We start from the raw sequence: 115,343 nt of genomic DNA, 5'->3' as shown, positions 1-115,343 counted from the left end.
GTTGCAGACGATGGTGCCGCCCTTCGGCGCCAGGGCCAGCACGGCCAGCAGCTCAGGCTTGGAGCCAGCTTCAAGACCGATGGACACGTCTTGGGTGGCAATGATGTTCTCGATCACCGCTTCTTGCTGGTTAACCTTGATCGGGTACAGCGCGGTGTATTTGCTCTGGTATTCCAGGCGCTCGATGTTGGCGTCGAAGGCGCCGGTCAGCTGACGCACGCGGTCTTGCAGAATGTCAGGGAAACGCACCAGCAACGGCAAGGACAGGCCGCTTTTACGCAACTGGTCAACTTGCTCGAACAGGTCGATAGGCGAACTGGTCGGACCGTTCGGACGAACTTCGACGCGACCGGCGTCATTGATCGCGAAGTACCCGGCCCCCCAATGGCGAATCCCGTAAACACTGCGGCTGTCCGCAACTGTCCATTGGCTGCCATCGTCTTTGCGTGTGCGTCGTACGGACATTGAAGTCCCCTATAAAGAAGTCATAGAGCGTCGCCTGGGTTCAGGCCGGCGCAGTCTAAAGAATGAAAATGACGGTTCGTCAACGAGGGGATAGACCTCGCTGACCGCAGTGAGTTTAGAAACCGGTCAGAACAGGCTCTGTGAAAACCATGTAGACGACGCCAAACCTGAATCGGATCAGGGCTGGATCAAGCCGAGGGTGGTTTTCACAGAAGCTGCTAGCCGCCGGACTTCTTCGCTTTGAAACCGTGTTTGATCAGCTCGGCCAAGAGTAGCTCGACATGATCGCCCTGGATTTCGATGATTCCGTCTTTCAACGCACCACCGGTCCCGCAACGTTTCTTCAACGTGGTCGCCAGGTCCTTGAGTGCGTCTTCGGCCAACGGCACGCCGGTGATGGTGGTCACCGTCTTGCCGCCACGCCCCTTGCTTTCGCGACGCACACGAGCGATGCCGTCGCCGGCCGGGATAACGGTCTGTTTGCAGATGCAGGCATCCACCGGTTTACTGCAATCCGGGCAATGACGACCTGCGTCGGTGGAAAATACCAAGCCACCAAGGGCGGCGAAGGATGCGGCTTTTTTGGCCACCGGCAATCCTCTTGGGAGGACAAAGACTGGTCGCGGCAACTTGGGCAAGTGCCATCGACCGCGAAGCCCCACTCAGGCAGGGGCAGCGCTACTGAGCCAGGCAATACTGGTTCAGCTTGAAAAGGTCGCGCAGTGTAACGGCAAAAAGCCGACTTGCTAAGAGCCAATCGGCGCCAATTTATGCCTCTTTTGCGACGTCCGACCCACGGGCCCGAAGATACCGCTTCAATGCGGCCAGAGAGTCCGGGCAATAAGGCTTTTGCTGGATTTCCAGCAGCACCTGATCGATGGGGATAAAGCGCGCCTCAAGGACTTCTTCGGGTTGCAGGATCAATGGACCGTCCCACACCGCCGAAAACGCCGAACACCAGAGCCGGTTACCGGTGTCTTCGAAGAAAAAGTGATCATGGGCGGTCAGTTCCACACCGCTTACGCCCAGCTCTTCTTCCAGCTCACGGGCAGCGGATTCGGCGTAGGTTTCGGTCGCGAGCACCATCCCCCCCGCCGCCACGTCCCAGAACCCTGGATAAATGGCTTTGCTCAGCGTGCGTCGATGCACGCAGAGTTCACCGGCGGAATTGAACAGCATGATGTAAGTGCCGCGCCCGATCAGCCCGCGCTCACGCAGGTCGGAGCGGACCAGGGCGCCGAGCAGGTTGTCCTGCTCGTCAACCCAGGCGATCTGTTCGGCATCCGAGGCCGCGCGATGCGCGACCTCTCTGGCGCTATCGACCATGACTTAGCCCTGATTGAGCAATTGACGCAAATCGATCACTGCGGCGTTGGCCCGGGAGATGTAGTTGGCCATGACCAGCGAATGGTTGGCCAGCACCCCGAAGCCGCTGCCATTAAGGATCATAGGACTCCAGACCGGTTCCTGCGAGGCTTCCAGTTCACGAATGATCTGACGCACGCTGACCGTGGCGTTCTTCTTGGCCAGCACATCGGCGAAGTCGACTTCGATGGCGCGCAGCAGATGGGACAGGGCCCAGGCCTGACCGCGAGCTTCGTAGAACACGTTGTCGATCTGCATCCACGGCGTCTCGACGATTTCTTCGTCGACCTGGGGCACCTGACCCGGGGCCAGGACTTCGGTTTTCAGCGCGGTGTTGAGCTTGACCCGGCCAACGCTGGCCGACAGCCGTTGCGACAGCGAACCCAGACGGGTACCGACATCGCCCAGCCAGTTGTTCAGGTTGTCGGCGCGGGCATAGAACAGCGCGCTTTTCTGACTCGGATCGGACAGGCGCGCCTGATAACGACTCAGGGAGTTGATGCCTTCCTGGTATTCGGACTCACTGGAAGGCAGCACCCAGCTCTTGTTGTCGAAGTTGAAACGCGGCTCGGCCTTGGCCAGGTCGGCGTCTTCGGTGGACTGCGACTGCGAACGGGCGAAGTCTTTACGCATGGCACGGCTCAGGTCGCGGACCTGGACCAGCACGCCATATTCCCAGCTCGGCGTGTTATCCATCCACAGGCCCGGCGGGAAACGGTCGTTGGAAATATAGCCACCCGGCTTGGTCAGCAAAGTACCGGCGACGGTCTTGAGGGTTTCGACCGTGGTGTAGCCGATGACCATTTGCTTGCCTTCTTTTTCGGCGGCCATCTGGGCGTTCTGCTGAACCGGGAACAGCGCAGGTTCCTGGCTCCAGTACCAGCCCAGCGCAATAGCCACCAGCAGGTAAAGGCCAATCAGAGTGGCCAGCGCCCGGCTGAACAACAGGCCACCGAAGTAACTCCGGGTGGCCGATTTCGGTTCAGCGGCACGTTCAGGCGCGCTGCCCGCGCGGTTCTTCCAGTCCAGCATGGCGATATCCTTTCAATCACTTGAGTTCATCGGTTCGACCACAACCCTATCTCATCGTGCCTCGTTTGCCGCGCATTAAATCCTGCGTAAACACGACCCGCACAATGACTACGATCGACGGCCACTATAAATGAAGCACAACCTGGATCCTATGCGACCAGTCGGTCAGGAACTGAATAAGGTCGCTTTGCAGTTAATTGACATACGACACTCATGCGATGGAAAAGAGGTGCTAGCATAGAGCCACCAGTCGATCTCAGCATGCACCCTAACTAGTAGTCAGGATATGACCGAGCCAGAAGACCCCAGCCGTGAGCGCCTCAAGCACCACTTTGCCCAGCGGGTAATTCATCAGGCACGTCAAATTCTTGAGATATGGCAGCGCCTGCAACGCAACGAGTGGTCCACCACCGACTTATCGGAACTGAGCGAGGCCAACCTGCGCCTGCTGCGTTTCGCCGAACGCTTCGAACAACCTGAACACTCGCAGCTGGCACGCCACATCGGTCAGTCGCTGGAGGCTGTCGACGCCAATCGCGGACGCCTGAGCAGCGGACTGATCACCGACCTCAATCGTTTGATGCAGCGCCTGTCGCGCACCGGCCTGCGCCACGGCGACCAATTCGAACAAACCTTCCTGCCGCCGCTGCGCAAGCCGATCTACGTGATGCTGCAGGATTACGACCGCGCCGAGCGTCTGGCCAAGCAGCTGGAATTTTTCGGGCTCAGCGCGCAAGCCCTCGACAGTGTTTCGGCATTCCGCTCTTCGATGGTCGAGCGCTTGCCCGCGGCAATCGTCATGGACGTGGACTTCAGTGGTACCGGCATCGGCCTGAAACTGGCCGCCGAAGCCCAGGAAGGCCTTGATCATCAATTACCGCTGTTGTTCTTCAGCCTGCACGAAACCGATACCCCGACCCGTCTCGCCGCCGTGCGTGCCGGTGGCCAGGAATTCCTGACCGGCACCCTCGAAGCCTCGAGCCTGCTGGAGAAGATTGAAGTCCTGACCTGCGTCGCCCAGTACGAACCTTATAAAGTGCTGATCATCGACGATTCCCGCGCCCAGGCCTTGCACACCGAGCGCCTGCTCAATAGCGCCGGGATCGTCACGCGGACCTTGATCGAGCCGATCCAGGCCATGGCCGAGCTCGCAGATTTCCAGCCAGACCTGATCATCCTCGACATGTACATGCCGGCCTGCACCGGTACTGAACTGGCCAAAGTGATCCGCCACAACGACCGTTACGTCAGCGTGCCGATCATTTACCTGTCGGCCGAAGACGATCTGGACAAGCAACTCGACGCCATGAGCGAGGGCGGCGACGACTTCCTGACCAAACCGATCAAGCCCCGGCACCTGATCACCACCGTGCGCAACCGCGCGGCACGGGCACGCAATCTGAAAGCGCGGATGGTGCGCGACAGCCTCACCGGGCTGTACAACCACACGCACATTCTGCAATTGCTCGAAGACTGCAGCTTCCGCGCCCGTCGCGAGAACAAGCCGCTGAGCTTTGCAATGCTCGACATCGACCACTTCAAACGGGTCAACGACAGCCACGGCCACCCTATGGGCGATCGGGTGATCAAGAGCCTGGCGCTGTTTCTCAAGCAACGCTTGCGCAAGACCGATTTCATCGGCCGTTACGGCGGTGAAGAATTCGCCATCGTCATGCCGGACACCGATCTCGAATCGGCCCATAAAGTGCTCGACGAAATCCGTCGACGCTTCGCTGAGATTCACTACCCGGCTCAACCGCAGGACCTCTGGTGCACGTTCAGCGCCGGCGTGGTGGAGCTGTGTGAAAACTCCGACAGCCTGATGATGGCCAGCCAGGCAGACGAAGCGCTGTACCGCGCGAAAAACGCCGGACGCAACCGAGTGCAGGCCGCGCGAACAGCAAAGCAAAGTGCCACCTTTTCATCGGAATCGACCCATTCGGTCATAACCCTGTAACACAAACGCAATAAATTCAGGCGCTTACCATTCTGCCGCTGGTAGACCCGCGATGCGCCTGAAGCTGCTGACCAATCTCAACACCCTCCTTTTAGTCGCCGTTTGCGTGGCCCTTGGCGCCACGCTGTGGTGGTCGCAAAAAGCCCTGGAGCGCCCCTATCTATTGATGGAGCGTTACCTGGGCCTGTCCCAGCAATTTCAGAATGAAGTTGCGCGCAACATCGACGACTACCTCGCCAGCGGCGATGCCCTGCGCCTGAGCAGCGCCAGTCAAGCCATCGACAGCCTGCAAAAGGAACTCGGTGAGTTGCCGCCAGCCTTGGCCGACACCTTGCGCCCGAGCCTGTCGAACCTCGAAGAATTCAGCAAAACCGACCTGCTGGCGGCCGGCAAACTGGCCGGTGATCCGCAAGCGCTGCTGCTGCAGGCCGAACGCGAACTTGGCGCCAGCCTCGATCAGCTCAGCCAGTACGCCAGCGCTAACGCGGCGTATCTGACGCCGCTGCTCGCTGCCTCCCAGCACTTGGGCAAGTTGTCTCTGGCCCGGGACAAACTGGTCAGCAGCGGCCGCAGCGAATTGGCCGCCGATGTCGAGCGTGAAGTCAGCAACATCCGCACCCAGGCTGAGTTGTTGGGCGCCTTGCCGCTGCTCGGTGTAGCCAGCAGCAGCGAAACCGGTACCGATGATTTCGCCGCGATGATGGGCTTGGAGAACACCGAAAAAGCGGTTGCCGAAGATGCGGGCGTCGGCCTCAAGCGCGAACTCAACAGCCTGCTGACACGCTACCCGGCCGAACTCTCCCGTACTCGTGAGCAGATCCAGAAACGCACCGACCTCAGCGCCGCCACTCACCTGAAAATCGCCGCCGTGCAGCAGGCCATCGCCGGACTGGAGCCGGTGGTTCGTGCCCAGCACGGGCAGATCCAGGGCGAAGTGCGGCTGATGCAAGGGGTGATGATTGGCCTGATTCTGCTGATAGCTTTGCTGATCGACACCTTGCAACGGAAACTGGCCCGGACGCTGACCAACCTCGCCCCGGCCCTTTCGACCTGGGCCGAGGGCGACTTCAGTCGGGACATTGAACTGGGCAAGACCAATCGCGAACTGCATGACATTCAGGCTTCGCTCAATCGCTTGCGCGCCTATCTGGTCGACCTGGTCGGGACCATTCGCCTCAACGCCGAGCAGGTCGCCGGTAGCAGCCGAACCCTGGCCGAGCTAAGCAATGACCTGCACAGCGGCGCCGAACATCAGGCCGGCGACACAGCGATGATCCGTGATTCTCTCGGCGAGCTGGAAGCAACCATTCAACAGGTTGCCGGTGACGCCAGCCAAGCCGCCGACGCCAGCCGCCATGCCGGGCTGGCGGTGGAGCATGGCCAGAAAGTCATCGGTTTGAGCCTCACCGGGCTGCACGCGCTGGTCGGTGAAGTGCAAGGCAACGCGCAAATGATCGAACACCTGGCCGAAGAGTCGGCAACCATCGGTGGCGTGCTGACGGTCATCCGCTCGATTGCCGACCAGACCAACCTGCTGGCCCTGAACGCCGCCATCGAAGCGGCCCGCGCCGGGGAAATGGGTCGAGGGTTTGCGGTGGTGGCCGAAGAAGTTCGTTCACTGGCACAACGCACCGCTGGCGCCACGGCAGAGATCCAGACACTGATCGCCGGTTTGCAAACCGCAGCGCGACAATCGGTGGAAGGCATGCGCGCCCAGGTCGAACACGCCGAAGCCACCGCCAATCAGGCCCAGGCCGCCGACGGGGCGCTGGATAAAATCGTCGGTGCAATCCAGACCATTTCCGACACCGCCGTGCGCATCGCCGATGTCACCGCTCAGCAGAGCGGCGCCGTCAGCGAGATCCGCGATCACAGCGAGCGGATTCACCAATTGGGTGGGGATAACTTGCTGCGGATTGGTGAAGGGCGTGAGCAAGGGGAGCATTTGTTGGTGCTGGGTGGGCGGTTGCATACCGCCGTCCAGGCCTTCCGCGTCTGATAGATCGCCATCGCGAGCAGGCTCGCTCCCACAGGGGCACGCATTCCATTGTGGGAGCGAGCCTGCTCGCGAAGGCGTCATTGCAATCACCGCAAGACTCCCCGCCCTGCATACCCGACCGCTGTCCGCTATCATGCCCTCACTTTCGATACGCGAGATTGTCATGCGCCGTTTGCTCTGCCTGTTGTTTTTAATGCTCGCCCTGCCGGCCACCGCCGCCGGGTTACTGGACAGTCGGCCCAGTTCGACGCTGGGCTCGATCAACAACAGCGCCGACTTCCTGCCGGTACGTGAAGCCTTTCAACTGAGCCTGGTAGAAAGCACACCGCAATCGATCAAACTGCGTTTCGTCGCCACAGAGGGTTACTACCTCTACCGGCATCGCTTTCAATTTCGAGCCGATCCGCAGGACGTTAGCCTCGGCGCCGCGCAACTGCCCAAGGGCGAGCAGAAACACGACGAGTATTTTGGCGATGTCGAGGTCTACCACGGGGTTCTCGATGTAGAGCTGCCGCGCACCGATCAACGCGCCTTCACCCTGGTGGTTACGTATCAGGGTTGCGCCGACAAAGGCTTGTGCTATCCACCCGAAACCGAGCGCTTGAGTATTGATGGCAGCACAGGTGCGCCTCCGGCCTGGAGCTGGCGCGAATTGGCGCTGTTCTTCCTCGCTGGCCTGGGCCTGACGTTCACACCGTGCGTGCTGCCGATGCTGCCGATCCTGTCCGGCGTGGTGTTGCGCGGTCAGGTGGGTGGTTTGCGCGGTTTCAATCTGTCACTCGCTTATGTGCTGCCAATGGCCATCTGCTTCGCCCTGCTTGGGGCGTTGATGGGGATGTTCGGCGCACAACTCAATCTTCAGGCGCGGCTGCAATCAGCATGGGTGCTGGTGCCGTTCGCGATGTTTTTTGCGCTGTTTGCCTTGGCAATGTTTGGCGTCTTCGAACTCAAGCTGCCTCACGCCATCAGCAGTCGGCTGGATCGGATTGCCGGTCGCACCGAGGGTGGCTCGTTGTGGGGCGCCGCCGTGCTGGGCGTGGTTTCCAGCCTGTTGGTGTCACCCTGCGTCTCGGCACCGCTGGCCGGCGCGTTGCTGTACATCAGCGCCAGCGGCGATGCATTGGGCGGTGGTCTGAAATTGTTCATGCTTGGCCTGGGCATGGGCGCCCCGCTGTTGCTGGTCGCCACCGGTGGCGCCGCCTGGTTGCCGAAAAGCGGCCCTTGGCTGATCTATGTGAAAAACGCGATTGGCGTTTTGTTGCTGGGGCTGGCGATCGGTCTGCTCAGTCGAGTACTGCCGGGCCAGATCACGTTGCTGCTGATCGGCTTGCTGGCCGGTGGCGTCGGGTTGTTCATGGGCGCGTTGGAGTTCGTCTACAAACCACCGAGAAAACGCCTGGGACAGTTGCTGGGAATGTTCCTGCTGTTTTATGCGCTGGCGTGTTGGTATGGAGCGTTCAGCGGCCAGACCGACCCGCTCAATCCGATAGGCCAGCCGCGCACGGTTACCGGCAACGAGCAACCGCAAAACACCAGCACCTGGCAAACCATCAGCACCCCGGCTGACCTGGACCGCGTCCTCGCCGAAGCCAAATCATCGGGCACCCCGCTGCTGCTCGACTGGTACGCCGACTGGTGCATCAGTTGCAAAGTCATCGAACATGAAGTGCTCAACGACGCCAAGGTCGTCGAACGCCTCAAAGGCTATCGCCTGATCCGCTTCGACATCACCGCCAGTAACGCCGAGCAACGCGCCTTGCTCGACCGCTACAAACTGTTTGGCCCGCCAGCGCTGATGTTTTTCGGCAAGGACGGCGTCGAACACACCGATGTGCGGGTGATCGGCGAGATCAACGCCTCCGACTTCGCCGAACGTGTTGCGAAAGCAAATGACCGGATTTAATAACCCGGTCACATATTTCGCGCAAACATCGGCCATCGTGCTGGCTATTGCATAGAACTGGACAGTCACAAAGGCTTTGCGGCATAGTCGCCGGGTTCTGACAATTGCACACAGATCACAAGGAACAGCAGATGGCGACGCTACTGGTTCTGCACGGACCCAACCTGAACATGCTCGGCACCCGTGAACCGGGCACCTACGGCGCTACGACACTGGCGCAGATCAACCAGGACCTGGAACGCCGTGCCCGTGAAGCCGGCCACCACTTGCTGCACCTGCAAAGCAACGCCGAGTACGAATTGATCGACCGCATCCACGCTGCCCGCAGCGAAGGTGTGGACTTCATTCTGATCAACCCAGCAGCTTTTACGCACACGAGTGTCGCATTACGTGACGCGCTGCTGGCGGTGAGCATCCCATTCATCGAAGTGCATTTGTCTAACGTGCACAAACGCGAACCTTTCCGCCATCACTCTTACTTCTCCGACGTAGCGGTGGGAGTGATCTGCGGCCTTGGCGCCAGCGGTTATCGACTGGCCCTGGAGGCTGCCCTAGAACAGCTTGAAAGACCGGCAACAGCTTGAACAACAAGCGTAACGCCCCTGACCGACCCTTGGGAGTTGATGATTCATGGATATCCGTAAAGTTAAGAAACTGATCGAACTGCTGGAAGAGTCCGGCATCGACGAGCTCGAGATCAAGGAAGGCGAAGAGTCCGTACGCATCAGCCGTCACAGCAAGACCCCGGCTCAGCAGTACTACGCACCGGCTCCAATGCATGCTCCGGCGCCTGCGCCTGTTGCTGCCGCCGCCCCGGTTGCTGCCGCCGCACCTGCTGCTCCGGCCGCGCCAGTTCTGAACGGTAACGTTGCCCGTTCGCCTATGGTCGGCACCTTCTATCGCAAATCTTCGCCATCCTCGCCGTCCTTCGTTGAAGTCGGCCAGACCGTGAAGAAAGGCGACACCCTGTGCATCGTCGAAGCCATGAAGATGATGAACCACATCGAAGCTGAAAGCAGCGGTGTGATCGAATCCATCCTCGTCGAAGACGGCCAGCCGGTTGAGTACGACCAACCGCTGTTCACCATCGTTTGAACCGCGGAGAGACTTTGATGACTGCGAAGTTGGAAAAAGTTCTGATCGCCAACCGCGGTGAGATCGCCCTGCGGATCCTGCGTGCTTGCAAAGAGATGGGCATCAAGACTGTCGCCGTTTACTCCAAGGCCGACAAAGAACTGATGCACCTGGGTCTGGCAGACGAATCCGTCTGCATCGGCCCGGCCTCGGCCGCGCACTCTTATCTGCACATCCCGGCAATCATCGCCGCGGCTGAAGTGACCGGCGCTACCGCCATTCACCCTGGCTACGGTTTCCTTGCGGAAAACGCTGATTTCGCTGAACAGGTCGAGAACTCCGGCTTCGCCTTCATTGGCCCGAAAGCCGACACCATTCGCCTGATGGGCGACAAGGTATCGGCCAAGCACGCCATGATCGCTGCGGGCGTTCCAACCGTTCCGGGTTCCGACGGCCCGCTGCCTGAAGACGAAGAAACCGCTCTGCGCATCGGTCGCGAAGTCGGTTACCCGGTGATCATCAAGGCCGCTGGCGGCGGTGGTGGTCGCGGCATGCGCGTTGTGCATAACGAAGAAGACCTGATCTCCTCGGCGAAACTGACCCGCTCCGAAGCAGGCGCGGCGTTCGGCAACCCGATGGTCTATCTGGAAAAATTCCTGACCAACCCACGTCACGTGGAAGTCCAGGTACTTTCCGACGGCCAGGGCCACGCCATCCATCTGGGCGACCGCGATTGCTCGCTGCAACGTCGTCACCAGAAGGTTCTCGAAGAAGCGCCGGCACCGGGCATCGACGAGCAGGCACGGGCTGAAGTCCTCGCACGCTGCGTCAAGGCGTGCATCGACATCGGCTACCGTGGCGCTGGCACCTTCGAGTTCCTTTACGAAAACGGTCACTTCTACTTCATCGAGATGAACACTCGTGTCCAGGTAGAGCACCCGGTTTCGGAAATGGTCACCGGCATCGACATCGTCAAGGAGATGCTCAGCATCGCCGCTGGCAACAAGCTGTCGTTCACCCAGGAAGACGTGGTCATCCGCGGTCACGCGCTGGAATGCCGGATCAACGCCGAAGACCCGAAAACCTTCATGCCGAGCCCAGGCACGGTCAAGCATTTCCACGCACCAGGCGGCAACGGCGTTCGCGTCGATTCGCACCTGTACAGTGGCTATGCCGTTCCGCCGAACTACGATTCGTTGATTGGCAAGCTGATCACCTACGGCGCAACCCGTGACGAAGCCATGGCGCGCATGCGCAATGCGCTGGACGAAATCGTTGTCGACGGGATCAAGACCAACATCCCGCTGCACCGCGACCTGGTCCGTGATGAAGGCTTCTGCAAAGGGGGCGTGAACATTCACTACCTCGAGCACAAGCTGGCAGGCGAGAAGCACTAAGCTTCGACCCCATAAACAAAGCCGCCTTCGGGCGGCTTTGTTGTTTCTGGACATTGCCAACACACAGAAACCCTGTGGCGAGGGAGCTTGCTCCCGCTCGGTTGCGCAGCAACCGCAAGGCCATTCAACAGAGCTGTATCAGACAGATCCGGTTCGGGCATTTGGGGACCGCTGCGCGCTCCAGCGGGAGCAAGCTCCCTCGCCACAGGTGATTTGTTCACCCCAGATCCTTGGCACCCGGTCGTCTTCTGCCGCGCGCTCGCGTAAACTTGCGCGCTTCTCGCAGCCCGCTAGGCTGCAATCAATATTTTTCAAAGGTGCCCGCCATGCCTTGGCTGCAAGTCCGTCTCGCCATCAGCCCAGAACAAGCCGAAACCTACGAAGACGCTTTCCTTGAAGTGGGCGCCGTATCGGTGACCTTCATGGACGCCGAAGATCAGCCGATCTTCGAGCCGGAACTCAACACCACCCCGCTGTGGTCGCACACGCACCTGCTGGCCCTGTTCGAAGGCGGCACCGAAGCCGCCACCGTGCTGGCCCACCTTGAGTTGCTGACCGGCAGTCCGCTGCCCGAGCATCACAGCGAAGTCATCGAAGACCAGGACTGGGAACGTAGCTGGATGGACGGTTTCCAGCCAATGCGTTTCGGCCAGCGTCTGTGGATCGTTCCAAGCTGGCACGCCGCACCCGAGCCTGACGCCGTGAATTTGCTGCTGGATCCGGGCCTGGCGTTCGGCACCGGCACTCACCCGACTACCGCGCTGTGCCTGGAATGGCTCGACGGTCAGGACCTGAAAGACTGCAACGTGTTGGACTTCGGTTGCGGCTCAGGGATTCTGGCCATCGCTGCCCTGCTGCTGGGCGCCAAGCAAGCCGTCGGCACCGATATCGACGTGCAAGCCCTGGAAGCCTCCCGCGATAACGCCGGCCGCAACAATATTGCCGAAGAGCTCTTCCCACTGTATCTGCCAGAAGACTTGCCGCAGGTTCAGGCCGACGTGCTGGTGGCCAACATTCTTGCCGGCCCGCTGGTTTCCCTGGCGCCGCAATTGTCCAGCCTGGTCAAATCCGGTGGTCGTCTGGCGCTGTCGGGCATCCTCGCCGAGCAAGGTGAAGAAGTCGCCAAAGCCTACGCCCAGGACTTCGATCTGGACCCGATCGCCAATCGCGATGGCTGGGTGCGCATTACTGGCCGTCGGCGCTAGAATGAGCGCCTGCATAAACCGGATCGCCGCATGACCGACAGCTTCGTCACCCAGTGCCCGCATTGCCAAACCAGCTTCCGTGTCAGCCATGCTCAATTGAGCGTGGCCCGCGGGGTGGTTCGTTGCGGCTCGTGTTTGCAGGTGTTCAACGCCGCCAAGCAGCTACTTGAGCAACGGGCCGGCAAAGACGCGATCACGCCGCAGGTCCCGGCCATCGTCGAACCGCCTGAGCCGCGGGCCATCAGCCAAAAGCAATGGAGCGCCGCCGAGCTGGATCTGGACAGTCTGGACCTGGACGAAGAACTCGCCCGCCTCGAACAACGGGAGATCCAGCCGACCACGGAATTCGGCCGTCAGCGCGAAGACAGCCTGAGTGCCAGCCGGGATACCGTCGAGCACGAAGAAGCGCCGTGGCCCGACAGCCTGTTCAGCGAATCGGCCGCCGATCGTGCGCAGACCTCTGAAGCTGACTTGCCGGAGCTGGAACTCGATCCGAGCAAATACTCGCGCACCGAACCTTCGCTGTCCCTGGAACCGGTGGAACTGGAAGACGAGTCTCTGCCGCCACAATTGCGCCTGCACGACCCACTCGACGCACCGATACATCACGAACGCCTGTCGGCGACCGATGACATCGACGACGACCTGCCCTCGATCGAGCCTGTGCGCAGAAAGCGTGAGCCGGCTGTCCGCGCCGAAGCCCTGCAAGACCTGACCGATGACCCACTGCAACTGGACTGGCAAAAGCGCCGCTCACCCTGGGGTCGCCGATTTTTCTGGCTGCTGCTGATCCTGCTCGGCGTCGCCGCGCTCGCCGGCCAGTACATCGCCTACCATTTCGAGGAGCTGGCGCGTCAGGACCAGTACCGTCCGTGGTTCCAGCAACTGTGCCCGCAAATCGGCTGCACCGTGCCATCCAAAGTCGACATCGCCAAAATCAAAAGCAGCAACCTGGTGGTCCGCAGCCACCCGGAATTCAACGGCGCACTGGTGGTCGACGCGATCATCTACAACCGCGCGCCCTTCTCCCAGCCTTTCCCGCTGCTGGAGTTGCGTTTTGCCGACCTCAACGGCCACCTGATCGCCAGCCGTCGCTTCAAGCCCGGCGAGTACCTCAACGGCGATCTCGAAGGGATGGCGGAGATGCCTCCGCAAACGCCGATCCACATCGCACTGGATATCCTCGATCCAGGCTCCAAAGCGGTGAACTACAGCCTGAGCTTCCATTCGCCCGAGTGAAACGGTTCAGTGTTACGGCTTTGACGGCATATTTCTGACTTTGACCGCTTACACCAAACCGCTGGCGATAACAGAATAACTGTTCAGATTTTGTTCAATTCAGCCTTTATCCAGTCATCGAGAGCGGGTATCATGCCAACCCTTTTTCGAACTCTCATGATCCGACCCCACAACAGGGAAGTCCTATGTCGGCGGTACGCATCGGTCCTTACACATTGCACAACGGCTTGATTCTCGCCCCGATGGCGGGGGTCACAGACCAACCCTTTCGTCAGCTGTGCAAGCGACTGGGCGCAGGACTTGTAGTCTCGGAAATGGTCACCAGCGACATGAGCTTGTGGAACACCCGCAAATCGCGGATGCGCATGATCCACGAAGGTGATCCCGAGCCCCGCTCGGTACAGATCGCCGGTGGTGATGCACAGATGCTGGCGGATGCGGCCCGGGCCAACGTCGAACTGGGCGCACAGATTATTGATATCAACATGGGCTGTCCGGCGAAAAAGGTCTGCAACAAGGCCGCCGGGTCCGCACTGTTGAAAGATGAAGCATTGGTGTCCGAGATCCTGCAGGCCGTAGTGGCTGCGGTTGATGTGCCGGTCACCCTGAAGATCCGTACCGGCTGGGACCGGGACAACAAGAACGGCCTGACCGTGGCGAAGATCGCCGAGCAGGCAGGCATTACGGCGTTGGCGGTTCATGGCCGCACCCGTGCCGATCTGTACACCGGCGAAGCCGAATACGACACCATTGCCGCGATCAAGCAGGCCGTGTCGATTCCGGTCTTTGCCAACGGCGATATCGATTCGCCAGAGAAGGCCCGGTACGTGCTCGATGCGACCGGTGCCGATGGCCTGCTGGTAGGCCGGGCCGCCCAGGGGCGGCCATGGATTTTTCGTGAGATCGATCATTTTCTGCGTACCGGCGAGAAACTCCCGGCACTGGGACTGATCGAGGTGGAACGCATTCTGCTAGAGCATCTGGCTGCGCTGCACGTCTTCTATGGAGACGTCATGGGCGTACGCATTGCTCGAAAGCATGTGGGCTGGTATCTCGCAACCTTGCCGGGCGCCAGGGAGTTTCGCGCCCACTTCAATCGTTTGGAAGATACGGAAGCACAATGCGCCAACGTTCAGGGCTTCTTCGCCGAACGTTACAAGAGCCTGACAGGGGACGGAGACGAGGTGGCCGCATGACGATGATGACCGAGACTTTAGTGAGTGGAATAACACCCGTGAGCGACAACGTGAATTTGAAACAGCACCTCAATACGCCGAGCGAAGAAGGTCAGACCCTTCGCGGGAGTGTCGAGAAGGCGCTGCACAATTATTTCGCCCACCTTGAAGGCGCTGCCGTCACGGATGTGTACAACCTGGTGCTCTCCGAAGTCGAGGCTCCCCTGCTCGAGTGCGTGATGAACTACGTCAAGGGCAACCAGACCAAGGCCAGCGAGCTGCTCGGGCTGAACCGGGGCACGCTGCGCAAGAAACTCAAGCAGTACGATTTGCTGTAAGCATTCAATCAAACCAGAAAGGCGCCCGCGTAAAAACGGTCGCCTTTTTTGCTGACTCCTTTGCTTTTGATGGAAATTGAAATGACCGACCAGACTACCCGCCTGCCGATCCGCCGCGCCTTGATCAGCGTTTCCGACAAGACCGGGATCCTTGAATTCGCCAAAGAGCTTGAAGCCCTGGGTGTCGAGATCCTCTCCACCGGCGGAACGTTCAAGCTGCTGCGCGACAACGGTGTTGCCGCAGTGGAAGTCGCGGATTACACCGGTTTCGCAGAAATGATGGACGGTCGGGTAAAAACCCTGCACCCGAAAATCCATGGCGGGATCCTCGGTCGTCGCGGTATCGACGACGCCATCATGAACGAGCACGGCATCAAGCCGATCGACCTGGTAGCCGTCAACCTGTACCCGTTCGAAGCCACCATCAACAAGCCAGGCTGTGACCTGCCGACCGCGATCGAGAACATCGATATCGGCGGCCCGACCATGGTCCGCTCCGCAGCCAAGAACCACAAAGACGTGGCCATCGTGGTGAATGCCAGCGACTACGCCAACGTCCTCGAAAGCCTCAAGGCCGGCGGCCTGACCTACGCTCAGCGTTTCGACCTGATGCTCAAGGCCTTCGAACACACCGCCGCCTATGACGGCATGATCGCCAACTACATGGGCACCGTGAACCAGGCGGCTGACACCCTCAGCACCGAAGGTCGCAGCGAATTCCCGCGCACCTTCAACAGCCAGTTCGTCAAGGCCCAGGAAATGCGCTACGGCGAGAACCCGCACCAGAGCGCGGCGTTCTACGTGGAAGCCAAGCCTGCCGAAGTCGGCATCGCCACCGCGACCCAACTGCAAGGCAAAGAGCTGTCGTACAACAACGTGGCCGACACCGACGCTGCGCTGGAATGCGTGAAGAGCTTCGTCAAACCGGCCTGCGTGATCGTCAAGCACGCCAACCCGTGCGGCGTGGCCGTGAGCCCGGACGCCGAAGGCGGTATCCGTCAGGCTTACGAACTGGCCTACGCCACCGACACCGAATCGGCATTCGGCGGCATCATCGCCTTCAACCGCGAGCTGGATGCTGAAACCGCCAAGGCCATCGTCGAGCGTCAGTTCGTCGAAGTGATCATCGCCCCGTCCGTCAGCGAAGAAGCTCGCGCCATCGTGGCTGCCAAAGCCAACGTGCGCCTGCTGGCCTGCGGCGAGTGGTCGGCTGATCGCGCTGCTGCCTGGGACTACAAACGCGTCAACGGTGGCCTGCTGGTACAGAGCCGCGACATCGGCATGATCGGTGCCGACGACTTGAAAGTCGTGACCAAACGCGCTCCGACCGAACAAGAGATCCACGACCTGATCTTCGCCTGGAAAGTCGCCAAATACGTTAAGTCCAACGCCATCGTCTACGCCAAGAACCGTCAGACCATCGGTGTCGGCGCTGGCCAGATGAGCCGCGTGAACTCCGCTCGTATTGCTGCGATCAAGGCTGAACACGCTGGCCTGCAGGTGGCCGGCTCGGTCATGGCATCCGACGCGTTCTTCCCGTTCCGCGACGGCCTGGACAACGCTGCCAAGGTCGGCATCACTGCGGTGATCCAGCCAGGTGGCTCGATGCGTGATAACGAAGTGATTGCAGCGGCTGATGAAGCTGGCATCGCCATGGTCTTCACCGGCATGCGCCACTTCCGTCACTGATACGACGATCAACTGTAGGAGTGAGCCTGCTCGCGATAGCGTCCTTTCAGACACATTGATTCTGACTGTAACGCCGTCATCGCGAGTAGGCTCACTCCTACAGAAAAGCATCTCTGCGGTGCTCCACAGAATTAGCGTCATCCGAGGTTTTTGAAATGAATGTTTTGATCATTGGCAGCGGTGGCCGTGAACACGCCCTGGCCTGGAAAGTGGCTCAGGATCCGCGCGTGCAGAAAGTTTTCGTGGCTCCGGGCAACGCCGGCACCGCCATTGAAGCCAAGTGCGAGAACATCGCTATCGACGTGTTGGCCCTTGAGCAGCTGGCTGACTTCGCCGAGAAAAATGTTTCCCTGACCATCGTCGGCCCGGAAGTGCCGCTGGTCGCTGGTGTCGTCGATCTGTTCCGCTCCCGTGGCCTGGATTGCTTCGGTCCGACCGCTGGCGCTGCTCAGCTGGAAGGTTCGAAAGCCTTCACCAAGGATTTCCTGGCGCGCCACAAGATCCCGACCGCCGACTACCAGAATTTCACCGAGATCGAGCCTGCCCTGGCTTATCTGCGTGAAAAAGGCGCACCGATCGTGATCAAGGCCGATGGCCTGGCCGCCGGTAAAGGCGTGATCGTTGCCATGACGTTGGCCGAAGCCGAAGACGCCGTGCGCGACATGCTCGCGGGCAACGCATTCGGCGACGCCGGTTCGCGCGTAGTGATCGAAGAGTTCCTGGATGGCGAAGAAGCCAGCTTCATCGTCATGGTCGACGGCAAGAACGTATTGCCGATGGCCACCAGCCAGGACCACAAACGCGTCGGCGACGGCGACACCGGTCCGAACACCGGCGGCATGGGTGCTTACTCCCCTGCCCCGGTCGTGACCGCGCAAGTGCACAAGCGCGTCATGGACCTGGTGATCTGGCCAACCGTGCGCGGCATGGCCGATGAAGGCAACGTCTACACCGGTTTCCTGTACGCCGGCCTGATGATCGACAAAGCCGGTAACCCAAAAGTTATCGAGTTCAACTGCCGTTTCGGCGACCCTGAGACCCAACCGGTGATGCTGCGTTTGCAGTCGAGCCTGGTGTTGCTGGTCGAAGCGGCGCTGGCGCAAGCCCTGGACAAGGTCGAAGCACAATGGGATCCGCGTCCGAGCGTCGGCATCGTGCTGGCGGCTGGCGGCTATCCTGGTGACTACGCTAAAGGCGTTGCCATCAACGGTCTCGATGCAGCTGCAGCACTGGAAGGCAAAGTCTTCCACGCCGGTACTGCACTCAAGGACGGTCAAGTGGTGACGGCCGGTGGCCGGGTGCTCTGCGCCACGGCAATGGGTGCCAGCGTCGATGCCGCTCAGCAGCAGGCTTACAAGCTGGCGGCCAAAATTGACTGGGAAGGCTGCTTCTATCGCAAGGACATTGGCTACCGTGCCATTGCCCGCGAGCGTGGCGAAAATCAGGAATAAGAACGCCATTCGGCCAGGCAAGGGCTTCGGGCCCTTGCCGGACTATTCCGGTGCCGCGCATAGTTATATTCTGGCATTAACCTACGAAGGGATTTCGCCGTGCGCTGGCTCAGGATTGCCATAGGATTCACCGTCACTCTGCTGACCTTGCTCTGCATGATGCTCCCGGCCCAGGCCGCGCAAGGCAGTGGCTGGGCGGTATTGCTCGACGAACAGGGTGACCTGCAGCTCAGCGACATCCGTTCCGCTCGCTACACCAATCAATTCAGCCCCATTGAACTCGACCGCCTCACTGCCGCCGAGCCCGATGGCGCGTTATGGCTGCGTTTCAGACTCGCTCCCGGCAAGCATGAACAGTTGCTGCGGGTGTTCGCTCCCGACCTGTCGCACCTCAATCTGTATGTGCTGGACGGCGACACGCTGATCGAGCAACTGAACACCGGCACCGACCAGCCCCAGGCTGAACGGCCACTGCCCAGCCGCGACTTCATGTTGCCGCTGCCGCAAAACGAAAAACCTCTCGACGTTTACCTGCGACTGGTCTCCGATCATCAGTTGCGGCCTTACATCACCCTGCAGTCGGCGGTCATGACCGCGGCCAATCAGAATCAGACGCTGATCTACGGACTATTGTTCGGCTGTATCTCGATGTTGATCCTGCACAGCCTCGTCCGCTACGCCTATACCCGCTCACGCAGCAGTCTCTGGCTGGCCGGATGCGAAGCATTGTTGATGCTCAGCCTGTTGCTGTTGCTGAATCTGGCAGGACCTTGGTTACCGGACTGGCACGCAGTACAGACACCCGGCGCCTACCTCGCCTTGCTGCTGACGGCGCCGTGCGGCCTGATGTTCGCCTATCGCTTCTTCGCCCCACTCGGCCCGCACCCGCTGAACAAGCTGCTGCTGGGGGACATTCTGTTCATCGTGGTCTGCGGCTTGCTGCTGTTGTTCGTCAACACGCTGCCGCTGAACATCATGACCTACGCCCTGGTCGCCCTGGCAGGCCTGAGCATGTTGTTCGTCAGCGCCTATCACTGGCAAAAAGGTTATCGCCCGGCGCGCCTGTTCGTCGCGGCGATGGTGGTGTTCAACATTGGCACCCTGATCATGTTGCCGGCACTGCTGGGGCTGACCCTGGTCGCACCGCAGGGCTTGATCATGACGCTGCTGGGGTTGATCTGCATCAGCGGCGTGTTGATGAGCATTGCACTGAGCGAACGTCAGCGCCGCATCACCGAAGACCGTTTCAGCGTCAGCCGCGACCTGGCCGCCAGCAACGCCGAGATCAACGCCAAGGCCGAATTCCTGGCAAAAATCAGCCACGAAATCCGCACCCCGATGAATGGCGTGCTGGGCATGACCGAGCTGCTGCTGGGCACGCCGCTCTCGGTCAAGCAGCGCGACTATGTACAGACCATCCACAGTGCCGGCAACGAACTGCTGACACTGATCAACGAGATTCTCGACATCTCCAAACTCGAGTCCGGGCAGATCGAACTGGACGATGTGCAGTTCGACCTCAACGCACTGATCGAAGACTGCCTGAGCATCTTCCGCGCCAAGGCCGAACAGCAGAACGTCGAGCTGATCAGCTTTATCCAGCCGCAAGTGCCGCGCGTCATCAGCGGTGACCCGACACGCCTGCGCCAGACCCTGCTGAGCCTGCTGGAAAACGCCCTGAAGAAAACCGACGAAGGCGAAATCCTGATCGTCGTCGCGCTCGATGAGCGCAGTGCCAAACCGCGTTTGCGCATTGCCGTGCAGGACAGCGGCGAGCCGATGGACGCCGAAGAGCGCGACGCATTGATGCACGCCGAACTGCACAGCAAGCACTTCCTCTCGGCCACTCGTCTGGGAGGCAACCTGGGGCTGGTGATCGCCCGTCAGCTGATTCGCTTGATGCAAGGGGAGTTCGGGGTCAAGAGCGGCGCCAACCAGGGCAGCACCTTGTGGCTGACCCTGCCGCTGGACCCTGACCGCCTCGAACACCCGACGTCGGACCTTGATGGCCCGCTGCAGGGTGCACGAGTACTGGTGGTGGACGATAACGACACGTGTCGCAAAGTGCTGGTGCAACAGTGCAGCGCCTGGGGCCTGAATGTCAGCGCCGTAGCGTCCGGCAAGGAAGCGCTGGCGCTGCTGCGCACCAAGGCTCACTTGCGCGATTACTTTGACGTGGTCCTGCTGGACCAGAACATGCCCGGCATGACCGGCATGCAACTGGCCGCCAAGATCAAGGAAGACCCGAGCCTGAACCACGACATCCTGCTGATCATGCTCACCGGCATCAGCAATGCGCCCAGCAAGATCATCGCGCGCAACTCGGGGATCAAACGCATCCTCGCCAAACCGGTGGCCGGCTACACCCTCAAGACAACGTTGGCCGATGAACTGAACCAGCGAAACAAGGGCCTTTCCATCTCGCAGCACCTGCCCACCGGCCCGACCTTACCGGTGAAGGTGCCAAGTGATTTCCGCATCCTGGTGGCCGAAGACAACAGCATCTCGACCAAAGTGATTCGCGGCATGCTAGGCAAGCTCAACCTGCAACCGGATACCGCCAGCAATGGCGAAGAAGCCTTGCAGGCGATGAAAGCCCAGCGGTATGACCTGGTTCTGATGGACTGCGAAATGCCGATCCTCGACGGCTTCTCCGCGACTCAGCAATTGCGTGCCTGGGAAGTCGGTAATCAGCGGATTCGCACCCCCGTGGTGGCGTTGACGGCGCACATCCTCGCCGAGCACAAAGAACGTGCACGCCAGGCTGGCATGGACGGGCACATGGCCAAACCGGTCGAGCTGTCGCAACTGCGTGACCTGATCGAGCATTGGGTGGCCCAGCGTGATCAGCAGAACCGCACGGCCTCGACCTTTTGAGCAGGCGTGTGGCCCTCAATCTGCTGCGCAGATCCCTTTGTCCGAACCTTCATCGGTCAGTGTCAACATCGCAACGTTGTCCTCAAACCTGTCTTTGACTTTCAAGGCAATGGCGTCCCGCACGGGGCCGTAAAGCGTTTCGGATAGGTTGGCATCGGCGTAGCGCATGCAAACACTGCCTCGTACATCCTTAGCCTGATAGCGCTGGGCCAACGGGTTGGAGTCGAGGACCTGGTCAGTCTTAAGGTTCATGTACACACTTGTGATGGATGTCGGCGTGTACGCTACAACCACTAGCAAACGCACAGCCATGGCGGGTGAAAGCACATCCCCCGGCTCTCCCGTGGAGATTTTCTGCATGTGCCCACGCAGCACCCCCATTGCGGGTTCGGTGCCGGACAGCCTTGTCAGCCGCTGCAACGTTGCAGCCGCTGCGCCTCTTTTGTTCACAGCATCTTTGAACATCGATGAAATGACCCAGTCACCGACACACTCGACGCTATCTTGTGCAACAGGCCATTCCTGTCTTGCTCTTGAATATCGCAGCCAGTAGTCATCCAGAAATTCCACATAGGCGTTGTACCAGTCGATATGTGGCTCTTTTTCAATCTTCTTGTTGGCAACCAATTGCGCCAACAACAGGGAGTCGATTAAGTCACTATAACGGCTCAGCTCATGCGCTGCAGGAACTAGCAAGACACCCGCCCCAACGACCAACAAAGAATACTCGTCACTCATATAAACTCCGCGACAACAAAAAGGCAGCCGATAATCGACTGCCGATTTAAATCAGTTAGACGTCAATATTTGCGATTTGATCTTTATGCGGGATCAGCTTGCTCTTGACCGATTCACGAACTGCGTCAGCAACGAATGTATTTTTGGCAAATACCGTTTCGCCGCGATACAGGCTCACATTACGGACATCCACATCAACGAACATCACTTTGGTCGAGTAGTTCTTGCGAAGAAAACGCACTGTACCGACGGCCATGATGCCCTCACCTTCGACTTCGACACACGCGCCGGCCGAGATTCCGCCTACGCCCTGTTCCAGCAGATTTCGCTCATAAACAGTCAGGGCAGCCGTGTCACGCTTTTGCAGGGCAGCGATCGCATCCCCCGCGACCTTGAGCATCAACGCGGTCGACGGACCAGGCAATGCAACGCCGGCAACCACCGAACCGAGAATCTCCAGCACCAGTTTGTCCATCCGCACGCTGGTGCCCTCGACTTGCAGGCCATTGTAGTACTTGCTGACAGGCGTCCAGCCTGCGATTGTCATGACTTCCCGGAACCTCAAATACCACTCTTTGCCCTGATGCTCTTGCGGGTATTGTTTGTTCGCTGCACGGGTTGCAAAGAGAAAGGCGTTTTCAGCATCCGACTTGTTTTCGACACTGAGTTTGCCAGCAAAGCCCAATGCGCCCTCGCCCACAATAGAGCCTTTCGACGGCGCTTCAATCTCGTCGCCCACAACCTTCATGCCACGAGGACGAATAATCACCTGCTCATCGAGCTCACACTCTTCAATCGCTTCAATACAGGCCGAAATATAACTTTCACGAATAGCTTTATTGTACATAACGAATTCCTTTTTAAAATGCCAGACAAATTCCTCATGAACTTGCGATAAAACAATAACCAAACAACCGAACAACGACAAACTCAAATCTGTAACATCAAACCCAACTAAACCATACAACTTACAAGACGCCCACCCGACTATAAAAACGCCCAACAGAAAATTAATTGTCGCGTACGCCGCAACTCAAATCCCCAAGCAACTAACTGACTGATAGACTCCCCGTCATCCCTCTCCTGATGCGAGCCGAAACCATGCTCCACGTGTTGTTCAGCGTTTACCTGAAGATGCTGGTGCTCTACAGCCCGTTCTTCGTGTTGTCCTGCTTCATCAGCCTGACTCGCGGTTATTCGCGCAAGGAACAACGCCGACTGGCCTGGAAAGTGGCAACAGCCACCCTGGTCTCCAGCGTCTTGCTGTACCTGTTCGGGCGAGTGATTTTCAGTGTCTTCGGCATCACCGTGGACGCGTTCCGCATCGGTGCCGGCAGTGTGTTGTTCATCTCGGCGCTGGGCATGGCCCAGGGCAAGTCGGCCGTGCAGACCGACAACGTGCAGCAGGACGTGACCATCGTCCCCCTGACGATTCCCCTGACGGTCGGCCCCGGCACCATCGGCGCCTTGCTGGTGATGGGCGTGAGTCAGCCGCATTGGGACGACAAACTCACGGCCATTCTCAGTATTGCCCTGGCCAGTTTCACGGTCGGCGTGGTGCTTTATCTGTCCAACCGCATCGAGCGGATTCTCGGTGACCAGGGCTTGCAGATCGTCAGCCGGTTGATGGGGTTGTTTGTGTGCGCGCTGGCGGCACAGATTATCTTCACAGGTGTGAAAGGTTACCTCGTGCCATAAGCGGCCAAGAGAACGCTATGTCTAAAACGCCGGTTCTGCGATGACTTCGACCTGATCATGCGACATCAGCTCATTTAACGTGGCACTGCCGGCAGCGCCCTTTTGCCTCACCAACTCGGCCACTATTTCCGATACCGGACACGATCGATAACCACTGAGCGCAAGAAACACATCACCGCGCAACGTCACATCCGATGAGTAAACTCCGCGAAAGATCAGGCTGTGCCCGCTGTCCGAGCCATTCATCACCAAGTGTTCGTCGACCAGGCTTACCCACAACTGATCCATTACCGAGGCGTCCAGAATCAGCTTGCCCGGAACCGAGGGCCGGTGATCAAGCGGGTATCGGCAATCGACAATGACCGATTCAAGCTTCAACCATGCAGCTTTGGTCAGCCGACAGGTCGTTGAACCTTGACCCAGTTTGAGCACCAGGATGCTGACATCATCGGCAATCAACGGGAGCAGGTCCGTATGCGTTTTCGCTCCCTCGACCACCAGTATTTCGGCGTTTCGCTCGACATAGTCGAAAGGCCCGACCCTGCTGTTTTGCGGGTAGGTGTGCAAAAAACCATCCCCGCGATCATGCAACATCACATTGGTTTGATGCCGGGTGCCGACGAGCGTGAATTGCGCAGCAACAGAGGTCTTCGGAATGCGGATCAACCGTCCGGTGCGGACCACGTACCACCGTTGGTAGTCGGGGTCTTTGACGAACAGAAAATCGGCGCATCGATGTTCGTTCGCCAGCGCCGCCAGACCCTCACTCAATTCACCTTCCAGTGCAGCGACCCAATGGCTGTTGACGCCCGTAATCCGTACCGGTTCGTTGTGCTGTAAATCCACCTCTACGCCTTCAAGCGTCGTTGCCCTCAGGCCAGAGCCTTCCACTGTTACGTCGCTAAAGGTCCAGCTCGCCCATTCCTGCGTCGGGGCTGGTAATGCCTCAGCCACTAACAGTTTCGTTCCCTCGGCGAATGCGGTGCTCAAGTGGTCTGGATCGATAAAGCCCTGACGGACAATCTTGCCGGTTGAAAGATCAAACAGCCAGGTGGCCTGATTGTCTGGAGTAATACTCAGCAAACGTACTTCTTTGCCATACCCTATTTCAGCGAGCAGCAGCCGCCCTCCCAGGTACCAGGCGCACAAACCGCCCTTGAAACCGGCCAAACCCAGGATGGCAAAACTCGGCACCGGGTATTGCAACGCAACCGTTGCCAGCGCCGACCACCACTGGGTTTTATCCTTGAACCAGTGCTCGGTCAGCCCGCCAAACCTCAGATTCCCGTCCGGTGTAATGTCAAAGAACAGACCAGCGTCGGTCAGGGCGAGATAGTCCCGTTCAACGGCGATAACATTGTTCAACCCAGGGGGGGCGATTTCTCTGGACGACCATTGTGCGCGACCCTCCACCATCGACCTTTGCTGTCGCACGAGCCTTGCGTGAGGCTTGTCGTAGGTAATGAACACTTCACCCTCGGCACCGGCAGGGGCGATGAGTAGAAGATCATTCAAGGCCTTGATCGAGTCTGCCCATCCCCGCTCGCGGTGACGCCTGGCAGGCGCACGAATAATCAACCCGTCACCGTTGCGCACCCAGACCATATCCCGCCACGTGTCATCGATCTGCCAACAAATCGAAACCAGTGCACCGGGACGCCAGTTAACGGTATTGGCGGACTCTGCCAGCAGCACATAGTCGCCCAGTACCTGCTTCCAGTCAGTCAGCGTGTCAGCCTCCAAAACAGCCTGCAGCGCAGGATCCTGACAGAGGGTGATCGAACTGAGCAACACGGCCCGGTCATGGATCACATAGGTCAGTTCATCGCGATGGCCGTCCTTTCCTGTGAGTTGCTGCACGATCTGAATGCCGCCATTGGTCACAGCCTCGCAGCGGACAATTTCCAGGTCGTCTCTAATCAGCAAACGATAGCGCTGAACCAGCGTGCCGGTGTTCGCATCGACCTGCCAGACATAGAAAGTCTCGGGGTGATAGAAGTAAGCCGAACCCTCCACCACTGCCCCTAACACGGCCTCATCGGCCAACAGTTCATTCGGGTCGCGGATGTACAGAAAACGATCCTGTGCCGAGTCGTAATACGCGACTACCGTCCTGGGTTCGTCCGGCTTTTCGAATGGCACCACGAAGTTACGAACGGGGGTGTAAGACGTGGCCAGACGATGTTCATGGGTCAGTGTCTTGAAGTGATCCAGCAACGCTTGTTCCCCGAGGGCCGGATTGGCCTCTTCTTCGACAACCTCCAGCCGCCGGGCAGCAAGATCTACAAGCACGATTTTGTTACCCGCCAGCTTCAGCAATACATGGTGAACGCCACCGCCACTGAACGTCACATCCAGCGTCTGGGAAACAAGGCGTCCCCCCGCTTCTATCTGGATGTCTGTCTCCGCCAGCCAAGGCGTCAGCAGCACCCATTGCATGGCAGTGTGACCGGGTGCGGCGAGCTCGAGGCTCACCCCGGGATTGAGCAGCATGGAACATTGAGCGCCTGCGCCTTCTATCCGGTAGGACACCAGGCCATGCCACGCCTTCGGCAGCGCAGGTACCGCCAGTGAACGCTCGACGTTATCGAGACGTACATTGAATACCGTTGGTTTGTAGACCGGGTTCAGCCGGTTGACCACGTACTCGCCAGGAAACGAATAGAACGAAAACAGAAACTGCCATTGCCCCTGTTCGTTCTTTTTCTCCAGTCGACGTGCCGTGTCGTACCCGCCGGCATGACGAAATGTGACAAACGGCAGCAACTTGTATTGGTAGCCGTACCAGGTCCTGGGTCTGCAGGGCAGAACGATTGTCTGTCCGACCTGTGGCGAGAAACGCGCCGAGTCCGGCAACTCAAGGCCCTGACGAATATCGGTGGCCCGGTTGTAATCCACATCGAAATCCGGAACCCCGAAATGGTCCCGAAGCGGGAACAGTTTCGGACTGTCAAAATGGACGGTGGATGCGCGCAAATCCAAATCGGCAAACACCAGCAAGGGTTGCGCAATCCAGGCATTCGACGCCTTGTCCAGATAATAGCCGCCTTGTTCATACGCCTTTTCAAGCCCATCAAAAAACAGCGCGACCTCCTTGGCTTCCTCCGCAATCGTCGCAAAACCTTCGGCCAGCGCCGTAACGCCCACCGCCAGCCCGCCCAGAATCACCCCGACACCCCCAAGCACCCCGGCCACTGTACCTGCGCCAGCCAGTGCCGCACCCAGGCCGGCTGCGCCTACCACGGTACTCACGTAGTCAAAGGCCAACTGCGTTCCGAACTGCGCCTTTTCAATGTCATTGGTGGCGTGGCTTAACTGATAAATATCAAACCCGACATTCACCATCCCCAGCACAGTACCGACGCCTTCATTGGCGATGTGCCCCAAGGCCTTTTGCACCAACGGTGCGCTGGTATGGGCGATCAGCTTTTCATCGTCCAGTGCCTGACGCACCAGTTTCACAACGCCAATCAAATCCACGACATTGCCATGGGCCAGCTGGGCATAGTTGACGTAGGCATGCAGGCGAATGGCGGTGGTCAGGGCCTTGTCACCACCGCTCGCTGCACTCTCGTGATGACGCAGCGCATTCATCAGGGCCTGTATGGTGAAACCGGCATTTAGCGTATGAACGCTGCCGGCGTCCGTCGGATCATGCGAATTGACCGGTGCACGCGGGCGACCGGCTAACGAATGGAAGGTTTCCGAGAGGAAGTTTTTAATCCTCAGGAGTCGATGATCATCGGTGGTCACACGCACAATGCTCTTCGCGGCATCGGTGTTGACCAGACTGATTTTGTATTCTCCTGCCGGGGTTATCTCCAGCGTCTCGAACAACGCAACAGCGCCCGGCGGCAACCCGTGTTGCTCCTGCAACTGCCGAGTCGCCTGCGCGATCTGCCCACCCCACCAGTGCGCGTCCAGTTCCAGCAATGAACTGCCCAGCACCGCATTGTTGACCAGCGACTGCCCACGGGCGCTGGCCAGCCGTTGTCTTACCCGAGGCGCCTGCTCAGGCAGGCTGCCCGACTCGGAAAGACTGGACACCTGGACACCCGACGACAGCACCCTTTCATTGAGTCGGGTAGCGTCGATTTCAATCAAATCAAACGTCGGACGCGCAGGCTCTCCATAGGCTGCGTAGTGCCTGGCCATTTCCTGTCGAACGAAAAAATGTGTCAGCGCTTCGCTGAACGCTTTGGCGGAATCAAATTCGAAAACACCAAAATTCGGATCGTAGAAATGGTACGTGCTGCGCCCGCCATTGGACGTTTTGGCCACCAGCATGGAATGGTTGTCAGAGTTGAGCATCAGCGTGCTGGTGCCGTTTTTTCCTTCGAGCGTCGCAATGACTTGCGTCAGATCGGAACGCACCACCGCCCCACCCAGGTCATGGATGTCGGTATCGCGTAAATCTTCGAGAATGCTCACAAACGCCTTGGAATCGCTGGTGTCGGGTTCAATGACCGCCAGGTAGAACCGCTCACGCAGAATGTTGGCCGCATCGCTCCCTTTACTCATGGCCGCTGCCATGGCCAGTGCCAACGGGTAACAACGCCCGGCGATACGGTCACCGGCCCCCTGAAGCAACAAGTCCTGCGGGACCAACTTGAAACTGCCGTGATTGAAGCTTTCCAGCACATCGGTCATCCGCTCGCCAATACGGTCACGGAATTCGAGTTTTGCTATCTGCTGAATACGGGCAACCTGGCGCCCCCATTGCAGCAAAGTCAGTGACTGCCCGAGCGCCTGCTTCTTCAGCTCAATGCTGGTCTCGGACAACGCTACGGTGGGCGTCGAGGCACTGGCCAAACCCGCCACGAACGCTGGGTGATTTTCTTTAAACAGCTCCCGTTCAATAGCCCCGTAACGGTGAGACACGCCCAGTTCAGACACGTTGTTGGCGAGGTTTTCCAGCCGCGCGCTGACGTAATCAAAGTTACGCTGATCCATGGCCCTAGCGCCCAGCAACGAACCGATCAATAACCGCTGCAAGGGGTCAAGCTGTTCAACCTGCAAAGCACCTCGACCTATTCGGTGAAGCAATTCATCCAGGGGTAAAGCCGCTGTTGCCGGCTCACCGACTAACGACGGCGGTAGCACGATTTCCTGCGCGAGGATAGATTGACGCTCGTCAAAACTCAGCTGCAACGGCTTGTCGAAAGTCACCCCACCAGTGGTCTGCTGACTCATCGCACGCAAAAACGGATCGCCAAGCTGCTGCGCTAGCGACTGCAGCAATTCGGTCGACAACACATGCCGACCTTCAATGACGGGCCAGCCATGGTCGAAATGGATCGTCTGACTCTTTAACAACTGATCCACTTTGCCCACGTAACGTGCTTTGAACTGCCCGGCTTCCCAACGTTGTTTTTCTTTAATGAGCCATTGGGCTGTGTCGCTTTCGTTTTCTTTCCAGGAGTGGTCCAGCTCCTCCTCGGTGGCCCGGTTCACCGTTGCGGCGGCGACAATAGCCACATCCGCTCGCCAGGCGTCAGATGCACGAGGGGTGAAATGCATTTTTGCGTAGTCCGCGATTGCATCGCGCATCGCCGCAGGCCCGGTCAGATAGATGGTCACTTCGCTCTGAGGGCGGATGCCGTCGCTGTAGTAAATCGCTGCGGCTTCAACCAGAAAACTGAGCGACAGCTCTTCTTCCGGCGACAATTGGTGCATGGGACCAAATTTTTTCTCGACGACTTCCAGCGCAAGACCACTCATGGCCTCGGCGTCGATAAAGGCGACTTGCCGCTCCATGGCCAAGCGGGCCGTCGCATCGACAATCTCGTAGTTGCGTTTGAAGCGATCGAGAACGGCCTTCAACATCGCCGACCCGGGATGCGCCATTAGAAACGCATTACTCAGGCTGTTCTGTTCGGCAATCGCTCGCAGTCCGTTCGGACGAACGAGGCGTTCTGCGGGCGCGTGAAAGACGCTATTCAAATCCGGGCGACTTTTAGCGAAACGCTCCAGTGCCGGGCGATGTTCTTTGGGGATTAGCTCAACGTAGCTTGTGTACTTACTTTTTAACGCCTCACGACCTGGCATCCATTCCGGGTTGTGATTAAGCAGTAACTGCAACACGCCCAGGCGCGCATCGCTACCAAATTGACTGATGTCCACGTCGCCCAGCTTCTCCAGAAGGGGGGGCAGGTTATCGACATCCGCATAACTTCCGCCTTCGCCCCTCAATGCCTCGATGCGCACAACATCGGAGGCGGCGGCAAAATTACCACGCAGGCTGATTTCCCGATCGTAAATAGCCTGCAAGTGCAGCGGCGTTACATTCTGCGCAAGATCGCAAAGCTCTACACCGCCCTCGCCCAATGCCGAAATACTCTGACTGTTTTTGTCCCTCAAGGCGTTCAAGCGCGCTTCATTCTGGCCATAACCACGCACCAGAAGATCAATGCGGGCGTCATCCGCTTTAATTCCGTGCTCAACTGATTTTTTGATATGCGCGAACATTTGTTGCTTGAGGACGATGGCCCGCGCCTCATACTTATCGCCAAGTTCAATCGCCGATTGACTGATCAGACCACCGTTAACCATCGCATCGGCCTTCGCGGCCTCGACAATGATGCGGTTGGTTTCATAGGCCAACAATGCATCGCTGTCATACCAGAGTTTAACGGCATAGTCTTGCTCGACCAGAACCTTCTTCCAGACATTAATGTAGTCGCGCTGAATGTTCCCCAGGCCACCTCCCAGCCAAACGAAGTGCATATTCTTCGGTACTTCGGTTGCTACGGCAGTCAGCTGTTCGATGCTGTCGGACAGGCGTGCGTGAAAGCCTTCGACCCTGTTGCTGATTTCAGCCAGGCCCGGAGTGGCAGTGCCCTCCGGCGCTGTTGACGGTTCCACCCCCGCCGCACGTCGACGCCGGCGCGTGGGTTCAACAAAAGTCTCAAGCGCCTCGCGCAGCAAACCCAGCGGTGGAAGCATTCTCGGAAAGTCGAGTAAGCCGATACACGCGAAGTAATACCGAAATACCGCGTCGTACTTGTCGGTACCTTTATGTTCCTGCAATGCCTGCTCAAGATCAGACAATTTAAAAAGATCAATAAAATTGACGTAGCCGTTCACACGGCTAACTGCTTGCTCATCCATAAATTACTTCCCTGTAAAAATTAAATGCTGGCAACCCACCAAGATGCAGAAACTATCCGACCTCAAACAACACTAACCGAACGCATTTCCCACCTCAAAACAGAAAACAAACAATTGATGACCAACCGAACATTCAGAAACTTAAACACCCACCCAAACAACAAAAGAAAGACAACAAAATGCTCGACCATCAATAAACCCGATAGCGACCTTACTTCCAAACCAAATATTAACTTACATCAAGACATCGAACTGTCGGCCGCAGTCAATGCGAGTTCATTAACCACAGACAGGTATAAAAGCGGCCCCTGGACGAGGCCGCCGACACTCACGAAGTTGGCTTGTCGCCGTACCAACGAGGCGTATACACCCACTCGCCACCCTCGGCACGAGGGAACACGCAGGTGGTGGAGGAACCGATCAGCACCATGGTGCGCATGTCGACCTGGTCCGGGGTCAACTGCCCCAGCGTGGTGACGCGCAAGGTCTGGCCCGGGCGACCAATGTCGCGCCCCAATACGACCGGCGTTTCAGCGGTGCGGTGCTGCGCGACAATCTCCAGGGCCCGACCCAATTGCCATGGACGTGAACGCGAGATCGGGTTGTAGAACGCCAACGCCAGATCGGCTTCGGCGGCCAGGTCCAGGCGTTTCTCGATGATCGCCCAAGGCTTGAGGTTGTCCGACAGCGACATCACGCAGAAGTCATGCCCCAACGGCGCACCGGCCTGCGCAGCGGTCGCCAGCGAAGCGGAAACACCCGGCAGGATTTCCAGATCGACGCTATGCCAGCTCTGCTCACTCGACTCATGCAACGCTTCAAGCACCGCCGCCGCCATGGCGAACACGCCGGGGTCACCGGACGACACAACAATCACCGAACGGCCTTGCGCCGCCAACTCGAAGGCGTGGCGGGCACGCTGCATTTCTTCGCGGTTGTCGGTGCAATGCAGCACCTGATCTTCACGGAACGGCCCGGCCATGCGCACGTAGGTTTCGTAGCCGAGTACGTCGGTGGCCCTGGCCAGTTCGGCCTTGACCGCGGGCACCATCAGTTCGGCGGCGCCAGGCCCCAGACCGATCACCGCCAAACGACCACGTGCACGGCCGATTTTCGCAGCGTCCAGCGGCTGAGTGGCGACCGCGATGGCAATGCCGGTATCCGCTGACACGATGGTAGCGTTCGGCACGGTGTGGCGGGACAACTCGCTAACGCCGCCGCTGACCGACGCAAACCGCAGAGGCACACCCAGTTCAAGTGCTGCTTCGCGCAATGCCGTGCTGGCCATGTTCAGATCGCTGGCCAACAGGCACGCCACCGATTGCACGGCGATTTTCGCTTGATGCAGGGCCGTGCGAATCGCGTCTGGCAGACCCGTCACTTCGCCGCCCACCGTCACCAGCACATTGCGCGGGTAGATCATCAATTCATTGGCTGTCGGTGTCCGCTCGGCATTGCCGACATGGATCGACAGCTGCGCGTGAGGATCTTGCGGCAATTGCGCTTGCGCCAGCCACGGCGCAGCCCCTTCGACGCGGACGCTTTGGCCGGCGAGCAAATCCGAGACGAAGCGCTTGCCCAGTTCCAGATCGCCGAGGGCGTAACCGCTGGGTGGATTGAGCAGGCAGGTGCCGAAGCGCAATTCACCGCTGGTGGTGATCGCCGCAGCAACCTCAAGACCAGCAGCAATCTCGCGCGCCATGACGTTCACGCCACCGAGACCACCGAGCAGCGGCACCACGGCGCTGCCGTCTTCGGCCACGGCCAGCACCGGCGGCTCGGCGCCTTTTTCCAGCAGTAACGGCGCAAGAGTGCGGATCACGATGCCCGCAGCGCACAACGCGATAATCGGCGTGTCCTGCTGATAGAACTCACGCAAGGTGGCACCGAACTCGTGATAGACGCGGTCCGCGCCTTCCACCCGCTCGGCCAGGCCATGGACCAATGCGCCAGGGTACAACTGCGCAATCTTGCGCGCGGTCGCGAGGCTGCCATTGCCCAGAATGACAATCGCCGGAACTGGACGGGACATCAGCCTTGCCACCTTTCGCCGGGCACAATGATCAGCGAGAAGTACGGCGAGGACATCGGCTCGACCTGATCCAGCGGGACGATTTTCTGATTGGCCATGGTCGCGCGCTCAACGTACAACGCACGCTCCGCCAGCCCGAGCTCTTCGAGCACCTGACGGACCTTGGGAAAGTTGCGCCCCAGTTTCATGATCACGGCGGCATCGGCATCGGCCAGACGCCGCTTGAGATCGTCGGCGGGCAATACACCCGACAGCACCGACAAACTCTGATTGCGATACACCAGTGGCGCGCCCAGTACCGAGGCACCGCCGAGCATCGAACAAACGCCCGGCACAACTTCGGCTTCGTAGCGCTCGGCCAGCCGATCATGCAGGTACATATAGGAGCCGTAGAAGAACGGATCACCCTCGCAGATCACCGCCACGTCACGGCCAGCGTCCAGGTGCGCGGCGAGTTCTTCGCCGGCCGCATCGTAGAAATCGCTGATGACTTGTTCGTACGACAGCGGCGCCGGCAACGCTTCGGTGGTCACCGGATACACCAGCGGCAGCAGCGTTTGCGCGTCCTGCAAATGCGCCTCGATGATGCCGAAGGCGTTGCCCTTTTTGCCCTTGGCGACGAAGTACGCCACCACCGGCGATTCGCGCAGCAGGCGCAGGGCTTTGACTGTAATCAGCTCCGGATCACCAGGGCCGACGCCCAGGCCGATCAAACGTCCAGGTTGCTGCATCATTCGATCTCCGTAGCGAGGGCATTGACGGCGGCGGCGGCCATGGCGCTGCCGCCCAGCCGGCCTTGCATGATGACGAAGGGCACGCCACGGCTGTCCGCCGCGAGCGCGGCCTTGGATTCGGCGGCGCCGACGAAGCCCACCGGGAAGCCGAGAATCAGCGCCGGTTTCGGTGCGCCCGCGTCGAGCATTTCCAACAGATAAAACAGTGCGGTCGGCGCGTTGCCGATCACCACCACGCTGCCTTCCAGATGAGGGCGCCACAGTTCAAGCGCAGCGGCGGAGCGGGTGTTGCCCAACTCCCGGGCCAGATCAGGAACGCTTTCATCGCGCAGGGTGCAGATGACCTGATTGTTCGCAGGCAAACGCGTGCGGGTCACGCCTTCACTGACCATCCTCGCATCGCACAGGATCGGTGCACCGGCGGCCAGCGCATCACGGCCGGCCTTGCCCGCGCCTTCGGAAAATTGCAGGCCGTCGATAGCGTCGACCATGCCGCAAGCATGGATCACACGGACCGCGAGTTTTTCCAGGTCGGCCGGAATACGCTCGAGGTTGGCCTCGGCACGAATGATCGCGAAGGAGTTGCGATAGATCTCCTGACCGTCGCGGATGTAATCAAGCATCAAGGGGGCTCCGTGAGCGGGCGTCGAGCAAGGCTGCGACCGCTTCAATAGTAAGGTTGCATGCGTGCAGCGCGCCGAAACCCGGCTGCGCTGCATCGCGAAAATAGAGGTCGTAGTGACCGGGAGAAACCGCCAGCAATGTGATGGGGGCGATGTGTGCGGCCGCGCAGGAACGTGAGCAACCGGACAGGTGGACGTTCTGTGTCTGGCCCTGATGTTGCAACAGCGCGGCCAGTTGCCGGGCATCGCCCTTGGTGTCGGCCAGGCCTTTGCTGCAACCCGTCGAGCCGGTGCAGGCGATCAGATGCGCCAAGGCATCGTCGGCCGAGCAACGCAGGCCAAGTTGTTCGAGGCTGTGGATAACTTGAGATGCATCGTCGCCATGGACACCGGGCAACAACAGGCTTTGCCAAGGTGTGAAACGCAGGCTGCCATCGCCCTGGTCGCGCGCCAATTGTGCGACGCCTCTGAGCATCGCGGGATTGAGGCGACCCAGAGGCGGCACCGCGCCGATATACACGCGCTCGGCCTCGCTCTGTGGATGAACGCCGATGTGCAAGACACTCGGACTAACCTTGCGCTGCCAACCCTTGATGGGCATTAACAGCACACGTTCGGCCAGACGAGCGAGAAACCCGTCGAGCGAACATTCAGCGAGCAAATGCCGCATTCGCGTCTGCTCGGGACGCGCCATGTCGAGAAACAACTCAAGCACCCCGACCACCAGCGCATGGCCCTGCTCCAGCGGCACCGCGCCCGCAGGCGAATCCACGGGACACCCCGCCAGACCGAATGCAAAAACCAACTCGCCGTCTCGTTCAGTGGCGGACAACCACAGGTCATGGGGATGTTCGAGCATCGCCAAGCCTTCGCCGCCATCCAGTTGCACGGCAAACTTGGCACTGAGGTCGTGGAAGCGTTCATGGCTTTGCAGCATGACGAGGATCTGCTCGGCCAGCGGACGCGTATCGAACAGCATCTGCCGATCAATCCCGGCGCTGGGGCTGAGCATCAAATTGCGCACATCGTCGCCAGCGGCGGTGCTTGGCCCCAACCCGGCAGCCATCAGGCCATCGATCAAGGCGCCCTGTTCACTGCCGATGCCGCGAATCTGCAGGTTGGCACGGTTGGTCGCCTCGATTACGCCTCCGGCGAACCGTTCAGCGGCATCGGCCACTGCATCGGCCTGATCTGCCGTGATCGAACCACCATTAAGCTTGATCCGGCAGATCCCACCGTCCAGCGCCTGGACGATACGCAGCAACCCCGGACAGGCCGAGGGGCGTAAAGCGTTGGACATCGGGCGTTCGTTCAATGAGTGACCGGCTGACTGGATGCATGTGAAAGGCGAAGGGCTGCCATTATGCCTGCTTTGCCCGAGCGCATGAAAAGTCTGCCGGTCGGAAACGCTGCCAACGTATCAATCAAGCAAAAGAATGCTTCGGCCTGCGTGGATTAGAGCTCGAACTCGCTGAACTCAAGCGCAAGGGCTCGCGTGGCCTCTTCCACGCGTTGTCGAATGGCGTCCATGTCTCGACGCTTGATCTCCAACCGCCGAATCCGGATATCCAATTGGGACAGACTCTGGTCTATCGTCCAGAACAGATAGGGTGTAGTGATGCCCAACTTGATCAACCGGACATGACTGACCACCATTTCCAGATCTCCGTTGTGTTTATAACTGACTGGCACGATGTTGAATCCGGCTATTTTCCCACTAGTGCCCGCAATCTTCGCCAGCAACCCGGCGTCACGCTCCAGCTTTGCGAGTACTGTTCCAACCTGCGCTATTTGAGCGCTCGTGAGGTAGGGACGTGCCACGTTCAACCAAGCCTGTTTCAAACTGCCCGAAAACTGCGGCTTGATGTACTCGACAGGCTCGGCAAGTTTCCAATCCATTGACCAAAACATATTGGTGTACTGGTCGAACCAGGGCCCCGGCTGCGTCTCGCTCTTTGCGACTTTATCCGCGCCATTCTGGGCCAGATAAATGCAATTTTTGACAAAACTATTGTCGGCGACAGTCTGGCCGGCAATGCCGGTCAGTAACACATTATTCATCATCAGCGTGTCATGCTCGACGACACTTTTAGCTATCACGTTATCCATATAAGCTTCTTTCATCCTTGATAGTGTCGCGACCAACATCAACTATCGGCCAAATATTTAATACATATAAGTTTGCGCAACCTGAACAAAAACCAAACTATCAAAACTATCATTACAACAGACATTTTTTCGTCAACATTAAGTGTCTGCAACCCGAAGTACCCTTTCCCGGCCATAGACCTGCGTCAGATGACAGAAGCCGCGTTATCATGTCGCCTTGACGATGAACATTGGATTAAGGAACAACATGGCCTCCTGGCTGACAGTAGTGGGAATCGGTGAAGACGGCTTCAAGGGCCTGGGCAAAAACGCCCGGCACGCTCTGCTGCGCGCTTCGCGGATCATTGGCGGTCAGCGGCAACTGGATTTGCTGCCGGTGTGCATCCGTGGCAAGCGACAGTTGTGGCCCAGCCCTTTCTCCCTTGAGCCGGTTTTGGCGCTGCGCGGCGAACCGGTCTGCGTACTGGCCAGCGGCGATCCGATGTTCTTTGGCGTGGGCGCAAGCCTTGCCCGGAAACTGCCCAACGATGAAATGCTGATATTGCCAGCGCCCTCTTCTTGTTCATTGGCGGCGGCGCGAATGGGCTGGCCGTTGCAGGATGTGGTGACACTGTCGGTGGTTGCCCGTCCCATCGCCGCACTCAGCGCGCAGTTGTTCAGCGGTGTTCGCTTGCTGGTGTTGAGCAACGACGGTCAGAGTCCGGCCGCGATCGCTGCGTTGCTACGTGAGCGCGGTTTCGGGGCGAGTCGCCTCACCGTGCTGGAACATCTGGGCGGTGCCGCCGAACGACGCATCGAGGGTGTCGCCAATGACTGGAACGATCCGGTGATTGCCGACCTGAACCTGATCGCCATCGAGTGCATCGCCGAGCCCAATACGCCGCGACTCTCTCGACTGGCCGGCCTGCCGGACTCAGCCTTCAAGCACGACGGCCAATTGACCAAGCGCGACGTGCGCGCCATTACCCTCGCGCGTCTCGCTCCGATACCCGGTGAACTCTTGTGGGACGTCGGCGCCGGCAGCGGCTCGATCGGCATCGAATGGATGCGCGCCCACCCCAGTTGTCGGGCGCTGGCCATCGAGGCCGATGAAGGGCGGCAGCTGTTGATCGAACACAACCGGGAGGCCCTCGGTGTTCCCGGCCTGCAGCTGATTCGCGGCAGTGCACCGCTGGCCTTGGCCGGGCTCGAGGATCCAGACGCCATTTTCATTGGTGGCGGTGTCACCCGCGAGGGCGTGCTCAACACGTGCTGGGCCGCACTCAAGCCCGGCGGCCGACTGATTGCCAACGCCGTCACACTGCAAAGTGAAATGACCTTGATGGCCTGGCGCGAGCAGCACGGCGGTGAGCTGACGCGCATTCATATCGCTCAAGCGCAACCGCTGGGGGACTTTGATACCTGGCGTCAGGCGTTGCCGATTACCTTGCTGGAAGTGACGAAGCCTTTCGATGCGTGACGAAACCGCTGAACAACCCGCCCCGTTACGCAGCGGCCTGACCACCGGCAGCTGCGCCACCGCAACCAGTCTGGCGGCGGCTCGTTTGTTATTGGGCGGGCTGAGTGCTGACGCTGTGGAGATCGTTTTGCCCAAGGGCAAGCAGGTGCAGATGCGGCTGGAGTTCTGTCGTCTGATCGACAACGGCGCCGAAGCAGGGACGATCAAGGACGCCGGCGACGATCCGGACGTGACCCATGGCGCGCTGCTTTATTCCCAGGTACGACTGAGTAACGAGCCGGGCATTCGCTTCAATGCCGGTCGCGGCGTCGGCACGGTGACCCGGCCGGGGCTGGTGCTGGGCGTCGGTGAACCCGCGATCAACCCGGTGCCACGCAAGATGATCACCGACCACTTGACCTTGCTGGCCGAGGAACTCGATTACCGCGGCGGATTCGAGGTCACGGTGAACGTCGAGGACGGTGAAGCACTGGCCTTGAAAACCATGAACCCGCGCCTGGGGATTCTCGGCGGTTTGTCGATCCTCGGCACCAGCGGTATCGTCCGGCCGTTTTCCTGCGCAGCCTATATTGCCTCGATCCATCAGGGCATCGACGTCGCAAAAACCAACGGCTACTTGCACATCGCCGCGTGCACCGGCAATGCCAGCGAAGACACCATGCGCCGGGTCTATGACCTGCCGGAAATCGCCCTGATCGAAATGGGCGACTTCGTCGGCGCCGTGCTCAAACATCTGCGCAAAGTGCCTGTGGATAAACTCAGCCTCTGCGGCGGCTTCGGCAAGATCAGCAAACTGGCGGCTGGGCACATGGATTTGCACAGCCGACATTCGAGCATCGACCTGCCGCAACTGGCCGAGTGGGCGGCGGCGATTGGCGCCGATGAGACGTTGCAGCAAGGGATTCGCGAAGCCAACACCAGCCAGCAAGCCTTGGCGATGGCCAGCGCTGTGGGTATCGCGCTCGGAGATGCTGTGTGTCAGCACGCGCTGGACTTTGCTCGCAGCGTGGTGCCGGCGCAGGTTCAGGTTGAAGTATTTGCCATCGATCGCCAGGGTGGGATTGTCGGCCATGCGGGAGATTTTCAATGAAGCGCGTGTTGTTGCTCGGTGGCGTGACAGAAGCCTTGGCCATCGCCCGGACCCTGGGGCCAGAACACATCTATAGCCTGGCCGGCGTCGGGCGTGTGCCGACGGATCTGACCTGCCAGGTTCGCGTTGGCGGCTACGGCGGGGCCGAAGGGCTTGCGCAGTTCATTCGGGATGAAGGGATCGACCTGCTGCTGGACGCCACCCACCCCTACGCCGCACAAATCAGCCAGAACGCCGCCACTGCCGCGCAATTGAGCGGCATTGCATGTTGGGCGCTGAGGCGTCCGGCCTGGCAGCCACAGCCCGGCGACGACTGGCGAGACGTCAGCGATTGGGCCGAATTGATCGAAGCGCTGAAACCGTTTCGGCGACCGCTGTTCACCCTCGGCCGCGAACCCTTGCAGCATCTGCATGAAATCCCGCCAGAGCAATTCTGGACCTTGCGTGCCCTGGACGTTTACCCCGGCAACGAACGCTGCGAAGTCATCGGCGCGCGCGGGCCATTTCTGATCGAGGATGAACGTGCGCTGTTTGAACGTCGGCAGATCGATGTACTGATCAGCAAGAACAGCGGCAGCACCGCGACCGAACCGAAACTGGAAGTGGCACGGGAGCGTGGGGTACCGGTGATAGTTTTGCAGCGGCCAGTGTTGCCGGAGATTGATCGGGAGTTTGGGTCGGTGAGTGACGTGTTGGCAGCCCTGACAGCAGAAACCACTACATAACCCTGTAGCAGCTGGCGGAGCCTGCGTTCGGCTGCGCAGCAGGCGTAAATCCTGCATCCACGATTAACCTGAAAGACCGAGGCGTTTGATTTTACGACTGCTGCGCAGCCGAACGCAGGCTTCGCCAGCTGCTACAAAAAAATGCGCAACGCCCTACCTATCTATCGGACCTTACCCACAACATCATCCAACGCGGCTGACTAGTCAGGTCGCAACCCCGTCCCTATATTTCCGAGTCCCACGAATGTAGCGCTCGGAGTACCGAATGACCGAACAATTCACCCGATTCGATGCCGCCGAATTTCTAAAAACCCCAGAAGAAATGGCCGCTTACCTGGACGCCTGTTTTGAAGAGGATGCTGGCGATGGAGTGCTCATACGTGCAGCCCTTAACGACATAGCCCGAGCAAAGGGCATGACACAGATTGCCCGTGATGCAGGCCTGGGTCGTGAAAGTCTGTACAAAGCATTGGGCAGCACTGGCAATCCGGAATTCGCGACTATCATGAAGGTTATGAAAGCTTTGGGCCTGCGCTTGCACGCCAGTACTCTCTGACTGCGCTGCGACACCACACCGCACGCCGCTTTTTTACTTATCGGCCCTTATCAGGCTAAATAGCCGCGCCTGATCGCCCACCCAACCGGATTATTCCCATGTCCCGACAACGGCTCGCATTTGCCTGGATAGCCTGCTTCGCAGTGCTATTCAACATGCTTGCCATGCCGATGTCCGGAGCGATGGCACAGACGGCGAAATCACCCGCCGAGCAGTTGTTGTGGGGCAGTTTCTGCTCCGCCAGCGGCACGAAGATGGTGGCGATCTCCTTGGGCGATGTCGAACAGAAAGCGCCGCAGAACGACGATCATTCCAACATGCAGCATTGCTGGTGCTGTTCAGGTTCCGCGCCACTGGTGGCGCTGCCCGGGCATGTGCCGCAACTGTACTTCGCGCGTTTCGAGGCCAATCGAAGCCTGCCTCACGCCACTCTCGATACACCGACACCGCGCCAGCAATGGCCGAGCCTCAACCCCCGCGCTTCCCCTCTGGTGTGATTCCTTCTCGCAATTGACCTGCGTTTTGAATCGTTCTGGAGAACTGCCATGTTGAACAAACTCATCGTCCTGGCTGTGTTGCTGCTGCCTGCCTGTTTTGCCAATGCCCACGAATACACGGCCGGGGAGCTGGAAATCGCTCATCCGTGGTCGCAAGAGTTGCCGCCCAACGCGCCAACGGTCGCGGCGTATTTCGTGATTCACAACAGCGGTAAAACGGCCGACCGACTGCTCAGCGTCGACTCGCCGATTGCAGGCGAAGCCCAGCTGCACGAGCATGTGATGCAGAACGATCTGATGAAAATGCAGCAAGTACCGAGCGTCGACATTCCTGCCAGTGGCAACGTCACTTTTGCGCCGATGGCCTACCACGTGATGCTGGTAAACCTGAAAGACCGCAGCCTGTTGAGTGACGGCAAACGCTTCCCGCTGACGATGCACTTCGAAAAATCCGGCGACGTGACGGTCGACGTCTCGGTGCAGAAGAAGCCGCCGGAAGGCATGCAGATACACGCCCACGCCCAGTAAGCGACTGAGCAAAAACGCCCATGCGCCCGCTTAGCGCCAGGTCATCCGCACACCGTCGTCAGCCGTTAAGCCTGACGCGCGGTAGCTGGATCAGCCTGTTCGCCATGTTGATGATCTTTATCGGCCCGCTGATTTCTCAGTCGATGCCGATGGATCAACGCGCCTCCTCGATGACCATGAGCATGTCGATGGACATGAGCATGGACATGTCGGCGATGGATCACGCCGTCCACGATGCGCAACCCGCTGCCGAACACTGCCCGCCCAAAGCCTCACATCACGCGCTCTGGGAAAAATGCGGCTATTGCAGCCTGCTGTTCAATTGCCCGGCGCTGACCGGCGGCCAGTCCTTCGTTGCCTTCGACACACCACAAGCCACCACTTTCACCACACCCTCCCCTCGCCTGGGCCACGCCCGCCAAACCTTCTTCCCCGGCGCCCGCACCCGCGCCCCGCCCATCAACGCGTAAACCCTCACATCCGATCTCACACGGTTTAGAAGACAGCCGCAGGCTGCCGGCCGTGTCGTTTACGACTGTTCGATGGAAATTGTCATGTCCAGGTTTTCTGCTGACACACGCTTGAGCGCTGCCCAGGCTTCTTTTGCCCCGAACGAATCCAGCATTCGTTTCAAGCACGCCACCGCCTTCCTTTGCGGTGCAATGCTGACACCCATGGTGCTGGCCGATGAACACGCCGGTCACAGCGAAGAACTGAGCCCGACGGTGATCACCGCCATCGCGCCGAGTTCGCCACTGACCATCGTCACCAACCCCAAGGACCCGCGCCAACCGGTGCCGGCCAGCGACGGTGGCGACTACCTGAAAACCATTCCCGGCTTCGCCCTGGTGCGCAATGGCGGCACCAACGGCGACCCGGTACTGCGCGGCATGTTCGGCTCGCGGCTGAACATCCTCACCAACGGCGGCCAGTTGCTCGGCGCCTGTCCCGGTCGAATGGACGCACCGACCTCATACATCTCGCCGGAAACCTACGACAAACTGACCGTCATCAAAGGCCCGCAAACCGTGCTCTGGGGACCCGGCGCGTCGGCCGGGACCATCCTCTTCGACCGTGAGCCGGAAAGCTTCGGCGAACTCGGCACGCGGGTGAACGCCAGCGTACTGGCCGGCTCCAACGGCCGTTTCGACAAAGTGCTGGACGCTGCGGCCGGCGGGCCATTGGGTTACGTGCGAGTGATCGGCAACACCGCGCAGGCCGACGACTACCAGGACGGCAACAACGACACCGTGCCGTCGCGCTATGACAAATGGAACGGCGATGTCGCGGTGGGCTGGACCCCGGACGCCGACACCCTGCTGGAACTCACCGCCGGCAAGGGCGATGGCGAAGCGCGTTACGCCGGGCGCGGCATGGACGGCTCGCAATTCAAGCGCGAAAGCCTGGGCATGCGGTTCGAGCAGTCGAACATCGGCGATGTGCTGGACAAGGTCGAGGCGCAGATCTACTACAACTACGCCGACCACGTGATGGACAACTACACCCTGCGCACGCCGTCCGGTACCGGAATGATGGCCGGCCCAATGGCCTCCAACGTCGACCGTCGAACCCTCGGCGCACGGATCAAAGCCACCTGGCGCTGGGCCGATGTGCAGTTGATCAGCGGCATCGATGCGCAGACCAGCGAACATCGCCAGCGCAGCGCCATGGGCATCGACGTCTACAAGGAATTACCACGCAACAAGGACGCCGACTTCCACAACTACGGCGTGTTCAGCGAATTGACCTGGTACGCCGCCGACCGTGACCGGCTGATTACCGGCGCGCGCCTGGACCGCGCTTCGGCCAAGGATTTTCGGCAGACCACTGGCTCCGGGATGATGACGCGCCCTAACCCGACCGCCGACGACACCCGTGCCGACACACTGCCAAGCGGCTTCGTCCGTTACGAGCATGACCTGGCTGACAGTCCGACCACGCTGTATGCCGGCCTCGGTCACACCCAGCGTTTCCCGGATTACTGGGAGCTGTTTTCACCCAAGTCCGGCCCCGCCGGCTCGGTGAATGCCTTCGATTCGATCAAGCCTGAAAAAACCACCCAGCTCGACTTCGGCCTGCAATACCAGACCGAAGACCTCGAAGCCTGGGCCTCGGGTTACGTCGGGCAGGTGCGCGACTACATCCTGTTCAACTACACGCCAACAATGATGGGCATGACCTCGCAAGCACAGAACATCGACGCGCGAATCATGGGCGGCGAATTGGGTGCGGCCTACAAGCTGACCAGCCACTGGAAAGCCGACGCGACCCTGGCCTATGCCTGGGGCAAGAACAGCAGCGACGGTAACGCACTGCCGCAAATGCCGCCGCTGGACGCACGTTTCGGCCTGACCTACAGCGAAGACAACTGGAGCGCCGGGGCCTTGTGGCGCGTGGTCGCGGCGCAAAACCGCATCGACAAGAACAAGGGCAACGTGGTCGGCAAGGACTTCGACAAGACCCCGGGGTTTGGCGTGTTCTCGCTCAATGGTGCGTACCGGATCGACAAGCACTGGAAGGTCAGCACCGGCGTCGACAACCTGTTCGGCAAGGCGTACGCCGAGCACTTGAACCTGGCCGGCAACGCCGGTTTCGGCTACCCGGCCAATGATCCGCAAGCCATTAAAGAACCGGGGCGAACGCTCTGGACCAAAGTGGACATGAGTTTCTAACAAGAAAAGTCGAGAGATCGCAGCAGCGATCTTTCGACAAACAATTGATTCGCCAAGCGGAGCACAACCGATGAAACAGCCCAAACCGAATTTCTACAACCTGGCCTGGCGCTGGCATTTCTATGCCGGTCTGTTCGTCGCGCCTTTCATGGTGATGCTGGCCCTGACCGGCATCATTTACCTGTTCAAGCCGCAACTCGACCCGTTGATGTACGGCAGCCTGCTGAACGTCCCGGCCGGGCATCACAGCGTCCCGGCCGATGACCTGCTCAAGCGAGTGAAAGAGGCTTATCCACACGCCACGATCAAGCAGTATTTGCCACCGGTCAACGCTGAACGCAGCGCACAATTTGTCGTGCTCAATGGCGGTAACGAGCTCAACGTTTTCGTCGATCCCTACCACGCTGACATCCTCGGCGAGCAAGACGCCAAGAAGAATCTGCAAGCCGTTGCGCGAGCGATTCACGGTGAGTTGATGATCGGCACCGTCGGTGATCGACTGATCGAACTGGCCGCCGGCTGGGGCGTGGTGTTGGTGGTCTCCGGCGTCTTTCTGTGGTGGCCGCGCGGTCAGGCGGCCGGCATCCTGTGGCCACGCTTGAGCAGTCGCGGTCGTGTGCTCTGGCGTGACCTGCACGCGGTGACCGGGTTCTGGGGCGCGTCGTTGCTGCTGGTGATGCTGCTCAGCGGCATGACCTGGACCGGGTTCTGGGGCAAGCAATACGCCGAAGTGTGGAATGTCTTTCCGGCAGCGATGTGGGACGACGTGCCCAAGTCCGATGTCGAGGCTCGCACCCTCAACACCGCCACCCGCCAGACCGTGCCTTGGGCGATGGAAAACACACCGATGCCGATGTCCGGCGACCACGCCGAACACATGGCCCACGGTAGCGCGCAAGCGGGTCCCGCCGCGCCGACCATCAGTTTGCAGGACGTGCAGAACATCGCTGCGCAACGCCAGGTCGAACCGGGTTACAGCATCACCTTCCCGACCACGGCAACTGGCGTGTTCACCATCGCGGTGTTCGCCGACGACCCGCGCAATGACGCCACGCTGCATGTGGATCAGTACACCGGCGACGTCCTCGCCGACGTGCGCTACGAGCAATACGGCGCCGTCGCCCGCGCGACGGAAATCGGCGTGATGCTGCATGAAGGCAAAATGTTCGGCCCGCTCAATCAGATCATCATCCTGCTGATCTGCCTGATGATTCTGCTCAGCGCCGTCAGCGGTGTGGTGATCTGGTGGAAGCGTCGCCCGCAAGGCAAGTTCGGTGTCCCGCCGCTGCGTCACGACTTGCCGAAATGGAAAACCGCGATGGTCATCATGTTCGGGTTGGCGGTGGCGTTTCCGTTGGTGGGCGCTTCGCTGGTGGTGGTCTGGCTGCTGGATCGGGTGCTGCTGTCGCGCTTGAGCGGCCAGTCTGAATCCGCCTCATCTTCATCCTGAAGACAGCGAGATGCCTGTTGCAGTGCGGTTGACCTTACAATGTCGGCCCGCTGCAACAACCCGCACGTCGAGCATGCAATGACCTCGCTGAACCTCACAAATCTCGCCTGGACACCCCTGGGCCACGGCCATTGCCATCACCAGTTCCAGCTGCGTGATGCAACCTTGCACGTGCTCCCCGGTGAGTTCGTCGGTCTGATCGGCCCTAACGGCAGCGGCAAAACCAGCCTGCTGCGTTGTGCCTGGCGCTTCAGCAAACCCGAGCGCGGCGAGGTCAAGCTCGACCACCACAACGTCTGGAAGCAATCCTCGCGTTGGTGCGCGCAACGCATCGCCGTGGTCCTGCAGGAATTCCCCGATGCCTTCGGCCTGACCGTCGATGAAGTCGTCGCCATGGGCCGTACACCGCACAAAGGCCTGTTCGACGGCGATACCCTCGAAGACAGAAATCTCGCGACCCAGGCCCTGGAATCAGTCGGTCTGAAGGGCTTCGAGGATCATGCCTTCGCCACCCTCTCCGGCGGTGAAAAACAGCGCGTGATCCTCGCCCGCGCCCTGTCTCAGCAACCGCAAATGCTGATCCTCGACGAGCCGACCAATCACCTCGACCCGCGCTATCAACTCGAACTGCTGCAACTGGTCAAACGCCTGAAGATCGGCACCCTGGCGAGCATCCATGACCTCAATCTGGCGGCGGCTTTCTGCGATCGGCTGTACGTGATCAATCACGGGCGCATCGTCGCCAGCGGCACCCCCAAAGAAGTCCTGACCGCCCCCCTGTTGCGCGACGTGTTCGGCGTCGAAGCGCTGATCGATGAACATCCTTTGCACGGCTACCCACGAATCACCTGGATAACCCAACCATGACTTTGCGTTCCCTGCTTTGCGCCGCTCTGCTGCTGGGCAATTCCCAAGCATTTGCCGAGGCCACTCACTACCCGTTGACCGTGCAGAGCTGCAACCGCGAAGTGACCTTCAAGCAAGCGCCGAAACACGCGGTCAGCCACGACATCAACATGACCCAGATGATGCTCGCCCTCGGCCTGAAACCCAGCATGGCCGGGTATAGCGGCGTTACCGGCTGGAAGTCGGTCACGCCGCAGATGCAGACCATCCTCGATGGCTTGCCGGAGCTGGCGGCCAAGTACCCGTCGGTGGAAACCCTGCTCAACGCCAACGTCGATTTCTTCTTCGCTGGCTGGGATTACGGCATGCGCGTGGGCGGTGACCTGACGCCGCAAACGTTGCAGCCGCTGGGCATCAATGTCTATGAGCTGACCGAGTCCTGCGCGTTCGTGATGAAGCGTCCGCCGGCCAGTCTGGAAGACACCTACAACGACCTGCGCAACCTCGGCAAAATCTTTGACGTGCAGGATCGCGCCAATGCCTTGATCGGCCAGATGCAGGCGCAAGTCACCGAAGTGCGCAAGGACCTGCCGGCAGACAAACCTCGCGTGTTCCTCTATGACAGCGGTGAAGACCGCGCCATGACCTCCGGCCGTCTCGGTATGCCGCAAGCGCTGATCGACGCTGCTGGCGGGCGCAATATTCTCGACGATGTCGAAGCGAGTTGGACCCGGGTCAACTGGGAGAACGTGGTCGAGCGCAATCCGCAGGTGATCGTGATCGTCGACTACGGCGAAGTCACCGCCGAACAGAAAGAGCAATTTCTGCTCAACAACAAGGCGCTGCAATCGGTGGACGCGATCAAGAACCAGCGCTTCATCGTGATTCCGTATGTGCAGGCCACGCCGGGTATCGACAACGTGCTGGCGGTTGAAACCCTGGCCAAGGGTTTCCACGGCGAATGATCAATCGTCGCTACGCCTTGTTGCTGGTGGCCCTCGGCGCGTTGTTGCTGGTGTCGTGCGTGGTGTCGCTGGGCTTTGGCCCGGCGCGGGTGCCGGTGGACGTTGTGTGGCGGATTTTGCTGCACAAGATGTTCGGTTTCGGCGTGCCGGACTGGGCCACCGGGCAGGAACATATCGTCTGGCTGATCCGCGTGCCGCGCATGTTGCTTGGCGCGTTGGTGGGGGCCGGGCTGGCGCTGATCGGTGCGGTGCTGCAAGCGGTGACACGCAATCCGCTGGCCGATCCGCACCTGCTTGGAGTCACCTCTGGCGCGACCCTCGGTGCCGTGATTGTGGTGCTGCATGTCGGTGAAATCGTTGGCCTGCTGACCTTGCCAATCGCGGCGTTTATCGGCGCGTTGCTTAGCATGCTGATCGTTCTGATGATCGCCAACCGCAACGGGCGGCTGGACAGTGATCGGCTGCTGTTGTGCGGCGTGGCGGTGTCGTTCGTGATGATGGCGATCGCCAATCTGCTGCTGTTTCTCGGCGATCATCGCGCGAGTTCGGCGGTGATGTTCTGGATGCTTGGCGGGCTCGGGTTGGCGCGTTGGGAATTGCTGGCGGTGCCGGCGGCCAGCGTGTTGCTCGGTTTGCTGTTGTTGCTGGGAATGGCTCGACCATTGAATGCGTTGATGACGGGAGAACAGACGGCGGTGACCCTTGGGCTGAATGCTCGCACCGTGCGGTTACGGGTGTTTTTGATTGCCTCGCTGATGACCGGGGTGTTGGTGTCGATCAGCGGATCCATCGGATTTGTCGGGCTGATGGTGCCGCATATTGCGCGGCGGTTGGTCGGGGCGGAGCATCGGCGATTGCTGCCGGTGTGCGTGTTGTTGGGCAGCCTCTTTCTCGTCTGGGTCGATGTCGCCGCCCGCACCCTGATCGCCCCCGAAGACCTGCCCATCGGCGTCGCCACCGCCGCCATCGGTGGGCTGTTCTTCATCGGCCTCATGCGCCGCCGCTGAACCCACAAGAACACCACCGAACCTGTGGGAGCGGGCTTGCCTGCGATGACGGCGGCACATTCAACATTTCTGTGACTGAACCACCGCTATCGCGGGCAAGCCCGCTCCCACAGGGGTAAGCGCCGTTCACAGATTCTTCGCCCCAATGTGGCGCACCCCTTCGCACCAACGCGCCAGAGGCGGTCTTTCATGGTGCACCACCTAAACCGCGCAACCGCTCTAATACGACATTTCCCTGCCTTTGGCCGACCAGGCACAGCCCTTGCTAAAGACTCTTCAGTAGTCCGCATCTGCCACCAAGAAAATTCATAAGTTCATGGAGATCGCACAATGAAGCGTCGCAGCTTGATCAAGGCTTTCACACTTTCGGCAAGCATTGCCGCGATGGGCATGACCTGGAGCCTCCAGGCCGCCGAGACCATCAAGGTCGGTATTCTGCATTCGTTGTCCGGCACCATGGCGATCTCCGAAACGTCGCTCAAAGACATGGCATTGATGACCATCGACGAGATCAACGCCAAGGGCGGCGTGAACGGCAAAATGCTGGAGCCTGTGGTCGTCGACCCGGCATCGAACTGGCCGCTGTTCGCTGAAAAAGGTCGTCAGTTGCTGACTCAGGACAAGGTGGCGGTGGTGTTCGGTTGCTGGACGTCGGTGTCGCGTAAATCGGTGTTGCCGGTGTTCGAAGAGCTCAACGGCCTGTTGTTCTACCCGGTGCAGTACGAAGGCGAAGAGATGTCGCCGAACGTGTTCTACACCGGCGCCGCACCGAACCAGCAAGCGATTCCGGCGGTGGAATACCTGATGAGCGAAGAAGGCGGCAGCGCCAAGCGTTACTTCCTGTTGGGCACTGACTACGTTTACCCGCGCACCACCAACAAAATCCTGCGCTCGTTCCTGCACTCCAAAGGTGTGGCGGACAAGGACATCGAAGAGGTCTACACCCCGTTCGGCCATAGCGATTATCAAACCATCGTGGCCAACATCAAAAAATTCTCGGCCGGTGGCAAGACAGCGGTCATCTCCACCGTCAACGGCGACTCCAACGTGCCGTTCTATAAAGAGCTGGCTAACCAAGGCTTGAAAGCCACCGACGTTCCGGTCGTGGCGTTCTCGGTCGGCGAAGAAGAACTGCGCGGTATCGACACCAAACCGCTGGTGGGCAACCTCGCAGCGTGGAACTACTTCGAATCGGTCGAGAACCCGGCGAACAAGAAATTCGTCGCCGACTGGAAAGCCTACGCCAAGAAACACAACCTGCCGGGCGCCGACAAAGCGGTGACCAACGACCCGATGGAAGCCACGTACGTGGGCATCCACATGTGGGCGCAAGCGGCTGAGAAAGCCAAGTCCACCGACGTCGACAAAGTCCGCGAAGCCCTCGCCGGCCAGACCTTTGCCGCACCGTCCGGGTACACCCTGACCATGGACAAGACCAACCACCACCTGCACAAACCGGTGATGATCGGCGAGATCCAGGCGGACGGTCAGTTCAACGTGGTGTGGCAGACCGAAGGGCCGATCCGTGCCGAGCCGTGGAGCCCGTTCATTTCGGGTAACGACAAGAAGCCGGATTATGCGGTGAAGAGCAACTGAGGCGGATCTGGAGTTTGGGGTGGGCTTGAAATCCCCCCCTCACCCTAACCCTCTCCCCAGAGGGGCGAGGGGACTGACCGAGTTGTCTGGTCGAGCTACTTCGACCTGCGCAATTAAGTCGAACTCAGGATTTGAAAAGCATGAAGATCGGCCCCCTTTCCCCCTCGCCCCATTGGGGAGAGGGTTGGGGTGAGGGGTCGATTTAACAGGAACACCACATATGCCCACTGCCCTCTACCGCTTCATCTTCGCGCTCGCGCTCTTGCTGCCGATGGCCGTACACGCCAGCGACACCGAAGACTTCGTCGCCGCCAATCCCGTGCAACAAGCAAAACTCCTCGAAGCCTGGGCCGCGCAGCCCGACCCGGTCCGTATCGAGCTGATCAACGCCCTGCAGCAAGGCGAGTTGACCGTCGACGGCCAACCGAAAACCCTGCGCCTGAACAACCGCCTGCGGGGTCTGATCGACACCGCTATGGCCAGTCACCAATTGCTCGCCACCGACACCAAACCCCGTCTGGCCGCCGCGCAGCAATTGCAGAAAAGCGCCAAACCGGCGCAGTTGAAATTCCTCGACCAGCAACTGGCTGGCGAGCAAGACAAAAGCGTTCACGCGGCTTTGAGCCTGGCGCTGGCCAACCTGCAACTGGTGGACACCGACCCGGCCGTGCGGCTTGCCGCTGTGCGTCTGCTCGGTGAAACCGGCGATCCGATGGCCCGCACTCGCCTCGAAAGCCTGCTGCAACCGGGTGTCGAAGCCGACGCCGGCGTACGCACCGCCGCCGAAACCAGCCTCGCTCAGGTCAAACGCAAATTGCTGATCGGCGAGATCCTCGGTCAAGCCTTCAGCGGCATGTCCCTCGGTTCGATCCTGTTGCTTGCCGCACTCGGTCTGGCGATCACTTTCGGCCTGCTCGGCGTGATCAACATGGCCCATGGCGAGATGCTGATGCTCGGCGCGTACTCGACGTACGTGGTGCAGTTGATGTTCCAGCGCTTCGCCCCGCAAGCCATCGAGTTCTACCCGCTGATCGCCTTGCCGGTGGCGTTTTTCGTCACCGCCGCCATCGGCATGGCACTGGAACGCACGGTGATTCGCCACCTCTACGGCCGACCATTGGAAACCCTGCTCGCCACGTGGGGCATCAGCCTGATGCTGATTCAGCTTGTCCGATTGGTATTCGGCGCACAGAACGTTGAGGTCGCGAATCCGGCCTGGCTGTCCGGCGGAATTCAAGTGCTGCCCAACCTTGTACTGCCCTACAACCGCATCGTGATCATCGCTTTCGCCCTGTTTGTGGTGGTGCTGACCTGGTTGCTGCTGAACAAGACGCGCCTGGGTTTGAACGTTCGCGCCGTTACCCAGAACCGCAACATGGCCGCTTGCTGCGGCGTGCCGACCGGGCGCGTGGACATGCTCGCTTTCGGCCTCGGTTCGGGCATTGCCGGACTCGGTGGCGTAGCCCTCAGTCAGATCGGCAACGTCGGCCCGGACCTCGGCCAGAGCTACATCATCGACTCGTTCCTGGTGGTGGTGCTTGGTGGCGTCGGCCAATTGGCCGGTAGCGTGCTCGCTGCGTTCGGCCTCGGTATTGCCAACAAAATTCTCGAACCGCAAATCGGTGCCGTGCTCGGCAAAATCCTGATCCTCGCGCTGATCATTCTGTTCATTCAGAAACGTCCGCAAGGCCTCTTTGCACTGAAAGGACGGGTGATCGACTGATGAACCAGCCCCTGATGCTCACGGCCACGCAAAAGGCCGGCCCAAAAGTCACGATTGCCCTCGGCGCAGTGATCCTCGTTCTGTTGCTGGCGTTACCGCTGCTGTCGCTGCTATCGCCGGACAGCACGTTTCACGTCTCGGCTTACACGCTGACGCTGGTGGGCAAGATTCTTTGCTACGCGATTGTCGCGCTGGCCCTCGATCTGGTCTGGGGTTACGCCGGTCTGTTGTCCCTTGGTCACGGCTTGTTCTTCGCCCTCGGCGGTTATGCGATGGGCATGTACCTGATGCGCCAGGCGTCGGGCGATGGCTTGCCGGCGTTCATGACCTTTCTGTCGTGGACCGAATTGCCGTGGTACTGGACCGGCACCAGCAGTTTCCTCTGGTCGATGTGCCTGGTGGTGTTGGCGCCGGGGTTGCTGGCGCTGGTGTTCGGTTTCTTCGCCTTCCGCTCGCGGATCAAGGGCGTGTATTTCTCGATCATGACCCAGGCCCTGACCTTCGCCGGGATGCTGTTGTTCTTCCGCAACGAAACCGGGTTTGGTGGCAACAACGGCTTCACCAATTTCCGCACGATTCTCGGGTTTGGCATTACTGAGCCGGGGACTCGCGCGGTGTTGTTTTTCGCCACGGTGGTGTTGCTGGTGGCGAGCCTGTTTATCGGCTGGCGTCTGGCGCAGAGCAAGTTCGGCCGGGTGCTGACCGCACTGCGCGATGCCGAAAACCGCCTGATGTTCTGCGGCTACGACCCGCGCGGTTTCAAGCTGTTTGTCTGGGTGTTGAGCGCAGTGTTGTGCGGCCTGGCCGGTGCGCTGTACGTGCCGCAAGTCGGCATCATCAACCCGAGTGAAATGTCGCCAACCAACTCCATTGAAGCAGCGGTCTGGGTTGCACTTGGCGGTCGTGGCACCTTGATCGGTCCGTTGCTCGGTGCCGGTGTAGTCAACGGGATGAAGAGCTGGTTCACCGTGGCTTTCCCGGAATACTGGCTGTTCTTCCTCGGCGCGCTGTTCATCGTCGTAACCCTGTACCTGCCCAAAGGCGTGATCGGTCTGCTGAAAAAAAGAGGTGAGCAATGAGAGTCACAGCGACGGCTGAATTCATGCTCGAACCGGCGTTTTTTCCGCCACTGGAACCCAACAGGGACGCCGGCAGCAGCCGCGACGCCATCGGCCTCGGCCAAGCCGCCGGCAAAGGTCTGAACACCCGCCACGGCACCATCCTGACCCTGGAAGACATCAGCGTCAGCTTCGATGGCTTCAAGGCGCTGAACGATCTGAACCTGTACATCGGCGTCGGCGAATTGCGCTGCATCATCGGTCCCAACGGCGCGGGCAAGACCACGCTGATGGACGTGATCACTGGCAAGACCCGTCCGAGTCACGGCAAGGCCTGGTTCGGTGAAACCCTCGACCTGACGCAGATGAGCGAAGTGCAAATCGCCCAGGCCGGCATCGGTCGCAAGTTCCAGAAGCCGACAGTGTTCGAAGCCTTGAGCGTGTTCGAGAACCTGGAGCTCGCGCAGAAAACCGACAAATCGGTGTGGGCCAGCCTGCGGGCTCGCCTGAGTGGCGAACAGAAAGATCGCATCAGCGAGGTGCTGGACACCATTCGCCTGACCACGTCGGTCAATCGTCCGGCGGGTTTGTTGTCCCACGGTCAGAAGCAGTTTCTGGAAATCGGCATGTTGCTGATGCAGGACCCGCAACTGCTGCTGCTCGACGAGCCGGTAGCAGGCATGACCGACGCCGAAACCGAATTCACCGCCGAACTGTTCAAGAGCCTCGCGGGCAAACACTCGCTGATGGTGGTGGAACACGACATGGGCTTCGTCGGCTCCATCGCCGACCACGTCACCGTGTTGCACCAGGGCAGCGTGTTGGCCGAAGGGTCGCTGGAGCAGGTGCAGGACAACGAGCGCGTGATCGAGGTGTACCTCGGTCGCTAGACCTGTGAACACCTATCCAACTGTAGGAGTGAGCCTGCGCGCGATAACGGTGGGTCAGACAACATATCTGTTGATTGAAAGACCGCTATCGCGAGCAGGCTCACTCCTACAGGGGATTTGAGGAGGATTTGAACATGCTGCAAGTCGACAAGCTGCACCAGTATTACGGCGGTAGCCACATCCTGCGCGGCCTGACGTTTGACGTAAAGGTCGGCGAAGTCACCTGCCTCCTCGGCCGTAACGGCGTGGGCAAGACCACCCTGCTCAAGTGCCTCATGGGTTTGTTGCCGGCCAAAGAAGGCGCGGTGAACTGGGAAGGCAAACCGATCACCGCGTTCAAGCCACACCAGCGGGTTCACGCCGGGATCGCTTACGTGCCTCAGGGTCGGGAAATTTTCGGCCGGCTGACGGTGGAAGAAAACCTGTTGATGGGCCTGTCGCGATTTCCAGGCGCAGAAGCCAAGGAAGTCCCGGCGTTCATCTACGAACTGTTTCCGGTGCTGCTGCAGATGAAGCAACGGCGCGGCGGTGACTTGTCCGGTGGCCAACAGCAGCAATTGGCGATTGGCCGAGCGTTGGCCAGCCGTCCACGCTTGCTGATTCTCGACGAGCCCACCGAAGGCATCCAGCCATCGGTGATCAAGGAAATCGGCGCAGTGATCAAGAAGCTTGCGGCCCGTGGTGATATGGCGATTTTGCTGGTGGAGCAGTTCTACGATTTCGCCGCCGAACTGGCCGATCAATACCTGGTGATGTCCCGGGGCGAAATCGTGCAACAGGGTCGCGGAGAAAATATGGAGGCCGAGGGTGTACGCGGTCTGGTTACGATATAAAGCTACGATCTAATCTGCAGCGTCCTGACGATAATTAGAGATCATGAATTTACCTCTTCCCACTGCCCTGTTTACCCCCAGCTGGCACGCCGAGCTGGAACTCGGCTACTCCCGATTCGGCGACAGCACGCGCCCGGTTCAGCGCCGCCACAAAGGCCCGCTGCGGGTGCAAAAGCACCTGTATGCCGAAGGGCCGGAGGTTTGCCAGCACATCATCGTGCACCCGCCGGGCGGGATTGCCGGTGGTGATCGGCTGGACATCTCGGCCAGTGTCGGCCGCGATGCCTGGACGCAAATCACCAGCCCCGGTGCGGCCAAGTGGTATCGCGCAGCGGGGCCCGCTTATCAGCAGCTGGATTTGAAAGTGGCGAGCGGTGCGACACTTGAATGGTTGCCACAAGAGACGATCATTTTCAGTGCCGCCCAGGCTGAACTCAGCACCTGCATCGACCTTGAAGGCGATGCCCGGGTGTTCTACTGGGACGTGGTAGCACTGGGTCGCCCGGCCAGTGGCGAGCGTTTTGACCTCGGGCATTTTCAGGCGCAACTGGACATCCGCCGTGACGGCCAGTTGCTCTGGCACGAACGCCAGCGCATTGTCGGAGGCGATGGTTTGCTTGATTCGCCGATTGGCCTGGATGGGCAACCGGTGTTTGCGACGTTGCTGGTGACCGGGGACATCAATAGCGACTTACTGGAGCGTTGCCGTTCGCTGCCCCATGACGTGCGTGGAGATCTGACCCAGTTACCGGGGTTGTTAGTCGCACGTTGCCTGGCCAGTGAAGCGCTGCTGGCACGCGGTTGGCTGATTGATTTGTGGCGATTGCTCAGGCCTGCATTACTTGGCCGCGAAGCCGTCCCCCCAAGAATATGGAGCACCTGAAACACGATCCCCTGTAGGAGTGAGCCTGCTCGCGATAGCGCCGGCACACTCAACACATAAGTTGCCTGACACACCGCCATCGCGAGCAGGCTCACTCCTACAGGGGTTTTGTGTTTACACATCCGAATACTTTTTTTACTGCCGATTATGGATTCCCAACGATGGACCTGACCCCACGCGAAAAAGACAAGCTGCTGATCTTCACCGCCGGCCTCGTGGCCGAGCGACGTTTGGCGCGAGGTGTGAAACTCAACTACCCGGAAGCCATGGCCTACATTTCCGCCGCGCTGCTCGAAGGCGCACGTGATGGCCGGACTGTGGCCGAGCTGATGCACTTCGGCACCACCCTGCTCAGCCGCGAACAAGTGATGGAAGGCATCCCGGAAATGATCCCGGAGATCCAGGTCGAAGCGACCTTTCCCGACGGCACCAAACTGGTCACCGTCCACCAACCGATCGCCTGAGGCCGCGCCATGACCTACCACATCCGCGATGCAGAGTACGCCGACTTGCCGGCGATCCGCGATATCTACAACGACGCCGTACTCAACACCACGGCCATCTGGAACGAACAGGCCGTGGATTTGGGTAACCGCCAGGCCTGGTTCAGCGCCCGGCAATCCCAGGGCTACCCGATTCTGGTAATCGTCGACGGCGACAACACGGTGCTGGGCTACGCTTCATTCGGTGACTGGCGGCCGTTCGACGGGTTCCGCCATACCGTCGAGCATTCGGTTTACGTGCGCAGCGACCAGCGTGGCAATGGTCTCGGCCCACAATTGATGACTGCGTTGATCGAGCTCGCCAAAGGCTGCGACAAACACGTGATGGTCGCCGCCATCGAAAGCGGTAACGCTGCTTCTATTCGCCTGCATGAACGGGCCGGTTTCGTGACGACCGGCCAGATGCCTCAGGTGGGCACCAAGTTCGGTCGCTGGCTGGACCTGACCTTTATGCAACTGACCCTCAATCCTGGCGCGGAACCGCCGACCGCCAACAAGGAGTAATTTGCCATGAACGCCGCCCAACTGCGCCGCGTCAATGTTGAAAGCTTTGCGCACTATCGTCAGGGTTTGATTGATCTGCTGCTCGACGCCGTCGGCTATGGCGCCAGCGTCGGGTTCATGGCCAATCTGGACGCCACCCAGGCCCGAGCCTATTTCGATGATGTCCAGGAGAACCTGAACAAGGGCAACGTGCTGCTGTGGGTGGTGGTCAAGGACGAACAAGTGCAGGCCAGCGTGCAACTGACCCTGTGCCAGAAAGCCAATGGCCTGAACCGTGCCGAAGTGCAAAAGCTGCTGGTGCGTGAACATGCGCGTCGCCGGGGACTGGGCCAACAGTTGATGAGTGCACTGGAAGCGGCCGCGCTCCAGCACAAGCGCGGCATGCTGTACCTCGACACCGAGGCCGGCTCTCCCGCCGAAGACTTCTACAAGGCCCTGGGTTACACCAAGGCCGGCGAAATCCCCGACTATGCCTGCGACCCGAGCGGTCTCTACAAACCGACCGCGCTCTACTACAAGATTCTCCAAGGAGCCCATTGATGATTCCTGGTGAATACCAGATCCAGCCCGGCGACATCGAACTCAACGTTGGCCGTCGCACCCTCAACCTGAAAGTGGCCAACAGCGGCGACCGGCCGATTCAGGTCGGCTCGCATTACCACTTCTTCGAAACCAATGATGCGCTGACGTTCGACCGCGCCGCCAGCCGCGGCATGCGCCTGAACATCCCCGCCGGCACCGCCGTGCGCTTCGAGCCGGGGCAGAGCCGCGAGGTCGAGTTGGTAGACCTGGCCGGGCATCGCCGGGTGTTCGGGTTTGCAGGCAGGATCATGGGTGACCTGGATTAACACCGCCCTTGTGGCGAGGGAGCTTGCTCCCGCTCGAGCGCGAAGCGCTCGCAATACAGCTAATGCGATTTATCTGAATAAACCGAGGCGGTAGATTTTTACGACTGCTGCGCAGCCGAGCGGGAGCAAGCTCCCTCGCCACAATGGGCAGCGGACTGCCGCACTTTCCAAGGCAAACATATGAAAATCTCAAGACAAGCCTACGCCGACATGTTCGGCCCCACCGTCGGCGACAAGGTCCGTCTGGCCGACACCGAGCTGTGGATCGAAGTCGAGAAAGACTTCACCACCTACGGTGAAGAAGTGAAATTCGGCGGCGGTAAAGTCATCCGCGACGGCCAGGGTCAAAGCCAATTGCTCGCCGCAGAGGTCGTCGACACGCTGATCACCAATGCGCTGATCATCGACCACTGGGGCATCGTCAAGGCCGATGTCGGCCTCAAGGACGGCCGCATCGCCGCCATCGGCAAGGCCGGCAACCCGGATATCCAGCCGAACGTGACCATCGCGGTCGGTGCCAGCACCGAAGTCATCGCCGGTGAAGGCATGATCCTCACCGCGGGCGGCATCGACACGCACATCCATTTCATCTGCCCGCAGCAGATCGAAGAAGCATTGATGAGCGGCGTCACCACCATGATCGGCGGCGGCACCGGCCCGGCCACGGGCACCAATGCAACCACCTGCACGTCCGGACCGTGGCACCTGGCGCGGATGCTCCAGGCTGCCGATGCGTTCCCGATGAACATTGGCCTCACCGGCAAGGGCAACGCCAGTCTGCCGGAACCGTTGATCGAGCAGGTCAAGGCCGGTGCCATCGGGCTGAAGTTGCACGAAGACTGGGGCACCACCCCGGCGAGCATCGACAACTGCCTGAACGTCGCTGACCAGTACGATGTACAAGTGGCGATCCACACCGACACGCTCAACGAATCGGGCTTCGTCGAAACCACCCTCGCCGCGTTCAAGGGCCGCACCATCCATACCTATCACACTGAAGGCGCCGGTGGCGGTCATGCCCCGGACATCATCAAGGCCTGCGGCTTTGCCAACGTGCTGCCGAGTTCGACCAACCCGACCCGGCCGTTCACCCGCAACACCATCGACGAACACCTCGACATGCTGATGGTCTGCCATCACCTGGACCCGAGCATTGCCGAAGACGTGGCCTTCGCCGAAAGCCGCATCCGCCGCGAAACCATCGCCGCCGAAGACATCCTCCACGACCTCGGCGCGTTCTCGATGATCAGCTCTGACAGCCAGGCCATGGGCCGGGTTGGCGAAGTGATCATGCGCACCTGGCAGACCGCCGACAAGATGAAAAAACAACGCGGCCCATTGCCCGGTGATGGCGAAGGCAACGACAACTTCCGCGCCAAACGCTACATCGCCAAGTACACGATCAACCCCGCAATCACCCACGGCATCAGCCATGAAGTGGGCTCGGTCGAAGTGGGTAAATGGGCGGACCTGGTGCTCTGGCGCCCGGCATTTTTCGGGGTCAAACCGACGCTGATCCTCAAGGGCGGCGCCATCGCGGCCAGCCTGATGGGCGACGCCAACGCGTCGATCCCGACACCGCAACCGGTGCATTACCGTCCGATGTTTGCCAGCTACGGTGGTTCGCTGCATGCCACCAGCCTGACCTTTATCAGTCAGGCGGCGCAAGAGGCCGGCCTTGCTGAAGCACTGGGTCTGAAAAAGAAAATCGCTGTGGTCAAAGGTTGCCGCGAGGTGCAGAAAACCGACCTGATACACAACGATTACCTGCCGAACATCGACGTCGACCCGCAGACTTATCAGGTCAAGGCTGACGGTGTTTTGCTGTGGTGTGAACCGGCGGATGTGTTGCCGATGGCTCAGCGTTACTTTCTGTTCTGAGCCATCAGCGTCCTCAATGCGAAGCATGACGCCTTCGCATTGAGGCTGAACGTGCAGTGATCAGCTGCCCGCATCGACCTTGAAAGGTATCTCCACCCGATTCAATTTGGCCCGATCCATGGCGCTCTGAGTCAGTTGCAGTAACAAGGCTTCACGCTCGTTTCTAATCAAGGCCAGCGCTTGTTCATAGGCCTCGTCCGTCATGACCTGGCCCACAGCGATAGCACTTTCCGGCTGGCCGAGTTCAGCGGCCAGGACGCGGATTTGCTCTTTCAATCCGGCTTTCTCCTCCGGTGACAGGCTCGCGCTGCGCGCTCTTGCATCCAGGGCTTCCTTGAACTCGGTCGTGGCAACTGTCTTGCGATCAATGGCCCGGAAGCGTGCCCGGTTGGAACTCTCGACAAAAGAATTCCAGAATGGCTGCTCGGCAATCGAATCACGCAGCAGATTGCCCTCCTCCAGCCCCAGAATCCTCTGATAGGCATCTTCGATCATTTCACTGGTGACGCCTGCCATATTGCGAAACTGCATGCCGCGAGCCTGCCACGGCAGGTCCAGCCGTTCTGCCAGATCCGTCATGAAGGCCAGGTGAACTTCGACCTCATCAATCGTCCCGGTGATATCACCGGCGGCATTTTCACGACGAAATCGCTCCCCCGCGGCCTCTCGGGCCTCGATATGACGCCTGGCGATTCTCCCGAGCTCATCCAGCCTCGACTTGCCTTTTGCCAGGCTCACCAGCTCAGTTTCGATCAAACCGTTGTTGCCCAGTTTTTTAGCTTCTTGAACCAGCACATCGACACCCAGGACGTTGAAAAGCTGTGTGGCTCCGTCGACGCAGCTAGATCGTGCGTTGGCCTCCATGAAGAATTTTTGTCTTAACCTGGCGTCCTCGGCCATGGTCTCCAGCATTCGCCAGACCTTGGCCGTCAAATCGGCCCGATAGGCCCTGCTGGCGGTGAAGTCTTTAGACCGGGTAAGGTTTTCGATCTCTTCGAAAAAATCGGTCGAGTTGAATTCATCCTCAACCTCGTTCCAGAGCTCCTGCTTCGCTACCCAGTCAGACCGCCTCAAGCCTTCCCCCCAATCGATGCTGGAACGCACACCTCGGGGTGGGTACGCACGATCAGGATCCATGCCCGCCGACCGAACATAGTCTTTGAGAATTTCCAGGTTTTCAGCTGACATCCATCTGGGTTCGCGGCTGAGCCACGTACGACCCAACAGTTCGGCGTCCCATGTCCCCCGAGCAACGCGCGGAATAGTCGTCAACGGGTTGTTGCGCAGATCCAGGAAAAAATGCCGAAACCGTGGCCAGGTAAACGTCCCGGGCGGCCAGGTAGTGGCCCCTGTGCCGGACAATATCAGGGTATGCAAATCGGGCATGCGACTGATGTCCGGCAACAACCCCAGCGGGTTGTCACCCAGGCATAAAGTGGTCAGTCGAGTACGGTTCCTGAGCATTGCGACGTCCGCGGGCCGCAGCACGATGCGGTTTCCCGTGAGGTCCAGGTCGGTCAAGTGCGGCATCTGGGTAATACTCTGCGGCAGCGCCGTCAGGGAATTACGCGCCACGTCCAGCGTTTGCACGTTGCGAAAGGACTCAAGAAACGGTTGCTCGATACTTGATAACCCTGTGTTGCGTAACCACAGACGTGTGACGTGATCGAAGTTGGCCTCCAGCTTGGGCATGCGATCGATGTGCAGGTGAAGATTGAAGTTACTCAGATCCAGCGTCTGACCAAGAACGTTCCCATACGCATCTACATGCCTGGGGCCGGTGCGCTGCCAACACCGCCTGATTTTTGCAGCGATGGTGTTCCTGGCGCGCCACTCGGCAACGGCACTGGGACCGAAACGAAAATCCTGGGTCGGCCCGTTTACCCACCGCTCCAGGGTTGAAACCAGTTGGTCGAATTCGATCTCAAGCGCATGAATCTGTGCGCCCAACGATGTGTTTCGCTGGCGCAAGGTCTCGATGAACGTATCGAGTTCGGCATCGCTGAGCGTTGGATAAAGGCTGCGCACGCGAAGCCGTGCAGAGCCTTCCCCGGAAACACGATGGTAACCGTCCATCCCCCCGAGCAGCTTCATGGTTTGCGGGTCATAGGTCGGCTTGCGAATCGGATGTTCAAGCAATGTCGGGGCGAACTGATCATGGCTCAGGGGTGAGCGATGTACATCGGCTTTGAGCCGTGCGCCATCGTGAATGCCATACCCCAGCGCGTCACGCTGCGCATCCGGCAAGGCGTGCAAGACTGAAGCGTAGAGCTCATCGGTGCCGTGCAGGTGCTGATCTTCGGCGTCCCGCGTCTGGTAGCGCCCGTCCTCGTCAAGAATCAGTACTTTGCGGATGGACGCCTCTTGCGGCCCCACGCTGGCATGCAGTTTCCCGTTGAATCCAAGCTCGCGAATTTCGATGCGCACCTCGTCGGACCAACCTGGCAAGTTGGCCAGCGAACCCAGCTCAAGCCTGCGCGAGTCGGCACCGGCCAGTTCCTCAAGGTATAGGCCCTCATACGCACGGTTCAATCGCACCCGGTCGCGCATGTGTCGTGCCTGTTGGCGCAAACGCAGCGAGAGGCGCTGTTTTTCGGCGAGGTGTCGCAGATCTTCCGGTTCTGCCTGTTCCAGCAGTTCCTGAGCAGCGCTGGCCGGCAGCTCCGGAACCTCATTGAGCACTCGCTGCACACGTGGATCGCTGGAAACGTCGCGTTTTTTATACAGTGCTTCGAACAGGTTTTTTTTCTGTTTGCCTGCCTGCATGGCCATCTGCTGGTGCAGTGTTTGGATACGCGTCGGTTGATCGAGTGCGATCTCATGGCCCAGCAGGGTGCGCATGTCGGCTTCATTCAACGACTCAAGCACCCGCTCTGGCAGTTTCCCGGCCGCCAGCTCGGAACGGCTGATCCTGATCGTCATCGGGTCAGTGGCCATTGCATTGCCGTGTCTGACCGAAGGCCCGGTGCGATTTTCGGCCTGAAACACTTCAATGGCGCGGCTCTCGGGCCAGCGCGGTAATGCGACCATGGCGGCCGCTTCAATGCCAATCATCTCATCGGGCACCTGATTGGCCAGGATCTGCTGCGGCAACCGTTCCGCTTCGCCGTAGGCGTCGAAACGGGTGACGGTATCGCGCAGCAACGCAGGTGGGGCTTCATGTTCGACATGCAGCCTGCGCAGCACGGTTTCATGGACACCGCTCACTCGCTGAATCTTGGCCAGCGTTTGCGCGGAGTGGTTGGCGAGTCGGCTGTCCATGCGTCGCATCACCCCCTGCGCGTCCCATTCCAGCGGTTGTTCGGTTTCGACCTTCCAGGCGCCAGCGTCGTTGTGTTCCACCCGCGGTTTGTAGGCCGTGGGGCGCTGCGGATGCTCCAGTCGGTGCTGCCCCGTCACCGGGTCCTGGCTCACCTGATAGTTCTTTTCCTCCAGCCGCAGCCACGGCTTGCCGCGGTGTTCATACAAGCCGATGTCGTTGGGCACGGCATTGGCCGGCAGCGCCACCGGGTGCTCATAAGGCCCGACGTCGGGCTTCCACAGGCGGGATTTACCACCGGGGAGCTCCACCGGTTTAAGACTGTCGATCAATGCGCTGGGCTTTACTGCGACAGCCCCCCGGGGTAGTACGTGCCCGGCACCCATCAGCGCCAACTGGGCAGCATTGATCAGCACACTGTTGATGTGAGACGCGGCCTCTTCCCGATCCCCTTTGCTCCAGTCTTCAATGCCTTCCACCAGCTCATCGACGATTTGCGCAACCATCACCCCCAGCAGGACTTCCCCCAGCACGGGCACCAACATTCCGACAAAGTTGAATACGTTCCAGCCGATGTTCAGATAAGAGCTCAGGCGCTTCCACCGTGCGGCCTCATCCTCGTCCCCTGTCGGCACCGCGATGACCCGCGCATCGGCAATGGCTTTGTCGCGTTTGTCGACACACAGCCACTGCCACACGTCATCGGCAATCAGGTTGGTGATCGGCTCGGCATTGGGGTTTTCGAGCGCGGTTTCCCGCCACCAGGGGCCCATGTCCAACGGCTCGCGTTGCTGCCAGACGACACGCGACAAGCGCTCGTTGACCCGCGCGAAGAACTGTCCTTTGTCCTTTTGCCTCACGAAACGGCTGAAGTACTCCTGATAGGGCTTATCGCGAAGCTGGCCGAGCAGTTCCTTCATGAAGTCGGCAAGGGAGTTGTACTCTTTCAAGGGGTGCAGCGGATCGTCTGGCACGTAGGCAATCAGCGGGCCGTCGAGACGGCTTTGCTGATAAAGGTCCTCGCGACGCAGCATGTCCTCCCGGACGCCAGAAGGACCGTTGGTGAGAAACGACTGCAGCAGTTTGAACTTCCCGTAAAGATCTCCTGGCATCACTGGCGCGCGATGCGACAAGTCGCTCCAGAATTTCACTCCGTCAGGGGTCAATGCGTCGACCAGTGGCTTGAGCCGGGACGGCTGGCTGACGGCGCTGAACAGCACGATGCCGTGCAACGCAAAGCCCATCAGCGTTAACCGATGCGGGTGCAGCGGCTGGTCATGGAAGTTGATTCCACGCTCGCCATCGTGCACCCGCTGAAGGATGTTATATGAATACGTACCGATGTCTTTTTTAACGTACGCCATCAGCGCCGCCAGATTGAAACTGGCCCTTTCCGTCGCCAACCAATCCCTTTCAAGTAACTTCCGGGCGTTCAGATCGGGCGGCATCAGGATATTTTTTATATGAGCCTGATACTTCGCACCCACGTCCAGGCTCCGACATAAAGTTGTAACTTTCTCGACGGTCATGGTGCGTTCAAGTTGCAACTCCCCTCTGGCATCCGTCGAATACACACCGGAGCCTGTCCTGAAATAATCCTCAGCGGTTTCGGAGGCTTCAAAGTTATGCAATGCGGCTTCCAGCAGCGAGTAATGACGCTGATAACTGGCGCCCCTGTCGATGAACAAGAGAATCCTGTCCGGCACATACAGCTTCAGCGTCAGCTCGCTGACGTCGGCACTTGAGTTGAAATTCAAGCGGATCGCCTCGGCCAGCAAAGGCTTGGCAAACGCCTGAATGTCGTGCTGCAAGTCTTTCAGGGAAGCGTCCACCTTTTCCTGCAACCGCCAGCGCACGTCAATCAGCTTTTTAAGCTGTTGCCGATGAGTGCTGGACATCTCCATGTACCAATCGGGGAATTCTGGACGTGCAATGTCCAGTGACAACAGACGGCTCATCGGCGCTTGCGTTATTGCGCGGGGCAGTGACTGGACAATAAGTTCGCGGGGCCGTTTTTTATCAACGCCCGGACGGATCACCGTCAAACCAGCAGTTCTATTCAATTCCAATTCAGACATTAGATACAACCAAACTAACAATAGGAGCAAACAGCTTAAATCGTACCGCTCAAAACAAAAGACTAAAAAACTGCTCGACCGTCCGCGTAACAAACAGAGCGAACGTTCGAATATTGCAGTGCGAAAAATACATATATAACACCCTGCGCCTACTGCAATACGAGCGGATTAATATTGGATATTACTTAACGCCCAACAAGCATTAAAAAAGCCCCAAACACTGCACAATTGGCAATATTTGGGGCCTATAAAGGAAACCTGTATTTATTCGAACGCGACGCCTGTCAATCCTGCCGCAGCCTCACTGTCCGGCGTTGAACCGGGGTAATTCCACCTTTGTCTTGCGCTCAATGAATGCTTGCTCCATCGCGTTGAACTCGCTCTTGAGTTCGTCGCTTTTGAGCTTGTACTCCTGACTCGTCATGCCTTGTTGTACGTCATCCAACGCTTGCTGACGCACCCACAGTGGACCTTGATCCAGCAGCAGTTCATCGGAGTATTTGTCTTTCAGGAACGCTCTCCAGAAATCACGCTGAGTGGTCGCCAACAGCTCCTGCGCTGAGTTGTCCAGACTCAGCACCCGCTGCTCGGCGGCATCAAGCATCGGCGTCGTCACATTGGCAATCCCGGTGAACCTGGCCTGTCCAGGTTGCCCCGGCAAGCCCAGCCGGTCCTTCAAGCCGATGCGATAGGCAAGCCGGATCTCCACTCTATCGACCTGCAAGGCTCGTTCAACTTTCTTCAGGAGGGTATCGGTTGATTGCGCAATGACACGAATGCGAGCGTCTATATCCTGCTGCGCGATTCGCTCGACTTCATCGAGTCTGAACAGTCCTTTTGCCAAGGTCGAAAGCGCCTCTTTGGCCTGCCCGGCATTGACGCTCTTCAAGCCTTCGTTGGCGAGGTTCCTGACCTCCAACCGACTGAAAATCAAACTGGCCCCATCGGCGCAAGTCTCTACATCGCCTGCCAGAAGGAACAAGTCGGTACGCAGTTCCTCGGAGTGCGTGGCGGCATCCAGTATTTTCCACACTCGCGCCTGTAGATCCGGGTAAGCATTTCTGTACTCGGCCGTTTCCCTCAGGTCTTCCAACAACGTGAAGAACTCGCTCGACGTTTGCTGGCCATCGTCTACAAGCCGCCATTGCTCCTCCCTGATGGCACGCTCGCTGTCCGGAATGTCACGCATCCAGCGCTCAAGCCTCGCATCGGAGTTCGCCAGAGGGTCGCGAACCCCATTCGGTGCCATAGGCACATGCACCCCTTCGGGTGGCCGTGAAAAGCGCATCCACGCCTGTGCATAGTCATCCAGGGCAGAAGGCGTGAGCGGATTACCGTCCAGAGAGGTGCGTTTGAATGCCCGCTCGGCAGCGGCTGCATACTCTTCAGAAGGGTTGAGGATGTCGCCTGCGACCCGGGTGATCAGGTTATCGCGCAAATCGACGCGTTGAAGATCCGGCAAGGTATCCAGCCCTGTCGGCCACTCGGTGAGTGCGGTGCGGCGCAGGTCGATTTGCCGCAAGGTCGGCATGCGGCGAAAGTCAGGTGCGCGGCCCAGTGGGTTATCACTCAAGTACAGGTGTTGTAACGCAGGACATTCTTCGAGAACCGCAACGGTCTGCGGCGTTAACGCAATCTGGTTTCTGGAAGCGTCAAGTGCCTCTAGCCAGCGCATCTCCCGCAACTCCGTCGGTATACGTGTCAGTCGATTATCCTCCAGGCTTATTTCGCGCACGTTGGGGAAGGCTTCCAGAAAAGCATCCGGCACTGCCCCAAGCGCCATAGCGCTGAGGTCTAGCGAGGGGACATGAAAAAACTGCGCCCTGGAAATCACCGGCAGCTCGCCAATCCGCAGACCAGCCAGGCTGAGCAAGCCTCCGGAGTGCAAGCCCCCCCCAGCCCCTTCCGGTACGTCCACTCTTTGCCAGCACTGGCGGAGCAAGTCCGCCACTCGCTGTTTGTCCTGCCGGCTGACCACCTCAGTACGGCCATCGGGCAAGACGTGCGTACCGGGTGTTTCCACCCAGGCTTGTGCCTCGGTTTTCAGGCTTTCCAGCTCAAATTCAAGGTTGAACAGATAGTTATCAATCGTCATCGGGAGCGTCGGATGAACCTGCGCATTCGCCGCCTGCGCCAGCACAAGTTCGATGTCTGCGTTGCCATAGGAGGGGTATAGCCTGCGAACCCTGTCGCGGCGCTCGGCGAGTAACCTTTGCATGCTCTGCCCACGACCACTCAACGGATAACCAAAACGACCATCGCCCCCACGCGCCGGCTTCTTGAAGAAGGGCTTGACCGGCTGCATCTGCAGAACCTCGCGCAGCGCCGTACGTGACAGGGCTTGCCGCCTGATCAGCAGCTTGAGCTGCGGCCCCTGCCCCACATGAGGCAGGCCCAACGCGCTGCGATGGGCATCCGGCAGTGCATGCTGCAATGCCGCGTACAGGTCGTCGTCACCATGCAAATGGTTGTCTTCAGCATCACGCGTTTCGTAGCGCCCATCGTCCTTGCGCATCAGAACCTTGCGCTCGGTGGCCTGCTCGGGCCCGACACTGGCGCGCAGCTCCCCGTGCAAGGAACCCTCCCGGACTTCAATTCGCAAGTTGCCTGGCCAACCCGGCAATGCTTCCAGGGTGTTGAGGGCAAGACGCTCGGTGTCCTGGGTCAGCAGCGCATCCAGATAAAGCCCCTCATAGGCCCGCGACAGGCGCACTTCACGTTGCGCGTGACGTAACGCCTCTGCCAGACGCAGCGGGATGGGCTTGGTTTGTCGAGTGTCCGCAAAATTCCATTTGGCCATTTGTTCGCGCTCCGCACTCGATGCACCGGCCAACAGGTCTTCGACCCTACGGGTGGGGATACCGGAAAAACGATTTTTAATCAGATTGACCTGTGGGTCTGCGCTCGCTTGCTGGCTGGCATAGCGATCATTGAACAGCACACGCTTTCTGCTGGCGGCAACCGTTGCAGGCTCATCGATGTTCATCTGAGCGATCAAGCGCTCGGCCTGTTTATAGGCGTCAAACCGGCTGAGCGTATCGGCCAACAGCGCCGGCACAGGTTCGTTTTCGACGTGCATTTTGCGCAACACACCTTCATGTGTGCCGCTGATGTCCAGGATCTGCGCAAGCTCGGCATCGCTGAACGCGTCCGCCGAGTAACCCAGGCGCCGCATCAACCGCTTCGCGTCCCATTCCAGCGGTTGCTCGGTTTCGACCTTCCAGGCGCCAGCGTCGTTGTGTTCCACCCGCGGTTTGTAGGCCGTGCGGCGCTGCGGATGCTCCAGTCGGTACTGCCCCGTCACCGGGTCCTGGCTCACCTGGTAGGTCTTTTCCTCCAGCCGCAGCCACGGCTTGCCGCGGTGCTCATACAAGCCGATGTCGTTGGGCACGGCATTGGCCGGCAGCACCACCGGGTGCTCGTAAGGCCCGACGTCGGGCTTCCACAGGCGGGATTTACCACCGGGGAGCTCCACCGGTTTGAGGCTGTCGATCAGCGCGCTGGGCTTTACTGCGGCGGCACCCCGGGGCAGTACGTGCCCGGCACCCATCAGCGCCAACTGGGCAAAATTGATCAGCACCCCGTTAATATGGGACGCCGCCTCGTCCCGATCGCCCTTGCTCCAGTCTTCGATGCCTTCCAGCAGTTCATCGGCGATCTGCGCCACCATCACGCCCAGTAGCACTTCACCCACGCCCGGAATCAACATCCCGACAAAGTTGAACAGATTCCAGCCGATGTCCAGGTAGCTGGTCAGACGCTTCCAGCGTGTCGCAGCGTCCTCATCGCCGGTCGGCACTGCAATGACCCGCGCATCGGCGATGGCTTTATCGCGTTTGTCGACATACAACCATTGCCACAGATCTCCGGCAATCAGGTTGGTGATGGGCTCGGCGGCAGGATTTTCGACTGCGGTTTCCCGCCACCAGGGGCCCATGTCCAACGGCTCGCGCTGCCGCCAGACAACACGCGACAGGCGTTCGTTGACCCGGACAAAGAATTTACCCTTGTCCTTTTGCCTCACGAAGCGACTGAAATACTCCTGATAGGGCTTGTCGCGAAGCTGGCCGAGCAGTTCCTTCATGAAATCGGCAAGGGAGTTGTACTCTTTCAAGGGGTGCAGCGGATCGTCTGGCACGTAGGCAATCAGCGGGCCGTCGAGACGGCTTTGCTGATAAAGGTCCTCGCCACGCATCATGTCCTCCCGGACGCCGGAAGGACCGTTGGTGAGAAACGACTGCAGCAGTTTGAATTTCCCGTAATGATCTCCTGGCATCACTGGCAAGCGTTGCGACCAGTCGCTCCAGAACTTCACTCCGTCAGGGGTCAATGCGTCGACCAGTGGCTTGAGCCGGGACGGCTGGCTCAAGGCGCTGAACAGCACGATGCCGTGCAACGGGAAACCCATCAGCGAGAGTCGATGCCGGTGCAGCGGCTGATCATGAAAGGTGATATCGCTTTTGTTATCGCGCACCTGTTGAAGCTTGCTGTACGCATACTCGCTGATATCTTTTTTCAAGTAAGCCGTTAACGCATCCAGGTTAAAGGACGCTTTCTGCGCGGCCACCGTATTATCTTTCAATAACTGCCTGGCGTTTGGATCGGACGGTAGCAGAATGCTTTTTATATGGCTTTGATACTGCGCACCCAGGTTTAACCGCCGACACAGGGTGGCGATCTTGGTGATCGTCATTGCTTTTACAAGTTTCAGTTCACCCCTGAAGTTCTTCGAATACACACCGGAACCGCTCCTGAAATAATCATTTGCGGTTTCCGGTTCTTCGAAGTTATGCAACGCCGCCTCCAGCAGGGTGGATTCACGCAGATAACTGGCGCCACCGTCGATCACCCGCAGAATCGTGTCCGGCACATACAGCTTCACCTTCAACGCGCTGACGTCGGCATCGGAGTTGAAATTTGACCAGATGAGCAAGGAAAGCAAGGGTTTGGCAAACGCCTGGATGTCCTGCTGCAAGTCTTTCAGAGGGGCATCCACCTTCGCCTGCAACCGCCAGCGCTCGTCAACCAGCGTCTTTAGACGCTGCCGATCGAGGCTGGACGCATTTATGTACCAATCGGGGAACGCTGGACTTGCGATGTCCAGTGATAACAGGCGGCTCATGGGTGCTGCTGTTATTGCGCGGGGCAGTGCCTGGACAATACGTTCGTGGTGAGGGCTTTTATGGGGCACTGGATTAATCGGCTTTTGTTTAACGCCTTCCAACCCTTTTAATTCAGACATTATGTAACAACCAAAGATAACGATAGAAGTTATCAGCTTAGGCGGCACCCCTTGAAATAAAAGACTAAAAATTTGTTCGACCGGCGACCGACCAATAGAGTGATCGATCAACTATTAAAGGGTTGAATATACATATATAACACCATTATTTTCTGTTGAGCTTATGCCCTCGCCACGCGCTGTTTTACCGGCAGATCATGGCGTTATGATGTTCACTCACTGCCTTGGGACATGGGCGACTACTCGATCACCAACCGAGCCAACCGCTGCTTGAGCATGCGGTTCTCGGCCCGCAGTTGCTGGACCTCTTCAAGCAGGTCCAGCGCCAGGGCGACGCCTTCCCATTCCAGCTCCAGATCGTGCCGCAGCTTCGCGGCACGTTTGGCCAGCGCCAACTCATAATCGTTGAAACGCCAATCCTTGGGCTGCTTGCCCTGAGGTTCGAGGATGCCGTGCTCGACGATCTCGATCACGTAGACGTCCGACAGGTCGGTCGCCTCACAGAATTCTGCCAGGTCCAGTTGAACGATCAGGGGGTTGCTCATGATGGGCTACTCCGTCTCTTGGATCAGAAGTTTTCTCTGGGGTTGAAAGCTGCTTTTTTCGCCAGTTCCTGCCACAACGCCTTGACCTCGTCATCCGAGGCTTTAGGCATGACGGCCTTGAGTTGTACAAACAGATAACCGCGATGACCGGCCTTGTTCATCAAGCCGTGGCCCTTGGCGCGCATGCGCTGGCCGTTCTGGCTGCCGGCCGGAATCTTGAGGTTGATCTTGCCTGTCAGTGTAGGCACTGCCACCTCAGTGCCTAATGCCAACTCCCACGGAGCCAACGGCAAGGTAATGATCAGGTTTTCGCCTTCGACGTCGAACTTGGGGTGCGGCGCAAAGCGAATGATCAAGAACAAGTCGCCATTGGGCCCGCCACCCGTGCCCGGTGCACCCTGGCCCTTGAGGCGGATGCGCTCGCCGTCGGTCACGCCGGCCGGGATCTTCACGTTCAGGCTTTTGCTGGTGTTGCTGACATGCTGGCCGGCAGCGTTGTACTGCGGCACCTGGAAGGTGACCTTCTTCGATTCGTTCGAGAGGGTTTCTTCCAGAAAAATCCCGAGTTCCATTTCCACGTCTTGCCCTCGACGCCCGGCGCTGCGGCCCGACTGTCCACCACCAAAACCAGGGCCACGGTTACCGAAAATCGAACTGAAGAAGTCCGAAAAATCGCCTGTGTCCTGACCACCACCGAAACCGCCTGCGCCACGACCCTGCCAACCCGGCGGGCCCTGGAACGGTTGGCCGTGCTGGCCGTATTTGCGCAAGTCGTCGTATTCGGCGCGCTTGTCGGCGCTTTTCAGCGCTTCATAGGCCTCCGAGGCGTCTTTGAATTTGGACTCGGCGTCCTTTTCCTTGCTGACGTCCGGGTGATACTTGCGCGCAAGTTTGCGATAGGCGGCCTTGATCGTCTTATCGTCCGCGGTCGGTTCCACACCGAGAATCTTGTAATAGTCTTTGAAGTCCATCTAAGGATCACCATCCGTTATCAAAATCGCGCCACCACCGGCAGCATGCGCTTATTGGCAGCCGCGAGGTTGACCGATCTCAAGGTTGTGACCGGGGCGCGCATCAGAAGTTTATCGGCAGCGGAGGACGGTTCTTGCGACCGTCCGATGGCTGCCAGGGTCGATGCAGACAAGTTTGGGGCATCGGGCCAGCTTATCAAGGCGCTATTCGTGGTGATTTAGCGGATAGTCGGCCTTCGAATCTGCGCCGCACTGACATACACTGCGCGGCCGTTTTTTAACCGGAACTCGAAAGACATGAAAAACGCATCTCCAGCCCGTGCCTGTGGTATCGACTTCGGCACGTCCAACTCCACCGTCGGCTGGCTGCGCCCCGGCATGGAAACGCTGATCGCGCTGGAGGACGACAAGATCACCCTGCCGTCGGTGGTCTTCTTCAACATGGAAGAACGCCGCCCGGTGTACGGCCGCCTCGCGCTGCACGAGTACCTGGAAGGCTATGAAGGCCGGCTGATGCGCTCGCTCAAGAGCCTGCTTGGCTCCAAGCTGATCAAGCACGACACCAGCGTCCTCGGCACGGCGGTGCCGTTCAAGGACCTGCTCGGACTGTTTATCGGCCAGCTGAAGAAGCGCGCCGAAACCGCCGCCGGTCGCGAGTTCGATGAAGTGGTGCTCGGTCGTCCGGTGTTCTTCGTCGATGACGATGAAATGGCCGACCAGGAAGCCGAAAACACCCTGGTGGACGTGGCCCGCGCCATCGGTTTCAAGGACGTTTCGTTCCAGTACGAACCGATTGCGGCGGCCTTCGACTATGAGTCGACCATTGAAAAAGAAGAACTGGTGCTGATCGTCGACATCGGCGGGGGTACGTCAGACTTCTCGCTGGTGCGCCTGTCCCCTGAACGCCGTACCCACGACAACCGTCACGATGACATCCTCGCCACCGGCGGCGTGCACATTGGCGGGACCGATTTCGACAAGCAGCTGAGCCTGCAAGGCCTGATGCCGCTGTTTGGCTACGGCAGCCGGATGAAGAGCGGCGCTTACATGCCGACCAGCCACCACATGAACCTGGCGACCTGGCACACCATCAACTCGGTGTATTCGCAGAAGTCGACCCTGGCGCTGGGCAGCATGCGTTACGACATCGAAGACACTGGCGGCATCGATCGCCTGTTCAAGCTGATCGACCAGCGCGCCGGCCACTGGCTGGCCATGGAAGTGGAAGAAACCAAGATCCAGCTGACCCATGCCGACAGCCGCCATGTGCCGCTGGACCGCATCGAACCGGGTTTGAGCGTGGAGTTGAGCCGGGCACTGTTCGAATCGGCCATCGACAACTTGCTGGAGCGCGTGCGCAACAGCGTGACCCAGTTGCTGAACGACGCCAATGTGCGGGTCGATCAGGTGGATACGGTGTTCTTCACCGGTGGTTCGAGCGGGATTCCGGCGCTGCGCAACAGCGTCTCGGCAATGTTGCCGAATGCGCGGCATGTGGAAGGGAACATCTTCGGCAGCATTGGCAGTGGCTTGGCGATTGAAGCGATGAAGCGCTACGGCACGATGGACTGATCCGAAACCCTGTGGCGAGGGAGCTTGCTCCCGCTGGGCCGCGGAGCGGCCCCCTTCCTATCTCCAGAAGAAGGGGACTGCTACGCAGTCCAACGGGAGCAAGCTCCCTCGCCACAGTAGATCAACAGCGGATCAGACCATCCCCACCTGCTTCAACTCACTCTTCAAATACGCGTAATAAATCGGCCCTGCCACCACCCCTGGCAGGCCGAACGCGGCCTCGAACACCAGCATCGCCAGCAGCAACTCCCACGACTTGGCACTGATCTGCCCGCCCACGATGCGCGCATTGAGAAAGTATTCGAGCTTGTGGATAAAAATCAGGTAGCCCAGCGCCGCCACGGCCACCCAGATCGACAGCGACAGACCGACGATGGTGATCAGGGTATTCGACATCAGGTTGCCGATCACCGGCAACAGGCCGAGCAGGAACGTCAGCACGATCAGGGTTTTGGTCAGTGGCAGCTTGATCCCGAACATCGGCAGGACCACCGCCAGGAAAATCCCGGTGAAGAAGGTGTTGAGCAGGGAAATCTTGATCTGGGCGAACACGATGTTGCGAAATGCCTGGACCAGCAGGTGCAAGCGGTCGAACAGCGCGGCGGCCAAGGGCTTGCGCTTGGTCACGTCTGGCACGCGCTGCAAGGCAATGATCGCCCCCAGCACCATGCCGATCAGCAGCGTCACAAACATGTGCGCCACGTCCTTGCCCACCAGCTGCAAGTCGCTGAGGTGCTTGCTCACCCACTCGCCAATCGCCACGCGGAACTCGGCGGCGCTGGCGGGCAGATAGGCGTCGATGAACGGCGGCAGTTGCCCACGCGCCCGATCAACCACCCCCATGAATTTGTCGAGAGAAGCGCCGGGGTTTTCCGCTTCATGCAGCAGAAAGCTGAAGGCACCGGCAAAGATCAACGTCAACACACTGACCACTAGCGTTCCCAACAACGCCACCGCCAGCCAGCGCGCACGCCGACCTTCGATCAACCGCTGCAATTGCGGGGTGAGCATGTTGACCAGTTCGAACACCAGCAGCCCGGCCAGCAGGCTGGGCAGTAACCGCAGCGGTATCACCAGCAACAATCCGCCGAAAATAATGACCCAACTGATGACTAGCAAGACGTGACGTTGAGAAAACGTTGGCATACAGCCTCAAAACGAACGGCGTAAAAGGATTGGCAGTCTGCCAGCGTTCCGGCGGCGAAGCGAGCAGATGCCTTCGCCCCGTAGACGCTCGATTATTTTTTCTTCAGGCAATCGCTCATGAAGGTTTTGCGCGCATCGCCCTTGAGCGCCTTAGTGGCGGCATCAGCGTTGCAGGTTTTCATTTTCTCTTGCTGAGGCGTCAGGGGTTTGGCGGCATCGGCGGCGGGCGCAGCTTTGAGGCAATTGCTCATGAAAGCTTTGCGTTCGTCTCCCTTGAGGGTTTTCGCGGTAGCGTCAGCATTGCAGGTGGTCATCTTGTTCTGTTGCTCAGTGGCGGCGAAGCCCTGGGAGCAGAGCAGCAAACCGATCATCAACAAAGGGACACGCAACATCTTCATGGAGTTTTCTCCTTGTTGCCGCACCGACGAGCACGGCCTCGTTCTGGAGTGTAGACAACACCTGTTACACCTTCCTGCTCTCAAGGTGGCTGCGTCGATACTGTTCCGGCGTGCACTGCGCCTGGCGTTGAAACATCGCGATAAACGCAGAGCCGGTGCTGTAGCCCATGTCGAAGGCGATTTCCTGAATGCTGCGATGGCTGTCCAGCGCTTCGATCGCCGCCAGAAACCGCAACCGCTGCCGCCACTCACCAAAACTCATGCCCAACTCACGCACGAACCGCCGCGCCAGGGTGCGTTCGCTGACATGGATCTGCGCAGCCCATTCCGCTAAGGGCCGGTTATCACCGGGCTCGGCCTGCAAGGCTTCGAGTATCCCGAGCAAGCCGGGGCTGCTGGCGTAGGGCAAATAACACTCATGGACGGGCGCCTGTTGCAACTGATCCACCAACACCTGAGCCAGACGTTTGTCGGCTTCGTGCTCGGGAATCTTCACGTCCCGGGTGGCGAAGTCTTTGAGGATCGCTTTGAGGATGTCGCTGATGGCCAGGGTGCAGGCCTGTTGCGGCAGGTCCTGGCACATCGGCGGTGCCAGGCAGACCGCGCGATAGTTGATGGGCTGATGGCTGTAGAAGCTGTGCTCGGTCTGCGGCGGCACCCACACCGCATATTGCGGCGGTGACATGAAGCGGCTGCCGCCGATTTCCATGTGCAATACGCCGTGGGCCGAATACTCCAGCGTGCCCCATGGATGACGGTGCGCTGAGGCAAATCGATGCGCATCAAAGTCGGCATAACGGAAGTACACCGGGGCAGGCAATTCGCTGAAGTCGAGCAGATCGATGTGTTTACTGTTCATGCTGTCCGTCATCAGGGGCAGGTTGTCCGGATCGAAGTATAGGCCTGTATTCAGACAGGCGATAATCACCCCTCATTAACGTTCTGGTTTTCTCTGATGCAATACGCTTATCCCCTGCTGGCCATTTTCATTTGGGCCGGCAACACCGTGATCACCAAGATGTCGGCCGGGGCGATCTTCCCCGCCGAGATCGGCTTTTACCGCTGGCTGCTTGCCGGACTGCTGTTCACACCCTTCATGCTCAAACCGGTGATCGCCCATTGGTCAGCGATCCGCCCGAACCTGGGCAAGATCTTTGTGCTCGGCGTGCTCGGCATGGCTGTTTACCAAAGCCTGGCGTACTTCGCCGCGAGCCTGACCTCGGCCACCAACATGGGCATCATCCTGTCGCTGATGCCACTGATGTCGCTGGCCATGGCGATCATCAGTCTCGGTCAGCGCCTGACCATCGGGGCCCTGGTCGGAGCGGTGCTGTCGCTCGCAGGGGTTTTGGTGGTCGTCTCATCCGGCAGCCTGGGTGCGCTGCTCGAACACGGGGTGAACCTGGGTGACGCGATGATGCTGATCGCCACCCTGGCCTACGCGATCTACAGCACGCTGCTGAAAAAGTGGCAGCTGCGTTTGCCGCCGCTGGTGTTGTTGTACTTGCAGGTATGGGTGGCGGTGGTGGTGCTGTTTCCGATGTTCCTCGCGTCACCAAAAATCGGCCCGACGCTGCAGAACATTCCGCTGGTGCTTTACGCCTGCCTGCTGGCCTCGATGATTGCGCCATTGGCGTGGATGCAGGCCGTGATCCGCCTGGGGCCGAGCCGGACCACCCTGTTTTTCAATCTGCTGCCGTTGATTACTGCGCTGATTGCAGCGGTGGTGCTGCATGAGCAGTTGGCGATGTATCACCTGGTCGGCGGGGTGTTGACGCTGGGTGGGGTGATTATGTCGGAGCGCTGGACCACGGTTCTCGGCCGCGCGTAAACCTTTGTGGCGAGGGAGCTTGTCGGAACGCCGCACCGTCCCGCTCGAGCGCGAAGCGGTCGCAATTCGGGGCCGCTTCGCAGCCCAGCGGGAGCAAGCTCCCTCGCCACAGGAGGCTACACCCCGGCGGCTTTCAATCGGGCCGCATGCTCGACAAACAACCGGATCGGCTCCGCGCCCTTGCCCACCCAACCCAACGACTGATTGACGATGTCGAAGTGATCCAGCGGATACTCATCGCCGATCACCGTCCCCAGATGCGAGCTGTAACGCCCGACCATTCCGTCGCAATGCCCGACCTCTCGAACGAAGGTCCTGGCAAACAACCGACAACTGCGGTTGGTCCCATCAAACAGGTTTCGCCCGCGATCGGTCTTGCCCGGCTGCAAGGTCCCGGACCAGGAGTAATACCGCACGCCATTGACCTCTTCCGGCCCATGCCCGCCCCAGGTTTCAGGCAAGCCCTGTGGATAACGCTGGTTGAACAGCGCCACGCCTTCCGTTGTCAGGGAATGATGAGAGGCATGGATATCCACCGGCAATTTCGGTCCGCGATAACCAGTATCCAGCAGGCTCATCAGCGCACTGATCCAGCGCAGCAAAACGCTGAGCAAACGCCCCTTGGCACTGTCTCCCGGATAGTGTTTATGCAGGTAATCCGCCAGCTCCGAACCGTGATTGGGCCCTGCCACCGACGTCACCGACGCCACCCGATCCGGGCGCTTGGCAGCGGCGTAACGGGCGGTGAGCGAGCCCTGGCTATGGCCGATCAGGTTGACCTTCTCGGCCCCGGTTTCCCGCAGAATCTCCTCGATCCGCGCCAGCAGCTGCTCGCCACGTACCTCGTTTGAATTGAGCGGCGAGACCTGCACCGCAAACACCAAAGCCCCACCCCGGCGCAACGCCGAGATAATCCCGTACCAATACGGATAGATCAGTAGACGGATAAACCCGAGCATTCCCGGGACCAACACCAACGGATAACGCGTGGCAGAACCTTGCGACATGGGTGAACGTCCTTGTGATCGGTGAGGTGACGCAAGGCTGAATGCAAGACACCAGCCAAGCATCGGCATCGAAGATGACAACTCAACGACCAGTCTATGACATCCCGCCCTACTTCAGTCCCACCACCCCCGCCACGATCAATCCGACCGACACCAGTTTGACCGCCGTCAGGCTTTCGCCGAGCAGCGCAAACCCGAGAAACACCGTGCCCAGTGAGCCGATGGCGGTCCAGATCGGGTAAGCGATGCTCACCGGCAACTCGCGCATGGCCAGGGTCAGGAAGTAGATCCCGCCCACCGCAGCCACCACGGTGATCATTGACGGCCAGAGCCGGGTGAAGCCCTCGGCGTACTTCATGCCCATCGCAAAGGTGACTTCGAAGCCGGCGGCGATCAGCAAAAACAGCCAGGCCATCTAGAACTCCCTGGCCAGCGCCCGCAAACGCTGCTCGGCCTCGGCGGCGGAGATCTGGAACGTGCGCGCCTCGGATTCTTCGCCTTCGGCGGCCACAACCGTGATGTCGGTGATGCCGATGAACCCCAATGCCGTTCGCAACAACGGATCGGCATGGTTCATCGCCTCAAGTTCTCCACCGGGCCCGAAACCGAATCCACCGCGACTGGTGACGATCAATGCCTTCTTGCCCTGCACCAGCGGCTCGTATTGGGCGACGCCATTGTCCAGGGTGTGATTGAAGGTCAGCCCGAGTCGCACAATCTGATCGATCCAGGCCTTGAGACCGCTGGGCACGCTGAAGTTGTGCATCGGCGTGGAAATCACCAACAAATCGTGATCGAGTAACTCGCCCACCAATTCATCGCTGAACGCTAGGTCGGCCTGCATCGACAGCGGCCGCGCATCGGGTTCGGGGTAAAACGCGGCGGCCACAAAAGCCTCATTGACGGGCGGAATCAACGCTCGACCGACTTCTCGACGGGTCAGGTGCGACTGAGGATTGGCCGCCTGCCAGGCTGAAAGAAACACCTCGGCCAAGCGCCGGGAGTGAGAGCGGTCGCCACGGGGGCTGGCATGTACGGCAAGAATTGTGCTCATCTGAATCTCCTGAAGGACTAAACTCAAACTGCTTGTGGCTTGCAGCTTGAAGCGCATAGCCGCCCCTCTTCAAATGAGCAAAAATCAGTCTGGATGAATTGGTTTCATCCATGGAGCTTTCAATGTTTGCCTCGCTGCCGCTGACCGCCCTGCGCGCCTTTGAATCCGCCTCGCGCCTGCTGAGCTTCAAGGCTGCCGCCGAAGAACTCTCGGTGACGCCGACGGCGGTTTCCCATCAGATTCGTTCGCTGGAGAGCTGGCTCGGTGTGCCGTTATTCGAGCGGCTGCCACGGCAAGTTCGCCTGACGGATTGCGGTGAACGGCTGTTCCACAGCTTGCACGGTGCCTTGCTGGAGGTGGCGCAAAGTGTCGATACCTTGCGCCCACAACGCAGCGGCGCGAGCCTGACGATCTCCACCACCGCTGCTTTCGCTGCGTTGTGGCTGGTGCCGCGGCTGGGCCGGTTCTACGCCCGGCACCCGAACATCAGCCTGCGGCTCGATACCCATTGCGAAGTCATCGATTTGCATCAGGACGCCAGCGTCGATCTGGTGCTGCGCTACAGCCTCGATGATTACCCGAACCTTTATGGCCTGTGTCTGTTTGACGAATCCTTCGGCGTCTATGGCTCGCCGGAGCAAGTCGCCCTGGCCGCCAGCCGAACGCCGACGCTGATCAGCGTGCGCTGGCACAACTCCAAACTGTACGCCCACGGCTGGGAGGCCTGGTGCGCACAATCGGGCGAGACCTGGCTTGCGGGGCACCCAGCGGTCCGCGAATACGACGAAGAACATTACGCCCTGCAAGCGGCGATTGCCGGGCAAGGCCTGGTGCTGGCGAGCAATATTCTGGTGTCCGAAAGCGTGGCCAACGGTTTGCTGGTGGCTTACAAGGGCGAGGTTCAGGTCGACGGCGCCGGTTACGCTGCACTGTGCGTGCCGGGGCGCGAACGGCATCCGCCGGTCCGGGCGTTTTTTGCGTGGTTGCAGGAGGAAGCAGCGTTGTCAGGGTTATTGCCAAGATCGCGGCCTTAAGATGACTGATCGTTCCCACTCCGCGTGGGAACGATCTCTGGTTACCGGGTGGGTTTGACGGTGACTGGCGCCTTGCCGGCCTTCATCTGCTCCAGCAACGGCGCGCACTGATTCGGTTCGCCACCGCTCGGCGCCACCAACGCCAGCAACCCCGCCGCCGGTGCGGCAATCACACCCAACGCCACCATCCCCGCCCCGCGCAGTATCAGCGGCACAGCCTTCACACCCGCATCAGGCTTGATGAACTTGCCCCGCACATACAGCGGCGAACGCAGCGATATCAAGCGCCAGCCCTTGGATTCCGGAGTGATGGTCAGGTCCAGTTGTTCAGTCGCCATGTTGGCGGTGCCATCGATGTAGATAATCGCGTTTTCGGTATCGAAGACGAACAGGCGCGTGGTCGCCAGACCGGTCTTGATATCGAAGTCGGCGGCAGCGCAGTTGATCTTCACTTCCTTGTCACCAAAGATTTTGCCGACCACATAGTTGCCAACGTTGAGCCCGGCCAGTTCCATGAGTTCGCGGCTGATGGCACCGTCATTGATCAGCATCTTCAGATTGCCATTGGCAGTGCCCAGCAGTTTGGCCACCGAGTTGCCACGACCGGTGATGTCGGCATCGCCATTGAGCTCGCCGAAACTGGTTTTCATCGGCTCAAAGGTCGGGAACAACTGCTTGAGTTTGAACTTGCGTGCGGTGAGTTTGGCCCGGCCTTCCAGCGGTTCGGTTCGGCCATTGAGGCGAATCTGAGCATCCAGGTTGCCGCCGGCCACGCCGAAGCGCAGGGGTTCAAGGCTGAGCACGCCGTCGGTGAGTATCAGGTGGGTGTAGAGATCGTTGAACGGCAGTTTTTCGCTGTGGACGATGCGCTTGCCAGTGAACTCGACGTCAGCGTCCATATCGCGCCAGCGCTCGGTTTTAAACTCTTCGACCGGCAACACCTTGTCCGCCGGCTGCTTGCTGTCGCCGCCACGGGCCTTTTGTTTGGCGTTGGAATCAGCACCGATCAGCGGGGCCAGGTCGGCAAACAGCAGTTGATTGGATAGCAATGAGCCGCTCAGCTTCGGGCGCGGCTGACTGGCGACATAAGCAAGGCTGCCATGGATGTCGCTCTGACCGATCTTGCCGTTGAATTCTTCGTAACGGAACACCGCGCCGTCTGCTTCATGCAGCTTGGCGATCAGGTGCCCGTCAGTCTCGTACGGCGGTGTGTCCGGCAGGGTTACGCCGGTCAGCGGATAGAGATTGCCCAGGCTGGTGCCAGCCAGTTTCAGGCGCAAGTCCAAGGCGCCGAGATTCAGTGGATCGGTGAGGGTGCCGGCCAGTTCGACACTGGTGTCGGCGATTTTCACTTGCGCTTGAAGCGGGAACGGTCTGGCCGCGTCCTGCAACGCCAGCAGGCCGCCGATCTTGCCTTCGCCCGCGAGTTTCTGGCCGTGGTATTGGCCTTTGACCTTCAGCGCGAATGCGTAATCCTGCGGCGCAGCGCCCTTCTGCGACGCGGTTTTCGCCGCTTTGTCACCGACGATGTCACTGAACGGAATCGGTTTGCCCAGCGGGTCGATGATCAAGTCGAGCTGAGTTTTCAGGTTTTGGTCGTCGAGGGTCACGCGGCCTTTGTCGAAGCCGATCGCTCCGATGTCCACCACCCAGCTTGAAGGCTCGGCGTTCGGGTCTTTGGGGTCGAACTTGAAGGTCCAGTTAGCGCGACCATCGGCCAGGCGCTGGAGATCAGCATTCGGTTCGGTCAGGTCGATACGCGGGATCACCACGCGCTGCGCCAGCAAGGCCAAGGGCGAGAGGCGCAACTCGACACGCTTGAGGGTGACCATCTGCGGCTGCTTCGACCAGTCCGGGTTGCCCAGGCTCAAGTCCTGCGCCACTACATGCGGCCACGGCACCCACGCGCGCCAGCCGCCCTCGTCAGGTTCACGCTGCCAGACCACCGCGAGGTTGCCGTTGATGGCGAACGGGCGGTGCAGTTCTTCGGAAACTTTGGCGTTCAGCGATGGTTTGATCCGGTTCCAATCGAAGAACGCGATGATCAGAACCAGTACGGCCAGCAGGACAACAAGGCTGGCGAGGGTCCAGGTAAAAACTTTACGAGTGCGCGTCATTGCACAGGGCTCCTGATACGACTGAGCGCCCTGACTGCGACGCACGTTTGAAGCGTTAGGGCAGAACCGGCCTGCCATGGAGTCTACGACTGGGAAATGGCGCGCAGGTTTAACAGAAATTTGGCTTAACGCTCAAATAATCGGCCGGCGACAGGATGCCCCTCAATCCAGCGTTACCGGCCCCGCACTTTTGCATGGCGCAAGTGAGTGGAAAATACCCATCTCAGCGCAAAAACGTCCGCCGGAAACGCCCGATTTAGAGCCGTTTCACGGAACAATCAATTCCGTTGATTATTACCATTGCGTTTATGAACTTTTATATCGACTTATCGAGAGTAGCATTGCCCTCGTACCCACTTTATCGCCCTCCTACGGAGCACCCGATCATGAAACGCCAATTACTGTTTAGCCTTACCCTCTCGATGTTAGCCAGCACGGCTTTTGCCCTGCCAGCGGCTGACCAGGCCACACCGCAAGTGAAATCCACCCACTCGGAGTTCAGCCAAACCGTCGCCGAAGGTGGCAATGATCGCCTGAAAGAAAAAGGCTTGATCACCCAGGATGGCTCGGACCGTACTCCACAAGGCCAAACCCTGGCTGCTGATGGTTCCGATCGCACTCCACAAGGCCAAACCCTGGCTGCTGATGGTTCCGACCGCACTCCACAAGGCCAAACCCTGGCTGCTGATGGTTCCGACCGCACTCCACAAGGCCAAACCCTGGCTGCAGATGGTTCCGATCGCACTCCACAAGGCCAAACCCTGGCTGCTGATGGTTCCGACCGCACTCCACAAGGTCAAACCCTGGCTGAAGGTGGTGGTGACCGTGTCATCGAACGCAACAGCGCTTTGAGCTAAGCCTATGGCGGCCCTGAAAAAAAGCCCAATCCCCGGATTGGGCTTTTGACGTTATAGATGCCTCACTTTCCCGCTTGATCCCCCGATAGTCATTCGACGCCGGCAAAGCCGATTTGCTAGAGTGCGTCGCTGTCTTATCCAGAAAACACCCTTGCGATGCTGCCCCGCGCCGAACAGAAACAACAGACCCGCAACGCCCTGATGGACGCTGCCCGCCACTTGATGGAATGCGGCCGAGGATTCGGCAGCCTGAGCCTGCGCGAAGTCGCCAGAACCGCCGGGATCGTGCCCACCGGTTTCTACCGGCATTTCGCCGATATGGATGAACTGGGCCTGGTACTGGTGAGTGAAGTCGGTCAAACCTTCCGCGAAACCATTCGCCTGGTGCGCCACAACGAGTTCGTCATGGGCGGCATCATTGACGCCTCGGTGCGGATCTTTCTCGACGTGGTCACGGCCAATCGCTCGCAGTTCCTGTTTCTGGCCCGCGAGCAGTACGGCGGCTCGCTGCCCGTGCGCCAGGCCATTGGCCGTTTGCGCGAAGACATCAGTTCGGACCTGGCGGCCGACTTGTCCTTGATGCCGAAACTGCAACACCTGGATATCGCCGGCCTGAGCGTCATGGCTGACCTGATTGTTAAAAGCGTATTCGCGACCTTGCCGGACATCATTGATCCGCCGGCGCAGGCGCTGCCCGAGCATCTGACGCCGCAGGCGAAAATCACTCAGCAACTGCGATTCATCTTTATCGGCCTCAAGCATTGGCAAGGCTTGGGCAGCACCGAATAACCCATGTGGGAGCAAGCCCGCTCCCACAAAAATCCCTCCAAGCATCAATTTGGTGCCGCTGAAAAATCCTCGCACCATTCCAGCTCAGAATTCTGCAACGTCCTGAAGCACTTGCTGAGCTCCGACAGGCATTTCCTACTCTTAGCTCGATTGGCAAGCCCCTTGCTCTAGCCTAAGCATTGTCCATTGCTGGAAGCCTTCCGATGCTGGTGATTCATCGCAGAATCGACCCTCAACCCGTCTGGGCCGCCGAGCTGCACCTGACCTTCGAAGCCCGGAGCAAAAGCCGTTTGCGCTGTTTCAGTGCCGAGGGTGAAGACGCCGGGTTGTTTTTGGAGCGCGGTCAGCCACCGCTGTACGACGGCGAGTGCCTGCAAGCCGAAGACGGGCGCATCGTCCGCGTCTGCGCCCGGGCCGAACAACTGCTGCACGTCACCTGCGCCAATGCTTTCGAACTGACTCGCGCGGCCTATCACCTCGGCAACCGCCACGTTGCCCTGCAAGTCGGTGATGACTGGTTGCGCCTGCTCGACGACTACGTGCTCAAGGCCATGCTCGAACAGCTGGATGCCAAGGTCGAAAACATCGAAGCGCCGTTCCAGCCGGAACACGGCGCCTACGGTGGCGGCCATCACCATTCGCGCCACGGCGACGAAGACTTCAACTACCCGCCGAAACTGCACCAATTCGGCGTGCGGCTATGAACCCAGCCTGGGCGCTGTTGCGCCTGGCCAGTCCGCAGTTGCCGATTGGCGGTTACAGCTATTCCCAGGGTCTGGAAATGGCTGTGGATAACGGCCGCGTCAACGACTCCAATAGCGCCCGGCGCTGGATCAGTGATCAGTTGCTGCTGAACCTGGCGCGTTTCGAAGCGCCGTTGCTGCTCGCCCATTGCGTGGCCGCCTCTGATGAAAACTGGGGTGAGTTGCTGCAACGCTGCGAAGAACATCGCGCCAGCCGGGAAACCCGCGAGCTGCATCAGGAAAGTCGGCAGATGGGTTATTCGTTGCAGCAACTGCTCAACGGTTTGCCGGAGCTTGATGCTCCGGCCCGCGCCTTTCTTGAGCAACGTCCCGAGCCGCACCTGGCCCTCGGCTGGGCACTGGCCGCTCGCGCCTGGAATATCAGCCCGCAGGACGCACTGGCGGCGTGGCTCTGGAGTTGGCTGGAAAACCAATTGGCGGTGCTGATGAAAACCCTGCCACTGGGCCAGCAAGCCGCGCAACGCCTGACCAGCGAACTGCTGCCGCTGCTGCAAGAGGCTCAACAGAGCGCCACCCGAATCACCCCCGAACACTATGGCAGCGCTGCTTTCGGCCTGTCCCTGGCGTGCATGGCCCATGAGCGCCAGTACAGCCGTCTGTTCCGTTCCTAGGGCCTTTATTTGGGGCCTGTTATTTTGGAGAAGCACATGAACACACAACCTCTGCGCGTCGGCATCGGCGGCCCGGTCGGTTCCGGCAAAACCGCTTTGACTTTGGCCCTGTGCCTGGCCCTGCGCGACCGCTACAACCTGGCGGTGGTCACCAACGACATCTACACCCGCGAAGACGCCGACTTTCTGGTACGCAACGAAGCATTGGCGCCGGAGCGGATCATCGGCGTGGAAACCGGCGGCTGCCCGCACACAGCCATTCGCGAAGACGCGTCGATCAACCTCGAAGCCGTGGATCAACTGAACCGCCGCTTTCCGGGGCTGGACCTGATCCTTGTGGAATCCGGTGGTGACAACCTGTCCGCCACCTTCAGCCCAGAGTTGTCCGACCTGACCATTTACGTGATCGACGTCTCGGCCGGCGACAAGCTGCCGCGCAAGGGTGGGCCGGGGATCTGCAAATCCGACTTGCTGGTGATCAACAAAATCGACCTCGCGCCATTGGTGGGTGCGTCGCTGGAACTGATGGACAGCGACACCAAGCGCATGCGCAACGGCAAGCCGTTCGTTTTCAGCAACCAGAAAACCGGTCTCGGCCTGGAAGAAATCATCGCCTTCATCGAACGCCAGGGCCTGCTGACTGCGGCGTGAACACGATCAACTTTTATCAACAAGGAAGCTTATCCATGACACTAAAACGCATTCTGGGCGCCGTGGCCCTGCTGCTGACCCCGGCCATCGCCTTCGCCCACCCGGGGCATGGCGACAACGGTTTGATCGCCGGCATCAGCCACCCGGTCGGTGGCCTCGATCACTTGTTGGCGATGGTGGCGGTCGGATTGTGGGCGGCACAACAGAAAGGCGCTGCACGCTGGGCGCTGCCGTGCACATTCGTCGGCATCATGCTGATCGGCGGGTTGCTGGGGTTTGAAGGGCTGAACCTGCCGGCGCTGGAGAGCGGGATTGCGGCGTCGGTACTGGCGCTGGGTCTGGCGGTGGCGTTGGCTGTGCGTCCGCCGTTGAGCCTCGCCGTTGCGGCAACCGCGTTGTTTGCGTTGTTCCACGGGGTGGCGCACGGACTGGAGTTGCCGCAGATGTCGAGCCCTTGGGCGTATGCGGCGGGTTTTGTAGCCGCGACGGCTGCATTGCATGGCTTGGGTTATGCAGCCGTGCGGTTGTTGCCGCAAGCGGCGGCGCCGCTGGTTCGACTGGCGGGTGCAGCGTCGGCGGCGACTGGCGTGTGGTTGCTGGCAGGCTAAACGCCCAAAGATCGTTCCCACGCAGAGCGTGGGAACGATCGACGCGCGCTCTCTGCTAACATGTCGCGCAATCAACCCTGCCGTGACGACGCCAGCCAATGCCGCCTGTTTCCCGCTCCGCCTCCCAGCCTGAATTGACCGCTCTGTTTGCCTCAGTGCAACAGCACTTCCAGGACGTGATCGTGCCGCTCTGGCAAGGCCCCGGCTGGAATGCCGACATGGCGTTGCCCTTTGAGGCGCTGGACGCCGAGCACCAACCGCTGCCGCCCCAACGCTACCGGGCCATGGCCTGCGCACGGCAGCTTTACCTGTTTTCCAGCCTGATCGGCCAGGTACCGGCCGCCGAAGAGCGCGCCGCAGCGCTGTTCCGTTCCCTGCAGCAGCATTTCCACGATGCCGAGCATGGCGGCTGGTTCTACAGCGTCGACCCGCAGGGCGCGCCGCTGGATCAGCGCAAAGACCTCTACACCCACGCCTTCATCCTGTTCGCCTGCGCCCATTACTGGGACAAGGTCCGCGAACCGCTGGTGGAATCGGTGCTCAACGCCGTACTGGAAGTGGTCGCGCAGCGCTTTGCCACGGGCGACGGCCTGTACGAAGCCAGCCTCGACCGTGACTGGTCCTCGCTCGAGTCCGGGCCGCTGCAAAATCCCCTGATGCACTTGGCCGAAGCCTTCCTCGCCACGCTATCGGTGCGCAAAGACGTCGCCGTGCAAGACGCGCTCGTCGAGTTATGCACAGCCATGCAGAAGCGTTTTATCGACCCGCAACACGGTGTGTTGATGGAAAAACCGCTGGGTGCTGTGGATAACTGGTTTGAACCTGGGCATCAGTTCGAGTGGTATTTCCTGCTGGAATCGTCTTCGCTGCTGCGCGGTTCGACACTCCACACCTCTCTGGAACGCGCCTTTGCGTTCACCGAGCAACTGGGTATCGATCAACAGACCGGCGCCGTGCGGGCCATGCTCGACCTGCAGCCGAACGGCTCACCTCGGGACGCTACGCAGCGAATCTGGGCTCAGGCTGAATACCTGCGTGCCCTGACCTTGCGACCAGACAGCGAGCCTGCAGTGCTGCACCAGTTGCAGTCGTTGCAGCAGCGCTTCCTGCATGCGGGGGGCTGGTATGAGTGCAGGGACGAGAACGGTGACGTGACACGCCGCGACATGCCGTCGACCACGCCTTATCACTTGGCGACCTGCTATCGCGGACTGATCGAATATCTTCGCTGACTGAAAGATAGCTATCGCGGGCAAGCCACGCTCCCACAGGTTTTTTGTCGTTCGCGAAATGGCGATTCAACACAAATCCTGTGGGAGCGTGGCTTGCCCGCGATGGCCGTTACGCGGTCTTAAACCTTGGCATTACGCTCAATCGCAAACCCGCTCCACGTCTGGCTCACCGGCATCAGCTCCAGGCTGTTGATGTTGATGTGCGCCGGGGCATTGAGCACCCAGAAAATGGTGTCGGCGATGTCTTGCGGCTGGATCGGCTCGGCACCGGCGTAAGTCGCGTTGTAACGCTCCTGGTCACCGGCGAAACGCACCAGTGAGAACTCGCTTTCGCACAGGCCCGGCTCGATATTGCTGACCCGCACACCTGTACCTTGCAGGTCGCAACGCAGGTTCAGGGAGAACTGTTTAACGAACGCTTTGCTCGCGCCATACACATGGCTGCCCGGGTACGGGTAGTTGCCGGCGATGGAGCCGAGGTTGACGATGCCCGCGCCGCGACCGTGAGCGATCAGGCGGGGCAACAGCAGACGAGTGCTGTACATCAGGCCTTTGATGTTGGTGTCGACCATCGTGTCCCAATCGTCGAGGTTGCACTTGGGCGCCGGGTCAACCCCCAGGGCCAGCCCGGCGTTGTTGATCAGCCCGCGCAGTTTGGCGAAGGACGGCGGCAGGTTGGCGATGGCCTCCTCCATGGCCTTGCGATCACGCACGTCGAGCACCAGGCCATGGACCTCGGTCTGCTTCGACAACTCGGCGCACAGCGCATTGAGGCGCTCTTCACGACGGCCGGTCAGCACCAGTTTCCAGCCGGCTTCGGCAAAACGACGGGCGCAGGCTTCACCAAAACCGGAGGTCGCGCCGGTAATAAACAGGGTGTTGGACATCGTGTTCTCCTTGCTTCGGCTGATCGGCAGCCACTGGAATAGAAAATCAGCAGCCAGCATGCCCGGCCTTGCCCACAGCGGCAACTACCGCACGAGCTGTACAAAAAACGATCAACCGATGCCACGCCTTACCTGCCGTGGCTTTCAGCCATGTGCGCGCACCTTATCCACAGGCCGGTCCACAGTTTCCGGGGGCAAGTGGAAAAGCTGTAAGCCGCTGTGCACAAGGCTTTGCGGGCAAATTGGAAATTTTTTTGCTTGACCCTGGAACGCCGGCTGTGTAGCCCATGGCATTTTGCACGATTGGCCGGTCATACCGACGATGGCGCCAAGCCAGTAACTACGGCCTTCAGCCGAGTCTTTCCAGAGTTTAACCACAGACTTATCCACAGGCAGCCCCACTTCATTTCGGTCCGTTTTCGTCACCAACAAAAAGGTTGACAAAGCTCGCTCGCGGTCCCGCAAAAACGCCTGATCAAAAAACAACCACAACTCTGCAAGCCACGGTTTCAAAGGCTTTCAGCCAGCTACTCCCACGTTATTCACAGCCAGCTCCACAGCAAACGGGGACAAGTCAAAACCGTGACAAAACAACTATTTGCAGCGGCTTTATGTCGCGCTTTGAGAGCTTGTGAATATTGTTTTCCACAATTTCAAAAAAGCTTTAGGACCGGCATAAAAAAACGCCCTGACGTTGATTCGTCAGGGCGTTTTTTATCCACTCAGCCGTTTAGTGGCCGCCGAGATAAGCGTTACGCACTTCCTCGTTAACCAACAGTTCCTTGCCAGTGCCTGTGATGCGGATCTCGCCGTTGACCATCACGTACGCCCGGTCCGACAGTTTGAGGGCGTGGTTGGCGTTCTGCTCCACCAGGAAGATCGTCATGCCGGTTTTGGCCAGTTCCCGCAGCGTCGCGAAGATCTGTTTCACCACAATCGGCGCCAGCCCCAGGCTCGGCTCGTCCAGCAACAGCAGTTTCGGCCGGCTCATCAGCGCACGCGCGATGGCGAGCATTTGCTGCTCGCCGCCGGACATGGTCATCGCCCGCTGGGTGCGCCGCTCTTCGAGTCGCGGGAACAACTCGAACATGCGTTGCATGTCTTCCTTGGCGTACTTGTCACCGATAGGGATGGTACCCATCAGCAGGTTTTCCTCGACGGTCATGTCAGGGAACACCCGCCGTCCTTCCGGCGATTGAGCGATGCCGTTGGACGCGATGTAGTGGGATGACTTGTGAGTGATATCCACACCCTGATAGATGATCTCCCCGTCCGCCGCTCGCGGCTGACCGAAAATCGACATCAGCAGGGTCGATTTACCGGCTCCGTTGGAGCCGATCAGGCTGACCGTTTCACCTTCATTGATGTGCAGCGAGACTTTCTTCAGGGCCTGGATCGGCCCGTAGAACACATCCAGATCCTTCAGTTCGAGGATGGGTTTGCTCATAGCACCACTTCCTCTTCATCGGCGCCCAGGTAGGCCGCAATCACTTTCGGATCGTGTCGGATGGCCTCGGGGCCGCCCTCGGCGATGACGATGCCGTGGTCCAGCACCACGATGTGGTCGGAAATGCTCATTACCATGCCCATGTCGTGTTCGATCAGCACCACGGTCAGATCGTGCTCGTCGCGCAGCAGCCGGATCATCGCGCTCAGCGCTTCGGTTTCCTGAGGGTTGAGGCCGGCGGCCGGTTCGTCGAGGCAGATGATTTGCGGCCGGGTGCACATGGCCCGGGCAATTTCCAGACGACGTTGCTGGCCGTAGGACAGTTCACCGGCCAGACGGTTGGCGCAGTCCACCAGGTCCACCACTTCCAGCCAGTAGAACGCATGGTCCAGCGCATCGCTTTCGGCTTTGCGATAACCCTTGGTGTTGAGGATCCCGGCCAGCATGCTCCGATTGACCCACATGTGTTGGGCCACCAGCAGGTTTTCCAGCACCGACATTTCCTTGAACAGGCGAATGTTCTGGAACGTCCGCGCCAGGCCGGCACGGTTCACCAGGTGAGTGCCGCCGAACATCTTGTAATGCAGCCGGCTGATGAAGTTTTTTGGCGATACAAAATCTGTCGCCTTGAACGGTTCGCCCAGCATTTTGATGACATCGGTGCGCTCGCCACGCACGTTGAGTTCAATCTTGCCGCCCGAGGCCTTGTAGAACCCGGTCAGGCAGTTGAACACGGTGGTCTTGCCGGCGCCATTGGGGCCGATCAGGGCGAAGATCGAGTTGCGTTTGACCTTCAGGCTGACATCGTTCAACGCCTTGATGCCGCCGAAGTGCATCATCAGCTTCTCGACCGAGAGTACGACTTCGCTCATGGCGCTACTCCTTTACGCGGGGTCACACCGGTACGGCTGATCCGAATCAGGCCGCGCGGTCGCCAGATCATCATCAACACCATCAGGATACCGAACAGCAGCACGCGATATTCCGCGAACCCCCGCAGCAGTTCCGGGGCGACGGTCAGCACGAAGGCCGCAATCACCACGCCGATGGTCGAGCCCATGCCGCCGAGCACCACGATGGCGAGGATCAATGCCGATTCGAAGAAGGTGAACGAGGTCGGGTTGACGAAGCCTTGGTAGGTGGCGAAGAACACGCCCGCCAAACCGGCCGTCGATGCACCGATGGTGAACGCCGAGAGTTTGACCAGTACGTGGTTCAGACCCATGGAGCGGCAGGCGATTTCGTCTTCACGCAAGGCTTCCCAGGCGCGACCGACCGGCATGCGGGTCAAGCGGTGCTTGATATGCAACACGGCCAATACCACCAGGAACAACACCGTGTAGATGAAGTAGTACTTCACGTCCGGGTTGTAGGCGATGCCAAAGAACTCATGGAACGGTACCCCGCCCTCTTTTGCCCTCTTGCCGAACTCGATGCCGAAGAAGGTTGGCAACGGAGCGGCCATGCCATTCGGGCCGCCGGTCAGGGACAGCCAGTTATTGAGGATCAACCGGATGATTTCACCGAAACCCAGGGTCACGATCGCCAGGTAGTCACCGTGCAGGCGCAGTACCGGGAAACCGAGGATGCAACCGGCAAGGCCGGCGGTGATCGCCGCCAGCGGCAGCACCGTCCAGAAGCCCAGACCGAGGTATTGGTAACCGAGCGCCAAGCCGTAGGCACCGATGGCGTAGAACGCCACGTAACCCAGGTCGAGCAGACCGGCCAGACCGACCACGATGTTCAGCCCCAGGCCCAGCAGTACGTAGATCAGTCCGAGGATGACCACGCCCAGCAAGTAGGAGTTGGAGAAAAACGGGAACACCACGGCAACGACAATCAACACCGGAATGATCCAGCGCAACCGGCTTTTATAGTCCGGCGGCAGTACATGAACGCCGGAGCCGGTGCTTTCAAAGCCTTCAAGAATTTTCAGGCCCTTGGGGGTTTGCAGGAACAGGCTCAAGGCAAAGCGGCCGGCCATGACAATGGCGACAATCCACGCTACCCGGGTCGTTTCCAGGTTGAAGCCGTAGCCGTCGAGAACCACGCCGACAATCGGGCCGAACACAATCAGGGCCACCAGGCCGGCAAGAATCGCGTCAACCAGGCTTCTTTTGAGATCAATGGTTTTTTTAGTGGTTGAAGACATCGCTTACACCTTCGACACAAGAGGACGGCCGAGCAGGCCTTGAGGCCGAAAGACCAGAACAAGAACGAGCAGCGAGAAGCTGAAAACGTCTTTGTAGTCCGAGTTCACCAGACCTGAGAACAGTGATTCGGAGATCCCCAGAATAATCCCGCCGAGCATGGCGCCAGGCAGCGAACCGATCCCGCCGAGTACCGCGGCGGTGAACGCTTTGATCCCGATGACGAAGCCTGCGTAGAAGTCGAACGTGCCGTAGTTCATGGTGATCAGCACGCCGGCCAGGGCCGCCATCGCTGCACCGATGATGAACACATAGGAAATTACGCGGTCGGTGTTGATCCCCAGGATCGAAGCCATCTTGCGGTCTTGTTGGGTGGCGCGGCACATGCGGCCGAGCTTGGTGTACTTGATGACGTAGGTCAGCAGGCCCATCCCGACAAATGCGGCGATCAGAATGAAGATCTTGGTGTAGGTGAGCTGAACGAAGCCGCTCCCGACTTCAACTCGCCATGCACCGGTCAGCAGTGTGGGTACGCCTTGTTGACGGGCGCCTTGGGCGATCTGTGCATAGTTTTGCAGGATCAGCGAAATACCGATGGCGCTGATCAGCGGTGCCAGTCGTGTGGAGTTGCGCAACGGTTTGTAGGCGACACGCTCGATGACCCAGCCATACACCGCCGTGACGATGATGGTGAAGACCAGTGTGCCGAGCATCAGCAGAGGGAAGGATTCAATACCGAAGTAAGCCAGCAGAGCCAGACTGATCGCCGCGAGGTAAGCGGAAATCATGTAAACCTCGCCGTGGGCGAAGTTGATCATGCCGATGATGCCATAGACCATTGTGTAGCCGATGGCGATCAGGCCATAGACCGACCCGAGGGTCAGGCCGTTGACCAGTTGCTGCAGGAAAATACCATCCATAACGCAATCTCACGCATTTGAGAGACTGCACAGAAGCCGTGTACGACGGACCGGGGTTCAGCCACCGGCGCAACACGGTTGTGTGCAGCTCTACGAGAAAAGACAGGTACTGCACGGACATGTTGATTGATTGCCCGGCGCACAAGGTGCCGGGCAATCAGCAGGTCATATCACTTCTGTTTTTCCAGTTGGTGGTATTTGCCATCCTTGTCCCACTGGTAAACCACGTAGTCGGAGACTTTCAGGTCGCCCTTGGCGTCCCAGGTCTTCTCGCCCATCACGGTTTGGACCTTGTTGGCTTTCAGCCATTTGGCAGCGTCGTCGCCCTTGTTGGACTTGGCGCCATTGAAAGCAGCTGCGAGGGTCTGGACCGAAGCGTAGGCGTACAGGGTGTAGCCTTCAGGCTCGGTGCCTTTTTTGCGGAACTCGTCCACTACCGTCTTGCTGTCTGGCAGCAGGCGCGGGTCGGCGCCGAAGGTCATGTACACGCCGTCAACGTTCTGTGGGCCACCGGCGGTGGTCACCAGTTCGTCGGTCACGATGCCGTCATCGGACATGAACTTGACGTCTTTGAGGCCTTGTTCACGCAGTTGGCGAACCAGTGGACCGGCTTCCGGGTGCAAGCCGCCGAAGTAGACCACGTCGGCACCGGCCGCACGGATCTTGGTCACCACGGCGCTGAAGTCTTTCTCGCCGCGGGTCAGGCCTTCGTACAGCACCGGCGTTACGCCGCGCTTGACCAGTTGTGCCTTGGTGGCATCTGCCAGACCTTGGCCGTAGGTGTCTTTGTCGTGGAGGACCACGACTTTCTTGCCTTTGAGCACGTCGACGATGTAGTCGCCGGCCACAATGCCTTGCTGGTCGTCACGACCGCACATACGGAACATGGCAGCCAGGCCGCGTTCGGTAACTTGTGGGTTGGTGGAGCCTGGAGTGATCGCGATGATACCCGCTTCGTCGTAGATCTCCGAAGCCGGGATCGTCGAGGAGGAGCAGAAGTGACCGACTACGCCAGCGACTTTCTGGTTGGTCAGGTCCTTGGCGACCGTCACAGCCTGTTTCGGTTCGCAGGCGTCATCGCCTTTGACCAGTACGATTTTTTCCCCGTTTACGCCGCCCGCTGCGTTGACCGCATCGGCCGCAGCCTGTGCACCCTTCATGTACTGCTCGCCAAATGCCGCGTTGGCGCCTGTCATCGGTCCCGCCACGCCGATTTTCACATCAGCCTGTGCAAACGCAGAAACACCCAACGCAGTTGCCACTGCGAGGGCCAAAAAGCCTTTTTTGTAAAACGTCTGGGACATGAGGTGGTGCTCCAAGGTTTTTTTTTAGTTGGCACTGCGACTTCCTGAATGCTCAGAGCAAGGGCCGTGCCATCGGTTTTTTATTCTGAGAAAAGTCGCTGCTTTATTGTTATTTCGACTGTTTCGATCCCATTTTCATTGGGCGTGCAACCGTCTAAACCGCGGGAGGTGAAACCATTTATTTTTAAAGGCGCAACCCGCATGCGCCATCATTGCAACCGCGGCGCCAAACGACGTGCAACCAGCCTGTAACAACGTGCGTCACCGAAGTGCACACTGCTGGTGCGGAACTGCTACAACCCGCACCTTTTACAGGCTAGTCGCTGCGCGAAAAAGCGCCGCTTCCAGCAACAAATTTCAACAATCAAATAACGATCCGCAGGCACTGGCCTGCGTGATACAGCGAGAATCCGGCCTCGTACAGACAGCTGCGCAATCCCACACCCGCCAATGGCTGCATAGGCGCAAAGGGAATCGGCAGCGCTTGAGGATTTCCGTTACACAGATAATCGGCAAAGGCTTTGCCGACGACAGTGCCAGTAGTGACGCCCCGGCCGTTGTAACCGGTGACTGCCACTAAACCGGGCGCTGGCTCGAATAAACGCATCAAATGATCGGGGGTAAAGGCGATGCAACCGGTCCAGGTGCATTCCCATTCCACCGGTTTGAGATAAGGAAAATAGTGCTGCTGAACCCGGTCGGCCCAGGCCTTGAGAAACCAGGTCGGTTTCTGATTGCCATTACCGAGACTGCCGAGCAGCAGACGGCCGTCCTTATCCCGACGAACACTGCTGAGGACCTGACGGGTGTCCCAGGAACCCTGGCCACCCGGGAGAATTTGTTGCGCGGCCTCTTCGGTCAGCGGGACCGAGGCCACTTGATAGTAATAACCAGGGAAGAAGTTGCGCCGCAATTCCGTCCAGTCACCTTCGGTGTAGGCGTTAGAGGCAATCACGACTTGCTCGGCAAGCACCGAACCCTGAGCGGTTTGTACCGACCAGCGCTGGCCCTGACGTTCGAGTCGGGTCACCGGGGAATGGTCGAACAACTGACCGCCGAGACCGATGGCCGCTTTGGCCAGCCCCGTCGTGTAAGCCATTGGGTTGATCGTGCCGGCACGTCGATCAAGCAGCGCAGCGGCAATCTTTTTGGTGCCTGTTGCTTGTTCACAGGCTTTACCGGTCAACAGTTCCACCGGCGCGCCGCGACGTTTCCATTGTTCTTCACGACTGCGCAGGTCCGCTTCGCCACGGGCGTTGTGTGCCATGTGCAGCGTGCCTTCACGGCGAAGCTGGCAATCGATGTTGTACTTATCCACAAGGCTGAACACCAGGGACGGTGCCGCTCCAAGCATGCGATTAAGCTGACTGCCAACCGCCTCGCCGAAACCGGCTTCGATCTCGTCCGGTGGAATCCACATCCCGGCATTGACCAGCCCGACGTTGCGCCCCGAACCGCCATGACCGGCGCGATGGGCCTCCAGTACACAGACGCTTTTGCCTTTTTCCAGCAGATGCACCGCCGCCGACAGACCGGTGAAACCGGCGCCGATGACGCAGACATCCACCGTCACCTCACCCTTGAGCGCCGCGTTGTCAGGCCTTTGCGGCGTCAGTTTTTCCCACAGACACTCTTCGCGTAACGGCATTGCCAGACTCCAACAGAAACCTAACCAACACACCATTCAAAATGTAGGAGTGAGCCTGCTCGCGATTGAGGTCTATCAGTCAACATAGATGTTGAATGTTAAATCGCTATCGCGAGCAGGCTCACTCCTACAGGGGATCACTGCTCGACTTGAGGTATCAGTCGAAGGTAATGCCCTGAGCCAACGGCAATTCCAGCGAATAGTTCACGGTGTTGGTCTGACGGCGCATGTAGCCGCGCCATGCATCGGAACCGGATTCACGACCACCGCCGGTTTCTTTCTCACCGCCAAACGCCCCACCGATTTCCGCGCCGCTCGGGCCGATGTTGACGTTGGCGATGCCGCAGTCGCTGCCCACCGCCGACATGAACTGCTCGGCTTCACGTACGTCAGTGGTGAAGATGCACGACGACAGGCCTTGTGGCACGGCGTTGTTCAGGCGCAGCGCTTCGTCGAAATCCTTGTAACCGACCACGTACAGAATCGGCGCGAAGGTTTCGTGGCAAACCACATCGCTCTGCTCCGGCATTTCAACGATGGCCGGCGAGACGTAATAAGCGTTAGGGAATTTGTCTTCCAGTTGGCGCTTGCCACCGAACACCCGGCCGCCTTCGCTCAAGGCCTGCTCAAGCGCATCCTGCATGTTTTCGAAGCTGTGTTTGTCGATCAGCGGACCAATCAGATTGCCTTCCAGTGGATTGCCGATACGCACTTTGGAGTAAGCGGCTTTCAGGCGGGTGACGATTTCTTCTTTCACCGATTCATGGGCAATCAGGCGACGCAACGTGGTGCAACGCTGACCGGCAGTGCCGACGGCGCTGAACAGGATGGCTCGTACGGCCATGTCCAGGTCGGCGCTTGGGCCCAGGATCATTGCGTTGTTGCCACCCAGCTCCAGAATGCTGCGAGCGAAACGTGCGGCGATTTTCGGTGCCACTTCGCGGCCCATGCGGGTGCTGCCGGTGGCGCTGATCAGCGCGACACGCGGGTCATCGACCAGGGCTTCGCCAGCATCGCGACCGCCAATGATGACCTGGCTCAGGTGCGGCGGCGCGTCGCTGAAGTTCTTCAGTACGCGATCGAACAGCGCTTGGCACGCCAAGGCGGTCAGCGGAGTTTTCTCCGATGGTTTCCAGATCACCGGGTTGCCGCAGACCAGCGCCAGCGCGGTGTTCCAGGCCCAGACCGCCACCGGGAAGTTGAACGCACTGATCACGCCGACGACGCCCAGCGGGTGCCAGGTTTCGCGCATGTGGTGGCCAGGACGCTCGGATGCGATGGTCAAACCGTACAGCTGCCGGGACAGGCCGACGGCGAAATCGCAGATGTCGATCATTTCCTGAACTTCACCCAGACCTTCCTGAGTGATCTTGCCGGCTTCCCAGGACACGAGCTCGCCGAGATCGGCCTTGTATTCACGCAGGATGTCGCCCAGTTGGCGGACCAGTTCGCCACGGCGCGGGGCCGGGACCTTGCGCCACAATTCGAACGCATGATCTGCACGACTGATGTGCTGCTCGACTTCAGCGGCGCCTTCCCAGTTCACGGCGGCGATCTGGCTGCCATCGATCGGCGAATGCACCGGCACTTTGCCGTTCTGGTACAGGGCCGGGTTCACACCAAGACGATCAAGCAATGCGGCAACCATGGGTCACTCCTCAAGCAAAAAACAGAAAACGTGCAGCCGGATTGATTCGGCTGGTGAGGCCTGTAGTTTTAGCGCTCCCGACGTTACCCAACAAACGACCTTTAAGAGAGATATCATTCCGTTTATTCATGCTGCGAATTGCTGGTAAGAAAGAAACAAGAAAAAGGACAACCCATGCTGAATAAACGCTACTTGCCGTCGATCACCGCGCTGCAGTGTTTTGAGGCCGTGACCCGGCATTTGAGCTTCACCCGGGCGGCTGAAGAGCTGAACCTGACCCAGAGCGCTGTCAGCAAACAGGTCGCGCAACTCGAAGAATTGCTGCAGCACCTGTTGTTCCGCCGGGTACGCCGTCGCCTGCAAATGACCCCGGCCGGTGATTTGTACCTGGTGGAGGTACGAAAAATCCTCACGCAGGTCGAGATGTCGACCCACTACCTGCGCTCCTACGGCGGTGAAACCGAAGTCCTGCGCGTCTCGACGCCTCCGACCTTCGGCGCGCGCTGGCTAGTGCCACGCTTGAAAGGCTGGCGTCTGCGCCATCCCTCGATCCATCTGGACCTGTGCAGCGAACAGGAAGCCGACGATCTGCTGCAAGGTCGCAGCGACCTGGCGTTCTACTTCGGCCAGGGCTCACGCCCCGGCACTGAATGCCTGAAGCTGTTCGGCGAAGAGCTGGTGCCGGTCTGCGCACCCGGTAGCCTGCCGGACACGCCGTTCACCGATCCTACGCAACTCACCGACCTGGTCCTGCTGCAAAACGCCTCCCGGCCCCAGGCCTGGCACGACTGGTTCGACAGTCAGGGCTACCACACCGAACACAGCTACCACGGCCCGCGTTTCGAAACCTTTTATATGTGTATCCGCGCAGCCCAGGTCGGCTGCGGTGTAGCACTGTTGCCGCGGTTTCTGGTGGAAGAGGAATTGGCCGACGGCAAACTGGTCATACCCTGGCAGCACGCGATGCCGAGCACCGATGCCTATTACCTGGCGTATCCGGAGCATTCGGCGGAAGTGCCCAAGGTGCGGGATTTTGTGAAGTGGATGCTGGAGCAGATCGACAGCCCCACATCCACCGATTAACCCTCGTCGATACAAAAATCACTGGTAATTCCCACCACTGATATGCGCCACTAGCCCCATTCATTGAAACAGCTGCAACGTCGCTGCCACGGGCCGCGGCCAGCCTGGAGAACCCCGTTATGAGCGAGAGCGTGTTTGGCGATCGCATCGTGCAGAACCTGCTCGACACCGACTTCTACAAACTGACGATGATGCAGGCGGTGCTGCACAACTACCCCAACGTAGAAGTCGAATGGGAGTTTCGTTGCCGTAACAGTGAAGATTTGCGCCCGTACCTGGCGGAAATCCGCTTCCAGATCGAGCGCCTTGCCGAATTGAGCCTGAGCGCCGACCAGTTGAGTTTCATGGAGCGCATCAGCTTCATGAAGCCGGATTTCCTGCGCTTTCTCGGGTTGTTCCGCTTCAACCTGCGCTACGTCCACACCGGTATCGAAGATGGCGAGCTGTTCATCCGCCTGCGCGGGCCATGGCTGCACGTGATCCTGTTCGAAGTGCCGCTGCTGTCCATCGTCAGTGAAGTGCGCAATCGCTATCGCTACCGTGAGGTCGTGCTGGAACAGGCGCGCGAGCAGCTCTACCGCAAGTTCGACTGGCTCACCGCCAACGCCAGCGCGGACGAATTGTCTGAATTGCAGGTCGCCGATTTCGGCACTCGCCGTCGCTTCTCGTACCGCGTGCAGGAAGAAGTGGTGAACGTGCTCAAGCACGATTTCCCCGGCCGTTTTGTCGGCACCAGCAACGTGCACCTTTCACGGGAGCTGGACATGAAACCGTTGGGCACCATGGCCCACGAATGGATCATGGCCCATCAGCAACTCGGCCCGCGGCTGATCGACAGTCAGATTGCCGCCCTCGATTGCTGGGTGCGCGAGTACCGTGGCCTGTTGGGGATCGCCCTCACCGACTGCATCACCACGGATGCCTTTCTCAGCGATTTCGACCTGTATTTCGCCAAGCTGTTTGACGGCTTGCGCCATGATTCCGGTGATCCGGTGCTCTGGGCAGAAAAGGCCATTGCGCACTATCACAAGCTGGGCATCGACCCGATGAGCAAGACGCTGGTGTTCTCCGACAGTCTGACGCTGCCCAAGTCCCTGGAGATTTTTCGGGCGCTGCGCGGTCGGATCAATGTGAGCTTTGGCATCGGCACCAACCTGACGTGCGATATTCCGGGTGTTGAACCGATGAGCATCGTGCTTAAAATGGCCGCCTGCAACGGCCAGCCCGTGGCAAAGATTTCCGATGAGCCTGGCAAGACTCACTGCAAAGACCCGAATTTCGTCGCCTATTTGCGACACGTTTTCAAAGTTCCTGCCGCCCTTTCCAGCACATCAAGCACATCTAGCAAGGAGTGAATTCATGCAAGCCGAACAGCGTGAGATTGCTGAACAGCTCAAGGTCCAGCCGCCGTTCGCCGACCAGGCCGCCCTCGAGGCTGAAGTCGCCCGGCGGATTACCTTCATCCAGGATTGCCTGGTCAATTCCGGGCTCAAGACCCTGGTACTCGGCATCAGCGGCGGCGTCGATTCCCTGACCGCCGGCCTCCTGGCCCAGCGTGCCATGCGCGAACTGCGCACACGCACAGGCGACGACAGCTACAAGTTCATCGCCGTGCGCCTGCCGTACGAAACCCAGTTCGACGAACATGATGCCCAGGCTTCGGTGGACTTCATCGCCCCGGACGAGCGCCACACCGTGAACATCGGTCCGGCCGTCAAATCCTTGGCCAGTGAAGTAGCGGCCTTCGAAGGCAAGCACGCGGTCTCGGTGGATTTCGTGCTGGGCAATACCAAGGCGCGGATGCGCATGGTCGCTCAATACACCATCGCCGGCGCAGCCCAGGGCCTGGTGATCGGTACCGACCACGCGGCGGAAGCGGTGATGGGTTTCTTCACCAAATTCGGTGATGGCGCGTGCGACCTGGCGCCGCTGAGCGGTCTGGTGAAAAACCAGGTCCGGGACATCGCCCGCAGCTTCGGTGCGCCGGAATCGCTGGTGGAAAAAATCCCGACGGCCGACCTTGAAGACCTGTCGCCCGGCAAACCGGACGAAGCGTCCCACGGCGTGACCTATGCCGAGATCGACGCGTTTTTGCACGGCGAGCCGGTGCGCGAGGAAGCATTCAAGATCATCTGCGACACGTACAAAAAGACTCATCACAAACGTGTGATGCCGTTCGCGCCTTGATTGAGCGAACAGACAGGCAAAAAAAAAGCGTCCAGGTGGACGCTTTTTTTATGAGAGCGATTCGATTACTTCAGGACAACAGTACCTTTCATCATCGAGATGTGGCCAGGGAACGAGCAGAAGAAACCGTACTTCTCGGCAGCATCGAGCTTCGACACGTCGAAGGTCACCGAGTCGGTTTCCTTGGCGCCGATGATTTTGGTGTGGGCGATGATGCGCGCGTCACCTTCTGGCAGGTAGTTCTTTTCGATGCCTGCGGCCAGGCCCGCGGTGGCGATCGGCTGCATATCAGCCTCTTTACTCAGCACCCAGTTATGACCCATGACGTTTTTCGGCAGGCTGCCGGAGTGTTTCAGTTCCACAGTGAACGTCTTGCAGCTCTTGTCGATGCTGATTTCCTTGGTATCGAAGGACATCTGGTCAGTCGAGTCGACAGTGACCTTGCACTCGGCAGCCATCAATTGGCTGCTGGCCAGCGTCAGCAGGGATACCGCAACAAGTTTGGCAAACATGGTGAATCTCCAAGGCAGGGTTAACAAAAGTGCGAATGGACAGAAGACTGCCTGAAAACTTCGCAAGTTCCTATGACCTGAATCAAAAATTGTATACAACTTTCGGGCTATGACACCTATCGAAACAATCTACCAGCCAGACGTCTAGGGCGGCCCTATCATCAAGCCGTCATCACGTATCTGGAGCGTCTGTCATGTCCCTTAACAGCCTGTTGCGCAGTTTGCTTGCCGCCTACGCCTGTGGCGCCAGCGGAACCTTTGAAACACCTGAACGCGAAGTGTAGACCTTGGAACGTCGCGTGCCTGCCTTTACTCTGTGGCCATCCTGACCATGGAGTAAGGCATGTCTTTAGCGTCCGTTTGTGTATTTTGCGGTGCCAGCACTGGCACCAACCCGGCTTATCGTGAAGCGGCTGTCGCCTTGGGGCGAGCATTGGCCGAGCGTAAGCTGACACTGGTCTATGGCGGCGGTGCCGTCGGACTGATGGGCATCGTTGCCGATGCTGCGCTAGCGGCCGGCGGTGAAGTGATCGGGATCATCCCGCAAAGCCTCAAAGACAAGGAAATCGGTCACAGCGGCCTCACTCGCCTGGAAGTGGTCGACGGCATGCATGCGCGCAAGGCGCGGATGGCCGAGCTCAGTGACGCCTTTATCGCCCTGCCCGGCGGCCTGGGCACGCTGGAAGAACTGTTCGAAGTCTGGACCTGGGGCCAGCTCGGCTACCACGGCAAACCGCTGGGGCTGCTGGAAGTGAACGGTTTCTACAGCAAATTGACGTCTTTTCTCGATCATATCGTCGGCGAAGGCTTCGTTCGTGAACCGCACCGTGACATGCTGCAAGTGAGCGAATCGCCGCAAACCCTGCTCGATGCACTGGATGCCTGGCAGCCGACAGTGGTGCCAAAGTGGCTCGAGCAAAAACCCAGCTAACGGCTGGGCATCGATACAGGGCAGAATACGCGCCGCTCAACCTCACCTTCGACCCCAGAGGATCGCCCATGGCTAAACCCAATTATTCCTTCGCCAAACGTCAGAGAGACTTGGCCAAGGAGCAGAAGAAAGAGGAAAAGCTTCAGCGCAAGAAAGCTACAGCTGAAGAAGAAGCCGCCGCACTGAACCCGGATGCAGAAGGTGAAGTGACCGCAGAAGACGATGTTGAAGCACCGAAAGATCAGGCGCCCGACGCCTGAGACCCTCAGGGCCCGATGATCTGATCAGGCCCACCGGATCTGTGTCCAGGGTCAGCAGTTACTTTGCTGACCCTCACAGCCCCCTCTGAATTACCCCTTCCCGAAAGAACTGCACAGCCCCCTGTAGGAGTGAGCCTGCTCGCGAAAGCGTTGGCACATTCAACTTCTTGGTGGCTGAAAGATCGCTTTCGCGAGCAGGCTCACTCCTACAGGGGGCCGTGCGTTAATCCAGTGGCATCACGGTGACGCGGACTTCCGGGTCGTGGCTGCCACCGCCCAAGATCACCCCGCGCAACGGCGACACATCGGAAAAATCCCGGCCCCAGGCCAAGGTGATGTGTTCCAGCGCCGGCTGTACGTTGTTGGTCGGATCGAAATCCACCCAACCGAGCACCGGGCAAAACACTGAAACCCACGCATGTGACGCATCGGCGCCGATCAGTCGCGGCTGGCCCGGTGGTGGCTGGGTCAGCAGGTAGCCACTGATATACCGCGCTGCCAACCCACGCGAACGCACACACGCGAGCATCAGATGCGCGAAGTCCTGGCAAACACCGCGCCGGCGCTCCAGCACTTCCACTAGCGGCGTCGCCACTTGGGTCGCTTCAGCGTCGAAGGTGAATTCGCTGAAAATCTTCTCCATCAGCACCTGAACACCCAACAGCAGCGGCCGACCCGGTGGAAAACAGCTTTCGGAAAACTCGACGAAGTTGCGCTTCAGATGCACGTAGGGCGATTCGAACCGGTAACGACACGCTTCCAGCAATTCGGGGGAAAGCGGTTGGCTGCTGTAGGTCAGCGCGCTGCGGGTTTTTTCCCACGCGGGGGATTGATTGAAATCCAGCGCAGGCCGGGCCAGCACTTCGACGGTGAGTCGGGCGTTGACCAGCAATTCATCGTGCGGCCGCTCGAACGCCAACCGGGTCAGCGGATTACCGAACACATCCAGTTCATCGCGGCGTGAAGTCGGGTCGGGACTGATCTGCAGTTGCTGCTCGGTGCAGCGCTGCCAGGCACACGACCGCGGCCACAGGTGCGCAAGCTGCTGAGCCAGAGACACCGGGCTGTCGTAGTGATAATGGGTGTCGTGGAGAATCTGGTAATGGGCGCTCATCAGACCGACACCGTGCGCTGGCTGACGTCATCGACGTGGGCAAAATGGCGCAAGGCCAGACGATCCGACACTTGCCCGCTGGCGTCGGCGATTTCTTGCAACAGGTCGGCCAGCCCCTCAATGGCTGCCCGAACGCTGGCTTCGCCGAACAGCGAGTTCTCCAGGCATCCCAGATCGAACTGTGCCAAGCGTTCCACCAACTGCGGCAACCCCGCTTCGCGAGGCACGCCGAAGTCATCATTCAAGCGTTTCAAGGTACGAGTCACCAGTTTCAACTGAAACAGCACGGCGTGGGGGTTCTGCTCGTCGAGCAGCAACAGGTCGAGTACCGGGATCAGTTGCGCCACCGCCAGATACCGCGAACGGTAAGTGATGCTGCTGTTGCCCAGCTCCAGCAGCCATTCCAGTCCGGCCTGATCGAAAGCACCGGTACCGCGCAGAAATGCCGCCAGGCTGGCGCTGAGAAATTGCAGGCGTTCGATCCGGCGGCCGATCATCAGGAAGCGCCAGCCTTCGTCCCGGGTCATGTCGTCGAGGGCGAAACCGGATAACGCCGCCAGGGACATCACCAGACGGTTGAGGAAATCCAGCAATTCGCCGAAATCCGGCTCTTCGGCTTCCAGTTCCATAGCCTCGCGCTGCAGCTCCACCAGCGCTTGCCAGTTTTCCCGCGAGAGCTTGCCGCGCACCTGCGAGGCTGCCCACTGCAAACGCTGCAGGTTGGAGCGCAGACTGAACGACCAGTCGTCGCCAAGTAATGCCGCCAGCAAACGCTCCGGCAACTCGCCTTCATCGGGCAACAACATCAACCGTTCGCCCAGATCGACCGCCGCTTCCAGGGCTTGCGGGTCATCACCATCGACATACCGCGCCAGCATGATTCGCAGCAGCCGCGCGCTGTCATCACAACGCTCGCAATAACGCCCGAACCAGAACAGGTTTTCCACCACTCGCGACGGCAGATACGGATCCCGTCGCACCAGGTCATGCACACCGATCGTGCGCTGGGTTTTCCATTGCTCACCGCTCGGCGGGCGATCGCCCAACACCCAGGTGTCTTTGCTCGCGCCACCGCGCTGCATCGACACCACTTCGGCGTCAGCCTCGGCGGCAACCCGGGTAAGGCCGCCGGGCAGAACCCGATAGCCCTCACGGCTGGCCACGGCGTACACGCGCATGCCAATGGCCCGAGGTTGCAGATGACCGCCTTCAGCCTGCCAGATCGGGGCTTGAGAGAGCTGAGCCAATTCTTGCGCGACATAGGCGTAAGGCCTGGCCTGCATGCGCTCAGCCAGTTCATGACGCTGTTTTTCACTCAAATCGCGCCCAAATACAGGAGTGAAGCTCTGTGACGGGAAAGCCGGTTTGATCAACAACTCCGGCAATTTTTCCAGGGCCTGAGCCAGCACCGGTGCTTCACCGCACCACCAGGTCGCGATGGAGGGCAGAATCAGTTCTTCGCCGAACAGGAATTGATTGATCCTCGGCAGGAAGCCCAACAACCCCGGCGACTCCAGTACGCCGCTGCCGAGGGCGTTGGCCACCAGCACCCGGCCTTGGCGTACCGCTTCCAGCAATCCCGGCACACCAAGGGCCGAGTCAGTGCGCAGCTCCAGCGGATCGCAGAAGTCATCGTCGAGCCGGCGCATGATCGCGTGGACCCGGCGCAGTCCGCTCAAGGTTTTCAGGTAGACCGTGGCATCCCGGACGGTCAGGTCGCCGCCCTCTACCAGTGGATAACCGAGCTGGCGAGCCAGATAGAGGTGTTCGAAATAGCTTTCGTTGAAACGCCCCGGCGTGAGCAGCACGATCAGCGGCGCTTCGTCATCACTCGGCGCCTGACGGGCCAGGGTTTCCTGAAGCGTGCGGAAGAATCCGGCCAGGTGCTGCACTTTCAAATCGCGGTACAACTCGGGAAAGGCCCGGGACACGATGGTGCGGTTTTCCAGCGCATAACCGGCACCGGACGGTGCTTGCGTCCGATCCGCCGTGACCCACCAGCGACCGTCAGGCGTACGCGCCAGATCCACGGCATACAGATGCAGAAAAGCCCCGTCGGGCGGCGTGATGCCCTGACAGGGCCAGAGGAAGTTGTTGTGACCGAAGACCAGCTCAGCAGGCAGCAGGCCCTCAGCGATCAACCGTTGCGGGCCGTACAAATCTGCCAGCACAGCATTGAGCAAGCGTGCCCGCTGGGCGATCCCGGCTGACAACTGCTGCCATTCATCCGCAGCAATCACGTGCGGTAGCAGATCGAGTTCCCACGGCCGATCGGCACCCTTAGGGTCGGCGTAGACGTTGTACGTCACGCCGTTTTCCTGGATCTGCCGGGTCAGCAGCGCCTGACGCTGCACCAATTGCGTTGGTGTGCTGCGTTGCAATTGGTCGAACAACCTACGCCAGTGCGGGCGCACCGCGCCGCTGTCGTCGAGCAGTTCATGATAAGTGCCCGCCGTCAGCGGGTAGCGGTCAAGCAGGTCAGGCATGGAAAGCTCGGCAGACAGCAAAGAACGGTCAGACTAACGCAGGCTCATGACACCCGGATATACGAAAAATCCGAGCGACGCGTACGGTTTAGAAGCGTCGTAAATCGAGAGTCATCGGCAGCTCGTCGTTAATTTCCATATTGGGTATAGGAAGTTTCCCCGGCGTATGTCCGATGCGGAAAAAACGCGCCATCCGCCGGCTCTCCGCCTCATTGGCGTTCACCGGCAAGCTGTCGTAGTTGCGCCCGCCCGGGTGGGCGACGTGGTACTGACAGCCACCCAGCGAACGCTGCATCCAGGTGTCGAGCAAGTCGAACACCAATGGCGCGTGGACCGGGATGGTCGGTTGCAGGCAGTTGGCCGGTTGCCAGGCGCGGAAACGCACGCCAGCGACAAACTCGCCGACCCGCCCGGTGGGTTGCAATGGCACCGGTATGCCATTGCACGTCAGCAGATAACGCTGCGGCGGCAGGCCCGTGAGTTTGACCTGCAAGCGTTCCAGCGACGAGTCCACGTAACGTACCGTGCCGCCGACCGCGCCCTCTTCGCCCAGCACATGCCAGGGCTCCAGTGCCTGACGCAATTCCAGCTCGATCCCGCTGACGGCGTAATCGCCGACCTTGGGAAAACGGAACTCCAGATGCGCCGCAAACCACTCAGCGCGCACGGGATAACCGGCGGCATTCAGGTCGGCGATGACGTCGGCGAAATCCTGTTCGATAAAGTGCGGCAACAGGAAACGGTCGTGCAGCTCAGTGCCCCAGCGTGCCAGTTTCGGCGGCGCATAAGGCTCGCGCCAGAATCGAGCTACCAACGCCCGCAACAACAACTGTTGCGCCAGGCTCATGCGCGCATGGGGTGGCATTTCAAAGGCGCGCAACTCGAGCAACCCAAGGCGACCGGTAGCGCCGTCCGGTGAATAAAGCTTGTCGATGCAGAACTCGGCGCGGTGAGTGTTGCCGGTCACGTCGATCAGCAGGTTGCGCAGCAGCCGATCCACCAGCCACGGCGCGCACTCCTCACCCGGCTTAGGCATCTGGGCGAAGGCGATTTCCAGTTCATACAAGGCATCGTTGCGTGCTTCGTCGACCCGTGGCGCCTGAGACGTCGGGCCGATGAACAATCCGGAAAACAGGTAGGACAAGGACGGGTGGTTATGCCAGTAGCTGATCAGGCTGCGCAGCAGATCGGGACGGCGTAGAAACGGTGAGTCAGCCGGTGTCGCGCCGCCCAGTACGAAATGGTTACCGCCGCCGGTGCCGGTGTGCCGGCCGTCGATCATGAATTTCTCGGTGGTCAGTCGGGTCTGGCGTGCCTCTTCGTAAAGGAATTCGGTGCGTTCGACCAGTTCATCCCACGTGGCAGACGGCTGCACGTTGACCTCGATCACACCCGGATCGGGCGTGATACGGAAGTTGCTCAGGCGCGGGTCGCTCGGCGGCTCATAGCCTTCCAGCAACACAGGGCAATGCAATTCCTCGGCGGTGGCTTCGATGGCACTGACCAGTTCCAGATAATCCTCGACCCGCTCCAGCGGCGGCATGAACAGGTACAACCGCCCTTCTCGCGCTTCGGCGCAGAACGCCGTGCGGGTCAGCCAGTCGGCGGATTCGTCGATCTTTGGCGCGCGGTCATCAGCAATCGCAGGCTCGCCTTGGCTCTGAAGTTGTGCAGTGTCGGGCAGTGCAGGGAAATCCTGATTCGGGTCCACAGGATGAATGAACGGGTATTCCGCCGCTTTCACCCAAGGCTGCGAGCCGAGCGGTAAGCGATAGCCCAGCGGCGAATCCCCCGGCACCAGTCGGCAATGCTCATCGCGCAGATACCAGCGGCCGCTTTGCCACTGATCACCCTTGGCAGTGCGCGCCAGCGGCAGGACCTGGCCTATGACTTTGTCCAGACCCTGGCTGAAGACTTTACGCAGACGCGCACGCTCCAGAGGCTCTTCAAGACGCGAGTCTTCGGCGCTGACGTTCTGCGGCAAAGTACCTTCGCGCCAGAGGTAATAGAAATTGTCTTCGTAGGCCGGAAATACAAAGCGTGTCGGAATTTTCAGGCGTTCGGCGACACTCGCCAGAAAGCGTCCGGCCAGCTCGCCATTGGCACCGTAGTCTTGCTGCTCATCGGCAATCAACGCGCTGTTGTGCCAGATCGGCACATCGTCGCGGCGCCAGTAGCAGTTCAGCGACCAGCGCGGCAACTGCTCACCGGGGTACCACTTGCCCTGACCGAAATGCACCAGGCCTTGGGGCGCGTAGTGCTTGCGCATGCGCTGGAACAGTTCGGCGGACAGGCGTCGTTTGTCTGGCCCCAGTGCCGCCGTATTCCACTCGGCCCCGTCCGGGTCATCGATGGAAACAAACGTCGGTTCGCCGCCCATGGTCAGGCGTACGTCACCCTCCAACAGGTCGGCATCGATCTGCCGACCCAACGCCTGGATCGCCAGCCATTGGTCTTCGGTGTAGGGCTTCGTTACCCGTGGCGCTTCCCAAATCCGCTCCACGGACATTTCGTGGGTGAATTCGCACTCGCACGGTTCAACCAAGCCACTGATCGGTGCCGCAGAGCCCGGATCGGGACTACAGGCCAACGGAATGTGTCCTTCACCGGCAAACAGCCCTGACGTCGCGTCCAGGCCGATCCAGCCGGCACCGGGCAAATAGACCTCGCACCAGGCGTGCAGGTCGGTGAAGTCCACGTCAGTGCCCGACGGGCCGTCGAGGCTTTTGACGTCGGCGGTCAGTTGAATCAGGTAGCCGGAGACGAAACGCGCCGCCAGACCGAGGTTGCGCAACAACTGCACCAGCAACCATGCAGAGTCGCGGCAGGAACCGGAGGCATGTTCGAGGGTATGTTCGGGCGTTTGCACGCCCGGCTCCATGCGAATCAGGTAGCCAATGTCTTCACTCAGGCGCTGATTGAGTGCGACGAGGAAATCCACACTGGGCAGCGGCGTGCGGTCGATGCCTTCCAGATAGGCCTTGAACTTCGGCGTCAGGGGCAAGGTTTCCAGATACGGCGCCAGTTCCTTGCGCTCATCCGCGGCGTAGGCGAACGGAATCTTTTCCGCGTAGGGCTCAAGGAAGAAGTCGAACGGATTGAAGACCGCCATCTCTGCCAGCAGATCGACTTCGATCCGCAGCTCATCGGTTTTCTCCGGGAACACCAACCGCGCCAGGTAATTGCCCTGGGGGTCTTGCTGCCAGTTGATGAAGTGCTGCTCAGGCGACACTTTCAGCGCGTAGGACAGTATCCGCGTGCGACTGTGGGCGGCCGGGCGCAGGCGAACGATCTGCGGACCGAGCTCGACGGCGCGGTCGTAGCGGTAATGCGTGACGTGGTGCAATGCGACATGAATCGACACGGCGTGCCTCCTGCGAGCCTTAAGCGTATTGGAAAGCGCGCAAGACTTATGCCATCCAGCAGCGCTGGCGCTTTCTCCGATTGCTTGAGGCAGTACAGCACCAAAATCGGGCGACGCGGGAATTTGGTTAGGGGGAGTTGCACGGAAATGTTGCGGAGGGAGGGTTGGGTTCGAGTTTTGTGTTTGGCTTGAGATCCAGCCCTCACCCTAGCCCTCCCGAAACGTCGGACCGCCCGTAGGGAGAGGGGACTGACCGAGGTGTTTGGCCGAGATGCTGCAACCTGAAAGTCCCGCGTCGAACTCAGGCTTTGAAAACCACCGAGATCGACTCCCTTTCCCCCTCTCCCCATTGGGGAGAGGGCTGGGGTGAGGGGTGGACCCCATTGGCACAACACAATTTCCAGACAGCCAAAACGCAAAACGCCAACCCGAAGGTTGGCGTTCTGTTCAGCGCTAGCGAGGTTTAGCGCGGTACAACCGGCTTGCGCGCAGGCTTGGGTCCCTTGCCTTTGGCCGCGTCCTTACGATCCTTGGCCGCCTGCTGGTTGCGGGCGAATGCCGCTGCCTTGGCCTGTTCACGCTTGTCCCACGGATTGCCGCCATCACTGGCGCGCGGTGGCAAGCCCGTGTGCTGGGTCAGGATCTTGGTGGTCTTTTCCCCTGCCACTTTATGGCTGCCGGCCGGTGTCGAGTTCTTGCGACGGGCGCTCTGGTAGCTGTCGGTCGCTGGCTGATGCAGCGGGATCAACTGGTTCTTGCCCGGCCCGATCAGATCGGCGCGGCCCATGCGGGTCAGCGCTTCACGCAGCATCGGCCAGCCTTTCGGGTCGTGATACCGCAAGAACGCCTTGTGCAGACGACGCTGCTCTTCGCTCTTGACGATGGTCACGGCGTCGCTCTTGTAAGTGACCTTACGCAGCGGGTTCTTGCCCGAGTGGTACATCGCGGTGGCGGTGGCCATCGGCGACGGGTAGAACGCCTGCACCTGGTCGGCACGGAAGCCGTTGCCCTTGAGCCACAGGGCCAGGTTCATCATGTCTTCGTCGGTGGTGCCCGGGTGAGCGGCGATGAAGTACGGAATCAGGTACTGCTCTTTCCCGGCTTCCTTGGAGTACTTCTCGAACATGCGCTTGAACTTGTCATAGCTACCGATGCCCGGTTTCATCATCTGATTGAGCGGACCTTCCTCGGTGTGTTCCGGGGCGATCTTCAGGTAACCACCGACGTGGTGGGTCACCAGCTCTTTGACGTATTCCGGCGACTCGACCGCGAGGTCGTAGCGCAGACCGGAAGCGATCAGGATCTTCTTCACACCCGGCAAGGCACGGGCGCTGCGGTACAGCTGGATCAGCGACGAGTGATCGGTGTTCAGGTTCGGGCAAATGCCCGGGAACACGCACGAAGGCTTGCGGCACGCGGATTCGATTTCCGGGGTCTTGCAAGCGATGCGGTACATGTTCGCGGTCGGGCCGCCGAGGTCGGAAATGACGCCGGTAAAGCCTGGGACCTTGTCGCGGATCTCTTCGATTTCGCGAATGATCGACTCTTCGGAACGGTTCTGGATGATCCGGCCTTCGTGCTCGGTGATCGAGCAGAAGGTGCAGCCGCCGAAGCAGCCACGCATGATGTTCACCGAGAAGCGGATCATGTCGTAGGCAGGGATCTTTTCCTTGCCGTACGCCGGGTGCGGAATGCGCGCATAGGGCATGCCGAACACGTAGTCCATTTCTTCAGTGGTCATCGGAATCGGAGGCGGGTTGAACCAGACGTCGACTTCGCCGTGCTTCTGCACCAGCGCACGGGCGTTGCCCGGGTTGGTTTCCAGGTGAAGCACGCGGTTGGCGTGAGCATAAAGAACCGCGTCACCGCGGACTTTCTCAACCGAAGGCAGGCGAATCACGGTCTTGTCGCGAGTCATCTTCGGGCTGGCCAGAATCTGCACGACCTTGGCTTCGCTCGGATCTTCAACCGGGCCTTTTTCCTGCTCGATGGCACAGGCCTGGGTGTCCTGGGTGTTCACGTACGGGTTGATGATCTTGTCGATCTTGCCCGGACGGTCGATGCGCGTGGAATCGACTTCGTACCAGTCTTTCGGCGTGTCGCGACGAATGAACGCGGTGCCGCGCACGTCGGTGATGTCTTCGATCTTGTGACCGTAGGACAGACGCTGGGCGACTTCGACGATCGCACGCTCGGCGTTGCCGTAGAGCAGGATGTCGGCGCAGGCGTCGATCAGGATCGAGTTGCGAACCCGGTCCTGCCAGTAATCGTAGTGGGCGATGCGGCGCAGGGAAGCTTCGATGCCACCGAGAACGATCGGCACGTTCTTGTAGGCTTCCTTGCAACGCTGGCTGTAAACCAGGCTCGCGCGGTCCGGACGTTTGCCCGCCAGGCCACCCGGGGTGTAGGCGTCATCGGAACGGATTTTTTTGTCGGCGGTGTAGCGGTTGATCATCGAGTCCATGTTGCCGGCCGCGACGCCGAAGAACAGGTTCGGCTCGCCGAGCTTCATGAAGTCGTCTTTGGACTGCCAGTTCGGCTGGGCAATGATCCCGACGCGGAAGCCTTGCGACTCCAGCAGCCGGCCGATGATTGCCATGCCGAACGACGGATGGTCAACGTACGCATCACCGGTGACGATGATGATGTCGCATGAATCCCAGCCAAGCTGATCCATCTCCTCCCTGCTCATCGGCAGGAATGGCGCTGGACCGAAACATTCGGCCCAGTACTTGGGATAGTCAAATAACGGCTTGGCTGTTTGCATGACGATGACCGGTGTTGAGATGAAAAATCGCGGGCGCGGAATATAGCACAAAAAATAACCAATTCCGACGGCTATGGTCGGAAATTAGCGGCGCGCCCATCGCGGGCAAGCCCGCTCCCACAGGAATCACACGGAACCTGTGGGAGCGGGCTTGCCCGCGATGGGGCCCGCTCAGACGACGAAAATTATTCGTCGTCGAAGTTGTAGCTGCCCGGTGCCAGGTTTTCGAAACGGGTGTACTTGCCGATGAACGCTAGTCGTGACGTGCCGATAGGGCCGTTCCGCTGCTTGCCGATGATGATCTCGGCGATGCCTTTGTGTTCGGTTTCCGGGTGATACACCTCGTCCCGGTACACGAACATGATGACGTCGGCATCCTGCTCGATCGCTCCGGATTCCCGGAGGTCGGAGTTGATCGGACGCTTGTTCGGGCGTTGCTCCAGGGAGCGGTTGAGCTGCGACAGCGCCACCACCGGGCAGTTGAATTCCTTGGCCAGGGCTTTCAAGGAACGGGAGATCTCGGAAATCTCGTTGGTCCGGTTGTCACCGCCAGAACCCGGGATCTGCATCAATTGCAGGTAGTCGATCATGATAAGGGCGATATCACCGTGTTCACGCACCAGACGCCGGGTCCGTGCGCGCATTTCCGACGGGCTGATACCGGCCGTATCGTCAATGAACAGCTTGCGATCGTTGAGCAAGTTGACCGCCGAAGTCAGGCGCGGCCAATCGTCGTCTTCCAGGCGACCGGCACGAACCTTGGTCTGATCGATCCGACCGAGGGACGACAACATACGCATGATCAGCGATTCGCCTGGCATCTCCAGCGAGTAGACCAACACGCATTTGTCGCTGCGCAGCACGGCGTTTTCCACCAGGTTCATCGCAAAGGTGGTTTTACCCATGGATGGACGGCCGGCGACGATGATCAGGTCAGACGGTTGCAGGCCGCTGGTCATACCGTCGAGATCGGTATAACCGGTGGACAGGCCGGTAATGGCGTTGTCAGTGTTGAACAAGGTGTCGATGCGGTCGATGGCCTTGGTCAACAGGTCATTCACGCTCACCGGGCCGCCGGTTTTTGGCCGGGCCTCGGCGATCTGGAAAATCTGCCGTTCGGCTTCGTCGAGAATCTCTTCAGCCGAGCGGCCTTCCGGGTTGAAGGCGCTGTCGGCGATTTCGGTGGCGATGCCGATCAACTGTCGCAACGTTGCCCGTGCACGGACGATCTGCGCATACGCCTTGATGTTGGCGACGGATGGCGTGTTTTTTGCCAGTTCGCCAAGGTATCCGAGGCCGCCGACTTGCGAGGTCTGACCTTCCTTGTCCAATTGCTCGGCAAGGGTCACGACGTCGATCGGCGAGTTCTGGTCGGCGAGCTTGGCGATCGCGCGGAAGATCAGGCGGTGGTCATGTCGATAGAAATCGCCGTCCGATACCTGATCCAGCACGCGTTCCCAGGCGTTGTTGTCCAGCATCAAACCACCGAGCACGGCCTGCTCGGCCTCGATGGAATGCGGCGGCACCTTCAGGGCAGCGGTTTGCAGATCGTATTGCTCAGGAGCGGAGATATCGTTCATGGCCACTTGAATTAGTTTTGTGAAAATCAGGAACTGCAGAAAGACAAAGGGCACGACCTGTAAACAGGATCGTGCCCGATGTTACCGGCAAGCACCCGAGGGTACCAGCCGACAAGTGCTGCTTAAGCTGCTACCACGACAACGCGTACGGTGGCTTCAACTTCGGCGTGCAGGTGCACGGCTACGTCGAATTCGCCTACGTTGCGGATAGTGCCGTTCGGCAGACGAACTTCGCTTTTTGCAACTTCAACGCCAGAGGCGGTCAGTGCATCAGCGATGTCGTGAGTACCGATCGAACCGAACAGCTTGCCTTCGTCGCCAGCGGTGGCAGTGATAGTCACTTCCAGCTCAGCCAGTTGGGCAGCGCGGCTTTCAGCCGAAATTTTACGATCTGCTGCGGCTTTTTCCAGCTCAGCGCGACGCTCTTCGAACGCAGCCAGGTTGGCAGCGGTCGCAGCGGTAGCTTTGCCGTAAGGCAGCAGGTAGTTACGACCGTAACCAGCCTTAACGTTCACTTTGTCACCCAGGTTGCCCAGGTTGGTGACTTTTTCCAGAAGGATCAGTTGCATGTGAAAATCCTCTTAACTTTTAACCTTCACCGTTCGCGCTATCGACGTCTTTCGGCGTCGAACGACCGCGAAAATCAATCAGGCTGTCGACGATGGCCAAGACCACCAGCAACGGATAGATCAGCTGCATGAACAGCAACAGCGTGACGTACAACCCCACCAGCCAGAACCTGGCCAGTCGCTTTTGCGCCACCAGCCCGTGAATCAGGGCCAGCCCGGCGAACACCAGCGGTACACTGCACAACGGCGTCAACATGGCCATCTGCGGACCGATGTTCGGTCCCAGAAGCATGAACGCCAGCAGTAACATCGCCAGCCCCAGCGGGAATCGGATGGCGCGAAACTCGCGACCAAAACCACCCGGGTTGTACAACAACGCCTGCCAGTAGCGCCCGACAAGCAGGCTCAGCACACTGACGATTTGCAACAAGGCCGCAATCAGGCCGGTCAGGACCGGTGCGATCAGGGACGCAAAATGCGCTTGCTCGTCTACCGACAACTTCTGGTAGACATCACCGAGTAGCGACGGCATGACTTTTATCAAAGCCTGCGCCAGCATCTCGATTTGGGGACCAAAAGCCGTCCCCAGCACCACTGAAAACACCACTCCCATCGCTATGCTGACCAGCAGCACGCGGTTCCAGGATTCGCTTGCGCGCAAAACCAACGCAAGGCTCCAAGACCCCAGCAGCACCAGAAGTGCCCGTGGGTCATCGGAGTAAAGCCACCAGGCCAACGCCGGCAGCAGTCCCAGAGCAAGAACGCCGAGGGCGTCCTTCAATCCGCGCCGCAGGAGCACAAGGCAACCAGCGGCAGCACCCAACCAATACAACAACGGCAATATTGCGCATCCGGCCACTACGAGAGTGGCCTGCATACGGCCGCGCATGATGAACTCAGCTATGGCACGCATGCTTTCAATCCTTTGCTACGTGTCGACTGCCCGGTCTCAGCGGCCGTGGCTGTCGGTGTAGGCCAGCAGGGCCAGGAAGCGGGCGCGCTTGATAGCGGTGGCCAGCTGACGCTGATAACGTGCTTTGGTACCGGTGATGCGGCTTGGAACGATTTTGCCGGTCTCGGATACATAAGCTTTCAGAGTGTTGAGATCTTTGTAATCGATCTCTTTCACGTCTTCAGCGGTGAAGCGGCAGAATTTACGACGACGGAAGAAACGTGCCATGTAATAGGCTCCTCAAAAGGTCCGTGGATTACTCGTCAGCGTTATCGCTGTTGTCGCTGTCATCACTATCAGCGCTTTCAGCGCCTTCGTGCTCAGGACGGTCGCGACGCTCACGGCGCTCACTGCGGTTTTCTTCAGCCTTGAGCATCTCGGATTGGCCGGTAACGGCTTCTTCGCGACGGATGACCAGGTTACGGATCACTGCATCGTTGTAGCGGAAGTTGTCTTCCAGCTCGGCCAGGGCCTTGCCAGTGCACTCAACGTTCAGCATCACGTAGTGAGCCTTGTGAACATTGTTGATTGCGTAGGCCAGTTGACGACGGCCCCAATCTTCCAGACGGTGGATTTTGCCGCCGTCTTCTTCGATCAGCTTGGTGTAACGCTCTACCATGCCGCCGACTTGCTCGCTTTGATCCGGGTGGACCAAAAAGATGATTTCGTAATGACGCATGAATGCTCCTTACGGGTTGTAGCCTGCCGCTCAAAAGCGGTCAGACAAGGAGTGAATGACACTTATGGACTTGCTTGCGATAGACACATGCGTGCCTGCCGTCACAGCAAGGGGCGCAATTGTAGAGAAGGGACAGAAGAGGTGCAAGGCAATTGGTGATTATTTGAACAGCTCGTTCAACCCACTATTTTCGCCTCACCACAAACCACTGTGGGAGCGGGCTTGCTCGCGAAGGCGATATAACTTTCAACATTGATGCTGAATGTTACTCCGCTATCGCGAGCAGGCTCGCTTGTATGTTTAGACTTGAAGGGGTGGGTGGGACTACAGACTCGATTCTGACTCTGACCAGTACAGACCGTGGG

The 115,343-nt window shown here is 59.6% G+C and carries 93 protein-coding genes and 1 pseudogene (1 of these 94 running past the window's edge); 52 read left to right on the top strand and 42 right to left on the bottom strand.

What is annotated here, in order from left to right:
* From speA to QF010_RS22085, 4 genes are all read right to left on the bottom strand, one after another.
* A protein-coding gene (gene speA, locus QF010_RS22100; protein WP_429511207.1) for an arginine decarboxylase crosses the window boundary here: on the bottom strand, nucleotides 1-465 show its start. It extends 1,449 nt beyond the left edge of the window; only the first 465 of its 1,914 coding nucleotides appear in the window; its start codon is at nucleotides 463-465; its stop codon lies beyond the left edge, outside the window.
* A 218-nt stretch (nucleotides 466-683) separates the two neighbouring features.
* Nucleotides 684-1,055, bottom strand: a complete 372-nt coding sequence (locus QF010_RS22095) for a translation initiation factor Sui1 (RefSeq protein ID WP_033059567.1) — start codon at nucleotides 1,053-1,055, stop codon at nucleotides 684-686.
* A 178-nt stretch (nucleotides 1,056-1,233) separates the two neighbouring features.
* Complete coding sequence (locus QF010_RS22090) at nucleotides 1,234-1,791, bottom strand: NUDIX hydrolase (RefSeq protein WP_223432850.1); 558 nt, start codon at nucleotides 1,789-1,791, stop codon at nucleotides 1,234-1,236.
* A 3-nt stretch (nucleotides 1,792-1,794) separates the two neighbouring features.
* Nucleotides 1,795-2,862, bottom strand: a complete 1,068-nt coding sequence (locus tag QF010_RS22085) for a DUF2333 family protein (RefSeq protein WP_033059570.1) — start codon at nucleotides 2,860-2,862, stop codon at nucleotides 1,795-1,797.
* A gap of 286 nt (nucleotides 2,863-3,148) precedes the next feature.
* Between QF010_RS22085 and gcbA the strand changes: the two genes are divergently transcribed.
* From gcbA to QF010_RS22020, 13 genes and pseudogenes are all read left to right on the top strand, one after another.
* A complete protein-coding gene (gcbA, locus tag QF010_RS22080; protein WP_033059572.1) occupies nucleotides 3,149-4,819 on the top strand; it encodes a diguanylate cyclase GcbA in 1,671 nt (556 codons plus the stop codon).
* Between the two features lie 1,492 nt (nucleotides 4,820-6,311).
* Nucleotides 6,312-6,818, top strand: a pseudogene (locus QF010_RS22075) (methyl-accepting chemotaxis protein); the annotation flags it as partial.
* Nucleotides 6,819-6,981: 163 nt separating this feature from the next.
* Nucleotides 6,982-8,721, top strand: coding sequence for a protein-disulfide reductase DsbD (locus QF010_RS22070; RefSeq protein ID WP_429511209.1), 1,740 nt, complete (start codon nucleotides 6,982-6,984; stop codon nucleotides 8,719-8,721).
* A gap of 131 nt (nucleotides 8,722-8,852) precedes the next feature.
* Complete coding sequence (gene aroQ, locus QF010_RS22065; protein WP_033059577.1) at nucleotides 8,853-9,305, top strand: type II 3-dehydroquinate dehydratase; 453 nt, start codon at nucleotides 8,853-8,855, stop codon at nucleotides 9,303-9,305.
* A 46-nt stretch (nucleotides 9,306-9,351) separates the two neighbouring features.
* Nucleotides 9,352-9,816: an acetyl-CoA carboxylase biotin carboxyl carrier protein gene (accB, locus tag QF010_RS22060; RefSeq protein WP_033059578.1), complete on the top strand. Its 465-nt coding sequence runs from the start codon at nucleotides 9,352-9,354 to the stop codon at nucleotides 9,814-9,816.
* 17 nt (nucleotides 9,817-9,833) lie between these two features.
* Nucleotides 9,834-11,192, top strand: a complete 1,359-nt coding sequence (accC, locus tag QF010_RS22055) for an acetyl-CoA carboxylase biotin carboxylase subunit (RefSeq protein ID WP_033059580.1) — start codon at nucleotides 9,834-9,836, stop codon at nucleotides 11,190-11,192.
* A 326-nt stretch (nucleotides 11,193-11,518) separates the two neighbouring features.
* Nucleotides 11,519-12,397, top strand: coding sequence for a 50S ribosomal protein L11 methyltransferase (gene prmA / locus QF010_RS22050; protein WP_033059581.1), 879 nt, complete (start codon nucleotides 11,519-11,521; stop codon nucleotides 12,395-12,397).
* A gap of 30 nt (nucleotides 12,398-12,427) precedes the next feature.
* Nucleotides 12,428-13,636 (top strand): DUF3426 domain-containing protein, encoded by a 1,209-nt coding sequence (locus tag QF010_RS22045; protein ID WP_033059583.1) that lies wholly within the window; start codon nucleotides 12,428-12,430, stop codon nucleotides 13,634-13,636.
* A gap of 185 nt (nucleotides 13,637-13,821) precedes the next feature.
* Nucleotides 13,822-14,832, top strand: a complete 1,011-nt coding sequence (gene dusB, locus QF010_RS22040) for a tRNA dihydrouridine synthase DusB (RefSeq protein ID WP_429533950.1) — start codon at nucleotides 13,822-13,824, stop codon at nucleotides 14,830-14,832.
* Nucleotides 14,829-15,149 (top strand): DNA-binding transcriptional regulator Fis, encoded by a 321-nt coding sequence (gene fis / locus QF010_RS22035; protein WP_033059584.1) that lies wholly within the window; start codon nucleotides 14,829-14,831, stop codon nucleotides 15,147-15,149. The genes dusB and fis overlap by 4 nt, the downstream gene beginning before the upstream one ends.
* 81 nt (nucleotides 15,150-15,230) lie before the next feature.
* Nucleotides 15,231-16,838, top strand: coding sequence for a bifunctional phosphoribosylaminoimidazolecarboxamide formyltransferase/IMP cyclohydrolase (gene purH / locus QF010_RS22030; protein ID WP_033059586.1), 1,608 nt, complete (start codon nucleotides 15,231-15,233; stop codon nucleotides 16,836-16,838).
* 155 nt (nucleotides 16,839-16,993) lie between these two features.
* A complete protein-coding gene (purD, locus tag QF010_RS22025) occupies nucleotides 16,994-18,289 on the top strand; it encodes a phosphoribosylamine--glycine ligase (protein WP_429533949.1) in 1,296 nt (431 codons plus the stop codon).
* Between the two features lie 99 nt (nucleotides 18,290-18,388).
* Nucleotides 18,389-21,166, top strand: coding sequence for a hybrid sensor histidine kinase/response regulator (locus QF010_RS22020; protein ID WP_429533948.1), 2,778 nt, complete (start codon nucleotides 18,389-18,391; stop codon nucleotides 21,164-21,166).
* A 15-nt stretch (nucleotides 21,167-21,181) separates the two neighbouring features.
* On the opposite strand, the gene QF010_RS22015 is transcribed toward QF010_RS22020, so the two are convergent.
* Both QF010_RS22015 and QF010_RS22010 read right to left on the bottom strand, forming a co-directional pair.
* Nucleotides 21,182-21,904 (bottom strand): hypothetical protein, encoded by a 723-nt coding sequence (locus QF010_RS22015; protein WP_033059590.1) that lies wholly within the window; start codon nucleotides 21,902-21,904, stop codon nucleotides 21,182-21,184.
* A 55-nt stretch (nucleotides 21,905-21,959) separates the two neighbouring features.
* Nucleotides 21,960-22,751 (bottom strand): hypothetical protein, encoded by a 792-nt coding sequence (locus tag QF010_RS22010; RefSeq protein WP_033059592.1) that lies wholly within the window; start codon nucleotides 22,749-22,751, stop codon nucleotides 21,960-21,962.
* A gap of 254 nt (nucleotides 22,752-23,005) precedes the next feature.
* Here QF010_RS22010 and QF010_RS22005 point away from each other — a divergent pair, with 254 nt between their 5' ends.
* Entirely contained in the window at nucleotides 23,006-23,602 is a 597-nt protein-coding gene (locus tag QF010_RS22005; protein WP_007937197.1) for a MarC family protein, read from the top strand.
* A gap of 21 nt (nucleotides 23,603-23,623) precedes the next feature.
* On the opposite strand, the gene QF010_RS22000 is transcribed toward QF010_RS22005, so the two are convergent.
* The 6 genes from QF010_RS22000 to QF010_RS21975 form a co-directional block, all read right to left on the bottom strand.
* Complete coding sequence (locus QF010_RS22000) at nucleotides 23,624-30,712, bottom strand: TcdA/TcdB pore-forming domain-containing protein (RefSeq protein ID WP_429533947.1); 7,089 nt, start codon at nucleotides 30,710-30,712, stop codon at nucleotides 23,624-23,626.
* 328 nt (nucleotides 30,713-31,040) lie between these two features.
* A complete protein-coding gene (cobJ, locus tag QF010_RS21995; RefSeq protein WP_429533946.1) occupies nucleotides 31,041-32,744 on the bottom strand; it encodes a precorrin-3B C(17)-methyltransferase in 1,704 nt (567 codons plus the stop codon).
* Complete coding sequence (locus tag QF010_RS21990; protein ID WP_033053597.1) at nucleotides 32,744-33,475, bottom strand: precorrin-2 C(20)-methyltransferase; 732 nt, start codon at nucleotides 33,473-33,475, stop codon at nucleotides 32,744-32,746. The genes cobJ and QF010_RS21990 overlap by 1 nt, the downstream gene beginning before the upstream one ends.
* A complete protein-coding gene (locus QF010_RS21985; protein ID WP_033059596.1) occupies nucleotides 33,475-34,101 on the bottom strand; it encodes a precorrin-8X methylmutase in 627 nt (208 codons plus the stop codon). Before QF010_RS21985 ends, QF010_RS21990 begins: the two co-directional genes overlap by 1 nt.
* Nucleotides 34,094-35,401: a precorrin-3B synthase gene (cobG, locus tag QF010_RS21980; RefSeq protein WP_429533945.1), complete on the bottom strand. Its 1,308-nt coding sequence runs from the start codon at nucleotides 35,399-35,401 to the stop codon at nucleotides 34,094-34,096. Before cobG ends, QF010_RS21985 begins: the two co-directional genes overlap by 8 nt.
* A 155-nt stretch (nucleotides 35,402-35,556) precedes the next feature.
* Nucleotides 35,557-36,210 (bottom strand): hypothetical protein, encoded by a 654-nt coding sequence (locus tag QF010_RS21975; protein ID WP_429533944.1) that lies wholly within the window; start codon nucleotides 36,208-36,210, stop codon nucleotides 35,557-35,559.
* Between the two features lie 247 nt (nucleotides 36,211-36,457).
* Here QF010_RS21975 and cbiE point away from each other — a divergent pair, with 247 nt between their 5' ends.
* The 23 genes from cbiE (at nucleotide 36,458) to ureC (ending at nucleotide 58,724) form a co-directional block, all read left to right on the top strand.
* The gene (gene cbiE / locus QF010_RS21970; protein WP_429511221.1) at nucleotides 36,458-37,669 is read left to right on the top strand and encodes a precorrin-6y C5,15-methyltransferase (decarboxylating) subunit CbiE; all 1,212 of its coding nucleotides are present in this window, start codon (nucleotides 36,458-36,460) and stop codon (nucleotides 37,667-37,669) included.
* Nucleotides 37,662-38,759, top strand: coding sequence for a cobalt-precorrin-5B (C(1))-methyltransferase (locus QF010_RS21965; protein WP_429533943.1), 1,098 nt, complete (start codon nucleotides 37,662-37,664; stop codon nucleotides 38,757-38,759). The genes cbiE and QF010_RS21965 overlap by 8 nt, the downstream gene beginning before the upstream one ends.
* Entirely contained in the window at nucleotides 38,756-39,484 is a 729-nt protein-coding gene (locus tag QF010_RS21960) for a cobalt-precorrin-6A reductase (protein ID WP_429533942.1), read from the top strand. The genes QF010_RS21965 and QF010_RS21960 overlap by 4 nt, the downstream gene beginning before the upstream one ends.
* Before the next feature lie 265 nt (nucleotides 39,485-39,749).
* The gene (locus tag QF010_RS21955) at nucleotides 39,750-40,040 is read left to right on the top strand and encodes an addiction module antidote protein (protein ID WP_033055621.1); all 291 of its coding nucleotides are present in this window, start codon (nucleotides 39,750-39,752) and stop codon (nucleotides 40,038-40,040) included.
* A gap of 98 nt (nucleotides 40,041-40,138) precedes the next feature.
* Complete coding sequence (locus QF010_RS21950; protein WP_429511224.1) at nucleotides 40,139-40,537, top strand: DUF2946 domain-containing protein; 399 nt, start codon at nucleotides 40,139-40,141, stop codon at nucleotides 40,535-40,537.
* Between the two features lie 48 nt (nucleotides 40,538-40,585).
* The gene (locus QF010_RS21945; protein ID WP_033055619.1) at nucleotides 40,586-41,065 is read left to right on the top strand and encodes a copper chaperone PCu(A)C; all 480 of its coding nucleotides are present in this window, start codon (nucleotides 40,586-40,588) and stop codon (nucleotides 41,063-41,065) included.
* Nucleotides 41,066-41,085: 20 nt separating this feature from the next.
* The gene (locus QF010_RS21940; RefSeq protein WP_429533941.1) at nucleotides 41,086-41,535 is read left to right on the top strand and encodes a DUF2946 domain-containing protein; all 450 of its coding nucleotides are present in this window, start codon (nucleotides 41,086-41,088) and stop codon (nucleotides 41,533-41,535) included.
* Nucleotides 41,536-41,619: 84 nt separating this feature from the next.
* Nucleotides 41,620-43,737, top strand: a complete 2,118-nt coding sequence (locus QF010_RS21935; RefSeq protein ID WP_429533940.1) for a TonB-dependent copper receptor — start codon at nucleotides 41,620-41,622, stop codon at nucleotides 43,735-43,737.
* Nucleotides 43,738-43,807: 70 nt separating this feature from the next.
* Nucleotides 43,808-45,187, top strand: a complete 1,380-nt coding sequence (locus QF010_RS21930; protein WP_429533939.1) for a PepSY-associated TM helix domain-containing protein — start codon at nucleotides 43,808-43,810, stop codon at nucleotides 45,185-45,187.
* A 78-nt stretch (nucleotides 45,188-45,265) separates the two neighbouring features.
* Nucleotides 45,266-46,054 (top strand): ABC transporter ATP-binding protein, encoded by a 789-nt coding sequence (locus QF010_RS21925; RefSeq protein WP_429533972.1) that lies wholly within the window; start codon nucleotides 45,266-45,268, stop codon nucleotides 46,052-46,054.
* Entirely contained in the window at nucleotides 46,051-46,998 is a 948-nt protein-coding gene (locus QF010_RS21920; protein ID WP_429511227.1) for an ABC transporter substrate-binding protein, read from the top strand. The genes QF010_RS21925 and QF010_RS21920 overlap by 4 nt, the downstream gene beginning before the upstream one ends.
* The gene (locus tag QF010_RS21915; protein WP_429511228.1) at nucleotides 46,995-48,005 is read left to right on the top strand and encodes a FecCD family ABC transporter permease; all 1,011 of its coding nucleotides are present in this window, start codon (nucleotides 46,995-46,997) and stop codon (nucleotides 48,003-48,005) included. The genes QF010_RS21920 and QF010_RS21915 overlap by 4 nt, the downstream gene beginning before the upstream one ends.
* Nucleotides 48,006-48,335: 330 nt before the next feature.
* A complete protein-coding gene (gene urtA, locus QF010_RS21910) occupies nucleotides 48,336-49,601 on the top strand; it encodes an urea ABC transporter substrate-binding protein (RefSeq protein ID WP_033055613.1) in 1,266 nt (421 codons plus the stop codon).
* 220 nt (nucleotides 49,602-49,821) lie between these two features.
* Complete coding sequence (urtB, locus tag QF010_RS21905) at nucleotides 49,822-51,324, top strand: urea ABC transporter permease subunit UrtB (protein WP_429511229.1); 1,503 nt, start codon at nucleotides 49,822-49,824, stop codon at nucleotides 51,322-51,324.
* On the top strand, nucleotides 51,324-52,403 hold the full coding sequence (gene urtC / locus QF010_RS21900; protein ID WP_429511230.1) for an urea ABC transporter permease subunit UrtC: 1,080 nt from the start codon (nucleotides 51,324-51,326) through the stop codon (nucleotides 52,401-52,403). The genes urtB and urtC overlap by 1 nt, the downstream gene beginning before the upstream one ends.
* Entirely contained in the window at nucleotides 52,400-53,272 is an 873-nt protein-coding gene (gene urtD, locus QF010_RS21895; RefSeq protein WP_033055610.1) for an urea ABC transporter ATP-binding protein UrtD, read from the top strand. The genes urtC and urtD overlap by 4 nt, the downstream gene beginning before the upstream one ends.
* A gap of 134 nt (nucleotides 53,273-53,406) precedes the next feature.
* Nucleotides 53,407-54,105, top strand: a complete 699-nt coding sequence (urtE, locus tag QF010_RS21890; RefSeq protein WP_033055608.1) for an urea ABC transporter ATP-binding subunit UrtE — start codon at nucleotides 53,407-53,409, stop codon at nucleotides 54,103-54,105.
* Between the two features lie 43 nt (nucleotides 54,106-54,148).
* Nucleotides 54,149-54,988 carry an urease accessory protein UreD gene (locus QF010_RS21885; RefSeq protein ID WP_429533938.1) on the top strand — a complete coding sequence of 280 codons (840 nt, stop codon included), beginning with the start codon at nucleotides 54,149-54,151 and terminating at the stop codon, nucleotides 54,986-54,988.
* A gap of 161 nt (nucleotides 54,989-55,149) precedes the next feature.
* Complete coding sequence (ureA, locus tag QF010_RS21880; RefSeq protein WP_033055605.1) at nucleotides 55,150-55,452, top strand: urease subunit gamma; 303 nt, start codon at nucleotides 55,150-55,152, stop codon at nucleotides 55,450-55,452.
* 9 nt (nucleotides 55,453-55,461) lie between these two features.
* Nucleotides 55,462-55,995, top strand: coding sequence for a GNAT family N-acetyltransferase (locus QF010_RS21875; RefSeq protein ID WP_429511234.1), 534 nt, complete (start codon nucleotides 55,462-55,464; stop codon nucleotides 55,993-55,995).
* Between the two features lie 6 nt (nucleotides 55,996-56,001).
* Nucleotides 56,002-56,535, top strand: a complete 534-nt coding sequence (locus QF010_RS21870; protein WP_033055602.1) for a GNAT family N-acetyltransferase — start codon at nucleotides 56,002-56,004, stop codon at nucleotides 56,533-56,535.
* Nucleotides 56,535-56,843, top strand: a complete 309-nt coding sequence (locus tag QF010_RS21865; RefSeq protein WP_033055601.1) for an urease subunit beta — start codon at nucleotides 56,535-56,537, stop codon at nucleotides 56,841-56,843. The genes QF010_RS21870 and QF010_RS21865 overlap by 1 nt, the downstream gene beginning before the upstream one ends.
* A gap of 180 nt (nucleotides 56,844-57,023) precedes the next feature.
* On the top strand, nucleotides 57,024-58,724 hold the full coding sequence (gene ureC / locus QF010_RS21860) for an urease subunit alpha (RefSeq protein ID WP_429533937.1): 1,701 nt from the start codon (nucleotides 57,024-57,026) through the stop codon (nucleotides 58,722-58,724).
* 60 nt (nucleotides 58,725-58,784) lie between these two features.
* Here the strand turns inward: ureC and QF010_RS21855 are convergent, their stop codons facing one another.
* From QF010_RS21855 to QF010_RS21840, 4 genes are all read right to left on the bottom strand, one after another.
* Nucleotides 58,785-63,941, bottom strand: a complete 5,157-nt coding sequence (locus QF010_RS21855; RefSeq protein WP_429533936.1) for an NEL-type E3 ubiquitin ligase domain-containing protein — start codon at nucleotides 63,939-63,941, stop codon at nucleotides 58,785-58,787.
* A 421-nt stretch (nucleotides 63,942-64,362) separates the two neighbouring features.
* Nucleotides 64,363-69,183 (bottom strand): NEL-type E3 ubiquitin ligase domain-containing protein, encoded by a 4,821-nt coding sequence (locus QF010_RS21850; protein WP_429533935.1) that lies wholly within the window; start codon nucleotides 69,181-69,183, stop codon nucleotides 64,363-64,365.
* A 359-nt stretch (nucleotides 69,184-69,542) separates the two neighbouring features.
* Complete coding sequence (locus QF010_RS21845; RefSeq protein ID WP_033055598.1) at nucleotides 69,543-69,848, bottom strand: chaperone modulator CbpM; 306 nt, start codon at nucleotides 69,846-69,848, stop codon at nucleotides 69,543-69,545.
* Between the two features lie 23 nt (nucleotides 69,849-69,871).
* Nucleotides 69,872-70,819, bottom strand: coding sequence for a DnaJ C-terminal domain-containing protein (locus tag QF010_RS21840; RefSeq protein WP_429511239.1), 948 nt, complete (start codon nucleotides 70,817-70,819; stop codon nucleotides 69,872-69,874).
* Nucleotides 70,820-71,116: 297 nt separating this feature from the next.
* On the opposite strand from QF010_RS21840, the gene QF010_RS21835 reads away from it, so the two are divergent.
* The gene (locus tag QF010_RS21835) at nucleotides 71,117-72,391 is read left to right on the top strand and encodes an Hsp70 family protein (protein WP_429533934.1); all 1,275 of its coding nucleotides are present in this window, start codon (nucleotides 71,117-71,119) and stop codon (nucleotides 72,389-72,391) included.
* 132 nt (nucleotides 72,392-72,523) lie between these two features.
* On the opposite strand, the gene QF010_RS21830 is transcribed toward QF010_RS21835, so the two are convergent.
* The 3 genes from QF010_RS21830 to QF010_RS21820 form a co-directional block, all read right to left on the bottom strand.
* On the bottom strand, nucleotides 72,524-73,537 hold the full coding sequence (locus QF010_RS21830) for an AI-2E family transporter (RefSeq protein WP_033055594.1): 1,014 nt from the start codon (nucleotides 73,535-73,537) through the stop codon (nucleotides 72,524-72,526).
* A 92-nt stretch (nucleotides 73,538-73,629) separates the two neighbouring features.
* A complete protein-coding gene (locus QF010_RS21825; protein WP_429511240.1) occupies nucleotides 73,630-73,935 on the bottom strand; it encodes a PsiF family protein in 306 nt (101 codons plus the stop codon).
* A 64-nt stretch (nucleotides 73,936-73,999) separates the two neighbouring features.
* Complete coding sequence (locus QF010_RS21820; RefSeq protein WP_033055627.1) at nucleotides 74,000-74,794, bottom strand: AraC family transcriptional regulator; 795 nt, start codon at nucleotides 74,792-74,794, stop codon at nucleotides 74,000-74,002.
* 96 nt (nucleotides 74,795-74,890) lie between these two features.
* Here QF010_RS21820 and QF010_RS21815 point away from each other — a divergent pair, with 96 nt between their 5' ends.
* The gene (locus tag QF010_RS21815; RefSeq protein ID WP_429533933.1) at nucleotides 74,891-75,766 is read left to right on the top strand and encodes a DMT family transporter; all 876 of its coding nucleotides are present in this window, start codon (nucleotides 74,891-74,893) and stop codon (nucleotides 75,764-75,766) included.
* A gap of 116 nt (nucleotides 75,767-75,882) precedes the next feature.
* Here QF010_RS21815 and QF010_RS21810 read toward each other — a convergent pair whose 3' ends face one another.
* The 3 genes from QF010_RS21810 to QF010_RS21800 form a co-directional block, all read right to left on the bottom strand.
* Nucleotides 75,883-76,773 (bottom strand): esterase/lipase family protein, encoded by an 891-nt coding sequence (locus QF010_RS21810; protein ID WP_033055591.1) that lies wholly within the window; start codon nucleotides 76,771-76,773, stop codon nucleotides 75,883-75,885.
* A gap of 109 nt (nucleotides 76,774-76,882) precedes the next feature.
* A complete protein-coding gene (locus QF010_RS21805) occupies nucleotides 76,883-77,188 on the bottom strand; it encodes a DMT family transporter (protein WP_008157366.1) in 306 nt (101 codons plus the stop codon).
* Nucleotides 77,189-77,827: an FMN-dependent NADH-azoreductase gene (locus QF010_RS21800; protein WP_429533932.1), complete on the bottom strand. Its 639-nt coding sequence runs from the start codon at nucleotides 77,825-77,827 to the stop codon at nucleotides 77,189-77,191. It abuts the gene before it with no gap.
* Nucleotides 77,828-77,937: 110 nt separating this feature from the next.
* Between QF010_RS21800 and QF010_RS21795 the strand changes: the two genes are divergently transcribed.
* On the top strand, nucleotides 77,938-78,861 hold the full coding sequence (locus QF010_RS21795) for a LysR substrate-binding domain-containing protein (protein ID WP_197281719.1): 924 nt from the start codon (nucleotides 77,938-77,940) through the stop codon (nucleotides 78,859-78,861).
* Between the two features lie 41 nt (nucleotides 78,862-78,902).
* Here QF010_RS21795 and QF010_RS21790 read toward each other — a convergent pair whose 3' ends face one another.
* Nucleotides 78,903-80,978 carry an AsmA family protein gene (locus QF010_RS21790; RefSeq protein WP_429533931.1) on the bottom strand — a complete coding sequence of 692 codons (2,076 nt, stop codon included), beginning with the start codon at nucleotides 80,976-80,978 and terminating at the stop codon, nucleotides 78,903-78,905.
* Between the two features lie 386 nt (nucleotides 80,979-81,364).
* Here QF010_RS21790 and QF010_RS21785 point away from each other — a divergent pair, with 386 nt between their 5' ends.
* From QF010_RS21785 to QF010_RS21755, 7 genes are all read left to right on the top strand, one after another.
* Complete coding sequence (locus tag QF010_RS21785; protein WP_429511246.1) at nucleotides 81,365-81,835, top strand: hypothetical protein; 471 nt, start codon at nucleotides 81,365-81,367, stop codon at nucleotides 81,833-81,835.
* 156 nt (nucleotides 81,836-81,991) lie between these two features.
* Nucleotides 81,992-82,624 (top strand): TetR family transcriptional regulator, encoded by a 633-nt coding sequence (locus tag QF010_RS21780; RefSeq protein ID WP_033055580.1) that lies wholly within the window; start codon nucleotides 81,992-81,994, stop codon nucleotides 82,622-82,624.
* 203 nt (nucleotides 82,625-82,827) lie between these two features.
* Nucleotides 82,828-83,328, top strand: a complete 501-nt coding sequence (gene ureE / locus QF010_RS21775) for an urease accessory protein UreE (RefSeq protein ID WP_429533930.1) — start codon at nucleotides 82,828-82,830, stop codon at nucleotides 83,326-83,328.
* On the top strand, nucleotides 83,325-83,999 hold the full coding sequence (locus QF010_RS21770) for an urease accessory protein UreF (protein WP_429511247.1): 675 nt from the start codon (nucleotides 83,325-83,327) through the stop codon (nucleotides 83,997-83,999). The genes ureE and QF010_RS21770 overlap by 4 nt, the downstream gene beginning before the upstream one ends.
* A gap of 36 nt (nucleotides 84,000-84,035) precedes the next feature.
* Entirely contained in the window at nucleotides 84,036-84,650 is a 615-nt protein-coding gene (gene ureG / locus QF010_RS21765) for an urease accessory protein UreG (protein ID WP_008157381.1), read from the top strand.
* Nucleotides 84,651-84,685: 35 nt separating this feature from the next.
* Complete coding sequence (locus tag QF010_RS21760) at nucleotides 84,686-85,258, top strand: HupE/UreJ family protein (RefSeq protein WP_429533929.1); 573 nt, start codon at nucleotides 84,686-84,688, stop codon at nucleotides 85,256-85,258.
* A gap of 98 nt (nucleotides 85,259-85,356) precedes the next feature.
* Complete coding sequence (locus QF010_RS21755; RefSeq protein WP_429533928.1) at nucleotides 85,357-86,490, top strand: AGE family epimerase/isomerase; 1,134 nt, start codon at nucleotides 85,357-85,359, stop codon at nucleotides 86,488-86,490.
* Between the two features lie 119 nt (nucleotides 86,491-86,609).
* On the opposite strand, the gene QF010_RS21750 is transcribed toward QF010_RS21755, so the two are convergent.
* The 9 genes from QF010_RS21750 to amaB all read right to left on the bottom strand — a co-directional run bounded on the left by QF010_RS21750 (nucleotide 86,610) and on the right by amaB (nucleotide 96,494).
* Nucleotides 86,610-87,377: an SDR family oxidoreductase gene (locus QF010_RS21750; protein WP_429533927.1), complete on the bottom strand. Its 768-nt coding sequence runs from the start codon at nucleotides 87,375-87,377 to the stop codon at nucleotides 86,610-86,612.
* A gap of 144 nt (nucleotides 87,378-87,521) precedes the next feature.
* Entirely contained in the window at nucleotides 87,522-87,890 is a 369-nt protein-coding gene (locus QF010_RS21745) for a hypothetical protein (RefSeq protein ID WP_429533926.1), read from the bottom strand.
* Nucleotides 87,891-88,107: 217 nt separating this feature from the next.
* Nucleotides 88,108-88,824, bottom strand: coding sequence for an ABC transporter ATP-binding protein (locus QF010_RS21740; RefSeq protein ID WP_033055571.1), 717 nt, complete (start codon nucleotides 88,822-88,824; stop codon nucleotides 88,108-88,110).
* A complete protein-coding gene (locus QF010_RS21735; RefSeq protein ID WP_033055570.1) occupies nucleotides 88,821-89,696 on the bottom strand; it encodes an ABC transporter ATP-binding protein in 876 nt (291 codons plus the stop codon). The genes QF010_RS21740 and QF010_RS21735 overlap by 4 nt, the downstream gene beginning before the upstream one ends.
* Nucleotides 89,693-90,976, bottom strand: coding sequence for a high-affinity branched-chain amino acid ABC transporter permease LivM (gene livM / locus QF010_RS21730; protein ID WP_033055569.1), 1,284 nt, complete (start codon nucleotides 90,974-90,976; stop codon nucleotides 89,693-89,695). The genes QF010_RS21735 and livM overlap by 4 nt, the downstream gene beginning before the upstream one ends.
* A gap of 3 nt (nucleotides 90,977-90,979) precedes the next feature.
* Entirely contained in the window at nucleotides 90,980-91,894 is a 915-nt protein-coding gene (locus QF010_RS21725; RefSeq protein ID WP_008153375.1) for an ABC transporter permease subunit, read from the bottom strand.
* 170 nt (nucleotides 91,895-92,064) lie between these two features.
* The gene (locus tag QF010_RS21720) at nucleotides 92,065-93,198 is read right to left on the bottom strand and encodes a branched-chain amino acid ABC transporter substrate-binding protein (protein WP_033055567.1); all 1,134 of its coding nucleotides are present in this window, start codon (nucleotides 93,196-93,198) and stop codon (nucleotides 92,065-92,067) included.
* 364 nt (nucleotides 93,199-93,562) lie between these two features.
* On the bottom strand, nucleotides 93,563-94,846 hold the full coding sequence (amaA, locus tag QF010_RS21715) for an L-pipecolate oxidase (protein ID WP_033055565.1): 1,284 nt from the start codon (nucleotides 94,844-94,846) through the stop codon (nucleotides 93,563-93,565).
* Between the two features lie 157 nt (nucleotides 94,847-95,003).
* Entirely contained in the window at nucleotides 95,004-96,494 is a 1,491-nt protein-coding gene (gene amaB / locus QF010_RS21710; RefSeq protein WP_008153370.1) for an L-piperidine-6-carboxylate dehydrogenase, read from the bottom strand.
* Between the two features lie 174 nt (nucleotides 96,495-96,668).
* Between amaB and QF010_RS21705 the strand changes: the two genes are divergently transcribed.
* From QF010_RS21705 to nadE, 3 genes are all read left to right on the top strand, one after another.
* Nucleotides 96,669-97,577, top strand: a complete 909-nt coding sequence (locus QF010_RS21705) for a LysR family transcriptional regulator (RefSeq protein WP_046044812.1) — start codon at nucleotides 96,669-96,671, stop codon at nucleotides 97,575-97,577.
* 119 nt (nucleotides 97,578-97,696) lie between these two features.
* Nucleotides 97,697-98,932, top strand: a complete 1,236-nt coding sequence (gene pncB, locus QF010_RS21700) for a nicotinate phosphoribosyltransferase (RefSeq protein ID WP_429533925.1) — start codon at nucleotides 97,697-97,699, stop codon at nucleotides 98,930-98,932.
* A gap of 4 nt (nucleotides 98,933-98,936) precedes the next feature.
* Entirely contained in the window at nucleotides 98,937-99,764 is an 828-nt protein-coding gene (gene nadE / locus QF010_RS21695; protein WP_429511254.1) for an NAD(+) synthase, read from the top strand.
* 65 nt (nucleotides 99,765-99,829) lie between these two features.
* Here the strand turns inward: nadE and azu are convergent, their stop codons facing one another.
* A complete protein-coding gene (gene azu, locus QF010_RS21690; protein WP_033055561.1) occupies nucleotides 99,830-100,276 on the bottom strand; it encodes an azurin in 447 nt (148 codons plus the stop codon).
* Between the two features lie 343 nt (nucleotides 100,277-100,619).
* On the opposite strand from azu, the gene QF010_RS21685 reads away from it, so the two are divergent.
* Entirely contained in the window at nucleotides 100,620-101,207 is a 588-nt protein-coding gene (locus QF010_RS21685; protein ID WP_033055560.1) for a cytokinin riboside 5'-monophosphate phosphoribohydrolase, read from the top strand.
* A gap of 68 nt (nucleotides 101,208-101,275) precedes the next feature.
* On the top strand, nucleotides 101,276-101,467 hold the full coding sequence (locus QF010_RS21680) for a hypothetical protein (protein ID WP_033055559.1): 192 nt from the start codon (nucleotides 101,276-101,278) through the stop codon (nucleotides 101,465-101,467).
* 223 nt (nucleotides 101,468-101,690) lie between these two features.
* Here the strand turns inward: QF010_RS21680 and QF010_RS21675 are convergent, their stop codons facing one another.
* The 9 genes from QF010_RS21675 to rpsF form a co-directional block, all read right to left on the bottom strand.
* Nucleotides 101,691-102,581, bottom strand: a complete 891-nt coding sequence (locus QF010_RS21675; RefSeq protein ID WP_429533924.1) for a transglutaminase family protein — start codon at nucleotides 102,579-102,581, stop codon at nucleotides 101,691-101,693.
* The gene (locus QF010_RS21670; protein ID WP_429533923.1) at nucleotides 102,581-105,067 is read right to left on the bottom strand and encodes a circularly permuted type 2 ATP-grasp protein; all 2,487 of its coding nucleotides are present in this window, start codon (nucleotides 105,065-105,067) and stop codon (nucleotides 102,581-102,583) included. Before QF010_RS21670 ends, QF010_RS21675 begins: the two co-directional genes overlap by 1 nt.
* Before the next feature lie 88 nt (nucleotides 105,068-105,155).
* Nucleotides 105,156-108,431 (bottom strand): transglutaminase family protein, encoded by a 3,276-nt coding sequence (locus tag QF010_RS21665; RefSeq protein WP_429533922.1) that lies wholly within the window; start codon nucleotides 108,429-108,431, stop codon nucleotides 105,156-105,158.
* Between the two features lie 463 nt (nucleotides 108,432-108,894).
* Nucleotides 108,895-111,198, bottom strand: a complete 2,304-nt coding sequence (locus QF010_RS21660) for a YgiQ family radical SAM protein (RefSeq protein WP_033055554.1) — start codon at nucleotides 111,196-111,198, stop codon at nucleotides 108,895-108,897.
* 185 nt (nucleotides 111,199-111,383) lie between these two features.
* Entirely contained in the window at nucleotides 111,384-112,778 is a 1,395-nt protein-coding gene (gene dnaB, locus QF010_RS21655) for a replicative DNA helicase (RefSeq protein WP_033055553.1), read from the bottom strand.
* A 122-nt stretch (nucleotides 112,779-112,900) separates the two neighbouring features.
* Entirely contained in the window at nucleotides 112,901-113,347 is a 447-nt protein-coding gene (gene rplI, locus QF010_RS21650; RefSeq protein WP_033055552.1) for a 50S ribosomal protein L9, read from the bottom strand.
* A 19-nt stretch (nucleotides 113,348-113,366) separates the two neighbouring features.
* Entirely contained in the window at nucleotides 113,367-114,260 is an 894-nt protein-coding gene (locus tag QF010_RS21645) for a YybS family protein (RefSeq protein ID WP_429533921.1), read from the bottom strand.
* A gap of 36 nt (nucleotides 114,261-114,296) precedes the next feature.
* A complete protein-coding gene (gene rpsR, locus QF010_RS21640) occupies nucleotides 114,297-114,527 on the bottom strand; it encodes a 30S ribosomal protein S18 (RefSeq protein ID WP_002551829.1) in 231 nt (76 codons plus the stop codon).
* Between the two features lie 28 nt (nucleotides 114,528-114,555).
* The gene (rpsF, locus tag QF010_RS21635; protein ID WP_003217491.1) at nucleotides 114,556-114,978 is read right to left on the bottom strand and encodes a 30S ribosomal protein S6; all 423 of its coding nucleotides are present in this window, start codon (nucleotides 114,976-114,978) and stop codon (nucleotides 114,556-114,558) included.
* Between the last annotated feature and the right edge of the window lie 365 nt (nucleotides 114,979-115,343).

This window comes from Pseudomonas silensiensis (genome assembly GCF_050434865.1).
In the GTDB taxonomy this organism is placed as follows: Bacteria; Pseudomonadota; Gammaproteobacteria; order Pseudomonadales; family Pseudomonadaceae; genus Aquipseudomonas; species Aquipseudomonas fluorescens_W.
The sequence above is the reverse complement of the archived record's forward strand: the minus strand, read 5'-3'. Positions and strand labels throughout refer to the sequence as shown.

Coding starts and splice junctions, on each gene's coding strand:
- QF010_RS22090 (WP_223432850.1), bottom strand. CDS start 1,791: ATGGTCGATAGCGCCAGAGAGGTCGCGCATCGCGCGGCCTCGGATGCC.
- QF010_RS22085 (WP_033059570.1), bottom strand. CDS start 2,862: ATGCTGGACTGGAAGAACCGCGCGGGCAGCGCGCCTGAACGTGCCGCT.
- gcbA (WP_033059572.1), top strand. CDS start 3,149: ATGACCGAGCCAGAAGACCCCAGCCGTGAGCGCCTCAAGCACCACTTT.
- QF010_RS22070 (WP_429511209.1), top strand. CDS start 6,982: ATGCGCCGTTTGCTCTGCCTGTTGTTTTTAATGCTCGCCCTGCCGGCC.
- aroQ (WP_033059577.1), top strand. CDS start 8,853: ATGGCGACGCTACTGGTTCTGCACGGACCCAACCTGAACATGCTCGGC.
- accB (WP_033059578.1), top strand. CDS start 9,352: ATGGATATCCGTAAAGTTAAGAAACTGATCGAACTGCTGGAAGAGTCC.
- accC (WP_033059580.1), top strand. CDS start 9,834: ATGACTGCGAAGTTGGAAAAAGTTCTGATCGCCAACCGCGGTGAGATC.
- prmA (WP_033059581.1), top strand. CDS start 11,519: ATGCCTTGGCTGCAAGTCCGTCTCGCCATCAGCCCAGAACAAGCCGAA.
- QF010_RS22045 (WP_033059583.1), top strand. CDS start 12,428: ATGACCGACAGCTTCGTCACCCAGTGCCCGCATTGCCAAACCAGCTTC.
- dusB (WP_429533950.1), top strand. CDS start 13,822: ATGTCGGCGGTACGCATCGGTCCTTACACATTGCACAACGGCTTGATT.
- fis (WP_033059584.1), top strand. CDS start 14,829: ATGACGATGATGACCGAGACTTTAGTGAGTGGAATAACACCCGTGAGC.
- purH (WP_033059586.1), top strand. CDS start 15,231: ATGACCGACCAGACTACCCGCCTGCCGATCCGCCGCGCCTTGATCAGC.
- purD (WP_429533949.1), top strand. CDS start 16,994: ATGAATGTTTTGATCATTGGCAGCGGTGGCCGTGAACACGCCCTGGCC.
- QF010_RS22015 (WP_033059590.1), bottom strand. CDS start 21,904: ATGAGTGACGAGTATTCTTTGTTGGTCGTTGGGGCGGGTGTCTTGCTA.
- QF010_RS22010 (WP_033059592.1), bottom strand. CDS start 22,751: ATGTACAATAAAGCTATTCGTGAAAGTTATATTTCGGCCTGTATTGAA.
- QF010_RS22005 (WP_007937197.1), top strand. CDS start 23,006: ATGCTCCACGTGTTGTTCAGCGTTTACCTGAAGATGCTGGTGCTCTAC.
- QF010_RS22000 (WP_429533947.1), bottom strand. CDS start 30,712: ATGGATGAGCAAGCAGTTAGCCGTGTGAACGGCTACGTCAATTTTATT.
- cobJ (WP_429533946.1), bottom strand. CDS start 32,744: ATGTCCCGTCCAGTTCCGGCGATTGTCATTCTGGGCAATGGCAGCCTC.
- QF010_RS21990 (WP_033053597.1), bottom strand. CDS start 33,475: ATGCAGCAACCTGGACGTTTGATCGGCCTGGGCGTCGGCCCTGGTGAT.
- QF010_RS21985 (WP_033059596.1), bottom strand. CDS start 34,101: ATGCTTGATTACATCCGCGACGGTCAGGAGATCTATCGCAACTCCTTC.
- cobG (WP_429533945.1), bottom strand. CDS start 35,401: ATGTCCAACGCTTTACGCCCCTCGGCCTGTCCGGGGTTGCTGCGTATC.
- QF010_RS21975 (WP_429533944.1), bottom strand. CDS start 36,210: ATGGATAACGTGATAGCTAAAAGTGTCGTCGAGCATGACACGCTGATG.
- cbiE (WP_429511221.1), top strand. CDS start 36,458: ATGGCCTCCTGGCTGACAGTAGTGGGAATCGGTGAAGACGGCTTCAAG.
- QF010_RS21965 (WP_429533943.1), top strand. CDS start 37,662: ATGCGTGACGAAACCGCTGAACAACCCGCCCCGTTACGCAGCGGCCTG.
- QF010_RS21960 (WP_429533942.1), top strand. CDS start 38,756: ATGAAGCGCGTGTTGTTGCTCGGTGGCGTGACAGAAGCCTTGGCCATC.
- QF010_RS21955 (WP_033055621.1), top strand. CDS start 39,750: ATGACCGAACAATTCACCCGATTCGATGCCGCCGAATTTCTAAAAACC.
- QF010_RS21950 (WP_429511224.1), top strand. CDS start 40,139: ATGTCCCGACAACGGCTCGCATTTGCCTGGATAGCCTGCTTCGCAGTG.
- QF010_RS21945 (WP_033055619.1), top strand. CDS start 40,586: ATGTTGAACAAACTCATCGTCCTGGCTGTGTTGCTGCTGCCTGCCTGT.
- QF010_RS21940 (WP_429533941.1), top strand. CDS start 41,086: ATGCGCCCGCTTAGCGCCAGGTCATCCGCACACCGTCGTCAGCCGTTA.
- QF010_RS21935 (WP_429533940.1), top strand. CDS start 41,620: ATGTCCAGGTTTTCTGCTGACACACGCTTGAGCGCTGCCCAGGCTTCT.
- QF010_RS21930 (WP_429533939.1), top strand. CDS start 43,808: ATGAAACAGCCCAAACCGAATTTCTACAACCTGGCCTGGCGCTGGCAT.
- QF010_RS21925 (WP_429533972.1), top strand. CDS start 45,266: ATGACCTCGCTGAACCTCACAAATCTCGCCTGGACACCCCTGGGCCAC.
- QF010_RS21920 (WP_429511227.1), top strand. CDS start 46,051: ATGACTTTGCGTTCCCTGCTTTGCGCCGCTCTGCTGCTGGGCAATTCC.
- QF010_RS21915 (WP_429511228.1), top strand. CDS start 46,995: ATGATCAATCGTCGCTACGCCTTGTTGCTGGTGGCCCTCGGCGCGTTG.
- urtA (WP_033055613.1), top strand. CDS start 48,336: ATGAAGCGTCGCAGCTTGATCAAGGCTTTCACACTTTCGGCAAGCATT.
- urtB (WP_429511229.1), top strand. CDS start 49,822: ATGCCCACTGCCCTCTACCGCTTCATCTTCGCGCTCGCGCTCTTGCTG.
- urtC (WP_429511230.1), top strand. CDS start 51,324: ATGAACCAGCCCCTGATGCTCACGGCCACGCAAAAGGCCGGCCCAAAA.
- urtD (WP_033055610.1), top strand. CDS start 52,400: ATGAGAGTCACAGCGACGGCTGAATTCATGCTCGAACCGGCGTTTTTT.
- urtE (WP_033055608.1), top strand. CDS start 53,407: ATGCTGCAAGTCGACAAGCTGCACCAGTATTACGGCGGTAGCCACATC.
- QF010_RS21885 (WP_429533938.1), top strand. CDS start 54,149: ATGAATTTACCTCTTCCCACTGCCCTGTTTACCCCCAGCTGGCACGCC.
- ureA (WP_033055605.1), top strand. CDS start 55,150: ATGGACCTGACCCCACGCGAAAAAGACAAGCTGCTGATCTTCACCGCC.
- QF010_RS21875 (WP_429511234.1), top strand. CDS start 55,462: ATGACCTACCACATCCGCGATGCAGAGTACGCCGACTTGCCGGCGATC.
- QF010_RS21870 (WP_033055602.1), top strand. CDS start 56,002: ATGAACGCCGCCCAACTGCGCCGCGTCAATGTTGAAAGCTTTGCGCAC.
- QF010_RS21865 (WP_033055601.1), top strand. CDS start 56,535: ATGATTCCTGGTGAATACCAGATCCAGCCCGGCGACATCGAACTCAAC.
- ureC (WP_429533937.1), top strand. CDS start 57,024: ATGAAAATCTCAAGACAAGCCTACGCCGACATGTTCGGCCCCACCGTC.
- QF010_RS21855 (WP_429533936.1), bottom strand. CDS start 63,941: ATGAGCCGTCTGTTGTCACTGGACATTGCACGTCCAGAATTCCCCGAT.
- QF010_RS21850 (WP_429533935.1), bottom strand. CDS start 69,183: ATGAGCCGCCTGTTATCACTGGACATCGCAAGTCCAGCGTTCCCCGAT.
- QF010_RS21845 (WP_033055598.1), bottom strand. CDS start 69,848: ATGAGCAACCCCCTGATCGTTCAACTGGACCTGGCAGAATTCTGTGAG.
- QF010_RS21840 (WP_429511239.1), bottom strand. CDS start 70,819: ATGGACTTCAAAGACTATTACAAGATTCTCGGTGTGGAACCGACCGCG.
- QF010_RS21835 (WP_429533934.1), top strand. CDS start 71,117: ATGAAAAACGCATCTCCAGCCCGTGCCTGTGGTATCGACTTCGGCACG.
- QF010_RS21830 (WP_033055594.1), bottom strand. CDS start 73,537: ATGCCAACGTTTTCTCAACGTCACGTCTTGCTAGTCATCAGTTGGGTC.
- QF010_RS21825 (WP_429511240.1), bottom strand. CDS start 73,935: ATGAAGATGTTGCGTGTCCCTTTGTTGATGATCGGTTTGCTGCTCTGC.
- QF010_RS21820 (WP_033055627.1), bottom strand. CDS start 74,794: ATGAACAGTAAACACATCGATCTGCTCGACTTCAGCGAATTGCCTGCC.
- QF010_RS21815 (WP_429533933.1), top strand. CDS start 74,891: ATGCAATACGCTTATCCCCTGCTGGCCATTTTCATTTGGGCCGGCAAC.
- QF010_RS21810 (WP_033055591.1), bottom strand. CDS start 76,773: ATGTCGCAAGGTTCTGCCACGCGTTATCCGTTGGTGTTGGTCCCGGGA.
- QF010_RS21805 (WP_008157366.1), bottom strand. CDS start 77,188: ATGGCCTGGCTGTTTTTGCTGATCGCCGCCGGCTTCGAAGTCACCTTT.
- QF010_RS21800 (WP_429533932.1), bottom strand. CDS start 77,827: ATGAGCACAATTCTTGCCGTACATGCCAGCCCCCGTGGCGACCGCTCT.
- QF010_RS21795 (WP_197281719.1), top strand. CDS start 77,938: ATGGAGCTTTCAATGTTTGCCTCGCTGCCGCTGACCGCCCTGCGCGCC.
- QF010_RS21790 (WP_429533931.1), bottom strand. CDS start 80,978: ATGACGCGCACTCGTAAAGTTTTTACCTGGACCCTCGCCAGCCTTGTT.
- QF010_RS21785 (WP_429511246.1), top strand. CDS start 81,365: ATGAAACGCCAATTACTGTTTAGCCTTACCCTCTCGATGTTAGCCAGC.
- QF010_RS21780 (WP_033055580.1), top strand. CDS start 81,992: ATGCTGCCCCGCGCCGAACAGAAACAACAGACCCGCAACGCCCTGATG.
- ureE (WP_429533930.1), top strand. CDS start 82,828: ATGCTGGTGATTCATCGCAGAATCGACCCTCAACCCGTCTGGGCCGCC.
- QF010_RS21770 (WP_429511247.1), top strand. CDS start 83,325: ATGAACCCAGCCTGGGCGCTGTTGCGCCTGGCCAGTCCGCAGTTGCCG.
- ureG (WP_008157381.1), top strand. CDS start 84,036: ATGAACACACAACCTCTGCGCGTCGGCATCGGCGGCCCGGTCGGTTCC.
- QF010_RS21760 (WP_429533929.1), top strand. CDS start 84,686: ATGACACTAAAACGCATTCTGGGCGCCGTGGCCCTGCTGCTGACCCCG.
- QF010_RS21755 (WP_429533928.1), top strand. CDS start 85,357: ATGCCGCCTGTTTCCCGCTCCGCCTCCCAGCCTGAATTGACCGCTCTG.
- QF010_RS21750 (WP_429533927.1), bottom strand. CDS start 87,377: ATGTCCAACACCCTGTTTATTACCGGCGCGACCTCCGGTTTTGGTGAA.
- QF010_RS21740 (WP_033055571.1), bottom strand. CDS start 88,824: ATGAGCAAACCCATCCTCGAACTGAAGGATCTGGATGTGTTCTACGGG.
- QF010_RS21735 (WP_033055570.1), bottom strand. CDS start 89,696: ATGAGCGAAGTCGTACTCTCGGTCGAGAAGCTGATGATGCACTTCGGC.
- livM (WP_033055569.1), bottom strand. CDS start 90,976: ATGTCTTCAACCACTAAAAAAACCATTGATCTCAAAAGAAGCCTGGTT.
- QF010_RS21725 (WP_008153375.1), bottom strand. CDS start 91,894: ATGGATGGTATTTTCCTGCAGCAACTGGTCAACGGCCTGACCCTCGGG.
- QF010_RS21720 (WP_033055567.1), bottom strand. CDS start 93,198: ATGTCCCAGACGTTTTACAAAAAAGGCTTTTTGGCCCTCGCAGTGGCA.
- amaA (WP_033055565.1), bottom strand. CDS start 94,846: ATGCCGTTACGCGAAGAGTGTCTGTGGGAAAAACTGACGCCGCAAAGG.
- amaB (WP_008153370.1), bottom strand. CDS start 96,494: ATGGTTGCCGCATTGCTTGATCGTCTTGGTGTGAACCCGGCCCTGTAC.
- QF010_RS21705 (WP_046044812.1), top strand. CDS start 96,669: ATGCTGAATAAACGCTACTTGCCGTCGATCACCGCGCTGCAGTGTTTT.
- pncB (WP_429533925.1), top strand. CDS start 97,697: ATGAGCGAGAGCGTGTTTGGCGATCGCATCGTGCAGAACCTGCTCGAC.
- nadE (WP_429511254.1), top strand. CDS start 98,937: ATGCAAGCCGAACAGCGTGAGATTGCTGAACAGCTCAAGGTCCAGCCG.
- azu (WP_033055561.1), bottom strand. CDS start 100,276: ATGTTTGCCAAACTTGTTGCGGTATCCCTGCTGACGCTGGCCAGCAGC.
- QF010_RS21685 (WP_033055560.1), top strand. CDS start 100,620: ATGTCTTTAGCGTCCGTTTGTGTATTTTGCGGTGCCAGCACTGGCACC.
- QF010_RS21680 (WP_033055559.1), top strand. CDS start 101,276: ATGGCTAAACCCAATTATTCCTTCGCCAAACGTCAGAGAGACTTGGCC.
- QF010_RS21675 (WP_429533924.1), bottom strand. CDS start 102,581: ATGAGCGCCCATTACCAGATTCTCCACGACACCCATTATCACTACGAC.
- QF010_RS21670 (WP_429533923.1), bottom strand. CDS start 105,067: ATGCCTGACCTGCTTGACCGCTACCCGCTGACGGCGGGCACTTATCAT.
- QF010_RS21660 (WP_033055554.1), bottom strand. CDS start 111,198: ATGCAAACAGCCAAGCCGTTATTTGACTATCCCAAGTACTGGGCCGAA.
- dnaB (WP_033055553.1), bottom strand. CDS start 112,778: ATGAACGATATCTCCGCTCCTGAGCAATACGATCTGCAAACCGCTGCC.
- rplI (WP_033055552.1), bottom strand. CDS start 113,347: ATGCAACTGATCCTTCTGGAAAAAGTCACCAACCTGGGCAACCTGGGT.
- QF010_RS21645 (WP_429533921.1), bottom strand. CDS start 114,260: ATGCGTGCCATAGCTGAGTTCATCATGCGCGGCCGTATGCAGGCCACT.
- rpsR (WP_002551829.1), bottom strand. CDS start 114,527: ATGGCACGTTTCTTCCGTCGTCGTAAATTCTGCCGCTTCACCGCTGAA.
- rpsF (WP_003217491.1), bottom strand. CDS start 114,978: ATGCGTCATTACGAAATCATCTTTTTGGTCCACCCGGATCAAAGCGAG.